The organism is Pseudomonas imperatae (assembly GCF_057128625.1).
The window spans coordinates 228,269-339,439 of the sequence record NZ_JBSKHP010000001.1 but is presented as its reverse complement, the minus strand read 5'-3'; the positions used below and the strand labels follow the sequence as shown (position 1 = coordinate 339,439).

Genomic DNA, 111,171 nt, shown 5'->3' with positions numbered 1-111,171 from the left:
GATGGGCGTGATGGCCAACGTGTTCTACATCGACCAGGGCTTCACCAAGGACCAGATCGCCAGCGTCAGCAAGATCTTCGGCCTGGTGATGACGCTGCTGGGCGCCGGCGTCGGCGGCCTGCTGATCGTGCGTTTCGGCATCCTGCCGATCCTGTTCATCGGCGGCGCCGCCTCGGCGGCCACCAACCTGCTGTTCCTGATGCTGGCCGACATGGGCCCGAACCTGCAGATGCTGATCGTGACCATCTCCCTGGACAACTTCAGTTCGGGCATGGCCACCTCGGCGTTCGTGGCGTACCTGTCGAGCCTGACCAACCTGAAGTTCTCGGCCACCCAGTACGCCCTGCTGAGCTCGATCATGCTGCTGTTGCCGCGCCTGATCGGCGGCTATTCGGGGGTGATGGTGGAGAAGTTCGGCTACCACAACTTCTTCCTGATCACCGCGGTGCTGGGCGTGCCCACGCTGTTCCTGATTGCCCTGCACTGGCACCAGGAAAGCCGCGGCAACCGCATGGAGGCAGTGGAAGAAGAAGTGGCAACGGAAAAACCGTAGCAGCGGCCCGCAGGCCGCGTCCCCAGGCACCACCGTGCCATGGCTGGACGCATGAAAAAGCCCCTGGAAAGGGGCTTTTCTGTTCTTACTGGGTGGCTTCCGACACCACTCGCACCACGCGCTGCGGGAACGGTATGTCGATGTTCGCCGCCCGCAGGCGGTCGCGGATCTCGGCGTTGATCATGTTGGTGACCCCGCCCATGTCCGAGGTGTTCACCCAGCAGCGCAGCGACACGGTGATCGAGCTGTCGCCCAATGCCGAGATCACCGCTTCAGGTGCCGGCGATTCCAGCACGCGCGGGTCCTTGGCCAGGTCCAGGAGGATTTCCCGGGCCTTCTGCAGGTCCGCGTCGTAGTCCACGCCGATGTCGTAGGTGATCTTGCGCGTTGGCTGGCGGTTGGTGTTGGTGATGATGCCGTTGGACAGCGGACCGTTGGGCAGGATCACGGTCTTGTTGTCACCGGTGCGCAGCACGGTGTGGAAGATCATGATGTTGTCCACGGTGCCCTGCACGCCCTGGGCTTCGATCCAGTCGCCAATGCGGAACGGCCGGAACAGCAGGATCAGCACCCCGCCGGCGAAGTTCGCCAGGCTGCCTTGCAAGGCCAGGCCCACGGCCAGGCCGGCGGCACCGATGGCGGCGACGAAGGAAGTGGTCTCGATGCCGATCATCGATGCCACGCTGACGATCAGCATCACCTTGAGGGCGATATTGGCCAGGCTGCTGATGAAGCCTTGCAGCGCCAGGTCGGCGTTGCGCAGGGCCAGCAGCTTGCCCACCCGCAGGGTCAGCTGGTTGATCAGCCACCAGCCGATGGCCAGGGTGACCACCGCCAACAGCACGCGGCTGCTGTACTGCATGATCATCGGGATCCAGGTCTGGGATTTCTGGACGAGTTGGTCCACTTCTGCGTTTACATCCATAAGGGCTCTCCTATTGCCGGTCGGCGCAATCGTTTCACCCGCGCCACGGGGGTGGGACGCCGCGAGCCCCGCTCAGGTTCCCTGCGACGTCCCCCGGGCAATCAGTCGCGGAAGTTGTTGAACTGCAGCGGCATGTCGAATTCCTTGGCGCGCAGGGCCGCGATGGCTTCCTGCAGGTCGTCGCGCTTCTTGCCGGTGACACGCACCTGCTCGCCCTGGATGGCGGCCTGGACCTTGAGCTTGGCGTCCTTGATGTGAGCGACGATTTTCTTCGCCAGCTCCTTGTCGATGCCTTCGCGCAGGGTGGCTTCCTGCTTCATCACCTTGCCCGAGGCATAGGCGTCCTTGACTTCCAGGCACTTCACGTCCAGCTTGCGCTTGACCAGCGCCAGCTTGAGGATCTCGATCATGGCTTCCAGCTGGAATTCGGCCTCGGCGGTCAGGGTAACGGTCAGTTCCTTGAACTCGATGGTGCCTTTGCCTTTCAGGTCGTAGCGGCGGTCCAGTTCCTTGACCGCGTTTTCCACGGCGTTGGTGACTTCGTGCTTGTCCAGCTCGGACACTACGTCGAACGAGGGCATGTAAAATTCTCCAAAAAAAACGGCGCAGCTCGGTACAGATGGAGCACGCCTGGCTTGACGGTTAAAATGCCGGGTCATTATAACGGTTGCCAGCAGTGCACAACGCCCCTTCATGCGCGAAGTTGCAGCCATGCGGTGGCAGATCGTCTCCCCAACCCCGTGAGTCACGTATGCCTAACCCGAATCTGAGCATTGTGCTGGTCCATGACGATCCCGCGCGGGCCGCGGCCCTCGCCGCGCAACTGCATGACGCCGGCTACCACGCCGTCACCGCCTGTACCCATGCCGAAGCGCTGGGCCGCCAGGAGCGCCAGCCGGCAAGCCTGATGCTGCTCGAGGGCGCGCAGGGCCTGGCGCTGGCCGCGCGGGTGCGGCAGTTCGACGAGATGGGCGAGCACTACACTTACATCCTGCTGGTCAGCGACCAGCCGCCCGCGCCGCTGCTGGACGAAACCGCCGACCACGGCATCGACGACGTGATCCACCCCCAGGCCCTGGCCGAACAGTTACCCGCGCGCCTGCACGCCGCCGAGCGGCTATACAACATCATCCAGCGCCTGCGCCAGGAAAACAGCCTGCTGCGGCAGAACATCGCCAGCCTGGAGCAACGCAACCTGGTGGACTCGCTCACCGGCCTGGGCAACGCCCGCTACCTGCGGCAGAAACTCACCGACAGCCTGCGCCAGGTGCAGGCCCGCGGTGGCGCCCTGTGCTACCTGCTGATCGGCCTGCAGAACGCCGGTGACCTGCAACGCGAGCACGGCAGCGAGGGCTTCGACGAGCTATTGCAGGGCGTGGGCCGGCGCCTGCAGCAGATGGTGCGGCCGCTGGACGTGCTGGGGCGCCTGGACGACCAGCATTTTGTGCTGCTGACCCTGCCGCCCGACCTCAGCGAATGCGCACCCAGCAGCTTCAAGCGCCTGCACGACGGGCTCAACCTCAAGGCCTTCATGACCGCCGCCGGCCCCGTGGAAGTGGTGGCCGGCATCAGCCTGATCGGCGCCGACCGCGACAGCCTGCCCGACAGCCCGCAAGCGCTGTTCGAGGCGGCCCGCGAGCTGCTGGGCGAGTCCTACGACAGCGGCCTGGTCAGCGCCAGGCGCCTGCCGGTGCGCAGCGCATGAGCACGCCCTGGCACGTACTGGGCGCCGGCAGCCTGGGCACCCTGTGGGCTTGCCGCCTGAGCCGCCATGGCCTGCCAGTGACGCTGATACTGCGCGACGACGCCCGCCTGCGCAGCTACCAGGCGGCGGGCGGCCTGACCCTGGTGGAACAGGACGTCAGCCACCTGTACCCGCTGCCCGCCGAGACCTTCGACAGCCAGGCGCCCATCCAGCGCCTGCTGGTGGCCTGCAAGGCCTATGACGCCGAGCACGTGGTGGCACGGCTGGCACCGCGGCTGGCGGCCGGGGCAGAGGTCATCCTGTTGCAGAACGGCCTGGGCAGCCAGGATGCGGTGGCAGCGGCGGTGCCCCAGGCGCGCTGCATCTTCGCCTCCAGCACCGAGGGCGCGTTCCGCGCCCGGGACTGGCACGTGACGTTCGCCGGCCATGGCTTCACCTGGCTGGGCGACCCCGCCGCGCCCACCGCGCCGGTGTGGCTGGACGAGCTGGCGGGCGCCGGCATCCCCCACCAGTGGAGCCCGGACATCCTCACCCGCCTGTGGCGCAAGCTGGCCCTCAACTGCGCCATTAACCCGCTGACCGTGCTGCACGACTGTCGCAACGGCGGCCTGCAGCAGCACCCGGCGCAGGTGGCCACCCTGTGCGCCGAGCTGGCCGAACTGCTGGAGCGCTGCGGCCAGCCCGACGCTGCCAGCGACCTGCACGCCGAGGTGCTGCGGGTGATCCAGGCCACCGCCGCCAACTTCTCTTCCATGCACCAGGACGTCGCCCAGGGCCGCCGTACGGAGATCAGCTACCTGCTGGGCTACGCCTGCGCGGCCGCCGCCCGCCACCAGCTGGCCCTGCCACACCTGCAACAACTGCACGCGCGCCTGGTCCAACACCTGCAGGCCCTGGGCCTGCCCAGCGTCTGAGCCCGGCGACGCTTTGATACACTCAAGGTTGAACGCCCTTTCCAGGAAGACGGAACCGTCAATGCCATTGCGCCAGCGCCTCGAAAACCTGCCGGTGGGGCAGAAACTGCTCGCCGCCCTGCTGGTCCTGCTGACCACCGTGCTGCTGGTCGCCAACCTGACCTTCATCAGCGCCGCCTACTGGATCTCCCAGGAAAGCATGGCGCCTCAGGCCCTGCAGACCATCGGCAAGCTGGTCACCAACCCGGCCCTGGCCATCGAGTCGCTGGACTCGCCGCAGAGCGCCCAGGCATTGCTGGAAGAGCTCAACAGCTACTCGCCGCTGCGGGCGGCGGCGGTCTACGACACCGACGGCAAGCTGCTCGCGCAAACCCAGCACGGCCAGCAACTGAGGCTGCCCGAGCACTTCCGCAACGTCGAGAAGTGGCGCCAGACCGAATTCCGCAGCACCCAGGTGGTCAACCTGCCCCGCAGCGGCAAGCCGCCGGGGCACCTGCTGCTGATCGCCAGCAGCGAACTGCCCATGGCCTTCTACACCGGCACCCTCACCGCCAGCCTGGGCATCCTGGTGTTCAGCGTGCTGCTGTGGCTGGTGATTGCCCGGCAGATCAAGCGCCTGATCACCCAGCCCATCTACCGCCTGGAAGAACTGTCACGGCAGGTGACCCGCGAGGAGAACTACTCCCTGCGCGCCGCCCCCGGCAACCATGACGAAATCGGCAGCCTGGCCGAAGCGTTCAACACCATGCTGTCGCGCATCGAAGCCCGCGAACAACAGCTCAAGCGCGCCCGCGACGACTCCCAGGCCGCCTATGACCAGGCCCAGGGCCTGGCCGAGGAAACCCGCCACACCAACCGCAAGCTCGAGCTGGAAGTGCAGGTGCGCAGCAAGATCGAGAAGAAACTCACGGGCTTCCAGAATTACCTCAACAGCATCATCGACTCCATGCCCTCGGCGCTGATTGCCCTGGACGAACAGCTCTACGTGACCCAGTGGAACCAGGAGGCCAGCGCGCTTTCCGGCACGCCCCTGGACGAGGCCCTGAACCAGCCGATATTCCTTGCGTTCGAACCGCTGAAGCCGTTCCTGCCGCAGCTCAAGACCACCGTTGAACGCCACACCGTGGCCAAGATCGAGCGCGTGACCTGGGTGAAGGACGACGTGGCCCACCACTACGCCCTGACCTTCTACCCGCTGATGGGCGGCGCCGGCCGTGGCGTGGTGATTCGTATCGACGACATCAGCCAGCGCCTGTCCATGGAAGAGATGATGGTGCAGTCGGAGAAGATGCTCTCGGTGGGCGGCCTGGCGGCCGGCATGGCCCACGAGATCAACAACCCCCTGGGCGCCATTCTGCACAACGTGCAGAACGTGCGCCGGCGCCTGTCCGCCGACCTGCCGCGCAACGTCGAGGCCGCCGCCGAGGCCGGTATCGACCTGGCGACGGTCAACCGCTACCTGCTCAACCGCGAGATCCCGCAACTGCTCGACGGCATCCAGCAGGCCGGCGCACGGGCGGCGAAGATCGTCACCCACATGCTCAGCTTCAGCCGCCGCAGCAATCGCCAGCTGGCGCCCTGCGACCTGCCGGCGCTGATCGACCAGGCGGTGGAAATCGCCGGCAACGACTTCGACCTGGCCATCGGCTTCGACTTCAAGGGCCAGAACATCATCCGCCAGTTCGACCCCAACCTGGGGCCGGTGCCTGGCACCGCCAACGAACTGGAGCAGGTGCTGCTCAACCTGCTGAAGAACGCTGCCCAGGCCATCCACCAGCGCCCCGAAGGCGGCGAGCCCGGGCGCATAACGCTGCGCACCCGGCTGAACCCGCCTTGGGCCGAGATCCAGGTGGAAGACAATGGCATCGGCATGCCCGAACAGGTGCGCAAGCGCACCTTCGAGCCGTTCTTCACCACCAAGGAAATCGGCCAGGGCACCGGCCTGGGGCTCTCGGTTTCCTATTTCATCATCACCAACAACCACAAGGGCCAGATGGAAGTGCAATCGACGCCGGGGCTGGGCACCTGCTTCACCCTGCGCCTGCCGCTGACGGCCAGCACCGTCGCCACTCCCCTCTTGACCTCGGAGACTTGAACCATGGGCTTTCGCCTGTCGAAGATCTACACCCGCACCGGTGACAAGGGCGAAACCGGCCTGGGCGACGGCCGCCGCGTGGGCAAGGACCACCCCCGCGTGGAGGCCATTGGCGAGGTCGACACGCTGAACAGCCAGCTGGGCCTGCTACTGGCCGGCTGCGCCGAGGATTCGCGCCTGAGCGAGGTGCTGGAGGCCCTGGCGCCGTGCCAGCACCGCTTGTTCGACCTGGGTGGCGAGCTGGCGATGCCGGCGTACCAGGCGCTGGATGCTGCCGAAGTGGCACGGCTGGAGCAGGTGATCGATGCCTGGAACGAAGAACTGGGCCCGCTGGAGAACTTCATCCTGCCGGGTGGCTCCACGCTGATCGCCCAGGCGCACGTGTGCCGCAGCCTGGCGCGCAGTGCCGAGCGTCGCTGCCAGCATTTGAATGCGGTGGAACCGCTGGGGGGCGTGGGGTTGGCCTACATCAACCGGCTGTCGGACCTGCTGTTCGTGGCAGCGCGCATCATCGCCCGGCGCCAGGGTGTACCCGAGATCCTCTGGCAACCCGCCGCAAAACCCTGAACACCACCCCCCGTAGCCGCTGCCGCCAGGCTGCGCTGGCCCCATGCCTCACTGGAAATCTCCAGCGAACCCGAGGGCCAGCGCAGCCTGACGGCAGCGGCTACGCGATAGCGGCGTTTGAAATCACGCCTCTGGCCAGAAGGCGCGGATCCCGGCTACACCTTGCGCGCCCAGGTCCCAGGCGCGCTGCTTGTCGGCAGGGCCTACGCCACCCAGCAGGAACACCGGGTAGTTGAAGCCGGCGATCAGCTCGGCCGCCTGCTCCCAGCCCAGCGGTTGGGCATCGGGATGAGTCTGGGTCGGCTGCACCGGCGACAGGGTGACGAAGTCGACGCCCATCTGCTGCGCCAGCGCCAGCTCCTCGGCGTTGTGGCAGGAGGCTGCCAACAGCCGCTCACGAGGGAACGGGCGGCCCTTGCTGGCGTATTTGCGCAGCTGTTCGGCAATCAGGTGCCAGCCGGCCGAAGGGAAGTCCCCCAGCCATTCCAGCGGGCCCTTGAGCATCAGCTGCGCCTTGCCGGCACACAGGCCCACCGCGTCCACGGCGAGGTCGCGGTACTTGGGGTCGTAGCCATTGGGCGCGCGCAGCTGCACCAGCCGCGCGCCGTTGGCGATGGCCTTCTGGATGCCACGCAGCAGCTCGGGGCCTTCCAGCTCGCCGGGGGTAATCAGGTATTCGCTGGCCAGCCCCGCCGCCTTGACGATCGGCCGGTTGGCTTCGGGGAATTCGTAGTTGGGCAGCTCGCGGGCGGTGACCCAGGCCAGGGGTTGGCCTTCGGCGCCGTGGGGCTGGCCGGTGAAGGCCGACACTTCCCACACGTCCAGCAGCACCTGCTTGTCCGGGTAGTCGTGCTGCACCTTGATCAGCGGGCGCGCCGCGGTCACGGTGATGCCCAGTTCCTCGGCCAGCTCGCGGCCCAGGGCGGCGCGCACGCTTTCGCCCTCTTCCACCTTGCCACCCGGGAACTCCCACAGGCCGCCCTGGTGCTGGGTGTCGGCGCGGCGGGCAATGAGGATACGGTTGTCAGCGCCACGGATGACGGCGGCGGCTACATGAATGCGTTTCACGATTCCTCCAGTGTCCTGTAGCCGCTGCCGCCAGGCTGCGCTGGCCCCCAAGTACACTGAATATTTCCAGCGCACTCCAGGGCCAGCGCAGCCTTCGGCAGCGGCTACGGAATTACGTGCGGTATTCGGCGTTGATCTTCACGTATTCGTGGGACAGGTCGGTGGTCCAGATGGTTTCGCTGCAGTCACCACGGCCCAGCTCGATGCGAATGGTGATTTCCTCGCGCGCCATCACCGCCGAGCCCTGCTCTTCGGTGTAGGTGGCCGAACGACCGCCACGGCTGGCGATGCACACTTCGCCCAGGTACACGTCGATCTTGCTCACGTCCAGCTCTGGCACACCGGCACGGCCGACTGCCGCCAGAATGCGGCCCCAGTTGGGATCGGAGGCGAACAGCGCGGTCTTGATCAGCGGCGAGTGCGCCACGGCGTAGCCCACGTCCAGGCATTCCTGGTGGTTGCCACCGCCGTTGACCTGCACGGTGACGAACTTGGTGGCGCCTTCGCCGTCACGGACGATGGCCTGGGCCACTTCCATGCACACCTCGAACACGGCCTTCTTCAGGGCGTCGAACAGCGCGCCGCGGGCTTCGGTCACTTCCGGCAGGTTGGCCTGGCCGGTGGCGATCAGCATGCAGCAGTCGTTGGTGGAGGTGTCACCGTCGATGGTGATGCGGTTGAACGACTTGTTGGCGCCGTCCAGGATCAGGTCCTTGAGCACCGCCGGGGCCACTTTGGCGTCGGTGGCGATGTAGCCGAGCATGGTGGCCATGTTCGGACGGATCATGCCCGCGCCCTTGGAAATGCCGGTAACAGTGACCGTCACGCCGTCGATCACGAACTGGCGACTGGCGCCCTTGGGCAGGGTGTCAGTGGTCATGATGCCGGTGGCGGCAGCGGCCCAGTTGTCCACGGACAGGTCGTCCAGGGCAGCCTGCAGGGCGCCTTCGATCTTCTCGACCGGCAGCGGCTCGCCGATCACGCCGGTGGAGAACGGCAGCACCGCGCTGGCGTCGACGCCAGCCAGCTTGGCCAGGCTGGCGCAGGTGCGCTCGGCGGCCACCAGGCCAGGCTCACCGGTGCCGGCGTTGGCATTGCCGGTGTTGGTCAGCAGGTAACGCACGGTGCCCTGCACGCGCTGCTTGGCGATGATCACCGGCGCGGCGCAGAACGCATTCAGGGTGAAGACGCCAGCCACGCTCGAACCTTCGGCGCAGCGCATCACCACCACGTCCTTGCGCCCAGGGCGCTTGATGCCCGCCGAAGCGATGCCAAGCTCGAAACCAGCGACCGGGTGCAACGTTGGCAAAGGACCCAGACCAACAGCCATGTGAACACTCCTGCAAAGACGGACGCCGTGTTCCAGCACACGGCGCTAACGATGGAAAAACGCCGCGACGGCTGGAGCCGGTCGCGGCGCGGATGTTTCAGGTCAGGGCCGGATCGTCAGTTGATCTGGCCGTGACAGTGCTTGAACTTCTTGCCCGAACCACACCAGCACAGTTCGTTGCGGCCCAGCTTCTGGTCGTTGCGCACGGGGGCGGCGGCCAGGGCTACATCTTCGCCCTCCTCGGCTACCAGCTGCGGCGCTTCAAGGCCAGGTGCCTCGGCGTGTTCGAACTGCATGCGCGCAGCCAGTTCCTCGGCTTCGCGGCGCAGGCGTGCTTCTTCCTCGGCCGGATCTTCGCGGCGTACCTGCACGTGCGACAGCACGCGGATGGTGTCGCGCTTGATCGAGTCCAGCAGTTCCTGGAACAGGGTGAACGACTCGCGTTTGTACTCCTGCTTCGGGTTCTTCTGGGCGTAGCCACGCAGGTGGATACCGTGACGCAGGTGATCCATGGTCTGCAGGTGATCTTTCCACAGGTCGTCCAGCACGCGCAGCAGGATCTGCTTCTCGAAGGTACGCAGGGCATCGGCGCTGGCCTGCTCTTCCTTCTCGTTGTAAGCCTCCAGTAGTTCGGCCAGCAGCTTCTCGCGCAGGGTTTCCTCGTACAGGTGGTCGTCTTCGTCCAGCCACTGCTGGATCGGCAGCTTCACGCCGAAGTCGCTCAGCAGGGCCGCTTCCAGGCCAGCCACGTCCCACTGCTCGGGCAGCGACTGTGGCGGGATGTGGGCGCTGACGGTGCTGTCCAGGACTTCCTGGCGGAACTCGGCGATGGTGTCACCAATGTTCTGCGCGGCCAGCAGGCTGTTGCGCATGTGGTAGATGACCTTGCGCTGTTCGTTGGCAACGTCGTCGAACTCCAGCAATTGCTTGCGGATGTCGAAGTTGCGGCCTTCTACCTTGCGCTGGGCCTTCTCGATGGCGTTGGTGACCATGCGGTGCTCGATGGCCTCGCCGGACTGCATGCCCAGGGCCTTCATGAAGTTCTTCACCCGATCGGAGGCGAAGATGCGCATCAGGCTGTCTTCCAGCGACAGGTAGAAACGGCTCGAACCGGTGTCACCCTGGCGGCCGGCACGGCCACGCAGCTGGTTGTCGATACGGCGCGATTCGTGGCGCTCGGAGGCGATCACGTGCAGGCCGCCCGACTCCAGCACTTGCTGGTGGCGCTTCTGCCAATCGGCCTTGATCTGGGCGATCTGCTCGGGGGTAGGGTTCTCCAGGGAGGCAACTTCCACTTCCCAGTTGCCGCCCAGCAGGATGTCGGTACCACGACCGGCCATGTTGGTGGCGATGGTCAGTGCACCCGGGCGACCGGCCTGGGCGATGATCTCGGCTTCCTTCTCGTGGAACTTGGCGTTGAGCACCTTGTGCTCGATACCTTCCTGGTTGAGCAGGTTGGACATGTGCTCGGAGGTTTCGATGGTGGCCGTACCGACCAGCACCGGGCGCCCCTGGGCCATGCTTTCCTTGATATCGGTGACGATGGCAGCGTACTTCTCGTCCGCGGTCAGGTACACCAGGTCGTTGAAGTCCTTGCGCGCCAGCGGCTTGTTCGGCGGAATCACCATGACCGACAGGTTGTAGATCTGGTGGAACTCGAACGCCTCGGTGTCAGCGGTACCGGTCATGCCGGACAGCTTGTTGTACAGGCGGAAGTAGTTCTGGAACGTGGTCGATGCCAGGGTCTGGCTCTCGGCCTGGATGTTCAGGTTTTCCTTGGCCTCGATGGCCTGGTGCAGGCCTTCGGACAGGCGACGGCCGGGCATGGTACGGCCGGTGTGCTCGTCGACCAGCAGGATCTGGCCGTCCTGGACAATGTATTCCACGTTGCGGTGGAACAGCTTGTGGGCGCGCAGGCCGGCGTACACGTGGGTCAGCAGGCCCAGGTTGTGCGCCGAATACAGGCTCTCGCCCTCGGCCAGCAGGCCGACCTGGGTGAGCATTTCCTCGACGAACTGGTGACCGGCTTCGTTCATCTCCACCTGGCGGGACTTCTCGTCGATGGTGAAGTGACCGGCCTTGGTGACCTGGCCTTCGACTTCCTCGATGTGCTGCTCCAGGCGCGGGATCAAGCGGTTGATCTCGGTGTACAGCTTGGAGCTGTCCTCGGCCTGGCCGGAGATGATCAGCGGGGTACGGGCTTCGTCGATGAGGATGGAGTCGACTTCGTCGATCACGGCGAAATTCAGTTCGCGCTGGAATTTCTCTTCCAGGCTGAACGCCATGTTGTCGCGCAGGTAGTCGAAACCGAACTCGTTGTTGGTGCCGTAGGTGATGTCGGCGGCGTAGGCGGTACGTTTTTCCTCAGGCGGCGCGAAAGGCGTGACGACGCCCACGGTCAGGCCGAGGAATTCGTACAGCGGGCGCATCCAGTTGGCGTCCCGGCGGGCCAGGTAGTCGTTCACGGTGACCACGTGCACGCCCTTGCCGGACAGTGCATTGAGGTACACGGCCAGGGTTGCGACCAAAGTCTTGCCCTCACCGGTGCGCATTTCGGCGATCATGCCTTCATGCAGCGTCATGCCACCAATGAGCTGGACGTCGAAGTGGCGCATGCCCATGACTCGCTTGCCCGCTTCGCGGCATACCGCGAAGGCTTCCGGCAGAAGCTTGTCGAGGGTCTCGCCTTTTGCCAGGCGGGCCTTGAACTCGTCGGTCTTGGCGCGCAGCTGCTCGTCCGAGAGGGCCACCATTTGCTCTTCGAAGGCATTGACGATCTGTACCGTCTTGAGCATGCGCTTGACTTCACGCTCGTTCTTGCTTCCAAAAAGTTTCTTTAACAAAGGCGCAAACATATCGGCAGGATCTTCCACACGTAGGGATGGAGGGCGGCCCCGTGAGTCGCCCGTGCAGCCCTCATGGCCGCATGCGAACGAGCATTCTACCCGGAAACGGCGAGGAGGAAAGTGGCGTTATTTCCACGATGCTGGCACAGCGCTTTGACGGGGCTTTTTTACAATAAGGGCTTTTTTCCCAACTTCAACCCATGGGGTGCAGAAGTTATGTAACAGCCGGCGGGAAACGGGCCCTTTCTGCTACCATGGCGGCTCTGCAATTTCAGGTTTCCCCTATGGCCTTCCGCCCCCTTCCCGCCCGGGCGCCCGGCGTTTTGCTGCGCGAAGCCAAGCCCCTCAAGGCCCTGTTCAGCCAGGCCCAGCGCCTGTCGCACCTGCAACGGCTGTTCGAAAGCCAGCTGCAGCCGGCTGCCCGCCCGCACTGCTACGTGGCGTCATGGCGTGAAGGCTGCCTGCTACTGATTGTCACTGATGGCCATTGGGCAACACGCCTGCGCTACCAGCAAAAGCGCCTGCAGCGCGACCTGCAGGCCCTGGCCGAGTTTGCCAGCCTGACGCGCATCCTGTTCAAGGTGCAGCCGCCCATGCTGCAGCGCAGCACCGGCGGCCGCAATATCGACCTGTCCGCGCAGTCGGCGGAAAACATCCAGTCCACCGCCGAAGGCATCACCGACCCCAAGCTCAAGGCCGCCCTGGAGCGCCTGGCGGCGCATGCAGGCAAGCCCAAGCCGCAAGACCCGTAGCAGCGGCCAAAGGCCGCGTCGTGGGTGGTGATGGCCCATAAAAAAGGCCACCCGAAGGTGGCCTCAAGAACATCTAGAGAAGAGAGTGTTCGACTTACACTGCCGCCACGGGACGCATGTAAGAGATCGGTGCCGTGCTGGCATCTTCGAAAGTCACCACTTCCCAGGCATCCTTCTGCTCGATGAGCTTGCGCAGGAGCTGGTTGTTCAGCGCATGGCCGGACTTGAAGCCACGGAACTCACCAATCAGGCTGTTGCCCAGCAGGTAGAGGTCACCGATGGCGTCCAGGATCTTGTGCTTGACGAATTCGTCTTCGTAGCGAAGACCGTCCTCGTTCAGCACGCCGTCCTTGTCGACCACGATAGCGTTTTCAACGCTGCCGCCGAGTGCGAGGTTGTGCTTGCGCAGGTACTCGATGTCACTCATGAAACCAAAGGTACGGGCGCGGCTGACTTCCTTCACGAAGGACGTGCTGGAGAAGTCGACGCTGGCACTTTGGGTGCGGTTGCGGAACACAGGGTGATCGAAATCGATCTCGAAGCTCACCTTGAACCCGTCGAATGGCACGAAAGTGGCGCGCTTGTCGCCGTCTTCCACTGTCACTTCGCGCAGGATGCGGATGAATTTCTTGGCTGCGTCCTGTTCTTCCAGGCCGGCAGATTGAATCAGGAATACGAAGGGTCCTGCACTACCATCCATGATCGGGACTTCGGACGCGGAGAGCTCGACGTAGGCGTTATCGATGCCCAGGCCAGCCATGGCCGAGAGCAAGTGCTCAACCGTGTCTACCTTGGTATCGCCGTTGACCAGAGTGGTCGACATCGTGGTCTCGCCGACATTTTCCGCTCGCGCAGGAATCTGCACCATTGGATCCAGGTCGGCACGACAGAAAACGATGCCAGTATCCACGGGTGCCGGCTTGAGGGTCAGGTATACCTTCTCCCCAGAGTGCAGGCCGACACCGGTGGCACGGATAATATTCTTCAGGGTGCGTTGTTTAATCATGGCATTGGCCGCTTCAGCGCAAATTGCGAACTGGTATCAACAAAGGCTGGCGATAATAGCAGACCCGGCCTTTGCTGAACACCAATCACCTTCATAGCCCTGATAAATTCCATCAATCGGCCTGACGACGCAGGAATGCCGGGATGTCCAGGTAGTCCAGATCGTCTTGCGGGTTGAGTTTGGCAGCCTGTGCCGCGCCTGCGTGTGCCTGGTTGCGCATCACGGTAGGACGGTCCAGGTCGCGGTAGTTCACCGACGGCAGTTCCTGACGAGCGGGCTGCTGTACGGCAGCTTGCTGGCTGGCGGCCTGCAGGGTGTTGTCGATGATTTTCACCGGCTTCTCGATCTTCGCGCCCAGGCCCGTGGCAACTACGGTCACGTGCAGCTCGTCGCGCATGTCCGGGTCGATCACGGTACCGACCTTGACCATGGCGTGGTCGGAAGCGAACGCCTCGATGATGCTACCCACGTCGGAGTATTCACCCAGCGACAGGTCAGGACCTGCGGTGATGTTCACCAGGATGCCGCGGGCCCCCTGCAGGTTGACGTCTTCGAGCAGCGGGTTGCGGATGGCCGCCTCGGTCGCTTCACGCGCACGGTTCGGACCGCTGGCGCAGCCGGTGCCCATCATGGCCATGCCCATCTCGCTCATGACAGTGCGCACGTCGGCGAAGTCGACGTTGATCATGCCCGGACGCTTGATGATGTCGGAGATACCGCGGACGGCACCGGCCAGCACGTCGTCAGCCTTGGCGAACGCGGACAGCAGGCTGGCGTCCTTGCCCAGGATGGTCAGCAGCTTCTCGTTGGGGATGGTGATCAACGAGTCGACGCTTTCCGACAGCGCGCGGATGCCTTCGTCGGCGATCTGCATGCGCTTGCGGCCTTCGAACGGGAACGGACGGGTCACGACCGCAACGGTCAGGATGCCCATCTCCTTCGCCACTTCGGCGATGATCGGCGCAGCACCGGTACCGGTACCGCCACCCATGCCGGTGGTGATGAAGACCATGTTGGTACCCACCAACACTTCGGCGATACGCTCGCGGTCTTCCAGTGCCGCCTGGCGGCCCACTTCAGGGTTGGCGCCAGCGCCCAGGCCCTTGGTCACGCCGGTGCCCAGTTGCAGGATGGTGCGCGCACCAATGTTCTTCAGGGCCTGAGCATCGGTGTTGGCGCAGATGAACTCGACGCCTTCGATGTTGCTCTTGACCATGTGATTGACCGCGTTGCCGCCGCCACCACCCACACCGATAACCTTGATTACCGGGCTTTGCGGGATGTTGTCTACAAGTTCGAACATGTTCCCTCTCCTTTCTCTAGTTTTAGCGCCTACTACTGCCTTTGAAGCTTTAAATCGGAAACTTAGAAGTTGCCTTGAACCCAACGTTTCAATCTTTCCAGCACAGGTGCCTTGGGTTCATCGCCATAGCTGTTGCTGTTACTCAAGCCGGTCAGGGTGGTGCCATCGTTCTGCTTCTGCAGCCCGTACATCAGCAGGCCCACGCCGGTCGAGTAAATCGGGTTGCGCACGACATCTGCCAACCCGCGAACCGAATGCGGTACGCCCAGGCGTACCGGCATGTGGAAAATTTCTTCGGCCAGTTCGACCGCGCCTTCCATCTTCGACGTACCACCGGTGAGCACGATGCCGCCGGGGATCAGGTCTTCGTAGCCGCTGCGGCGCAGTTCGGCCTGGATCAGGGTGAACAGCTCGTCGTAGCGCGGCTCGACCACTTCGGCCAGGGCCTGGCGCGACAGTTCGCGCGGCGGACGGTCGCCCACGCTTGGCACCTTGATGGTCTCGCCGGCGCCGGCCAGCTTGGCCAGGGCGCAGGCGTAGCGGATCTTGATCTCTTCGGCGTACTGGGTCGGGGTACGCAGCGCCATGGCGATGTCGTTGGTGACCTGGTCGCCGGCGATCGGGATCACCGCGGTGTGGCGGATGGCGCCTTCGGTGAAGATGGCGATGTCGGTGGTGCCGCCACCGATGTCCACCAGGCACACGCCCAGCTCTTTCTCGTCGTCGGTCAGCACCGAGTAGGCCGAGGCCAGTTGCTCGAGGATGATGTCGTCGATTTCCAGGCCACAGCGGCGCACGCACTTCTCGATGTTCTGCGCGGCGTTGACGGCGCAGGTGACCACGTGGACCTTGGCTTCCAGGCGCACGCCGGACATGCCCAGGGGCTCGCGCACGCCCTCCTGGTTGTCGATGGAGTAATCCTGCGGCAGGGTGTGCAAGACCCGCTGGTCAGCCGGGATGGCCACGGCCTGGGCGGCGTCCAGCACGCGCTCCAGGTCAGCGCTGCTGACTTCGCGATCGCGGATGGCGACGATGCCGTGGGAATTGAGGCTGCGGATGTGGTTGCCGGCAATGCCGACGAACGCCGAGTGGATACGGCAGCCCGCCATCAGCTGGGCTTCTTCCACCGCCCGCTGGATCGACTGCACCGTGGACTCGATGTTCACCACCACGCCCTTCTTCAGGCCGCGCGAGGGGTGGGTACCGATCCCGACGATATCCAGCGAACCGTCATCCGCCACTTCGCACACCAGTGCCACCACCTTGGAGGTACCGATGTCCAGACCGACGATCATTTTCCCGCTTTGCACGTTTGCCATGGTCCTGCCTCTTCTTAATTCTTCGCGACGGCGGCTTGGGCCGTCGGCTTCGCATTCGGGTCACGCCAGGCCACGGCCAGGCCGTTGGCGTAGCGCAGGTCGATGCTTGCGATATTCGTGATCTGGTCTTTCAGGGTCTTGTCGTAAATGGCAATGAAACGGCGCATTTTCTCGACGAGGTGGTCACGCCCCAGCAACAGCTCGATGCCGGGACCTGCGCTTCCTGCGCCGGTGGTGAGGAACCAGCTGCCCCGCTCGCGCAGCTCCAGCCGCACGATGGAGAAGCCCATGGGCCGCAGCATCTGGCTCAGCACCTGGTACTGCTGCATCACTTGCTGCTGGGCGCGTTGCGGCCCCACCAGCTGTGGCAGGTGCTCGTAGTTGGCCAGCTCGCGCGGCGCGAACGCCTCACCCTGGTTGTTGAGCAGTGCCGAGTCCCCCCAACGGGCCACGGGCAGTTGCTCTTCCAGCCGGATCACCACCTGGTCAGGCCACACCCGGCGAACTTCGGCGTGGGCGATCCACGGCATCTGCTCAAGCTCGGTGCGCATGCTGGTCAGGTCGATGGTAAAGAACGTCGACGCCACGTACGGGGCGATGCGCTGCTGCACCGCCTGCTGGCTGATGTAGCTGAGGTCGCCCTGCACGTTGATCTTGGTGATCGGCCGGTCGGCGTAGGGCATCAGGTAGATGGCGCCCTCGTAGGTGCCGACGCCCAGTGCCACCAGCAGCACCGGCCAGAACAGCTTCTTCAGGAAGCTGAAATTGGCCTTGCGTACCCGTGCGCCCATGGGCTCGTCGGCCACCATGCGGCTGGCGCCACGGGGCACCGGCTTGCTGCGGCCGGGTACGGGTTGCTGATGACGAAGCGTCGCGCCGTTCATGGGTTTACCCTCGCGCCTCTACGCTGTCGGCCAGGATCGCCAGCACCAGCTGCTGGAAATCGATGCCGGCAGCGCGAGCTGCCATGGGGACCAGGCTGTGGTCGGTCATGCCTGGGGCCGTGTTGACTTCCAGCAGCCAGAAACGCCCCTGCTCGTCCTGCATGACGTCGACGCGGGCCCAGCCGGCAATGCCGACGGCGTCACAGGCACGGGCCGTGAGGTCGATCAGCTCTTGTTCGCGGGTGGCGTCGAGGCCGCACGGGATTCGATACTGGGTATCGTTGGCCACGTATTTGGCGTCGTAGTCGTAGAACGAGTGCGAGGTGCCCAGGGCAATTGGCGGCAGGACCTGGCCACGCAGGGTCGCAATGGTGAACTCCGGACCTTGAATCCATTGTTCGACCAGGACTTGCGAGTCGTAGGTGCTGGCCGCTTTCCATGCGCCGATCAATTCTTCGACGCTGGACACTTTGGCCATACCGATACTTGAACCTTCATGGGCCGGTTTGACGATCAAAGGGAAGCCCAGTTCCGCACTCGCGGAAATACAATCTGCCTCGCTGGCCAAAACCGCGTGATGCGGGGTTGGCAGGCCCAGGCTTTGCCACACCTGCTTGGTGCGCAATTTGTCCATGGCCAGGGCCGAGGCGAGGATGCCGCTGCCGGTGTAGGGGATGCCCAGGCACTCCAGCAGGCCTTGCATGCTGCCGTCTTCACCGCCACGGCCGTGGAGGATGACGAAGGCGCGGTCGATCTTCTCGCTTTGCAGGCGCGCCAGCAGGTCATCGCCCACGTCCAGGCCGAAGGCGTCCACGCCGGCGCTCTGCAGGGCTTCAAGCACGGCAGCGCCGGACTTCAGGGAAACCTCCCGCTCGGCGCTCTTGCCGCCGTAAAGCACGGCCACGCGCCCGAAGTCCTTCGGGGCAATGGTCGATAGCAGGGAGGAAGTGGTGCTGGCTGTCATTTCAATTTCCCCTCGCCGGCCTTGTCAGCGGCGAACAACGGACTTTTCAGTAATTGCGGGGCGAGCCCGCCGATGTCGCCGGCGCCCTGGCACAGCAGGATGTCGCCGGCACGCAGCAGTGGCTTGACCAGTGGGGCCAGTTCCACGCCGCGCTCGATGTAGATCGGGTCCAGCTGGCCGCGCTGGCGGATGCTGTGGCACAACTGGCGGCTGTCGGCACCGGGGATCGGCTCTTCGCCGGCCGGGTAGACCTCCATCAGCAGCAGCACGTTGGCGTCGGCCAGCACCTGGACGAAGTCGTCGTACAGGTCGCGGGTGCGGCTGTAGCGGTGCGGCTGGTAGACCATCACCAGGCGGCGCTCCGGCCAGCCACCGCGCACGGCGCGGATGACCGCGGCCACTTCGGTGGGGTGGTGCCCGTAGTCGTCGACCAGCATCACGCTGCCGCCGTCCACCGGCAGTTCGCCGTACACCTGGAAGCGCCGGCCCACGCCCTGGAAGCCCGACAGGCCCTGGACGATGGCTTCGTCGCTGACGCCTTCGTCAGTGGCGATGGCGATGGTTGCCAGGGCGTTGAGCACGTTGTGGTTGCCGGGCATGTTCACCGACACGTTCAGCGGCTCGCGGTCGCGGCGCAGCACGGTGAAGTAGGTCAGCATGCCTTCCTGGCGGATGTTGATCGCGCGCACGTCGGCTTCTTCGCTGACGCCGTAGGTCAGGGTCGGACGGGCGATCTGCGGCAGGATCTCGCGCACCACCGGGTCGTCCAGGCACACCACGGCCAGGCCGTAGAACGGCAGGTTGTGGAGGAAGTCGACGAAGGTTTTCTTCAGCTTGTTGAAGTCGCCACCGTAGGTCGCCATGTGGTCGGCGTCGATGTTGGTGACCACGGCCACCAGCGGCTGCAGGTGCAGGAAGCTGGCGTCGCTTTCGTCGGCTTCGGCGATCAGGTAGCGGCTGGTGCCCAGCTGCGCGTTGGTGCCGGCGGCGTTCAGGCGGCCGCCGATCACGAACGTCGGGTCCAGGCCACCGGCGGCGAACACCGAGGCGATCAGGCTGGTGGTGGTGGTCTTGCCATGGGTACCGGCCACGGCGATGCCGTGACGGTAGCGCATCAGCTCGGCGAGCATCTCGGCGCGCGGCACCACGGGAATGCGGCGCTCAAGGGCAGTGGCCACTTCCGGGTTGGAGGTGTTCACGGCGCTGGACACCACCAGCACGTCGGCGGTGGCGGCGTTCTCGGCGCGATGGCCGATGAAGATCTGCGCGCCGAACGACTGCAGGCGCTCGGTGACCGGCGACGCCTTGAGGTCGGAGCCCGATACCTGGTAGCCCAGGTTCAGCAGCACCTCGGCGATACCGCACATGCCCACGCCGCCGATGCCGACGAAGTGGATGCGACGGATGCGGCGCATTTCCGGTTGTGGCATGGCTTTCTGATTCTCAACCATGGGCCACCTCCAGGCAGACGTCGACGACGGTACGGGTTGCATCGGGCTTGGCCAGGCGGCGTGCGGTGCTCGCCATGGTGTTGAGTTTTTCCGGTTGCATCAAAACCTCGTTCAGGCGTTCAGCCAGCTCGGCTGCGCCAGTTGTCGCTTGTGGCATCAGGAAGGCAGCGCCTTCACGGGCCAGATATTCGGCGTTGCGGGTCTGGTGGTCGTCGATGGCGTGGGGCAAGGGCACCAGCACCGAGGCCAGCCCGGCGGCGGCCAGCTCGCTGACGGTCAGCGCACCGGCACGGCACACCACCATGTCGGCCCAGCCATAGGCCTGGGCCATGTCCTTGATGAACGGCGCCACCTGCGCATCGATACCGGCGTCGCGGTAGCGCTGGGTGGTGACGTCACCGTGCAGCTTGCCGCACTGGTGGAACACTTCCGGGCGAATGGCCTCGGGCACCAGCGCCAGCGCGGCGGGGATCAGCTTGTTCAACGGCTCCGAGCCCAGGCTGCCCCCGGTGACCAGCAGGCGTGGCCGGCGGCCGGCCAGGGCCTGGCGCGGGGTTTCCAGGAACAGTTCGGGGCGCACCGGGTTACCGGTTGTGCGGCGCTTGGCCGAGGCACCGAAGGTGTTCGGGAAGGCCTCGCAGATACGCGCGGCCAGCGGCGCCAGCAGGCGGTTGGCGGTGCCGGCCACGGCGTTCTGCTCGTGGACGATCACCGGCACGCCGCACAGGCGCGCGGCCAGGCCACCAGGGCCGGTCACGTAGCCGCCGAAGCCCACCACGCACACCGGCTTGAGCTGGCGCATCACCTTGCGCGCCTGCAGCAGCGCGCGTACCAGCACGAACGGCGCCTTGAGCAGCGACAGCTTGCTCTTGCCCCGCAGCCCGGCGACGTTGATCAGGTGCAACGGCAGGCCAGCCTGGGGCACCAGTTCGTTCTCGATGCCACGCGGGGTGCCCAGCCAGTGCACGGTGTAGCCACGGGCCTGGAATTCGCGGGCGCAGGACAGCGCCGGGAACACGTGCCCGCCGGTGCCGCCTGCCATGATCAATACGTTACCGGCCACGGGCTGGCTCCTCTGCGAAGTCGCTCTCGTTGAACTCGGTTTCCTCACTGCCCAGGTGCGTGCGGCTCTCCCATTCGATGCGCAGCAACAACCCCAGGCAGGCACAACAGATCACCAGCGAGCTGCCCCCGTAGCTGAGGAACGGCAGGGTCAGGCCCTTGGTCGGCAGCAGGCCGACGTTCACGCCGATGTTGATCAGGAACTGGCCGATCCACAGGAACGACAGGCCGTAGGCCATGTAGGCGGCGAAGAACTGCTTGCTGCGCTCGGCCCAGACGCCGATGTACATGCCGCGAATACACACGAACACGAACAGCGCCACGGTGCACAGCGAACCGACCACGCCCAGCTCTTCGGCCAATACCGAGAACACGAAGTCGGTGTGCGCTTCAGGCAGGTAGAACTGCTTCTGCACGCTGTTGCCCAGGCCGGCGCCCAGCCAGCTGCCGCGACCGAAGGCGATCAGCGCCTGGGTCAACTGGTAGCCGGAACCGAACTGGTCGGCCCAGGGGTCGGTGAAGGTGGTCAGGCGGGCCATGCGGTACGGCTGCGCCTGCACCAGGATGAACACCGCGGCCACCGCCAGCACCACCATCAGGGCGAAGCGGAACAGGCCCACGCCACCCAGGAACAGCATGGCCGCCGCGGCGCCCATCATGACCACGGTGGCACCGAAGTCGGGTTCCATCAGCAGCAGCACGGCCATGGGCAGCAGCACGATGAACGGCTTGAAGAAGCCCATCCAGGTCTCGCGCACTTCCTTCTGCTGGCGGATCAGGTAGCCCGACAGGAAGATCACCACGAAGACCTTGGCCACCTCCGAGGGCTGCACGTTGAAGGCGCTGAAGCCGATCCAGCGCATGGAGCCGTTCACCTCGCGGCCGATGCCCGGCACCAGCACCAGCACCAGCAAGCCGAAGGCGCCCAGCAGCATCATCCAGCCCAGGCGCTGCCAGGTGGCGATGGGAATCATCATGGTCACGCCGCAGGCGCCCAGGCCCAGCACCAGGTACACCAGGTGGCGGATCATCATGTACAGCGGGTTGCCCGATTGCACGGCGGCCACTTCGGACGACGCCGAGGTGATCATCACCAGGCCCAGGCCCAGCAGCGCCAGGCAGCCGGCCAGCATCGGGAAGTCGACGTCGATGCCGCGGCCGGTGATCAGCGGCGACGGGTAAGGCTTGATCACGCCAAAGATCATGACAAGCCCTCCACGGCCTGGGCGAACAGGCGCCCACGCTCTTCGTAGTTTTTGAACATGTCCAGGCTCGCGCAGGCCGGCGACAGCAGCACGGCATCGCCGGGCTGGGCCAGGGCGGCGCATTGTTCGACGGCTTCGTCGAGGGTCCTGACCCGCACCAGCGGCACGCCGTCGCCCAGGGCGGCAGCGATCAGCTCGGCGTCGCGGCCCAGCAGCACCACGGCGCGGCAGTGGGCGGCGACCGGGGCCTTGAGGCCGGAGAAGTCGGCGCCCTTGCCGTCGCCACCGGCCACCAGCACCAGCTTGCCGTCGATGTCGGCGCCCAGGCCTTCGATGGCCGCCAGCGCGGCACCGACGTTGGTGGCCTTGGAGTCGTCGTAGTAGCTCACGCCGTCACGCTCGCGCAGCCATTGGCAGCGGTGCGCCAGGCCGGCGAAGGTGCGCAGGGTGGCCAGCATCGGCTCGAACGGCAGGCCCACGGCGTGGCCCAGGGCCAGCGCCGCCAGGGCATTGGCCTGGTTGTGCGAGCCGCGAATTTTCAACTCGCTGACCGGCATCAGGTTCTGGAATTCGAACGCCAGGTACTTCTGGCCGTTCTCTTCGCGCAGGCCGAAGGCCTTGAAGTCCGGCTTGTTGAGGCCGAAGGTCCAGCACGGCAGGCCCTCGCCCATCAGCGGCCGGGTCAGGGCGTCCTGGCGGTTGTAGACCACCTGGCGGGCGCCACGGAAGATCCGGTGCTTGGCCAGGTGGTACGCCGGCAGGCCGCTGTAGCGGTCCATGTGGTCTTCGCTGATGTTCAGCACGGTGGCCACTTCGGCGTTGAGCTGGTCGGTAGTCTCCAGCTGGAAGCTCGACAGCTCCAGCACGTACAGCTCGACGTCGTCGGCCAGCAGGTCGAGGGCCGGGGTGCCCAGGTTGCCGCCCACGGCCACGCGCTTGCCGGCCGCAGCCGCCATGTCGCCGACCAGGGTGGTGACGGTGCTCTTGGCGTTGGAACCGCTGATGGCGACGATGGGCGCCTGCGCGTTACGCGCGAACAGCTCGATGTCACCCGACAGCCGCACGCCACGGGCAGCGGCCTGCTGCAGCGCGGGCGTGGCCAGGGCCAGGCCGGGGCTCACCAGCAGCTCGCTGGCGCGGCACAGGAACTCCACGTCCAGCTCGCCACAGCGCACTTCAACCTGCGGGTAGTCACGGCGCAACGTCGCCAGCTCCGGCGGATTCTCGCGCGTGTCGGCCACGGCAAAGGCAATGCCCCGGCGCGCCAGGAAGCGCACCAGGGACATGCCGCTCTTGCCGAGGCCGACAACGATGCGGAATTGGTCAGAAGCGATCAGAGACACTCGTTCTACCTCAGTTTCAGGGTGGCAAGGCCGATCAGCACGAGGATCACGGTGATGATCCAGAAGCGGACGATCACGCGCGGCTCGGGCCAGCCCTTGAGTTCAAAGTGGTGGTGGATAGGTGCCATGCGGAACACGCGGCGACCGGTCAGTTTGAAAGAGGCCACCTGAATGACCACTGACAGGGTCTCCATCACGAACACGCCACCCATGATGAACAGCACGATTTCCTGGCGCACGATGACGGCGATGGTGCCCAGGGCAGCGCCCAGGGCCAGCGCACCGACGTCACCCATGAAGACCTGGGCCGGGTAGGTGTTGAACCACAGGAAGCCCAGGCCGGCACCGATCAGCGCGCCACAGAACACGATCAGCTCGCCCGCGCCCGGCACGTACGGGATCAGCAGGTAGTCGGCGAATTTCACGTTGCCCGACAGGTAGCAGAAGATGCCCAGGGCACCGCCCACCATCACCGTCGGCATGATCGCCAGGCCGTCCAGGCCATCGGTGAGGTTCACCGCGTTGCTGGAGCCGACGATCACGAAGTAGGTGAGGATGATGAAGCCCACGCCCAGGTAGATGCTGGCGTCCTTGAACATCGGGATGATCAGGGTGGTTTCCACGGCGCTTGGCGCGGTGGCGTACAGGAAGATCGCCGCGCCCAGGCCGAATACCGACTGCCAGAAATACTTCCAGCGGCTAGGCAGGCCGCGCGAGTTCTTCTCGATCACCTTGCGGTAGTCGTCCACCCAGCCGATGCCGCCGAACAGCAGGGTCACCAGCAGCACGGTCCACACGTAGCGGTTGGTCAGGTCGGCCCACAGCAGGGTGCTGATGCCGATGGCCGACAGGATCAGGGCGCCGCCCATGGTCGGGGTGCCGGACTTGGACAGGTGCGATTGCGGGCCGTCGTTACGCACGGCCTGGCCGATCTGACGAATCTGCAGGGTACGAATCATCCAGGGGCCCAGGAACAGGGCCAGCGACAGCGCGGTCAGCACACCCAGGATCCCGCGCAGGGTCAGGTACTGGAAGACCGCGAAGCCTTTGTAGAACTGTTGCAGATACTCCGCCAGCAGCAGCAGCATTAATGTTTCTCCCCGCTGGAACCGCACAAGGCCGCCACGACGTTTTCCATCGCAGCGCTGCGCGAACCCTTGATCAAAATAGTGGTGTTCTTGCCTTTCTCGGCGCCAAGCGCAGCGATCAGGTCAAGTTGTGTGCCGAAATGGCGAGCATTGGTACCGAACGCATTCACTGCGTGAACCATGTTCGGGCCCACGGCGTACAGGGTGTCGACCTTGCCGAGGGCGTATTCGCCCACTTGCCGATGCCCCTCTTCCGCCCATTGCCCCAATTCGCCGATGTCCCCGAGCACCAGGACGGTGCGTCCGGAAAAGCCGGCGAGTATATCAATGGCCGCGCACATTGAGGTGGGGTTTGCGTTGTATGTATCGTCAATTACACGCACGCCGCTCGGCGCGATCTGCGCCACGGTGCGGCCCTTGACCGGCTGCACGCTTTCCAGGCCACGGGCGATGTCGCCGATGGCCAGACCAAAGGCATGGGCGGCGGCCGCGGCGGCCAGGGCGTTCTGCACGTTGTGGGTGCCCAGCAGGTTCAGCTGGACCCGCGCCGTGCCTTGCAGGCCGTGCAGATTGAAGCTCGGGCAGCCGCGTTCATCGGCCTGGATGTCGCTGGCGTGGAAATCGGCTGCCGTGTTGGTCAGGGCGAAGCTGAGCACGCGGCGCTGGCCGGCACGGGTGTGCCAGATGCCGTAGGCCTTGTCGTCCAGGTTGAGCACCGCAGTGCCGTCGGCGGCCAGGCCGTCGATGATTTCGCCCTTGGCCTCGACGATCTTCTCCGGCCCGCCGAACTCACCCACGTGGGCGGTGCCGGCGTTGTTGAGGATGGCCACGTGGGGCTGGGTCAGGCCCACGGTGTAGGCGATCTCGCCCAGGCGCGAGGCGCCCAGCTCGATGACCGCGGCGGTGTGCTGCGGGGCCAGTTCGAGCAGGGTCAGCGGCGCGCCCAGGTCGTTGTTCAGGTTGCCACGGGTGGCCAGGACATCGCCCTGGGTGCGCAGGATGCCGGCCAGCAGCTCCTTGACCGTGGTCTTGCCGCTGGAACCGGTGATAGCGGCGACAGGACGGTTGAAACGGGCACGATTCAGCGCGCCCAGTTGGCCCAGCGCCACGCGGCAATCAGCCACCACCAGTTGCGGCAGGTCGACGCCGGCCACTTCACGCTCCACCAGCGCGGCGACCGCGCCCTTGGCGGCGACGTCGGCCAGGTAGTCATGGCCGTCGAAACGCGGGCCGGTCAGTGCCACGAACAACTGGCCGGCGACGATGGCGCGGCTGTCGATGCTGACACCGTTGAATTCCACATCCTGGCCATGCAAACGCGCAGCCAGCGGCTTGAGCAGTTCTGCCAGGGACATGGGCTTAAGCATGGTCCACCTCCCAGGTAGCCAGGGCCTTGGCGGCCTCCTCCAGATCGGAGAACGCCAGGCGCTGGCCGTTGATTTCCTGATAATCCTCGTGCCCCTTGCCGGCCAGCACGATCACGTCGTCGGCATTGGCCTTGGCGATGAGCTGGGCAATGGCCGGGCCACGCCCCGAGACGAACTCGACCCGGGCAGCAGCGCTGAAACCGGGGCGAATGTCGGCAAAGATCTGCAGCGGGTCTTCGCTGCGCGGGTTGTCGTCGGTGACCAGCACGCGGTCGGCCAGGCGCTCGGCCACTTCGGCCATGAGCGGGCGCTTGCCACGGTCACGGTCGCCGCCACAGCCGAACAGGCACACCAGCTCGCCCTTGGCGTGCGGGCGCAGGGCCAGCAGCACTTTGTCCAGGGCGTCGGGGGTGTGGGCGTAATCGACCACCACCAGCGGCTGCTTGCCACCGCCCAGGCGCTGCATGCGCCCCAGGGGGCCTTCCAGCTGCGGCATCACCTTGAGGATGTCATCCAGCGGGTAATCCAGCGCCAGCAGCGTGCCGACCGCGGCCAGCACGTTGCTGAGGTTGAAACGCCCCAGCAGGCGGCTGCGCAGCACGTGCTCGCCCTGGGCAGTGACCAGGGTGGCGCGCACGCCGTGGTCGTCGAACTCGGCTTCGCGGCAGTACAGGGTGGCCGCCGGGTCCAGCAGGCTGTAGGTGATCAGCCGCGACTCATGGGCTTCCTCGGCCAGGGTGCTGCCGAAGGCATCATCCAGGTTCAGCACCCGGCAGCGCAGGCCGGTCCAGCCGAACAGCTTGGCCTTGGCGGCGGCGTAGGCCTGCATGCTGCCGTGGTAGTCCAGGTGGTCGCGGCTGAGGTTGGTCAGCACCGCCACGTCGAACGCCAGGGCGGCCACGCGGCCCTGGTCCAGGGCGTGGGACGACACTTCCATGGCCACGGCCTTGGCCCCGGCCTTCTTCAGGTCGGCCAGGGTCGCCTGCACAGCGATCGGGTCGGGCGTGGTCAGGCGGCCGCTTTGCAGGGCTTCGTAGAAACCGGTGCCCAGGGTGCCGATCAGGCCGCAGCGCTGGCCCAGCAGGTCCAGGGCCTGGGCCACCAGTTGGGTGACGCTGGTCTTGCCGTTGGTGCCAGTGACACCCACCACGTTGAGCAGGCGGCTCGGGTCTCCGTAGAAGCGCCCGGCAATGTCGGACAGCTGGCGCACCAGGCCCTTGACCGGAATCAGCGGCACGTCGGTGATCGGCAGCACGGTGGCGCCGTCCACTTCATAAGCCACGGCGGCAGCGCCACGGCCCAGGGCGTCGGCGATGTGCGCACGGCCATCGACCTTGGCCCCTGGCACGGCCAGGAACAGGTCGCCGGGGCGCACGCTGCGGCTGTCCAGCGCCAGCTCGCGGATCAATGGATCGCGGTTGGCCTGGGCGAAAATCTTGCTCAGCGGCATGCTCATCAGCCACGCCCTCCCTTGCTGGCCGCAGGCTGGGCCTGGGCTGTTTCCTGCGGGGTGCTCGGCAGGTTGTCGGGGGTCACGTTCATCAGCCGCAGCGTGCCGGACATGACCTTGCTGAACACCGGTGCCGATACCAGGCCACCGAAGTAACCGGCCTTGCTCGGTTCGTCGATGACCACGACGATGGCGTAGCGCGGGTCGCTGAGCGGGCCGAAGCCGGCGAACAGCGAACGGTAGGCGTTCTCGGTGTAGCCACGCGAACCGATGGTGGCCTTACGGGCGGTACCCGACTTGCCGGCCACGTGGTAGCCCGGCACCCGCGCACGGTAGACGCCGCGCGAGTCCTCGATCACTTCCTTCATCATGCCTTGCAGGGTCTTGGCCACCTGCTCTGGCATCACCCGCGTGGCCGCCGGCTTGCCGTCGACCTTGAGGATGCTCAGCGGCACGATCTCGCCGTCGTTGGCGATGGCCGAATAGGCGTGCACCAGCTGCAGCGCGGTCACCGACAGGCCGTAGCCGTAGGACAGGGTCGCGGTCTCGGCCTTTTTCCAGTCGCGGTGGTTGGGCAGGTTGCCCACGCGCTCGCCCGGGAAGCCCAGGCCGGTGTATTGGCCAAGGCCCACGGCCGACATGGCACGGAAGATGTTCTCGCCGCCGACGTCGAAGGCCACCTTGCTCATGCCCACGTTACTGGAGTTGATCAGGATGCCGGTGAGGTCGAGGATCGGGCCCTCGGTCTTGGTCACGTCTTTAATGGTGTAGCGGCCGATCTGCAGGCTGCCGGGGTACACCTCGACCTTGTCGGTCGGCTTCCAGCGCCCGGTCTCCAGGGCCGCGCTCATGGAGATCGGCTTCATGGTCGAGCCGGGCTCGAACACGTCGGTGATCGCCCGGTTGCGCATGGACGCCGGGAACATGGTCTTGCGGTTGTTCGGGTTGTAGGTGGGCTGGTTGACCATGGCCAGCACTTCGCCGGTCTTCACGTCCATGATCACCAGGCTGCCCGCCTTGGCCTCGTTCTCGACGATGGCGTTGCGCAGCTCGCGGCTGGCCAGGTATTGCAGGCGCAGGTCGATCGACAGGGTCAGGGTCTTGCCCGCCTTGGCGTTCTTGGTGACCTGCACGTCCTTGATCAGGCGGCCGCGGCGGTCCTTGATGACCTGGCGCTTGCCCGGCACGCCGGCCAGCCAGTCTTCGTACGCCAGCTCCACGCCCTCGCGGCCGTGGTCGTCCAGGTCGGTGAAGCCGACCATGTGCGCGGTCACGTCACCGGCGGGGTAGAAACGACGAAATTCCTCGATGCCGTAGACACCAGGAACCTTGAGGTCGAGCACGGTCTGGCCCTGCTCCGGCGTAAGGCCGCGCACCAGGTAGATGAATTCCTTGGTGGCCTGGGCGTCGAGGCGCGTCGACAGCTCCTTGGGGTCCTGCCCCAGGGCTGCAGCCAGTGCCGGCCATTTGCTCTTGTCCGCCTGCATCTCCTTGGGGTTGGCCCACAAGGTGGTGACCGGCGTACTGACGGCCAACGGCTCGCCGTTGCGGTCGGTGATCAGGCCGCGGTGCGCAGGAATGGGAATGTGCCGCACGCTGCGGGCATCGCCCTGGCCCTTGAGGAAATCATGGTCGATGACCTGCAGGTCGACGATGCGCCACACGATCGCGCCCACCATGATACCCAGCAAGGCCACGAGCACCCGGAAACGCCACGGGTACAGGGCGCCGTCGAGTTTCATCATGGCGTCACCATCTTGATTTCGGCGGCGTCGGGAATACGCATTTTCAGTTGGCCGCTGGCCAGCGCCTCGATGCGGCTATGGGCGGTCCAGGTGCTTTGCTCCAGGATCAGCCGGCCCCACTCGGCCTGCGCCTTGTCGCGCTCGCTCAACTCGTTGTACAGGCTGTTGAGCAGCTGACGGTTGAGGTGCGCGCTATAGGACACGGCGATGGCCGACACCAGCACGGCAATGAACAGCAGCAGCATCAGGAAGCTGCCGCCCGGCAAAGGCTTGGCGTAGAGCTTGCTCACCGCAGCTTCTCCGCCACGCGCATGACCGCGCTGCGCGAGCGCGGGTTGGCCTTGAGCTCGGCTTCAGACGCGAACTGGGCCTTGCCGTGAACCTTGATCTTCGGCTCGAACGCCTGGAAGCGCACGGGCAGGTTGCGCGGCAGGTTGTCGGCCTCGCCCTTGGCGAGCTTGCGCATGAACAGCTTGACGATGCGGTCTTCCAGCGAGTGGAAGCTGATGACCACCAGGCGGCCGCCGATTTCCAGCGACTCCAGCGCGGCTTCAAGGCCCGCCTCCAGGTCAGCCAGCTCGTTGTTGACGTGGATACGCAGGCCCTGGAAGGCACGGGTAGCCGGGTTCTTGCCCTTTTCCCAGGCAGGGTTGGCGACCTTCAGCACTTCGGCCAGGTCGGCGGTGCGCTCGAACGGCTTGATTTCACGGCGTGCGACCACGGCATTGGCCATGCGCTTGGCGAAGCGCTCTTCGCCGTATTCCTTGAACACGCGGGCAATTTCTTCGGCCGGGGCGTTGGCGATGAACTCGGCGGCGCTGACGCCGCGGCTTGGGTCCATGCGCATGTCCAGCGGGCCGTCGTTCATGAAGCTGAAGCCGCGCTCGGGGTCGTCCAGCTGGGGCGAAGACACACCCAGGTCCAGCAGCACGCCGTTGACCTTGCCGGCCAGGCCTTGGCTAGCAATTTCGCTACCCATTTCCGCAAAACTGCGCTGCACAATGACAAAGCGGCCGTCTTCGGCCGCCAGCGCTTGCCCCGTGGCAATCGCTTGTGGGTCCTTGTCGAAGCCCAGCAATCGGCCGTCCGGCCCCAGGTGCTTGAGGATCAACCGGCTGTGACCACCCCGCCCGAAGGTACCGTCCACATAGCAGCCATCGCCCTGTATGGCGAGAGCCTCGACGGCTTCGTCAAGCAATACGGTGATGTGGTTAAAGCCGCTATCTATAGTCACAGAATCAAATCACGCAGTTCATCAGGCATGGCGCCCGGTTGTTGAATAGCTGCCAGGTCCGCATCAGCAAGCGCGTTCCAGGCATCCTCGTCCCACAGTTGAAACTTGTTCAGCTGGCCTACCAGCATCACTTTCTTGTCCAGCTTCGCGTACTCGCGCAGGCGCGGCGGAACCAGAAAACGCCCGCTGCCGTCGAGCTCCAGGTCAACCGCATTACCAATCAGCAACCTTTGCAGACGGCGGTTTTCTTCCCGGAGCGACGGCAGCGCGCGCAGCTTTGTTTCAATTAATTCCCATTCGTCCAGCGGGTACACACACAGGCAGCGGTCGACGGCGTCGATGGTCACGATCAACTGGCCATTGGAGCGCGAAACCAGCTCGTCACGGTACCGGCTCGGCATGGCGAGACGGCCCTTTGCATCGAGACTGATGGCATTAGCTCCGCGAAACACAGAGGCGCTTCCCCAAGATTTAGTTTTTCGTGCCTAAAAACCCACTTTGTGCCACTTTCCGCCACTTGCGCACACTATAGGAATGCGCCCACACCACCGTCAAGGCACGCTCGTAAGGAAAACCCTTACAGATCGGCGATTTAGGTGACAAAAGGAAAGAGATGGGCTAAATCGAGGGAAACGCGGGGGCATAAAGCCAAGTTAACTCAAGGGTCTACGCGTCAAACTTAAAGTGATTTATTAAGAGTAAGATTTTTTCGGTATTACCAGGGCCGCTTCTGCTATTGATTGATGCAGAAGGGAAAAGAGGTGGAGAGTCGATCTGTAAGCCGGGTTCTGTCGAGGACAGTCATTCCTCTACGATGGCCATCACTGGACACCTTTAGCAACCTACCCGGTTCCAACGCGGGCCGCGCCATGTGGAACCCTATTTGGTCTTGCTCCGAGTGGGGTTTGCCTAGCCACGAACTGTTACCAGACGTGCGGTGCGCTCTTACCGCACCTTTTCACCCTTACCGGCGCCGAAACGCTTAGGCGGTTATTTTCTGTGGCACTTTCCGTAGGCTCGCGCCTCCCAGGTGTTACCTGGCACTCCGCCCTATGGAGCCCGGACTTTCCTCCCCCCGCTTTTGCGGAACAAAAGCAGGCAGCGACTGTCCAATCGACTCTCCGCCGACAAGGTTAATGGTAGCGGGCGTTGAGAACAAGCTTTATCAGAGGTTTGTGACGGATTGGGGGTGCGCGGCGGGTCTTGCAGGTGCATGCCGGGGGATTTTCAAGCCTCATGGCATCGAGCGCCGCCCGCGCGGCGCATCGCGACCAAGGTCGGCTCCTACGCTTGTTGCAACGTGCCTCGCGATAGATTGGGGTTGCCAGCCTGGTGGCACCACCACAAATCTCCAGCGGGCAGACAAAGCGGACGAGATAATGGCACAGGCATAACTGGCCCGAAACAAATGTAGGAACGGGGGGCGGCCATCCGCCTTGCCCGCGATGCGCCGCGCGGGCGGCGCTGGATGTCATGGGCGCTGAAAAAATCTCGACATGCACATGGCGGCCATCATTCCACACTCTCGCCATGCCACCCCTCACTCCCCCTTCTGCCGCTCCAATGCCACCTGGTACAGCACATTCTTGCGCGCCCCGGTAATTTCCGCCGCCAACGCCGCCGCGCGTTTTAGCGGCATCTCCTTGAGCAGCAGGTCCAGCACGCGCATCACCTCGGCGCTCACCACCTCGTCACTTTCGGGCGGCGTCCAGCCTGCCACCAGCACCACGCACTCGCCGCGCTGCTGGTTGCTGTCGCTCTCCACGAAGGCACGCAACTCGGCCAGCGGCAAGCCCTTGAGGGTCTCGAAGGTCTTGGTCAGTTCGCGCGCCAGCAGTGCCGGGCGCTCGGGGCCGAACACCAGCTCCATGTCCTGCAAGCATTCCAGGATACGGTGGGGCGCCTCATAGAAGATCAGCGTGCGCGGCTCTTCGCGCACCTGCTCCAGGCGCGAGCGGCGGCCGACGGTCTTGGCCGGCAGGAAGCCTTCGAAGATGAAACGGTCGGACGGCAGGCCGGCCGCCGATAGCGCCGCGATCAGTGCGCAAGGGCCGGGCACCGGCACTACCGGGATACCCGCGGCGCGCACCTGGCGCACCAGGTGGTAGCCAGGGTCGGAGATCAGCGGCGTGCCGGCGTCGGAGATCAGCGCCACGCTCTCGCCCGCCAGCAGCTTGTCGAGGAAGCGCCCACCCTCGTCGCGCTCGTTGTGCTCGTGGCACGCGGCCAGCGGCGTGTTGATGCCGAAGTGCTGCAGCAGGCGGATCGAATGGCGGGTGTCCTCGGCGGCGATCAGCGCCACGTCATTGAGGATCTTCAACGCCCGAGCGCTCATGTCGTCCAGGTTACCGATGGGCGTGGCCACCACATAAAGTGTTCCCATCGCGGAATTCGAAGCACCTGGAGCAGTCACAGCACACACCTGTCGTTGGCAAAAGCGGCATTGTAGCGCGCCCTTTCGCCCAGCGGCCAAAAAGCCCGCGGTAAAACCCTGAATGACCTTTGATGCGCCTTTCACGCCAGTGACATCGCACCGGGGGCCGTGCTTGGGTACAATTGCGGGCCTAACCGATCGAGTATCAGGAAGATATACATGACAGCTTGCCTGCGGCTGCTCTCAGCCCTATGCCTTGCCGCCCTGTTGGCGGCCTGCGCCAGCGCGCCTTCCAACAGCCTCGGCGAACTGCCGCGTACGCCTGACGCCACCATCGAGCAACTGCTCGGCCAGGCCGCCTCGGCCAAGACCCCGGCCGATGCCGCCGTGCTGCGCCTGAGCGCCGCCGACCTCGCCTACCGCCAGCACGCCAACCAGCGTGCCGCGCAGATCCTGGCACAGGTGCAGGTCGAGCAGCTCAACGTGGGCCAGCAGATCATCGCCAGCACCCTGGCAGCCGAGCTGGCCCTGGCCCGCAACCAGCCCAAGGAAGCCCTGGCCGCGCTCAACCACCCCAGTCTGCAGCGCCTGAACGAGGCGTCGGTAGAACAGCAGGTTCGCGCCCACACCGTGCGTGCCCGCGCCCTGGAAGCCGACGGCCAGACCCTGCCCGCCGCCCAGGAACGCGTGTTCATCGCCCCGCTGCTCAGCGGCGACGCGGCTGCCGCCAACAACGAAGCCATCTGGACTCTGGTCAGCAGCCTGCCGGTCGACCAGCTGCAATCCACCGGCACCGACGACCTGGCGGGCTGGCAGAGCCTGGCCCTGGCCGTGAAGAGCGCCGGCACCCTGGACCAGCAGAAGGCTGCCATCGACAACTGGCGCAGCAGCCACCCCGACCACCCCGCCGCCAAGCAATTGCCGGTGGCGCTGGTGAAGCTCAAGGAGCTGACCAGCCAGCCACTGACCAAGATCGCCCTGCTGCTGCCCCAGCAAGGCCAGCTGGCCTCGGTGGGCAAGGCCCTGCGTGACGGCTTCATGGCCGCCTACTACCAGGCCCAGCAGGCCGGGCAAAAGCCACCGGTGGTGGAAATGTTCGACAGCTCCCGCGTGACCTCCATGGATGACTTCTACCGCCAGGCCCAGGCCGCCGGCGCGCAGCTGGTGGTCGGCCCGCTGGAGAAACCGCTGGTGAAACAACTGGCCGGTCGCCCGCAACTGCCCATCACCACCCTGGCGCTCAACTACAGCGACGGCACCCAGGCCAACCCGCCACAACTGTTCCAGTTCGGCCTGGCCGCCGAGGACGAGGCCCGCGAGGTCTCCCGTCGCGCCCGTGCCGATGGCCTGCATCGCGCCGTGGCCCTGGTGCCGCGCGGCGAGTGGGGCGACCGCGTGCTGGCCGCCTTCCGCCAGGACTTCGAAGCCAACGGCGGCCAGCTGCTGGGCTCCCAGCGCGTTGACCAGCCCGTGGCCCTCGCCCAGCAGATCGGCGACCTGATGCAGGCTCGCCAGGGTGGCAACGGCAGCAACGGCTCGCGTCGCCAGGACGTCGACTTCATCTTCCTGGCCTCCACCCCGCAACTGGCCCAGCAGATCAAGCCGACGCTGAACTTCCAATACGCCGGTGACGTGCCGGTGTACGCGACGTCCAACGTCTACAGTGCCAGCGGCGACCAGGCCCAGTACAACGACATGAACGGCGTGCGCTTCTGCGAAACCCCGTGGCTGCTGGACAACAGCAACCCACTGCGCCAGCAGGTGGTACACCAGTGGCCCCAGGCCGGTGGCAGCCTTGGCCGCCTGTACGCCATGGGTGCCGACGCCTTTGGCCTGGCCCCGCGCCTGGCGCAGTTGAAAGCGCTGCCGGACAACCGCCTGCAAGGCCTGTCGGGCAACCTGAGCATCAACGCCGGCCAGCGCATCGAGCGCCAGCTGCCGTGGGCCCAGTTCGCCAATGGCCAGGTGCAGCGCCTGCCGGACACTGTGCAGTAATGCTCGCCAGCTCGCCGCGCCAGGCCGGCCAGGAGGCCGAAGCGCAAGCCCTCGCACACCTGCAGCAGCAGGGTTTGCAGGTGCTTGCGCGCAACTGGCTGTGTAAAGGCGGCGAGCTTGATCTGGTCATGCTTGATGGCGATACAGTAGTATTCGTCGAAGTTCGTTACCGCCTGCACGCACAATGGGGTGGCGCGCTCGAAAGTATCGACGCGCGCAAGCGTGCCAGAGTGGTCAATGCCGCACATTCGTTCCTGCACCAGGAAGCACGCTGGGCCAATAGCCCCTGCCGCTTCGACGTAATCGCCCTGGAAGGCACCGCCAGCAAGGATATGCGCCTGAACTGGCTACGCAACGCCTTCGACAGCTGACCAGGCCATCGTGAGCGCTGCCGTTTACCCCCTTATTCCAACGTTTTTTGCTCTTTGCTTTGCGGGCTGCACATTCATGTGCCGGGACGCTGAACAGCGCCCGACCAGCCGCCCTAATTAAGGTCACACTGATGGACATGCAATCCCGAATTCGCCAGCTTTTCCAGGCCAGTATCGATACCAAGCAACAGGCGATGGAAGTCCTTGCACCGCACATCGAGCAAGCCAGCCAGGTCATGGTCAACGCGCTGCTCAACGAAGGCAAGATGCTGTCCTGCGGCAACGGCGGCTCGGCCGGCGACGCCCAGCACTTCTCCTCGGAGCTGCTCAACCGCTTCGAGCGCGAGCGCCCGAGCCTGCCAGCCATTGCCCTGACCACCGACAGCTCGACCATCACCTCGATTGCCAACGACTACAGTTACAACGAAGTGTTCTCCAAGCAGATCCGCGCCCTGGGCCAGCCCGGCGACGTGCTGTTGGCGATCTCCACCAGCGGCAATTCCGCCAACATCATCCAGGCGATCCAGGCCGCACATGACCGCGAAATGGTTGTCGTAGCCCTGACCGGCCGCGACGGTGGCGGCATGGCCTCGCTGCTGTTGCCCGAGGACGTGGAGATTCGCGTCCCGGCCCACGTCACCGCACGCATCCAGGAAGTCCACCTGCTGGCGATCCACTGCCTATGCGATCTGATCGACAGCCAACTGTTCGGGAGTGAAGAATGACCCCTAATCGCCTTGGCCTGATGGCCTTGACCCTGTGCCTGAGCCTGACCGGCTGCAGCTCGTTCCTGACCGCTACCCGCGACAAGCCCATCGAGGATGACCGCGGCACCCGCACCTTCGGCAGCAAGATCGACGATTCGCTGATCGAGACCAAGGTGTCGGTGAACGTGGCCAAGGCCAGCCCTGACCTGGACCAGAACTCGCACATCATCGTCAGCAGCTTCAACGGTGTGGTGCTGCTGGCCGGCCAGACCCCGCGCGCCGACCTCAAGGCCATGGCCGAACAGGCTGCCGCCGGCGTGCAGCGCGTCAAGCGCGTGCACAACGAACTGCAGGTGATGGCGCCCTCCTCGATCCTGGCACGCAACAACGACGCCTGGCTGACCACCAAGATCAAGACCCAGATGCTGGCCGACGCCAGCATCCCCGGCTCGCGCATCAAGGTGATCACCGAGAACGGCATCGTCTACATGCTGGGCCTGGTGACCCAGAAGGAAGCCGCCCAGGCAGCCTCGCTGGTGCAGGGCGTGGGTGGCGTGCAGAAGATCGTGAAGCTGTTCGAATACATCGATTGACCGCCTGTAGCCGCTGCCGCCAGGCTGCGCTGGCCCTGTGCCTCACTGAAGATCCTCAGGGTTCACGCCGGCCAGCGCAGCCTGGCGGCAGCGGCTACAGATCCTGGCACAAAAAAAGGCGATCCAACTGGATCGCCTTTTTTGTTACTTGACCACCTTCAAGCTAGGCCGCCCTGCCGGGCGTTGCGGTCGGCCGCCATCGGGCGGCAGGTCATCGTCGCTGCCATCGAGCACGACTTCTTCTTCCTCGGCCAGCGACGGCTCCAGGTCGAAGACCATGCCCTGGCCGTTTTCCCGGGCATAAACGCCCAGGATAGCGCCGATCGGCACATAGAGCGTGTGCGCGACGCCGCCGAAGCGACCTTCGAAGCTGACCGCGTCGTTGTCCATGTGCAGGTGGCGCACGGCACTGGGCGACACATTGAGGACGATCTGGCCATCACTTGCAAAGCCCTTGGGGACCTGCACCGAACGGTGTTCGGAATTGACCAGCATGTGGGGCGTGCAATCGTTATCCACGATCCACTCGTAGAGTGCACGTACAAGGTACGGACGACTGGAGTTCATCAACGGCTCCTTAAACCGGGCGCATTTCACGTTCAGCGGCCGAGAGGCTAGCCTGGAAGGCCTCGCGGGCGAACTGACGTTCCATATAGTCCAGCAGCGGCTTTGCAGGCCGCGGCAATTCGATACCCAGCACTGGCAAGCGCCAGAGTATGGGCAGTAGACAGCAATCAACCAGACTTTGCTCCTCACTGAGGAAGAAAGGCTTGTCGGCAAACAGGGGCGAAACGCCCGTCAGGCTCTCACGCAGCTCCTTGCGGGCCTGTACACGCGCCGGTTCCTTGGTGCGCGCGTCGAGAATCAGGTCCACCAACCCGCACCAGTCGCGCTGGATCCGGTGGATCAGCAGGCGGCTGTTGGCCCGCGCCACCGGGTACACCGGCAGCAACGGCGGATGCGGGTAACGCTCATCCAGATATTCCATCACCACGGTGGATTCGTACAGCGCCAAATCCCGATCGACCAGCGTCGGCAGGCTGCCGTACGGGTTCACTTCGATCAGCTTGGCCGGCTGCGAACCTGCCGCCACACTGATGATCTCGGCGCTTACACCCTTCTCGGCGAGAACGATGCGCACCCGGTGAGAATAGTGGTCAGCGGGGTCGGAGTAACAGGCCAACCGGTTGGTCACGCCCATGGCGGTCCTCCTCGCGTATAAAAAACATGAATAACACAAAAACGAGCGCGCCCCTGAAGCACTCCCTCGGCGAAGGTGACTGGAACGGCTTCCAGGTTCGCCATGCAGCGGAGTCGCCAAAGGGGCGCGCGCATTTAACAGCAGATCTTACCGCATATTCAATGAACGTCTTTCCAGTATTCACGTTTGAGCAGGTAAGCAAAGATGAACAAAACCGCCAGGTACAGCAGCACGTACGTGCCGATTCGCTCGGCCTGCAGCTTGTTGGGGTTGGCCGAGTACGCCAGGAAGGTCACCAGGTTCTTGATCTTCTCGTCGAACTGCTCAGGCGTCAGGCTGCCGGTTTTCGGCAGCAGGGTCAGCTGGTCACAGGCCTCGTGGGTTAGCGGCGAGCCCGTCAACGGGTCGTACTGCTTCTTGCCGTCGGTGACCACCTGCACCTGCTTGCAGCCGATCACCTGGCGGCCCTGCAGGCCGCCCAGCACGTTGGGCATGCCGACATTGGGGAACACGGCGTTGTTGACACCCCAGGGCCGCGCAGGGTCCTCGTAGAACGAGCGCAGGTAGCCATAGAGCCAGTCGGTGCCACGCACCCGCGCCACCAGGGTCAGGTCCGGCGGCGCCGCGCCGAACCAGGCCTTGGCGTCGGCGGGCTGCATGCCGATGGTCATGTGGTCGCCGATCTTGGCGCCGGTGAACACCAGCTTCTGCAGCATCAGGTCGTGGGGAATGCCCAAGTCATCGGCGACACGCTCGTAGCGCTGGAACTTGGCGCTGTGGCAGCCCATGCAGTAGTTGGCGAAGGTGCGGGCGCCGTCCTGCATGGCGGGCTTGTCGGCCAGGTCGATGTCGACTTTCTCCAGCTCCGGGCCTTCGGTAGCCAGGGTCAACGCGGGCAGTAACGCAAGAATGAATACCGCTAATAATTTTTTCATCAGCCAGTCACCCTTTCCGGTACCGGTTTGGTCTTCTCGAAGCGGGTGTAGAACGGCATCAGGATGAAATAGGCGAAATACAGCACCGTGCACACCTGGGACACCAACGTTCGCTCCGGCGTCGGTGGTTGCACGCCCAGGTAGCCCAGGGTCATGAACGACACGCAGAACAACGTCAAGGCCACGCGGCTGACCCAGCCCTTGTAGCGCATGGACTTCACCGGGCTGCGGTCCAGCCAGGGCAGCACGAACAGCACCGCAATGGCGGCGCCCATGGACATCACCCCCAGCAGCTTGTCGGGCACCGCGCGCAAGATCGCGTAGAACGGCGTGAAGTACCACACCGGGGCGATGTGCTCGGGCGTCTTGAAGGCGTTGGCCTGCTCGAAGTTGGGTTTTTCCAGGAAGTAGCCGCCCATTTCCGGGAAGAAGAACACAATGGAACAGAACACGAACAGGAACACCACCACGCCGACAATGTCCTTCACCGTGTAGTACGGGTGGAAGGCAATGCCGTCCAGGGGCACGCCGTTTTCGTCCTTGAGCTTCTTGATTTCGATGCCGTCGGGGTTGTTGGAGCCCACCTCGTGCAGCGCCAGGATATGCAACACCACCAGGCCCAGGATGACGATGGGCAAGGCAATCACGTGCAGGGCGAAGAAGCGGTTCAGGGTGATGCCGGAAATCAGGTAGTCGCCGCGAATCCACTGGGTCAGGTCATTGCCGATCACCGGGATGGCGCCGAACAGCGAGATGATCACCTGCGCGCCCCAGTACGACATCTGCCCCCACGGCAGCAGGTAGCCCATGAAGGCCTCGGCCATCAGCGCCAGGTAGATGAGCATGCCGAAGATCCACACCAGCTCCCTGGGCTTCTTGTAGGAGCCGTACAGCAGGCCGCGAAACATGTGCAGATACACCACGATAAAGAACGCCGAAGCGCCCGTGGAGTGCAGGTAGCGCAGGATCCAGCCGTAGGACACGTCGCGCATGATGTACTCGACCGAGGCGAACGCCTCTTCTGCCGAGGGCGTGAAGCTCATGGTCAGCCACACGCCGGTGATGATCTGGTTGACCAGCACCAGCAGCGCCAGCGAGCCGAAGAAATAGAAGAAGTTGAAGTTTTTCGGGGCGTAGTATTTGGTGAGGTGCTCTTCCCACATTTTTGTCGCGGGGAAGCGGGCATCCACCCAGGCCATGAACTTGCTCATCACGCTTTCTCCTGATCGACGCCGATGACAATCACATCGTCCGACTCGTAAGAGTGCGGCGGCACCGCCAGGTTGAGCGGTGCGGGCTGGGACTTGTAGACGCGACCGGCGAGGTCGTAGTGGGAACCGTGGCAAGGGCAGAAATAGCCCCCCACCCAATCCTTGCCCAGGTCGGCCGGAGCCACCTCGGGGCGGAAAGTCGGTGAGCAGCCCAGGTGCGTGCAGATGCCGATCAGAATCAGCACCTGCGGCTTGATAGAGCGCAGCTTGGGGTCGACATAGGCAGGCTGGGTCGAGTTCTTGGACTCGGGGTCGGAGAGACGGTCTTCGATCTTGCCCAGATTGGCGATGATCTCGTCGGTGCGGCGCACCACGAACACCGGCTGGCCACGCCATTCGGCGATCACCTGCTGGCCGGGCTCCACCTTGCTGATGTTGAACTTGACTGGAGCCCCCGCCGCCTTGGCCTTGGCACTGGGAAACCAAGACCCCACGAACGGGACCGCAGCCCCTACCGCTCCTGCTGCGCCGACCACGGACGTGGCCGCTACGAGGAAGCGACGCCGGCCTGCATTCACGCCGTCATTGCTCATTCAGTCCTCTCCCATCAGCTTGGTGGCCTGTTGCAACAGGCATCTACATTGTTGGTTCCATCCAGCCAGGCCCGGTCAGCCTGAAAATCTGCCGAATGGTAGTTAAAAGCCCATACATAGACAAGGGAAATACCCGCGGCAAACGACTGCGCCCCCGGCCTTGCGCGGCATGCGCAGGTGCAGCAAGCCGCTGCACAAAAACTTCGCACCCCACGTCATTCATCGTAGCCGCTGCCGCAGGCTGCGCTGGCCATTTGCAGCAACACGAATCTGTAGTGAACATTCGGGCCAGCGCAGCCTGACGGCAGCGGCTACGGCCCCTTGACGCTCACCGTAGTCTAGCCGACATAAAAAAAGCCCGGTTCCAAAGGAACCGGGCTTTTTTTGAACGGAGTCGCGAAGCTTTGAATTAACGCTTCGAGTACTGCGGACGCTTACGCGCTTTACGCAGACCGACTTTCTTACGTTCAACTTCACGAGCGTCACGAGTCACGTAGCCAGCTTTACGCAGGGCGCTACGCAGGGTCTCGTCGTATTGCATCAGAGCACGGGTGATACCGTGACGGATTGCACCGGCTTGACCGCTGACACCACCACCGATAACGGTGACGTAGATGTCGAACTTCTCGGTGGTCTCGGTCAGTTCCAGCGGCTGACGAACTACCATGCGGGCAGTTTCACGGCCGAAGAAAGCGTCCAGAGAACGGTTGTTGATGGAGATGTTGCCAGTACCCGGACGCAGGAAAACGCGTGCGGTAGCGGTCTTGCGACGGCCAGTGCCGTAATTTTGAGTCGCCGACATAATGAACTATTCCGTTAAATCTTCAGTTCTTGGGGCTGCTGAGCAGTATGAGGGTGAGCAGCGCCCGCATAGACTTTCAGCTTACGGTACATGTCGCGACCCAGCGGGTTCTTCGGCAGCATGCCTTTTACCGCGGTCTCGATCACGCGCTCAGGGGCTTTGGCGATCAGCTTCTGGAAGTTGATCGACTTGATGCCGCCCGGGAAACCGGAGTGGGAGTAGTACATTTTGTCAGTGGTCTTGGCGCCAGTGACACGAACCTGCTCAGCGTTGATGACGACGATGTAGTCACCGGTGTCAACGTGAGGGGTGTATTCTGGTTTGTGCTTGCCACGCAGACGGCTCGCGATCTCAGTAGCCAGACGACCCAGGGTCTGACCAGCAGCATCAACGACGAACCAGTCGCGTTTTACTGTTTCCGGTTTAGCAGTAAAAGTTTTCATTCTTTATAGCCTCGAAGGCCGTCCAGCAAAAAGAGACGGCAGATCTTACTGAATAGTGCGTACTTTGACAAGTCAAAGGCAGCCGGATACAGACGCTATCGGGGGCTCGGGTCAGCGCGTCCAATATACGGCAAGATTCTTCGGCGAGCGGCGCATCACTTCCACTGCAGAGAGAGGGGGCGAATTATCCAGATTGCGAAAAAAATATCAACCTGCTTTTATGATTCCTTTGCCTTGAGGAGACGCAGATGGATTATCGCCGACTGGGACGCACCGACATCAAGGTCAGCGCCCTGTGCCTGGGCACCATGACCTGGGGCGAGCAGAACACCGAGGCAGAGGGCTTCGCGCAGATCGAGCGGGCCAAGCAGGCGGGCATCAATTTCATCGACACGGCGGAAATGTACCCCGTGCCCCCTCGTCCGGAAACCTACGCTGCCACCGAAAAAGTCATTGGCAACTATTTCAAAAGCCGCGGTGATCGCGCCGACTGGGTGCTGGCCAGCAAGATCGCCGGCCCCGGCAACGGCATCGCGCACATCCGCGACGGCCAGCTGCGCCACAACCGCCAGCACATCGTGCAGGCCCTGGACGCCAGCCTCAAGCGCCTGCAGACCGACTGGATCGACCTGTACCAGCTGCACTGGCCCGAGCGCAGCACCAACTTCTTCGGCAAGCTGGGCTACCAGCACACCCAGGACGAGCTGATCACGCCGCTGGAAGAAACCCTGGAAGCGCTGGACGAACAGGTGAAGGCCGGCAAGATCCGCCACATCGGCCTGTCCAACGAAACGCCGTGGGGCACCATGAAGTTCCTGCAACTGGCCGAGAGCCGTGGCTGGCCTCGGGCAGTGTCGATCCAGAACCCCTACAACCTGCTCAACCGCAGCTTCGAGGTGGGCCTGGCGGAAGTCGCCATCCGCGAACAGTGCGGCCTGCTGGCCTATTCGCCGATGGCCTTCGGCATGCTCTCGGGCAAGTTCGAGAACGGCGCCAGGCCGGCCAACGCGCGCCTGACCCTGTTCAGCCGCTTCAGCCGCTATTCCAACCCGCAGAGCGTGGCCGCCTGCAGCCGCTACGTGGCCCTGGCCCGCGAACACGGCCTGGACCCGGCGCAGATGGCCCTGGCGTTCGTCACCCAGCAGCCGTTCGTGACCAGCAACATCATTGGCGCCACCTCGCTGGAGCAGCTGGACGCCAACATCGCCAGCTTCGACCTGAAGCTGAGCGACGCGGTGCTGGAAGGCATCGAGGCGATTCACAAGGACCAGCCCAACCCGGCGCCGTGATGGCCCTGACGCGGCCTTTGGCCGCTGCTACGAAGCCCGTAGCAGCGGCCGCAGGCCGCGTCCCCAGCCTCCTCAAATCACCGAACGGGCAATGATCTCCTTCATGATTTCATTGGTCCCGGCATAAATGCGCTGCACCCGCGCATCCGCCCACGCCCGGGCAATCGGGTATTCCCACATGAAGCCGTAGCCGCCGTGCAACTGCACGCATTCGTCGAGCACCTTGCACTGCAGGTCCGAGCCCCAGTACTTGGTCATCGCTGCCGTGGGCACGTCCAGCTCGCCCTTGAGGTGCAGCTCCAGGCAGCGGTCGATGAACACCCGGCCGATCTGCACTTCGGTGGCAATCTCCGCCAGCTTGAAGCGAGTGTTCTGGAAGTCGGTGATGGCCTTGCCGAACGCCTTGCGGTCGCGGGTGTAGTCCAGGGTCCATTGCAGCGCCGCCTCGGCCGAGGACACCGCGCCGATGGCCACGGTCAGCCGCTCCTGGGGCAACTCCTGCATCAGGTAGGCGAAGCCCTGGCCGGCCTGGCCCAGCAGGTTGTCCTTGGGAATGCGCACGTTGTGGAAGAACAGCTCGGAGGTGTCCTGGGCCTTCATGCCCACCTTCTCCAGGCGCTTGCCCTTGTCGAAGCCCGGGGTGCCCGCCTCCACCACGAACAGGCTGGTGCCCTTGGCGCCGGCCTTGGGGTCGGTCTTGGCCACCACTATGACCAGGTCGGCGAGCAAGCCGTTGGTGATGAACGTCTTGGAGCCGTTGATCACATACTCGTCGCCGTCCAGCACCGCCGTGGTCTTCACCCCTTGCAGGTCGGAACCGGCGCCCGGCTCGGTCATGGCAATGGCGCTCACCAACTCGCCGCTGACCAGGCGCGGCAGGTATTTGTGCTTCAGGGTCTCGCTGCCGTAGTGAAGGATATAGGGCGCGACGATGTCGGAATGCAGCGAGAAGCCAATGCCGCTCAGGCCCAGGCGGCTGATCTCTTCGATCACCACTGCGCTGTAGAGAAAGTCGGCGCCCATGCCGCCGTATTCCTCGGGGATGTGCGAGCACAACAGCCCCGCATCGCCGGCCTTGTTCCACAACTGGCGGTCGATGTGGCCCTGTTTCTCCCACTGGGCGTGAAAGGGCGCGGCTTCTTTCTCGAAGAACTTGCGCACGCTGGCGCGAAACAGTTCGTGGTCGGAGCTGAACACTGTCCTAGGAATCATCCTACACCTCTCGCTGAGCAATCCATGGTAGATAGCTGAGACTAAGCGCGGCGGCATGTATCGGCACTGGACACAAACGCCAAAAAATAAGACGATCCAGCCGCTTATTGACCACTATCCCTTATAAGAATAATGAACATGATGTTTACCCCGAATACCCCGTCCCTGCGGCGCGTGAGCATTCTGGCCATCGACAAGGTGTTCGCCTCGACGCTGATGCATGCCAAGGATTTTTTCCACCTGGCAGGCCTGCGCCACGGCAAACAGATGGGCCAGGGCCTGACGTCGCTGTTCGAAACCCGCCTGATCAGCCCCGACGGCCAACCCGTGATTACCTTCAGCGGCGTACAGGTGCCCGTGGACGGCACCCTGGAAGACGCCGATATCATCGTGCTACCCGCCTTCTGGGATGACTTCGACGCCCTGTGCCTGCGCTACCCGCAGGTGCTGCCGTGGCTGCGCGCCCAGCACGCCCGTGGCGCGGTGCTGTGCGGCGAGGCCAGCGGCGTGTTCTGGCTGGCCGAGGCCGGCCTGCTGGACGGCAAGGAGGCCACCACCTACTGGCGCTTCTTCGGCCAGTTCGCCGAGCGCTTCCCCCAGGTGATGCTCAACCAGGACAAGCACCTCACCGACGCCGACAACCTGTACTGCGCCGCCGGCACCACCTCGGCCTGCGACCTGTACATCTATTTGATCGAGCGCTTCTGCGGCGCCAGCGTCGCCCAGGCGGTGTCGCGCGACATCCTCTACGAGGTGCAGCGCAACTACACCCCGGGGCGCATGGGTTTTGGCGGGCAGAAACTGCACCAGGACCTGATCATTCTGCAGATCCAGCAGTGGCTGGAGGAGCACTTCGCCGACAAGTTCCGCTTCGAGGACGTGGCGCGCGAGCATGGCATGAGCATCCGCAACTTCATGCGCAGGTTCCAGAACGCCACGGGCGACAAGCCGTTGCACTACCTGCAGCGGCTGCGCATCGAAACGGCGAAGGGCTTGCTGTCGGGCTCGCGCAAGAGCATCAAGACCATCAGCTATGAGGTGGGCTACGACGACGCGAGCTTCTTCGCCCGCCTGTTCCGCCAGCACACGGCGCTGTCGCCGAACCAGTACCGGCAGCAGTTCCTGCAAGAAGCCTGACCCGCCCGTAGCAGCGGCCGCCAGGCCGCGTCCAGCCGTTGCACAAAGGTGTTGCCGGACGCGGCCTGACGGCCGCTGCTACGGGGTCAAGGCTTGTGTGCGCGCGACAGGAATTCGTGCGACTGCATTTCCAGCAGGCGGCTGAGTGTGCGCTGGAACTCGAACATCAGGCGGCCGCCGGTGTACAGGTCCTTCAGCTCGACTTCGGCCGAGATGATCAGCTTCACGTTGCGGTCGTAGAACTCGTCGACCATGTTGATGAAGCGCCGGGCGATGTCGTCGGTGGCCACGCCCATCTGCTCCACGCCGCTGAGCAGCACGGCATGGAAGATCTTGCCCAACTCGATGTAGTCGTTCTGGCTGCGCGGGCCGTCGCACAGTTCGCGGAAGTCGAACCAGGCCACGTCGTCACAGGTCTTGAGCGCGCGAATCTCGCGGTTCTCGATCATCAGCACGTCGTTTTCCACCGCCGCAGTGCATTCCGGGGTCAGCGCCTTGAAGCTCTTGCGCAGGCTTTCCGCGGCCGCCTCGTTCAGGGGGTAGTGGAACAGCTCGGCCTGTTCCAGGTGGCGCAGGCGGTAGTCCACGCCGCTGTCGACGTTGACGATCTCGGTGTTCTGCTTGATCAGGGCGATGGCCGGCAGGAAGCGCGCGCGCTGCAGGCCGTCCTTGTACAGGCCGTCCGGGACGATGTTGGAGGTAGCCACCAGGGTCACGCCGTTCTTGAACAGCTCTTCCATCAGCGTGCCGAGGATCATGGCGTCGGTAATGTCGGAGACGAAGAATTCGTCGAAGCAGATGACCCGGGCCTCGTCGGAGAAGCGCTTGGCGATCACCGTCAGCGGGTTTTTCTCACCCTTGAGGGTGCGCATTTCTTCGTGCACGCGCTTCATGAAGCGGTGGAAGTGGGTACGCACCTTCTCCTTGAACGGCAGCGCCTCGAAGAAGGTGTCCACCAGGTACGTCTTGCCCCGCCCTACGCCGCCCCAGAAGTACAGGCCCTTGACCAGGGTCGGCTCCTTCTTGCCGAACAGCTTGCCGAACAGGCCCGGCTTGCTGTCATGCGCCGCGACCAGGTCGTCGTACAGACGCTGCAGGTGACGCACCGCGGTTTCCTGCGCAGCATCATGGAAGAACTCGGGGCGTTTGAGGTCAGCTTGATATCGTTCTAGAGGCGTCATATTCGTTAGCAGGGCAACAAAAACGGGCCGTCACTGTAACGACGACCCCGGGTTATGGCAATTAGACTTGCGACAGTTGGTCGCATTAGTCCTGTTGGGGCTGCAAGGCCACGCGCAGAGCCTCTACCGCGGCATCACGGGCAGCGCTGTCGGCGAACTCGGGGCTGTCGCCCACGCAGGCGTCGTCCAGCCACAGGGTGAAGCCATTGCCTTCGCTGCGCACGTCCAGCGCCGCACCGCTTTGCAGCTGCTTGCTGACCTGGCCGGCGGCCTTGCCATCGGCGAAGTTGCGCGACAGCAGCAGTTGCTCGCCATCGGCGCCCAGCAGGCGGAAGCGGAAGCTACCGTCCTCGTCGCGGAAGCTGACGAAGCGCGCGGCCTTGGCGGCCTTCTTCTTGGTGGCGGTGGCTACCTGCGCCTGCTCGCGGAACGAACGCAGGCCCACGGCTTCGCGCAGCTCACCAAGGAACGGCGTGGCCACCTTGCGGGCCTTGGCGGCGCCGGCCAGCAGGATGTCTTCCAGGTCGGCCGGGCGGGCGATGAACTGATGGTATTTCTCGCGCGCTTCGCCCAGCTCGTTGTCCAGCAGGGTGAACAGGCGGCTCTTGGCCTCGCCCCAGCCCAGGCCCTGCAGCAGCTCTTCGCGGAACTCGGCCTGTTGCGCCGGGGTGGCGAAGGCCTGGTACAGGGTGAATAGGTGGGAGTTGTCCGGGTCCTTCGCCTCGCCCGGCGCACGGGAGTCGGTGACGATGCGCGAGATGGCGTCCTTCATGTCCTTGGCGCTGGTGAACAACGGGATGGTGTTGTCGTAGCTCTTGGACATCTTGCGCCCGTCCAGGCCCGGCAAGGTGGCCACGCTTTCCTCGATCAGCGCCTCGGGCATCACGAAGTACTCGCGGCCCTGGCCGAACAGGTGGTTGAAGCGCTGACCGATGTCGCGGGCCATTTCCACGTGCTGGATCTGGTCACGCCCCACCGGCACCTGGTGGGCGTTGAACATCAGGATGTCGGCGGCCATCAGCACCGGGTAGCTGAACAGGCCCATGGTGATGCCGGCGTCCGGGTCTTCACCGGCTTCCACGTTTTTGTCCACCGAGGCCTTGTAGGCGTGGGCGCGGTTGAGCAGGCCCTTGCCGGCCACGCAGGTCAGCAGCCAGGTCAGCTCGGGGATCTCGGGAATATCGGACTGGCGGTAGAAGGTCACACGGTCCACGTCCAGGCCGGAGGCCAGCCAGGTGGCGGCGATTTCCAGGCGCGAGCGCTGGATGCGCAGCGGGTCGTCGCACTTGATCAGCGCGTGGTAGTCGGCCAGGAAATAGAACGAATCGGCATCGCTCTGGCGGCTGGCGACGATGGCCGGGCGGATGGCACCGGCGTAGTTGCCCAGGTGCGGCGTGCCAGTGGTGGTGATACCGGTCAGGATACGTGTGGTCATGGGCTAATTCTTGTCTGTCTGCAATCAGTTCGAAAGGCGTGGCAGGACCAGATCTTTCAGGTCGGTCAGCTTGCCATGAAAAAAGTGTCCGCATTCTGCCACTTTCAGCAGCTCATGGGGACGTTGCAGCTGCGCGGACCAGGCATACACCAGGGCCGGGTCCACCACTTCGTCGGTTTCGGGCTGGATCACGGTCAGCGTGCCGCCCAACGGCAGGCTATGCTCCGGCGTCAGGCGCATCACTGCCGGCGCCACCATGAACAGGCGCTGCATGCTCTGCCCCGCCGCTTCCAGGCGCCCGCCCAGGCCGGCGGCCACGAAGCCACCGAAAGAGAAGCCCAGCAGTGTCAGTGGTAGCTCGGGGTGCTGGCTGCGCAACCAGGCGGCGGCGGCCTGGGCGTCATCGATTTCGCCGTTGCCCATGTCGTGGCTGCCGGCGCTGGCGCCCACGCCACGGTAATTGAAACGCAAGGTAACAAAGCCGGCGTCACGCGCCGTGCGCTGCAGGGTCGAGATGACCTTGTTGAGCATGGTGCCACCCTGCACCGGGTTGGGGTGGCAGATCAGCGCAATGCCACGCGCGTCGGGGGTGTCCAGGTACAGCGCCTCGAGCTGGCCCTGCGGGCCATCGATGAAAACGGGGGTTTCGCGGATCAGCAAGGGTACACTCCGTGACCTCGAAAGGGGTCGACTCGTCTAGTCGAAGGATTCTGTCTGAAATATTTGCGATTGCTCGCGGTATACAGCGCAGGTTAGAGCCGTTAACGTAAAGCAAAGCCGTTTATAGAGGAAGGACTCGTGGAACACTCGCTCTTAGTTTGGTTGTTGCCGACAATCGCCCTCGTCGTGGGTGTCGTGATTGGCCTGGTCGTCGCCCGCCTCGTGCCCAATGCCGCTCCCAGCAGCACTCAGCGCCAGCTGGACGAGATCCAGGAACGCTTCGACAGCTACCAGAATGACGTGGTCACCCACTTCAACACAACGGCTTCGCTGGTCAAGAAAATGACCCAGAGCTATCAGGAAGTGCAGGAGCATCTCGCCGAGGGCGCCAACCAGCTGGCCCTGGACGAACTGACCCGCCAACGCCTGCTGGCGGCCCTGCACGCTGAAAGTGCCGGCCCCCGCGAACGCCTCACCCCACCGCGCGACGCCGAGCCGCCCCGCGACTACGCGCCCAAGGCGCCTAACTCGCCCGGCATGCTGGACGAGCAGTACGGGCTCAAGCGCAAGTAAGCGCCCGTGTCATTGAAAAAGGAGCCTGTTGGCTCCTTTTTTGTATCCTGCAAGGACCGCTTTCGTGAAACATACCAACTGGCTGCGCCCTGCCCTGCTGGGCACCCTGGTATTTCTCTGGCTATGGACTGCTGCCGTCTGCCTGGGCCCCGGCTTTGACTGGGGCCTGAAGATCATGGCCGAAGCCGGCGTGCAGGGCTGGCTGGCGAGCCTGGCGGTGATTGGCGGCGCGCTCTGTGATGCCGCGCTCGGGCTGGCCCTGCTGTTCAAACGCTGGCGGCGCAAGGCGCTGCTGGCGCAGTTGCTGCTGATGGTCGCCTACACCCTGTTCATCAGCGTGGTGCTGCCCCATTACTGGTTCGATCCCTATGGGAGCGTGGCGAAGAACCTGGTGCTGATGATCGTCACGTTGTGGCTGCATGGCCAGGAGGCCGTTCGATGAGCCTGTACCTGATGCTCAAGACCCTGCACATTCTGTCGTCCACGCTGCTGTTCGGCACCGGGCTGGGCTCGGCGTATTACGCCATGCGTGCGTGGCGCACGGGTGACGTGGCGGTGATCCGCGCCACCTTCCGCCACCTGGTGTTCGCCGATTGGGCCTTCACGGCCACCACGGCGGTGTTCCAGCCGCTGAGCGGCCTGGGGCTGGCGCATTTGGCGGGATGGCCGCTGGCGAGCCCGTGGCTGCTGTGGAGCCTGGGTTTGTATGTGTTCGCCGGGGTGTGTTGGCTGCCGGTAGTGTGGTTGCAGATTCGCGTGCATCGGCTGGCGGAGCAGGCCGTGGCGCAAGGCACTGGCATGCCGCTGGTGGCCAGGCGGTACATGGCGTGGTGGTTCGGCCTGGGGTGGCCGGCGTTCCTGGCGTTTATCGCGATTTTCTACCTGATGGTGGGCAAAGGCGCGTAACCGCGTAGCAGCTGCCGCCAGGCTGCGTCGGGGCCCAACGCGTTGCACCTGGTGTACTGCGGTGCCTGGGACGCGGCCTGCAGCCGCTGCTACGGGGTTATTCGGCGATAATGAGAACAGCACTTATGAAAAAGCCCGCGGCTCTGGCGAGGCGCGGGCTTTTTCATACAGCGGTGGGGCTTAGATCGCGCCGCGTGAACGCAGCAGGTCCAGCACCTGTTTCACGCCTTCTTCCAGCGAAACGCTCTGGGTGTCGACCACCAGGTCAGCGTTCAATGGCACATCGTACGGGAAGGACTCACCCGGGATGTTGTCGCCATCGGCAGCGTACAGGCCTTGTGGGTCGCGCTCGCGGCACGCCTGTGGCGACGCCTGCACGTAGACGGTCAGCAGGCGGTCGGCGCCGATCAGCGCCTTGGCCTGTTCGCGGCCTTCGGCATCCGGCGCCACGAAGGCGGCCAGGGTCAGCAGGCCCGCTTCGTTGAACTGGCGCGCCACGTGGGCGGCACGACGCCAGTTCTCGGTACGCCCGGCGCGGTCCTGCGGCAGGCCTTTGTTCAGGTCGTGACGCAGGTTCTGGCCGTCCAGCACGAATACTGCGCGGCCCATGTCGAACAGCTTGCGCTCCACGGCGTAGGCCAGGGTGCTCTTGCCCGCGCCCGACAGGCCGCTGAACAGCACGGTAGCCGGCTTCTGGCCGAAGCGCAGGGCGCGCTCCTCGGTGGCCACGTGGGCCAGCTTGCCGTGATGGCCCGCCGCGCCGTGCGGTACCACTGGCGGGGCGATGATCATGCCGGCGCCGACGGTGCCGTTGGTCAGGCGGTCGATGACGATGAACGCACCGGTGGTGCGGTTGCTGTCATAGCCGTCCAGGGCGATGGCGCTGTCCAGCGCGACCTTCACGCGGCCGATCTCGTTCAGGGCCAGCGCGCTGCCCGGGCCTTCGGCCAGGGTGTTGACGTCGACCTTGTGGACGATGCTGGCAATGCTGCCCGGCACGTAGCTGGTGGCACGCTTGATGTCGTATTTCTTGCCCGGCAGCATCGGCTCTTCAGCCATCCACACCAGCATGGCGTCGAAGCTGTCAGTCACCGTTGGCACGTTGTCGGCATGCACCAGCAGGTCGCCACGGGAGATGTCGATCTCGTCTTCCATGGTCAGGGTCACGGCCTGGCCTGGGCCAGCCTGTTCCAGCTCACCTTCGAAGGTGACGATGGACTTGACCCGGCTGCTCTTGCCCGACGGCAGCACCACGACTTCGTCGCCCTTGTGCACGACGCCGCTGGCCAGGGTGCCGGCGAAGCCGCGGAAGTTCAGGTTCGGACGGTTGACGTACTGCACCGGGAAGCGCAGGTCGGTCAGGTTGCGGTCGCCCGAGACTTCCACGGTTTCGAGGATTTCCATCAGCGACTGGCCGGTGTACCACGGCGAGCGCTCGCTGCGGTTCACCACGTTGTCGCCCTTGAGGGCCGACATCGGCACGAAGTGCAGGCTGCTCGGCTTCAGGGCGATACCTTCGGCGAACTTCAGGTAATCGGCCTTGATCTCCTCGAACACGCCTTCGTCGAAGCCCTTCAGGTCCATCTTGTTGATGGCAACCACGATGTGCTTGATGCCCAGCAGCGAGGCAATGTAGCTGTGGCGACGGGTTTGGGTCTGCACGCCGTAGCGGGCGTCGACCAGAATGATCGCCAGGTCACAGGTGGAGGCACCGGTGGCCATGTTGCGGGTGTACTGCTCGTGGCCCGGGGTGTCGGCGATGATGAACTTGCGCTTGGCGGTCGAGAAGTAGCGGTAGGCTACGTCGATGGTGATGCCTTGCTCGCGCTCGGCCTGCAGGCCGTCCACCAGCAGCGCCAGGTCAATGTCGTCACCGGTGGTGCCGACTTTCTTCGAGTCACGGGTAATGGCTTCCAGGTGATCTTCGTAGATCATCTTGGAGTCGTGCAGCAGGCGCCCGATCAGGGTGCTCTTGCCGTCGTCGACGTTGCCACAGGTCAGGAAGCGCAACAGCTCCTTGCGCTCGTGCTGGCCCAGGTAGGCGAGGATGTCCTCGCTGATCAAATCGGATTGATGCGACATGGTTCGACCCTAACTTAGAAATAGCCCTGACGTTTCTTGTCTTCCATCGAACCGGCGCCATCATGGTCGATGACCCGGCCCTGGCGCTCGGAAGTTCGCGTCAGGAGCATTTCCTGAATGATGTCGGTCAGGCTCTCGGCCTCCGACTCCACCGCGCCCGTCAACGGGTAGCAGCCAAGGGTACGGAAACGCACTTTCTTCTTGACGATCTGCGCCTTCTCTTCCTTGCTGAGGTGCTCGAGGATGCGATCGTCGTCGATCATGATCAAGGTGCCGTTCTTCTCGATCACTTCGCGCTCGGCGGCGAAGTACAGCGGCACGATCGGGATACCTTCCAGGTAGATGTACTGCCAGATATCCAGCTCGGTCCAGTTCGACAGGGGGAACACGCGAATGGACTCGCCCTTGTTGACCTTGCCGTTGTACACGTTCCACAGCTCGGGGCGCTGGTTCTTCGGGTCCCAGCGGTGCTTGCTGTCACGGAACGAATAGACACGTTCCTTGGCCCGCGACTTCTCTTCGTCGCGGCGCGCGCCACCGAAGGCGGCGTCGAAGCCGTACTTGTCCAGCGCCTGCTTGAGGCCCTGGGTCTTCATGATGTCGGTGTGCTTGGAGCTGCCGTGGGTGAAGGGGTTGATGCCCTGCGCCACGCCTTCGGGGTTCACGTGCACCAGCAGGTCCAGGCCCAGTTCTTCAACCATGCGGTCGCGGAACTTGTACATCTCCTGGAACTTCCACTGGGTGTCCACGTGCATCACGGGGAACGGCAGCTTGCCGGGGAAGAACGCCTTGCGTGCCAGGTGCAGCATCACGGCGGAGTCTTTGCCGATGGAATAGAGCATCACCGGGTTATCGAACTCGGCGGCCACCTCACGGATGATGTGGATGCTCTCCGCCTCCAACTGTTTCAAATGCGTCAGTTTGTCGACCATGGCTACTCACGGGGATTACATTCGTTATGGACGGCCTGCGGGCCGTGTTCGAGCCGCCCACTCTAGCACAGCGGCATCTTCTATCTAATTGGGTGGTTAGAACGAAGCAGTATAAGAATATGCCTGGGAGTTTGGGCCCTCCCCATCAGATGGGATTGGGGATGTCGATGAAGATATGCTCCAACGCGAAGCGCCGCGCCAGGTAGTCGCCCAGCGCCTGCACGCCGTAGCGCTCGGTGGCGTGATGGCCGGCGGCAATGAAGCTTACGTCGTTTTCCCGCGCGCTGTGGAAGGTCTGCTCGCTGGCCTCGCCGCTGATGAACAGGTCGACGCCGGCGGCGATGGCCTGGTCGATGTAGCCCTGGCCGCCGCCGGTGCACCAGCCGACGCGGCGGATCATGTCGCTGCCTTCGATCACCAGCGGCTCGCGGCCCATGACTTCCTGCACCCGGCGGGCGAAATCACGGGCGGTCATGGGCTCGGCCAGCGAGCCTACCAGGCCCACTACCCGGGCGTTGTCCGGGTCCAGCGGGCCTTCCACGGTAATGTCCAACTGGCGGGCCAACTGCACGTTGTTGCCCACGTCGGGGTGCAGGTCCAGCGGCAAGTGGTAGGCCAGCAGGCTGATGTCGTGCTTGAGCAGCGTCTTCAGCCGGCGCTGCTTCATGCCCACCACGCAGGGGTTCTCGCCCTTCCAGAAATAGCCGTGGTGCACCAGCACCAGGTCGGCCTGGGCCTCCACCGCCGCGTCCAGCAAGGCCTGGCTGGCGGTGACGCCGCTGACGATGCGCATCACCTGCGGGCGCCCTTCCACCTGCAGGCCGTTGGGACAGTAATCCTGGATTTTCGCGCTGTTGAGGTAACGGTCGGCTTCTTCGACCAGGGTGCTCAGGGCAACAGCCATAAAAGACTCCTAAATAGCAGTTCAGAGCGGCTAAAGCACTCGTATAATGGCGCCCATTATGAGCCACCCAGGCGGGTTTGGCTCACGCTCCGTGCAAACTCCCAGGATCCGTTAAATGTTCAAGGCACTGCGTTATTTTGGCTGGCCGCTGCTGACTGGTTTACTCATCGCATTGCTGATCATCCAGCGCTTCCCGCAACTGGTCGGGTTGCCAAGCCAGGACGTCAACCTGCAGCAAGTGGCCCAGACCTCCTCCAGCGTGGTCCAGGGCCCGGTCACCTACGCTGACGCGGTGGTGCTGGCCGCCCCGGCGGTGGTCAACCTGTACACCACCAAGGTGGTCAACAAGACCAACCACCCGCTGTTCGAAGACCCGCAGTTCCGCCGCTTCTTCGGCGACAACCTGCCCAAGCAGAAGCGCATGGAATCGAGCCTGGGTTCGGGCGTGATCATGAGCCCCGAAGGCTACCTGTTGACCAACAACCACGTGGTCACCGGCGCCGACCAGATCGTGGTGGCGCTCAAGGACGGCCGCGAAACCCTGGCCCACGTCATCGGCAGCGACCCGGAGACCGACCTGGCGGTGCTGAAGATCGACCTCAAGAACCTGCCGTCGATCACCATCGGCCGCTCCGACAACATCCGCATCGGCGACGTGGCCCTGGCCATCGGCAACCCGTTCGGCGTCGGCCAGACCGTGACCATGGGCATCATCAGCGCCACCGGCCGCAACCAGCTGGGCCTGAACACCTATGAAGACTTCATCCAGACCGACGCCGCCATCAACCCCGGCAACTCCGGCGGCGCGCTGGTGGACGCCAACGGCAACCTGACCGGCATCAACACCGCCATCTTCTCCAAGTCCGGCGGCTCCCAGGGCATCGGCTTCGCCATCCCGATCAAGCTGGCGCTGGAGGTGATGAAGTCAATCATTGAGCACGGCCAGGTCATCCGCGGCTGGCTGGGCATCGAAGTGCAGCCGCTGACTCAGGAACTGGCAGACTCCTTCGGCCTGAAGGACCGCCCAGGCATCGTCGTCGCCGGCATCTTCCGCGACGGCCCGGCGCAGAAGGCCGGCCTGCAGTTGGGTGACGTAATCCTCAGCATCGACGGCCAGCCCGCCGGTGACGGGCGCAAGTCCATGAACCAGGTGGCACGCACCAAGCCCAATGACAAGATCAGCATCCAGATCATGCGCAACGGCAAGGAAATGAAGCTCACCGCCGAAGTGGGCCTGCGGCCGCCGCCGGCGCCGAGCGCCACCGAAGAAGTGCAGTAACGAAAAAGCCCGCGAAAGCGGGCTTTTTCATGGAGTGCCGTTACGCAAGCTCCGTAGCAGCGGCCGCCAGGCCGCGTCAGGGTCGCCCCGTCACAGGGCGTCCAGCAGCGCCTGGTTCTGCGCAGGCGTGCCGATGCTGATGCGCAGGAACTGGGCGATGCGCTGTTGCTTGAAGTGGCGCACGATCACGCCCTTCTCGCGCACCTTGGCAGCGATGGCTGCGGCGTCCTGTTGCGGGTGGCGGGCAAAGATAAAGTTCGCCGCCGACGGCAGCACTTCGAAACCACGCTGCTCCAGTTCAGCCACCAGCTTCTCGCGGCTGTCGATGACCAGCTTGCAGGTGTGCTCGAAGTACTCGCGGTCCTTGAACGACGCGGCGCCACCGACGATGGCGAGGCGGTCCAGCGGGTAGGAGTTGAAGCTGTTCTTGACCCGCTCCAGTGCCTCGATCAGGTCCGGGTGGCCTACGGCCAGGCCCACGCGCAGGCCGGCCAGGGAGCGCGACTTGGACAGGGTCTGGGTGACCAGCAGGTTGGGGTAGCGGTTGACCAGGCCGATGGCCGTCTCGCCGCCGAAGTCGATGTAGGCTTCATCGACCACCACCACCGAGTCCGGGCTGCCTTTCACCAGCTGCTCCACTGCGTCCAGCGCCAGCAGGCAACCGGTAGGGGCGTTGGGGTTGGGGAAGATGATGCCGCCGTTGGGGCGGGCGTAGCCTTCGACGCGGATCTGGAACTGCTCGTCCAGCGGCACCTGCACGAAGTCGATGCCGTAGAGGCCGCAGTACACTGGGTAGAAGCTGTAGCTGATGTCCGGGAACAGCAGCGGCGCGTCGTGCTGGAACAGGCCGTGGAAAATGTGCGCCAGCACCTCGTCCGAGCCGTTGCCCAGGAACACCTGGTTGGGCTGCACGCCGTAGAACTCGCACACCGCCTGCTTGAGCAGGTCGCTGTTGGGGTCCGGGTACAGGCGCAGGCTGTCACCCAGCTCGGCGCGCATGGCTTCGATCGCCTTGGGCGACGGGCCGTAGGGGTTTTCGTTGGTGTTGAGCTTCACCAGGTTGGCGACCTTGGGCTGCTCGCCCGGCACGTAGGGCACCAGTTCCTTGACGAAGGGGCTCCAGAATTTGCTCATGTCTCAGTTCCCTTGCTTGTCGTCGGCGAGAATGCGGTATTCGGCGCTGCGGGCGTGGGCGCTCAGCGACTCGCCGCGGGCCAGGATGGAAGCGGTCTTGCCCAATTCGGACGCACCTTGCTGCGAGCAGAAGATGATCGACGAGCGCTTCTGGAAGTCATACACGCCCAGCGGCGAAGAGAACCGCGCAGTGCCCGAGGTAGGCAACACGTGGTTGGGGCCGGCGCAGTAGTCGCCCAGCGCTTCGCTGGTGTGGCGGCCCATGAAGATCGCGCCGGCGTGGCGGATCTGCGGCAGCCAGGCCTGGGGGTCGGCTACCGACAGTTCCAGGTGTTCCGGGGCAATGCGGTTGGCCACTTCGATGGCCTGCTGCATGTCCGCCACCTTGATCAGCGCGCCACGGCCGTTGATCGAAGTGTTGATGATCTCGGCGCGATCCATGGTCGGCAACAGTTTGTCGATGCTGGCGGCCACTTTGTCGAGGAACTCGGCGTCGGGGCTGACCAGGATGGCCTGGGCGTCTTCGTCGTGCTCGGCCTGGGAGAACAGGTCCATGGCGATCCAGTCCGGGTCGGTCTGGCCGTCGCACACCACGAGGATCTCGGACGGGCCGGCGATCATGTCGATGCCGACCTGGCCGAACACGTGACGCTTGGCGGTGGCCACGTAGATGTTGCCTGGGCCTACCACCTTGTCTACCTGCGGCACGCTTTCGGTGCCGTAAGCCAGCGCGGCCACGGCCTGGGCGCCGCCGATGGTGAACACGCGGTCGACGCCGGCGATGCAGGCGGCGGCCAGCACCAGTTCGTTCACTTCACCGCGCGGGGTGGGCACTACCATGACCACTTCGGTCACGCCGGCCACCTTGGCGGGAATGGCGTTCATCAGCACGGACGATGGGTACGACGCCTTACCGCCCGGCACGTACAGGCCGGCGCGGTCCAGCGGCGTGACCTTCTGGCCCAGCACGGTACCGTCGGCCTCGGTGTAGCTCCAGGAATCCTGCTTCTGCTTCTCGTGGTAGCTGCGCACGCGGGCGGCGGCGGTTTCCAGGGCCTGGCGCTGCTCGGGGGTAATGCGCGTCAGGGCCAGTTCCAGGCGCTCGCGGCCCAGGATCAGCTCGGCCATGGAAGCCACTTCCAGGCCGTCGAAGCGCTGGGTGAACTCCACCAGCGCCGCGTCGCCGCGCTCGCGCACGGCCTTGATGATATCGAGCACGCGCTGGTTGACCGAATCGTCGGACACGCTTTCCCAGCTCAGCAGATGATCCAGATGGCGCGCGAAGTCCGGATCAGTGGCGTCGAGTCGGCGGATTGCAGTGGACGTGGTCATAGCGGGCCTCAATAGTTGGCGAATGCTGAAAATAGCAAATCTCAGGCGCCGCTAGACTACCAAGCCATCCGCGTGGGCACCTGAGAATTCTGGCTATGACACGGATAGATGGGCGCGGCTCAAGGCCGCGCGAGTGGATCAGCCGCGGTGTCGCGACTCCACAGCCTTGCGCAGGGTGTCGATCAGCGCCTGGATGCGGGCGTGCTGCATCTTCATGGATGCCTTGTTGACCACCAGGCGCGAGCTGATGGTGGCGATCAGCTCCTGGGGTTCCAGGCCGTTGGCCCGCAGGGTGTTGCCGGTGTCGACGACGTCGATGATCTTGTCGGCCAGGCCGATCAGCGGGGCCAGCTCCATGGAGCCGTACAGCTTGATGATGTCGACCTGGCGGCCCTGTTCGGCGTAGTAGCGCTTGGCAACGTTGACGAACTTGGTGGCCACGCGCAGGCGGCCCTTGGGCTCGACGGCACCGATGGCGCCGGCGGTCATCAGCTTGCATTTGGCAATCTGCAGGTCCAGCGGCTCGTACAGGCCCTGGCCGGTGTATTCCATCAGCACATCCTTGCCCGCCACGCCGAGGTCGGCGGCGCCATGCTCGACATAGGTCGGCACGTCGGTGGCACGCACGATCAGCAGGCGCACGTCGTCCTGGGTCGTGGGGATGATCAGCTTGCGGCTCTTATCCGGATTCTCGGTTGGCACGATGCCCGCCTCTGCCAGCAATGGCAGGGTGTCATCGAGAATGCGGCCCTTGGACAGCGCGATGGTCAACATGGAAAACGTCTTTCCTTAATCAGGATTGTGCCCGGTCGCAAACGGCGCCGGGCCACTGCCAGGCCCACAAGGCCTGGCTGGACAGATTCATGGGGCGCGTCCCTGCGCCCGGTAGCAGGTTAACCCGGCACGCGACGGATCTTCGCGCCCAGCATCTGCAGTTTTTCCTCGATGCACTCGTAACCACGGTCGATGTGGTAGATGCGGTCGATCAGGGTATCACCTTCGGCCACCAGGGCCGAGATCACCAGGCTGGCCGAGGCGCGCAGGTCGGTCGCCATGACTGGCGCGCCCTTGAGCTTCTCGGTACCGGTAACGATGGCAGTGTTGCCCTCGACCTGGATGTGCGCGCCCATGCGGTGCATTTCATACACGTGCATGAAGCGGTTCTCGAAGATGGTCTCGATGACCGCGCCGGTGCCTTCGGCAATGGCGTTCAGGGAGATGAACTGCGCTTGCATGTCGGTCGGGAACGCCGGGTACGGCGCGGTGCGCACGTTGACGGCCTTCGGACGCTTGCCATGCATGTTCAGCTCGATCCAGTCCTCGCCCACGGTGATCTCGGCGCCCGATTCCTTCAGCTTCTCAAGTACCGCTTCGAGAATGGTAGGGTCGGTGTCCTTGACCTTCACGCGGCCGCCGGTGGCGGCTGCGGCCACCAGGTAGGTGCCGGTCTCGATACGGTCCGGCATCACCTTGTAGGTGGCCGAGTCCAGGCGCTTCACGCCATCGATGGTGATGGTGTCGGTGCCGGCGCCGTGGATCTTGGCACCCATGGCGATCAGGAAGTTGGCCAGGTCGACCACTTCAGGCTCGCGCGCGGCGTTCTGCAGCACGCTGCGGCCGTTGGCCAGGGCAGCGGCCATCATGATGTTCTCGGTACCGGTCACGCTGACGGTGTCGAAGAAGAAGTTGGCACCACGCAGGCCGCCTTCCGGCGCCTTGGCCTTGATGTAGCCGCCTTCCACGTCGATGACCGCGCCCATGGCTTCCAGGCCACGGATGTGCAGGTCGACCGGACGCGAGCCGATGGCGCAACCGCCAGGCAGGGCGACTTCGGCCTCACCGAAACGGGCGACCATGGGGCCCAGCACCAGGATCGAGGCGCGCATGGTCTTCACCAGCTCGTACGGTGCAACCAGGGTCTTGATGGTGCGTGGGTCGATTTCGACCGACAGTTTCTCGTCGATCACCGGCTCGATGCCCATGCGACCGAACAGCTCGATCATCGTGGTGATGTCGTGCAGGTGTGGCAGGTTGGCAACGGTTACCGGGCCATCGGCCAGCAGCGTGGCGGCCAGGATCGGCAGGGCAGAGTTCTTCGCCCCGGAAATGCGGATTTCGCCATCAAGACGAACGCCGCCAGTAATAATCAGTTTGTCCATAAGAATCTCGACGCCCTCAGGCTCAGGTGCGCTCAGCCCAGGCTGCGCTGCTGAAAAATTTCATTGTGACCGCATGGATGCTGCCATCGACGATCCAGGGATTGAGATGAGCATAGATCTGCTGCTGACGCTTGACCGGACTCAAGGCGGCCAGCTCGTCACTGATCACGTTCAATTGGAAGTTGCAGCCTTCGCCTTCAACTTCGACCTGGACATTTGCCAGCTGTGCTTCAAGGAAGCTTTTAACTTCTACGGCCTGCATGCTCAACCTCGATCGGCGCCCTGTGCGCGCGGGTCGGCCATCATACAAAAAAAGCCCCTCGCCTGCGAACCCTGGTTGCAAGGACTCGGACGGAGGGGCTTGTTCATTGTGCCTGAATGTTCACGCGGCCGACAAAATACCGCTCACCTGGCACACTTCGGCGATCTGTTGCATGTCGCGCGGCAAGCCCCGGATAGCCAGGGTCTTGCCGGCGGCGATGGCGTCGCGCTGCAGGCACAGCAGCAGGGAAAGCCCCACGCTGCTGGACTTGAGCACGCCCGAACAGTCGAGCACCAGGGCATTGCCGGGGCTGGCCTTGACCAGCTTCTGGCCCTGGTTGCGCAGGGCCTTGCCGGTGCTGTAGTCCAGCACGCCGGTCAACAGCAGCTCGCCGCCAGCGCCTTGGCTGATGGCTGCTTCAGTCATTGCGCAGCACCCGTGCCCTTCTCGGCCTTGGCCTTGGCCACTTCGCCAGCCCAGCCGTCGATGGTCTTGTCCAGGTTGTTGCCGTTGCGCTGCATGGCATCGGCGAACTGGTCACGGAACAGCTTGCCCAGGTTGATGCCGTTGACGATGACGTTACGCACTTTCCATTCGCCGTTCAGCTTGACCAGGGTGTACTGGACCGGATAGACCGCGCCGCTGTCGCCCTTGACGGTCATGTCGACGCTGGTACGGTCGCCCTCGTCGCCCTTGGCCGGGCCGACGGTGATGCCCTGGTTGTTGTATTCGAGCAGTGCATTGCCATAGAACTGCATCAGGCCCTTCTTGAAGTTCTCTTCAAAACGGGTGATCTGTGCAGGGTTGGCGCCCTTCGAGTACTTGACGGTCATGATGCTCTTGGAAATGCCTTCCGCATCGACAGCCGGGCCGATGATGTTGTTCAAGGCGTCATAGAACTTGGTCGGATCCGCCTTGTACTGGGCCTTGTTCGCCGCCAGGTCTGCCAGCAGTTCCTTGGTGGTGCGATCCACCAGGTCATGGGCGGACTGGTCGGCAGCATTGGCCAACAGCGGCACACAGGCCAACAGCACCAGCAGGCCACGTCGCAGGATGGACATCATGGAGTAACTCCTCATTTGGCGTCTTTGTTAACGGTATTGAGCAGGAATTTGCCGATCAGGTCTTCCAGTACAAGGGACGACTGGGTGTCGTGAATGGTTCCGCCGTCCTTGAGCAGGGTGTCTTCACCGCCCACGCTCAGGCCGATGTATTTCTCGCCCAGCAGGCCAGCCGTCAGGATAGATGCAGTGGAGTCGGTCGGCAGGTTATTCACCTTCTTGTCGATCTGCATGGTGACGCGGCCGGTGAAGGTGTCCCGGTCCAGGTCGATGGCGGTGACCTTGCCCACGGTGACGCCGGCCATGGTGACCTTGGCGCGCACGGTCAGGCCGGCGATGTTGTCGAAGTTGGCGTACAGCTTGTAGGTATCGTTGGCGGCGCTGGTGGACAGGCCGCTGACGCGAAGGGCCAGCAGAATCAGTGCCAGAATCCCGGCCAGCAGAAACATGCCGACACCGATTTCCAGGGTGCGGTTTTGCATCAGAAATCTCCAAACATCAAAGCGGTCAGAATAAAGTCCAGGCCCAGGATGGCCAGCGAGGCATACACCACGGTCTTGGTGGTGGCGCGGCTGATGCCTTCGGAAGTCGGGTCGCAGTCGTAGCCCTGGAACACGGCGATCCAGGTCACCACGAACGCGAACACCAGGCTCTTGACCACGCCGTTGAGGACGTCGTCGGTGAAATTGACGCTGTTCTGCATGTTGGCCCAGAACGAGCCGTCATACACACCCAGCCAGTCGATGGCCACCCACGAGCCGCCCCAGATGCCCACGACGCTGAAGATCATGGCCAGGATAGGCAAGGAAATGAAGCCTGCCCACAGGCGCGGCGCAGCGATGTACTTGAGCGGGTCGACGCCGATCATTTCCAGGCTCGACAGCTGCTCGGTGGACTTCATGTTGCCGATCTCGGCCGTCAGCGCGGAGCCCGCGCGGCCGGCGAACAGCAAGGCGGTGACCACCGGGCCCAGCTCGCGCAGCAGGGTCAGGGCGACCATCTGCCCCACGGCCTGCTCGGAACCGTACTTGGTGAGAATGCTGAAGCCCTGCAGGGCCAGCACCATGCCGATGAACATGCCCGACACGACGATGATCAGCAGCGACATCACGCCGACCGAATACAGCTGCTTGACCAGCAGCTGGAAGCCACCGCCCACGCCACGACGCCCGACCAGCGCATGCATCAGGAACAGCCCGGAACGCCCCAGCACCGCCAGCATGTCGATGGCCGCGCGGCCGAACAGGCGAATGCGCTCCAGTAGTGATTTCTTGCGCATCAGCGCGTCCCCAGAAGATCGGCGCGGTAGTCCGGCGCCGGGAAATGGAAAGGAACCGGCCCATCGGGGTCGCCTTTCATGAATTGGCGAATGCGAGGATTGTCGGCCGCCATCAGTTCCTGCGGCGTGCCCTGCCCCAGCACCTGCCCGTCGCCCACCACATAGATGTAGTCGGCGATGCTGGCGGTTTCGGCCAGGTCATGGGAGACCACGATGCTGGTAATGCCCAGGGCATCGTTGAGCAGGCGGATCAGGCGCACCAGCACGCCCATGGCGATAGGGTCCTGGCCGACGAATGGTTCGTCGTACATGAGGATCTGCGGGTCCATGGCAATGGCGCGGGCCAGAGCCACGCGACGCTTCATGCCACCGGACAGCTCGTCGGGCATCAGTTCCACGGCACCGCGCAGGCCAACGGCCTGCAGCTTGAGCAGGACGATGTCGCGGATCATTTCCTCGGGCAGGTCGGTGTGCACCCGCAGCGGGAACGCCACGTTCTCGAACACGTCGAGGTCGGTGAACAGAGCGCCGCTCTGGAACAGTACGCCCATGTGCTTGCGGGCGTCGAACAGGTCGCTGCGCGACAGGGCCGGCAGGTTCTGGCCATTGACCCAGACCTCGCCACCACTGGGGCGCAACTGCGCGCCCATCAGGCGCAGCAGGGTTGTCTTGCCGCAGCCGGAAGGTCCCATGATACCGGTGACCTTGCCTCTTGGAATGCGGATATCGACATTGTTGAAGATACTCCGCGAACCGCGCTTGAAGGACACACCCTTCAGCTCGACCGCGTAGTCATTATCGGCACTCATCTAAACTCCTTGCGATGCAGCCTGTCCTCGGACGCTTTCCCCCGTCGCGAAGACACGCGCGCTTCTGGCGGGCCAACTGGCGGCGAACTATATCACCCCAGACACACGCGCCCCAAGGCCGTTCCAAAAGCGAATAGGCAACAAGACATTTAATGGATGACGATCGAACGTGAGGGTTTCGATCAATACGGCTATAATCGCCGCCTTTTCATCAGGCAATACGTTTCCGACATGAGCCAATCCAGCGACCTGATCCAATCGGCACAGCGCACCATCCGCCTTGAACTCGAGGCGGTAGAGGGCTTGCTGGCCCATATTGATGCCGACTTCGTCCGCGCCTGCGAAATGATCCTCGCCAGCAAGGGCCGCGTCGTCGTGGTCGGCATGGGCAAGTCAGGGCATATCGGCAACAAGATCGCCGCGACCCTGGCCAGCACCGGCACCACGGCGTTTTTCGTGCACCCGGCCGAGGCCAGCCACGGCGACATGGGCATGATCACTCGCGATGACATCATCCTGGCCCTGTCCAACTCCGGCTCCACGGCCGAGATCGTCACCTTGCTGCCGCTGATCAAGCGCCTGGGCATCCAGCTCATCAGCATGACCGGCAACCCCGACTCGCCGCTGGCCAAGGCCGCCGAGGTCAACCTGGACGCCCGCGTGGCCCACGAGGCCTGCCCGCTGAACCTGGCGCCCACCTCCTCCACCACCGCGGCGCTGGTGCTGGGCGACGCCCTGGCCATCGCCCTGCTGGAGGCCCGCGGCTTCACCGCCGAGGACTTCGCCTTCTCGCACCCCGGTGGCGCCCTGGGCCGCCGCCTGCTGCTCAAGGTGGAGAACGTGATGCATGCCGGCGAGGAACTGCCGCAGGTGGTTCGCGGCACGCTGCTCAAGGATGCGCTGATGGAAATGACCCGCAAGGGCCTGGGCATGACCGTGGTCCTTGAAGAGGATGGCCGCCTGGCCGGGATCTTCACCGACGGCGACCTGCGCCGCACCCTGGACCGCACCATCGACGTGCACAGCGCGCGCATCGAGGAAGTGATGACGCCCCACGGCAAGACCGCCCGCGCCGAGATGCTCGCCGCCGAGGCCCTGAAGATCATGGAAGACCACAAGATCAGCGCGCTGGTGGTGGTCGACAAGCAGGACCGCCCGGTTGGCGCCCTGAACATGCACGACCTGCTGCGCGCCGGAGTAATGTGATGACCCAGCACCTGTTGCAACGCGGCCAGGCCGTGAAACTGGCGGTGTTTGACGTGGACGGCGTGCTGACCGACGGCCGCCTGTACTTCTGCGAAGACGGCAGCGAGATCAAGACGTTCAGCACCCTGGACGGCCAGGGCATCAAGATGCTGATCAACTCGGGCGTAGCCACGGCGATCATCACCGGGCGCAAGAACCCGATCGTCGAGCGCCGGGCCAAGAGCCTGGGCATCGCCCACCTGTACCAGGGCCGCGAAGACAAATTGGTGGCACTGGACGACCTTCTGGCGCAACTGGGCCTAAGCTATGAACAGGTAGCCTACCTGGGCGACGACCTGCCGGACCTGGCCCCCATCCGCCGCGTCGGCCTGGGCATGGCCGTGGCCAACGCCGTGCCGTTCGTGCGCGAGCACGCCGACGGCGTGACCCAGGCCCGTGGCGGCGAAGGCGCGGCCCGCGAGTTCTGCGAGCTGATCCTGCGTGCCCAAGGCAACCTCGAAGCGGCCCTGGCCGCCTATTTATAGAGTTTCCCATGCCGAGTAAAAAACTGCGCAATCTCCTGTTGTTCTGTGTCGTCGTGGCGATCTTCGTCTCCGTCGGCTACTGGAACATCAACCCGGACACCTTCCTCGACAAGCCTGCGGCTGCTGTCGACGAAAGTGCCATCGACTATTACGCCATCAACGCCCACGCTGTGCAGTTCCTGCCTGACGGCGGCGTGCAGTACCGCATGACCGGTGACAAGGTCGAGCACCTGCAGGCCAGCCAGGTCACCAAGGTGACCAACCCGGACATGAACCTGTACCGCGGCACCGTGTACCCCTGGCACGTGACCAGCGACCACGGCGAAGTGAACCCCGACGGCACCCAGGTCGAGCTGATCGACAACGTCCGCGTGGCCCGCACCGACCAGAAAAACCGTCCTACCCTGATTACCACCACGCGCATGACGGTATTCCCACAACAGCAATATGCGCAGACTGACCGAGACGTTAGAATCGACGGCGCCGGTGGCGTCTCGACGGGCACGGGCATGAAGGCATATTTGAAAGACAGCAAGATCAACTTGCTGTCAAACGTAAGAGGACTGTATGAGGCTCGCTAAAACCCTCCCTTTATTGCTCTCCCTGGGCTCTGCACTGGGGAGCGCTGGCGCCTGGGCACTGCCTACGGATCGCGACCAGCCGATCCACATCCAGTCCGACGACGCACAACTGGATGACAAGCAGGGCGTGGCCGTCTACAAGGGCAACGTCATCATCACCCAGGGCACCATGAAGATCACCGGCAACACCGTGACCATCACCCGCAACGCCCAGGGCGACGTCGACACCTTCACCTCGGTGGGCAACCTGGCCTACTACGAGCAGAAGCCGGCGATCGACAAGCCCATCGTCCAGGGCTACGGCAAGACCATCCAGTACTTCTCGGCGCAGAACCGCATCATCCTGATCGACCAGGCCAAGGTGGTGAACGACGGCAACACGTCCGAAGGCGAGAAGATCGTCTATGACACCGTCAAGCAGGTGGTGAATGCCGGCCGCGCCACGGGCGCCAAGGTCACGCCACGACCACGCATCGACATGGTCATCCAGCCGAAAAGCAAAACCGACCAGCAGCAGGGCAAGTAATGGCTATCCTCAAAGCCCAGCACCTGGCCAAGGCCTACAAGGGCCGGCAAGTGGTGCGTGACGTCAGCATGTCCATCGAAAGTGGGCAGATCGTCGGCCTCCTGGGGCCTAACGGCGCCGGCAAGACCACCTGCTTCTACATGATCGTCGGCCTGGTGCGCGCCGATCAGGGCCGCGTGCTGATCGACGACCTGGACGTGAGCCACCAGCCCATGCACGGTCGCGCTCGCTCGGGCATCGGCTACCTGCCGCAGGAAGCCTCGATCTTCCGCAAGCTGTCGGTCTCCGACAACATCATGGCCATCCTGGAAACCCGCCCGGAGCTGGACAAGGCCGGCCGCGTGAAGGAGCTGGAAAGCCTGCTGCAGGAGTTCCACATCACGCACATCCGCGACAACCTGGGCATGAGCCTGTCGGGCGGCGAGCGGCGCCGGGTGGAAATTGCCCGCGCGCTGGCGACCGCGCCCAAGTTCATCCTGCTGGACGAACCCTTTGCCGGTGTCGACCCGATCTCGGTCGGCGACATCAAGCAGATCATTCATCACCTCAAGAACAAGGGCATCGGCGTGTTGATCACCGACCACAACGTTCGCGAGACCCTGGATATCTGTGAAACCGCTTACATCGTCAACGATGGCCAGCTGATCGCCGAAGGCGATGCCGAGACCATCCTGGCAAACCAACTGGTGAAAGAGGTTTACCTCGGCCACGAGTTCCGCCTGTAACGGCGAGGTGTTTGGCTGGTTGCCCGGGGCGCGCCGCGAATTAATTGCGGTGTCGCTCTAGGCAAACACTTCGGTTTCAGGCATATAATTTGCTTACGACAAAAGCCGAGAGCCTCGGCGCCCGTAGTGGATGGCGCTTTGCGCCGGCGAATAAGGTGTTAAGCCCCTGCCATGAAACCATCGCTCGTCCTAAGAATGGGCCAGCAACTGACGATGACACCGCAGTTGCAACAGGCCATCCGCCTCCTCCAGCTCTCCACCCTGGACCTCCAACAGGAAATCCAGGAGGCCCTGGAATCCAATCCGATGCTCGAACGCCAGGAAGAAGGCGACGACTTCGACAACAGCGACCCCATGGCCGACAAGGCCGAGCAACAGGTCACGCCGGAAATCCAGGAGCCCAGCTACCAGGAAACCTCCGCCCCCACCGTCGACAACCTCGAAGACGGCGAGTGGAGCGAGCGCATTCCCAACGAGCTTCCCGTCGACACCGCCTGGGAAGACATCTACCAGACCAGCGCCAGCAGCCTGCCCAGCAACGATGACGACGAATGGGACTTCACCACCCGCACGTCGGCCGGCGAAAGCCTGCAGAGCCATCTGCTGTGGCAACTCAACCTGGCGCCCATGTCCGACACCGATCGCCTGATCGCGGTCACCCTGATCGACTGCATCAACAACCAGGGCTACCTGGACGAGACGCTGCAGGAGATCTGCGACTCCTTCGACCCGGAGCTGGACATCGAGCTGGACGAAGTGGAAGCCGTGCTGCACCGCATCCAGCAGTTCGAGCCCGCCGGCATCGGCGCCCGCGACCTCAGCGAATGCCTGCTGCTGCAACTGCGCCAGATGCCCCCGCGCACGCCGTGGCTCAGTGAGGCCCAGCGCCTGGTGGCCGACTACATCGACCTGCTGGGCAGCCGCGACTACAGCCAGCTGATGCGCCGCATGAAGCTCAAGGAAGACGAGCTGCGCCAGGTCATTGAACTGGTGCAAAGCCTCAACCCGCGCCCTGGCTCGCAGATCGAGTCCAGCGAAGCCGAGTACGTGGTGCCCGACGTCATCGTGCGCAAGGACAACGAGCGCTGGCTGGTGGAGCTGAACCAGGAAGCCGTACCGCGCCTGCGCGTCAACCCGCAGTACGCCGGCTTCGTGCGCCGCGCCGACACCAGCGCCGACAACACCTTCATGCGCAACCAGTTGCAGGAGGCGCGCTGGTTCATCAAGAGCCTGCAGAGCCGCAACGAGACCCTGATGAAGGTCGCCAGCCAGATCGTCGAGCACCAGCGCGGTTTCCTCGACTACGGCGACGAGGCCATGAAGCCGCTGGTGCTGCACGACATCGCCGAGGCGGTGGGCATGCACGAGTCGACCATTTCGCGGGTGACCACGCAGAAATACATGCACACCCCGCGCGGCATCTACGAGCTGAAATACTTTTTCTCCAGCCACGTCAGCACCTCCGAGGGCGGAGAATGCTCGTCCACGGCGATCCGCGCGATCATCAAGAAACTGGTTGCCGCGGAAAATCAGAAAAAGCCATTGAGTGACAGCAAGATCGCTGGTTTACTGGAGGCACAAGGCATCCAGGTAGCCCGCCGCACTGTCGCCAAGTACCGTGAATCCCTAGGGATCGCGCCGTCCAGCGAACGCAAGCGGCTGATGTGAATCCTGGCAGCGCCAAGGCGCTGCCAGTGGGCTTGCCGGATGTGCCACAGCGTTCCAGTGGCAGGTTAACCAACCTGTCTCTTTATGCACTGGCAATAAGGAGAAAGCGGTATGCAAGTCAACATCAGTGGACATCAACTGGTTGTGACCGACGCCATGCGCACTTACATCGGTGAGAAACTCGACCGATTGGAGCGCCATTTCGACAAGATCACCAACGTGCAGGTCATCATGGAGGTCGAGAAGCTGAAACAGAAAATCGAGGCCACCCTGCGCGTACCCGGTGGCGAAGTCGTGGCAAACGCGGAACATGATGACATGTACGCGGCCATCGACCTGCTGACCGACAAGCTCGACCGCCAACTCAAAAAGCATAAGGAAAAACAGCAGAGTCTGCTGCAAGGCCAGACCGCCCGCTGACACTCCCCCCTCATGATCCGACTTGAAAACATCCTGACCCCCGGCCGTTCCCTCGTGAACGCGCCGGGCGGCAGCAAGAAGAAAGTACTCGAACACATCGCCACCCTCATCGCCCGGGAAGTCCCCGGCCTTGAGATGCAGGTAGTGTTCGAAAGCCTGGTCGCCCGCGAAAAACTGGGCTCGACCGGTTTTGGCAACGGTATTGCCATCCCCCATTGCCGCCTGGTTGGCTGCACCACGCCGATCAGCGCCCTGCTGCACCTGGAGAACAAGATCGACTACGACGCCATCGACGGCGCCCCGGTCGACCTGGTCTTCGTGCTCCTGGTCCCCCAGGAGGCGACCAATGAACACCTGGCGTTGCTGAGCCAGATCGCCGGCATGCTCGACCGCGCCGACGTGCGCGAGCGCCTGCGCTCGGCGAAAAGCAGCGATGCCCTCTATCAGGTTGTGCTGGACGAACAGAAAGGTCATTGACCATGCGCCTGATCATCGTCAGCGGCCGTTCCGGCTCGGGCAAAAGCACCGCGCTGGACGTGCTGGAAGACAACGGTTTCTACTGCATCGACAACCTGCCGGCCGGCCTGCTGCCGGAACTGGCCGAGCGCGCCCTGATCCGCACCGAGCTGGCCCAGCCGCTGGTAGCCGTGTCCATCGATGCGCGCAACCTGCCCAGCGACCTGTCGCGTTTTCCGCAACTGCTGCAGGAAGCCCGCGACAAGCACATCCAGTGCGACGTGCTGTACCTGGACGCCGACGAAGAAACCCTGCTCAAGCGCTTCTCCGAGACCCGCCGCCGCCACCCGCTGAGCAACGCCAGCCGTTCGCTGGCCGAAGCCATCCGGGTGGAAACCGACCTGCTCAGCCCGATCGCCGACCTGGCTGACCTGAAGATCAACACCACCCACCTGAACCTGTACCAGCTGCGCGACTCGCTCAAGCTGCGCCTGCTGAACAAGCCGGAGCCGGGCACCGCGTTCCTGGTGGAGTCATTTGGTTTCAAGCGTGGCATGCCGGTGGACGCCGACCTGGTGTTCGACGTGCGCTGCCTGCCCAACCCCTATTGGAAGCCGGAACTTCGCGACCATTCAGGCCTGGAGCAACCGGTCATCGACTACCTGGCCGCGCAGCCCGACGTCGAGGAGATGTACCAGGACATCTCAAGCTACCTGCTCAAGTGGTTGCCGCGCTTCGCCGCCAGCAACCGCGCCTACGTCACCATTGCCATCGGCTGCACCGGCGGGCACCATCGCTCGGTCTACCTGACCGAACGCCTTGGCCAGGCCCTGCAGCAGACGCTCAAGAATGTCCAGGTTCGCCACCGCGACCTCAGTTGAAAGGATCCCCACCGCGATGCCTGCTCGTGAAATCGAAATCATCAACAAGCTTGGCCTGCACGCCCGCGCGGCCGCCAAGTTCGTCGGCGTCGCCGGCCGCTTCGGCAACTGCCAGGTCCGCATCGGCCGCAACGCCGACAGCATGATCGACGGCAAGAGCATCATGGCCGTCATGATGCTGGCCGCCGGCAAAGGTACCCAGGTGTACCTGTCCACCGAAGGCGAGGAACAGGACGAAGCCATGGCGGCGATCGTCGAGCTGATCAACAACAAGTTCGACGAAGGCGAATGACCGCCCTGCCCCCCCCCCAACAAAAAGCCCGGCCAAGTGCCGGGCTTTTTGCTACCAACAACACCCCCGTAGCAGCGGCCGCCAGGCCGCGTCCCGGGGCAACCCGTTACAGCAGGCACACCGCGGACGCGGCCTGGCGGCCGCTGCTACAGGGAGTTCGATCAGAGTGGCGCGAAGCGCGCCAGGGCTTCGGTGATGATGATGGCCGCGCCCGCCAACAGCAGGGCGCTGCCCAGGATCAGCCGCAGCCGGGTCAGCAGCAGGCGCCGATTCAAGCCAGCGCTGCCTTGTAGCGCCGCTCTACCTCGGCCCAGTTGACCACGTTGTAGAAGGCATTGATGTATTCAGGGCGACGGTTCTGGTACTTCAGGTAGTAGGCGTGTTCCCACACGTCCAGGCCCAGGATCGGCGTGTTGCCGTGCATCAGCGGGCTGTCCTGGTTGCCGCTGCTTTCCACCACCAGTTGCTTCTGCGGGGTCACGCTCAGCCATGCCCAGCCGCTGCCAAAGCGGGTCAGCGCTGCCTTGGTGAAGGCCTCCTTGAACGCGTCGAAACCGCCCAACTGCTTGTCAATGGCTTCAGCCACGCTGCCTTGGGGCTGGCCGCCGCCCTTGGGCGCCATCACGTCCCAGAACAGCGAGTGGTTAGCGTGCCCGCCACCCTGGTTGACCACCGCCGGCTGCAACTTCTCGGGCAACTGCTTGACGCTGCCGACCAGCTTGTCGATCGGCCACTCGGCATACTCGGTGCCTTCGACGGCGGCGTTGAGGTTGTTGATGTAGGTCTGATGGTGCTTGGTGTAGTGGATTTCCATGGTGGCCGCGTCGATGTGCGGTTCCAGGGCATCGTAGGCGTAGGGCAGCGCAGGCAAGGTATAGGGCATTTCAATGGACTCCGTGTTGGGGGGCCGCGCGGCCCCGGGTTTCCTGGCCGAACAACAGCCGGCTGGTGCGCGGGTATTCGCCGTATTCGCTGATGAAGGCCAGCAACTCGGCGTAGGTCTTGCTGCTGTGGCGCAGCGCTGCCTCACGCAGCGCCGGGGTAAGGCGCGGGTCCTGGGCGGCCTGCAACAGGCGCTGGTGGATGGCGCACAGGTACTCGGCGCTCTCCTCCGGCTGCATCAGGCGCAGGTGCAGGTCGGCCAGGTTGTGATGGGAAATCACGCACGCCGCCACCGCTTCGTCGACATCCGCCCAGCGCTCGAACAGCACCTGGGCCAGCGCGAGGGCCTGCAGGTACAACTCCCGCGCATCGACCAAGTCACCGCGGGCGAAGCAGGCGTTGGCCATTTCGATGGTGCGTTTCCAGTGCTGCATGGTGTGCCTCCGAAGCGATAGAACAGCGGCTCAGATGCCGCCGGCGGTGAGCTTTTCCGGGTCCAGCAGGGTTTCCAGCTGGCTGCGTGACAGGTCCGTGTGCTCCAGCGCCACATCAATGATCGGGCGGCCTTCCTTGTAGGCGGTCTTGGCGATTTCGGCGGCCTTTTGGTAGCCGATGATCGGGTTCAGCGCGGTGACCAGGATCGGGTTGCGCGACAGCGCTTCCTTGAGCTTGGCTTCGTTGACCTTGAAGCTGGCAATGGCCTTGTCGGCCAGCAGGCGGCTGGCGTTGGCCATCAGCTCGATGCTCGACAGCAGGTTTTGCGCGACGATGGGCAGCATCACGTTGAGCTCGAAGTTGCCCGACTGGCCGGCAATGGCGATGGTGGTGTCATTGCCGATGACCTGGGCTGCGACCATGGCAGTGGCCTCCGGAATCACCGGGTTGACCTTGCCCGGCATGATCGAGGAGCCCGGCTGCAGGCCTTCCAGCTCGATCTCGCCCAGGCCTGCCAACGGGCCGGAGTTCATCCAGCGCAGGTCGTTGGCGATCTTCATCAGCGACACGGCCGCGCCTTTCAGCTGGCCGGACACGGCCACGGCGGTGTCCTGGGAGCCAATCAGGGCGAACAGGTTCTGGCCCTGGGTGAACTCCACGCCGGTCAACAGGCTCAGCTGGTGGCTGAAACGCTTGGCGAACTGTGGGTGCGCGTTGATCCCGGTGCCTACCGCCGTGCCACCCTGGGCCAGCGATTGCAGGCTGGGCAACAGGCCGCGCAGGTGGCCGATGTTGGCGCGGATCTGCGCCGCCCAGCCGTTGAGCACCTGGCTCATACGCACCGGCATGGCGTCCATCAGGTGAGTGCGGCCGGTCTTGACGTAGGCATGCACCTGCCCGGCTTTTTGCTCGATCACCTGCACCAGGTGCTCCAGCGCCGGCAGCAGTTGCTCATGCAGCGCCAGGGCAGCGCTGACGTGAATGGTGGTGGGGATGATGTCGTTGCTGCTCTGGCCACAGTTGACGTGATCGTTGGCATTAACCGTGGCGCCCAGGCGACGGGTGGCCAGGGTGGCGATCACTTCGTTGGCGTTCATGTTCGAGCTGGTGCCCGAGCCGGTCTGGAAAATGTCCACCGGGAAGTGCTGCATGAAGTCTTCGGCTAGCAGCTGCTGGCAGGCCTGGACGATGGCGTCGCCCTGGGCGGCGCTGATCTGCTCGAGCTCGACATTGGCCTTGGCCGCGGCAGCCTTGGCCAGCACCAGCGCGCGAATGAACTGGGTGGGCATGGGTTGCCCGCTGATCGGGAAGTTGTTCACCGCGCGCTGGGTCTGGGCACCGTACAGGGCCGCCTCCGGCACCTGCAGTTCGCCCATGCTGTCACGCTCGATTCGGGTATTACTCATCGGGATGTCCTTGCAGCAGATCGGAAAAGGAAATCGATGGCAGCAGCGTGCACACGGCCAGTTGCCGGCCATGCTGGTGCCACAGTTGCAGGTGTTCGGGGGTGCGCGCGGCCAGGCGCATGTCGCGTAGCGGGCGGTAGGCCTGGTCCAGGCACAGGCAGCGCCAGTGCCACGGCAGGGCCGGGTCGGCGGCGGTGTCCAGCAGCAGGCGGAAGCAGGTGCGGGCCACGGTCCAGGCCGAGGCGGCGCCACAACTGATGAGGAAACGGCCTTCGGCCATGTAGTCCTCGATGATGCGCGGGTCGTTCGGAGTCAATGCGCAGCGGATCTGCCGGCTTAACCAGCGCCAGTTTTCCAGGTAGGACTGCTCTTGAACGGCGGACTTCATCGACGCGGCCTCATGGCGATAATGATATTTATTATTAATTGATATTGAGAATCAAAACAAGCACAAACAAAAAAGGCGTGACGCCCTAAAGCGTCACGCCTTTGCTCGAATCCCCGTAGCAGCTGCCGAAGGCTGCGTCAGGGGGCAACACCGCATCGCCTGTAGACGCGGCCTGCGGCCGCTGCTACGGGGGTAAGGATCAGCTGCCGGCCACGGTCATGCGTTCGATCAGCACGGAACCGGTGCGCACATTGCTGCGCAGCTCCAGGTCGCTGCCAACGGCGACGATCTGGCGGAACATGTCCTTCATGTTGCCGGCAATGGTCACTTCCTGCACGGGGAACTGGATCTCGCCATTCTCGACCCAGAAACCCGCCGCGCCACGGGAATAGTCACCGGTCACCATGTTCAGTCCATGGCCCATCAGCTCGGTCACCAGCAGGCCGCGGCCCATCTGCTTGATCAGCGCAGCCTGGTCCTGGTCGCCATGGGTGACGAACAGGTTGTGCACGCCGCCGGCGTTGGCGGTGCTCGGCATGCCCAGCTTGCGGCCCGAGTAGGTGCTGAGCACGTAAGACACCAACCGGCCGTTTTCGACGAACGGCTTGGCATAGGTGGCTAGGCCGTCGCCGTCGAACGCAGCGCTACCCAGGGCGCGCTGCAGGTGCGGACGCTCGTCCAGGGTCAGCCACTCGGGGAACAGGGTCTGGCCCATGGCGCCTTCCAGGAACGACGACTTGCGGTACAGGTTGCCGCCGCTCACGGCCGACAGGAAGCTGCCGAACAGCCCGCCCGCCAGCTCGGCACTGAACAGCACCGGCACTTCGCAGGTAGGCACCGGGCGTGCACCCAGGCGACCGGCGGCACGTTGCGCGGCGCGCTGGCCGATCAGCGCCGGGTCCTGCAGCAGCTCGCCCTGGCGGTTGACGTCATACCAGTAGTCGCGCTGCATCTGGCCATCTGCCTCGGCAATCATCACGCAGCTGAGGCTGTGGCGGGTCGAGGCGTAGCCACCGATGAAACCGTGGCTGTTGCCGTACACGCGGCAGCCCTGGTGGCTGCTGAGGGTGGTGCCATCTGCGTTGAGAATGCGTGGATCAGCGTCGAACGCCGCGGCTTCGCACGCCAAGGCGCGCTCGATGGCCTGCTCCGGGCTGATGTCCCAGGCGTGGTACAGGTCGAAGTCCGGCTGCTCGCGCGCCATCAGGGCGGCGTCGGCCAGGCCCGAGGCTTCGTCTTCGGAGGTGTGCTTGGCAATGGCCAGGGCCGCCGCCACGGTTTCGCGAATGGCGTCCGGGCCGCTGGCCGAAGTGCTGGCCGAGCCCTTGCGCTGGCCCACGTACAGGGTGATGCCAAAGCCCTGGTCGCGGTTGAACTCCACGGTTTCCACTTCGCGCTGGCGCACCGAGGTTGACAGCCCCTGCTCCAGCGACACCGCCACTTCACAGGCGCTGGCGCCCTGGCGCTTGGCTTCGGCGACGATCTGCTCGACCTGTTCCTGCAGGGCCGGCAGTGCCGCGGGACCGACGCTTTGAATTGCGTTCATGGTGTTCTCCACTCAAATTCTGCTGTCATCAGGGGGTCAAGCTACGACCGGGCCGGACAAGCGGCCCCTGACTGGTTATCATGGCGGCGTTTATTAGCGGACTGCCCCCATGGTTGATTCTTACGACGACTCCCTCGACGAGGGAAAAAGCAAATCTCAGGTCAAACGCGAGCTGCACGCGCTGGTTGACCTCGGTGAGCGCCTGACCACACTCAAGGCCGATGTACTGGCCAAGCTGCCCCTGACCGACGGTTTGCGCCGTGCCCTGGCCGACGCGCCAAAGCACACCGCGAACATCGCGCGCAAGCGGCACATCCTGTTCATTGGCCGGCTGATGCGCGACCAGGACACTGATGCGATCCTGCAACTGCTCGATCAACTCGATGCCTCCACGCGCCAGTACAACGAGCGTTTCCACAACCTGGAGCGCTGGCGCGACCGTCTGGTCTCGGGCACCGACGAGGTGCTGGAGAAATTCGTTGGCGAATACCCCGACGCCGACCGCCAGCACCTGCGCCAGCTGATCCGCCAGGCCCAGCACGAGACCGCGCAGAACAAACCGCCAGCGGCCACGCGTAAAATCTTCAAGTACATCCGCGAGCTGGACGAAGTGCAGCGCGGCTTGCGCTGATCATTCGACCGCCAGCTGTTGTGGGAGCTGGCTTGCCAGCGAGCTTCTGAGCACCCGAAAAGCTCGCTGGCAAGCCAGCTCCCACAACATGTTTCACTTAAGCGCCTGTGCCACCCACGGTAATCGCGTCAATCTTCAGCGTCGGCTGGCCAACGCCCACCGGCACCGACTGCCCGTCCTTCCCGCACGTACCCACGCCGCTGTCCAGCGACAGGTCGTTGCCGACCATCGATACCTTGCTCATGGCCTCAGGGCCGTTGCCGATCAGTGTCGCGCCCTTCACCGGGGCGGTGATCTTGCCGTCCTCGATCAGGTACGCCTCGCTGGTGGAGAACACGAACTTGCCGCTGGTGATGTCCACCTGGCCGCCGCCCAGGTTGGCGCAGTAGATACCGCGTTTCACCGAAGCGATGATTTCTGCCGGGTCGCTTTGGCCGCCCAGCATGTAGGTGTTGGTCATGCGCGGCATGGGCAGGTGCGCGTAGGATTCGCGACGACCGTTGCCGGTGGCGGCCATGCCCATCAGGCGGGCGTTGAGCTTGTCCTGCATGTAGCCGGTGAGCACGCCGTTCTCGATCAGCGTGGTGCACTGGGTAGGCGTGCCTTCGTCGTCCACGCTCAGCGAGCCGCGGCGGCCGGCCAGGGTGCCGTCGTCGACGATGGTGCACAACTTGGAGGCGACCATCTCGCCCAGGCGGCCGCTGTAGTTGGAGCTGCCCTTGCGGTTGAAGTCGCCTTCCAGGCCGTGGCCCACGGCTTCGTGCAGCAGCACGCCGGACCAGCCCGAACCCAGCACCACGGGCAAGGTACCCGCCGGCGCCGGAATGGCTTCCAGGTTCACCAGCGCCTGGCGCAGGGCCTCGCGGGCGTAGCCCATGGCGCGGTCGTCCTGCAGGAAGTAGCGGTAGTCGGTACGCCCGCCACCACCGTGGCCGCCCCGCTCGCGGCGGCCGTTCTGCTCGACGATGACGCTGACGTTGAAGCGCACCAGCGGCCGCACGTCGGCGGCCAGGCTGCCATCGGCGGCGGCCACCAGGATGCGCTCCCACACGCCGGCCATGCTCACGCTGACCTGCTGGATGCGCGGGTCGAGGGCACGGGTAGCGACGTCGATGCGCTTGAGCAGCTCGACCTTCTCGGCGCGGCTCAGCACGTCCAGGGGGTTATCCGGGGCGTACAGCTGCGCCACGTCCTGGCTGGTGAACGCCTGCACGCGGCCGTTCTGGCCGGCGCGGGAGATCGAGCGGGCGGCACGGGCGGCCTGCAGCAGGGCGTCCTGGTTGATGGTGTTGCTGTAGGCAAAGCCGGTCTTCTCGCCGGACTGGGCACGCACGCCCACGCCCTGGTCGAGGTTGAAGCTGCCTTCCTTGACGATGCCGTCTTCCAACGACCACGACTCGGAAATCTGCCCCTGGAAATACAGGTCGGCAGCGTCGATGCCCGGCCCCGCGAGTTCGCCCAGCACCGACTGCAGGCTGTCCAGGGTCAAGCCGCCGGGGGCCAGCAGGTGTTCGCTGACGGTGGATAACATCTCGCTCATAATCACTCCGCGATAGACGCAGGCCGCGTGGCGCCCTGCGAGAAAAAGCGCCGGTGACTGGCCACCGGCATCCGCGCCCGTATGGACGCCTGTTCGCTGCTGTCCCGTTCGGCCAGCAGCACGGCTTCGCCTTGATCACGCTGGGCGACGATGCGCCCCCAGGGATCGACGATGGCCGCGTGCCCGTAGGTCTCGCGCGGCCCTGGATGAGTACCGCCCTGGGCCGCCGCCAGGACGTAGCATTGGGTCTCGATGGCGCGCGCCCGGATCAACACGTCCCAGTGCGCAGCGCCGGTCACCGCGGTAAACGCCGACGGTGCGGTAATCAGTTCGGCGCCGGCCTTGCGCAGTTCGCTGTACAGCTCGGGGAAGCGCAGGTCGTAGCACACGCTCAAGCCCAGGCGCCCCACCGGCGTGTCGGCTACCACTACCTCCTGCCCATGAGCATAGTCGTCCGACTCACGGTAGCGGCCGCGGCTGTCCGCCACGTCGACGTCGAACAGGTGCAGCTTGTCGTAGCGCGCCACTTCCTGGCCCTGGGCGTCGATCAGCAGCGAGCAGGCGCGCACCTTCGCGTCGGGCTGCCCTTGCGGGGGCAACGGCAGCGTGCCGGCCACTATCCATAAGTTGAGGTCACGGGCCGCCTGTTTCAACCATGGCAGGATCGGCCCCCGACCAAGGGCTTCGTCGCGGCCGATTTCAGCGCTGTCGCGGCGGCCCAGGGCGGAGAAGTTTTCCGGCAGCACCGCAAGCTTCGCACCACCGGCGGCGGCCTGCTCCAACAGGCGACGGGCGCTGGCCAGGTTGGCCAGCACGTCGCTCTGGCTGACCATCTGAATCACTGCCAAAGACATGGGGAGCTCCTGCTGCTGTCAGTTCGCTTTCTGGAAGGGCTTGTCGAAGGTAATCTTAGGCTCTTTCCACGGCCCTTCGACCTTGTATTGCACGCTGGCGAAGCGCGCCACGCGGTCGCCCAGCAGCTTGTCGACCAGGAACAGCGCGCCACCCACCGCCGGCGCGCCCACCAGCAGCGCGGCGATTGGCAGGTTGGTGGTCACCGGCAGGGTCACCAGCAGCTTGGCGTCGACTCGGTCCTGGTTCATGTCCAGGGTGCCGTTGAGCTCAAGGTTGGTGGAGGGGCCGGTCATGGTTATCGGCTCGCGGGTCACGTAGACGCCGTTGCTGGCCACCAGCAGGCCCTTGACCTTGTCATAGCCCAGGCCCTTGCCCACCAGGTCGGAGAAGTCCAGGCGCAGGCGGCGGCCGATGGAATTGAAGTTCAGCAGGCCGAATACCCGCAGCGCCTGGGCGCCACCATCAACCTCGACGAACTGGCCACGGTTGAGCGTGGCGTCCAGGCTGCCCGAAAAGCGCTTGAGCGCGGCCCAGGCCGGCGACCCCGGCCAGCTGCCGTCCACGTTCAGCTCGAAGTCCTGGCTGGTGGTGCTGGGCGCGTAGCCCCAGGCCTTGAGCACATCGGCGAGGTTCTTGCCCTTGAGGCTGCCCTTCAGCCAGCTGGCGGAATTGCCCGGCGCGCCTTCCCAACTGCCCTGCCCCACCAGGCTGATTCCCTTGAGGCCCAGGTCCAGGTCCTTGAGGGCGATGCCCTTGCCGTTGGGGCGAATTTTCAGCGCCCAGGCGCCCATCAGGTCGTTGCCCTGCCACAGCTTGAGGATCTTCACGTCCACGGCGGGAATCTTACGCGGGTCCACCGAGGCCAGCGGGTCGGGGGCGTTCTCGTCGGTCACTGCTTTCGGGTCGGGGGCCGGCAGGTGCACGGCCTGCATGTCCACCAGGATCGGCACGCCCTTGGCGTCCGGCAGGCTGGCGGTGCCGGTGAGCTGCTTGGCGTCCACCGACAGGTTCCAGGCGCTGGAGCTGCGGTTGAGCATGACCCGGGCCTGGTCCAGGTCGAAACCGAAGCCGGTGACCTTGCCGATCTTCAGGTCGACGCTGTTCAGGGCCTGGCGAGCGCTGCCACCGGGGTCGTCACCGGCGTAGCGATCGACCTGGGCTTTCCATGGCGTCACGTCCAGGCTGTCCAGCGTACCGCGCACCCGCAAGCCCTTGTCGGCCGGCAGTTGCGGCGTGCCGCTGCCCAGCAGCAGTTCGCCACGGCCGTCGGCCAGCTTGCCACCGGGCGCCAGGTAGCTGAGCATGGCCAGGTCGGCGTAGCTGGCGTCGATGCGCCGGTCGGCGCCCTGCAGGTTCATCTGGAACTGGGCATCGCGGGTGTCGCTGGCGGCCTTGCCGTAGGGCGCCGGCAGGTCGATGGCCAGGCCCCTGAGGTCGCTCTTGATGCTTAGCTGGCTGTTGCCGCCCAGGTTGACCTGCAATTGGTACGGCAGGTCGCCGGAAGCCGGCAGGTTGGGGTTCACCTGCAGCCAGTCGGTGAGTTTGCGCAGGGCAATGCTGCCCTTGGCGGTGATACGGGTCAGCGGGCTGCCCGGCTTGCCCTCGGCGAAGATCTGTGCCGTGACAGGCCGGTCGAAGGCCTGGGCGGCGATGTTCTGGCCGCTCAAGCCCTTGTCGAAGTCGAAGCGGAAGTTGCCCTTGAGCTGGCTGAGGTCGAGGGCCGGCTCCTTGATCTTCAGGTCGGCGCCCTGGGTGTTGAAGTCGACCACCACCTTGGGCTCCTCGCCCTTGACCAGCGGAATGTCGAGGTTCAGGTTGCCCTGCAACGGCCCCGTGCCCTGCCAGCCGGCGAAGATCGGCCCGGTGCCGATGGGCGCGTCCTGGAGGATCTTCACGCCGTCGCCCAGGCTGCCGTCGAAGTCGCCCTTCACGTACAGGTGCGCGTGCTGGTCGGCCGGCACGTGGGGCACGGTGACCTCGACGTTGCTGACCTGGGTGTCGAGCAGTTGGCCCTTGCTGGCGAGGATGCGCACGTCGCCGTCCTGGATGAACACGTCGCCTGCCACCTTCGACACTTCCGGCCAGCCCGGCTGGAACGCCAGGCGGGCGTCATGCACCTTGAAGTACAGGGTAATGCTGCGCGAATGGTCCGGCGCCGCGTGGCTCAGGGAGCCCTGGTACTGGAAGTAGCCCTGGTCCACCGCGCCTTCGAGGATGGCCGTGCGCAGCCAGTGGTCCACCGCCGGGCTGAGCACCTGGGGCAAATACTTGGAGGTGAAGCGGCCGTCGCCCTGGGTCAGGCCCACGCGCAGGTCCATGTAGGGCTCGACGTCGTCGTGGAACGGCAGGCGAATCAGGAAGTCGCCGGCGATGTTGCCCTCGTCGCCCTTCACCTTCAGGTAAGGGGCGACCAGGGTGAAGCCGTCCTGGTTGATTGTCCAGGTCAGGCGCGCGTTGGACTGGTGGTAGTACCAGGGGTTGGCGAAGATCGGGTACAGGTGCAGCATGAACTGGTCGGTGGCCAGGCGCAGCTCGCCCTGGCCCAGGTTGCCGCTGATGGCGCCACTGACACCGCCCGCCGCCGGCGCACCGTGGGTGGCCTGGAAGCCGACGTTGTCGAGGTTGGCGGCGAAGCTCAGGCGTTCGTCACCGGTGGCCTGGGGGCGGTAGTCGAGCAGCACGTTGCGCAGGCCGCCGGTGACCTTCAAGGCATCAATGACTGCGGCCACTTTGTCCGGCACCGGCACCAGGGCGTCGAGTACCGGCGTGATCGGCGTCAGGTCGAGGCGGTCGGCCTGCAGGTGGTAGTTCTGCAGGGTGCTGTCGGTGGCGTCGGCCTGGCGCAGTTGCAGGTGCGACTCCCAGCGGGTCTTGCCCAGGCTCATGGCCAGGGAATCGACCGTCACGTCATAGCCGCCGCTGCTGCGCTGGAACCAGGCATTGAGGGCCAGGTTGTCGATACTGATGGCCTTGCGGTCGGCGTAGGCACCCTTGAACGTCGGGGCGTTGAGGCGCACCGCCGCGCTTTGCAGGGTACCCTTGCCCCACTGTGCCCACAGCTCGCCGCCAGCCTTGAGCTGGGCCAGCTTCCATTGCTGGGTGAGCCGCGCCGGCAGCCAGCGCGCCCAATCGCTCTGGGGCAGGCTCAGGTAGGCCTGGGCTTCGCCATCCTGCCAGTGGGCGGCGTCGATGCGGGTGCGCAGGCTCAGCGCCAGGGGCTGGCCATCGGGCAGGGTCAGGCGCAGGTCCAGGCGCTGGCGGCTGAAGCCGCTGGTCAGGCTGGCCCCCACGTAGGTGAGGGTCATGGGCGCATGGTCGTAGGGCTCCAGGGTCAGTTGGCTGTCGAGCACCGACAGCTTGCTGACCTGCTGCATGCGCTGCAGCACCTGCCCCGGGTCCATGGGCCCGTTGTTCTGGGCCGGCAGGCCCTTGAGCGACCACTGGCCGTCCTGGCTTTCCTCGGCGGTCAACTGCAGGCCGCTGAGTTCAAGGTGGGCGATGCGCAGCGAGCGGCTGCGCAGGCTGGCCCACAGGTCGGGCACCACGCGCACCTGGTCCAGGCGCAGGGCGCTGTCGCCCTCGCCCACCATCACGTCGCGGGCCATCAGCACGGGCGCCATGCCACTCCAGCGCCCCTGCAGGGCACCGATGCTTACCGGCAGGCCAAGAGCCTCGCTGGCCTTGTCCTGGGCGTCGTAGCGGTACTGCTCGACCAGGGGCACCAACTGCCGGCCCAGGCTTACGTACACCGCCACCAGTACCAGAACCAGGGCACACAGCCCCAGGCCCCAGCGGGTCAGCGCGCCCAGCAGGCGGGTCAGGCGCGCCATGCGCGGAGGGTCCCGGAACAGGCAGTCAGGTCAGTGGCGCAAGGCCATGCGGGGGTGAACGAAATCAGAGCAGCACCACGTCGTATTGTTCCTGGGAATACATGGACTCTACCTGAAAGCGAATGGTTCGCCCGATAAAAGCCTCGAGCTCGGCCACATTGCCCGATTCTTCATCCAGCAGGCGGTCCACCACTTTCTGGTTGGCCAGTACTCTATAGCCTTCGGCCTGGTAAGCACGTGCTTCGCGCAGGATTTCCCGGAAAATCTCGTAACAGATCGTCTCAGGGGTCTTCAGCTTGCCGCGCCCCTGGCAGCTGATGCACGGCTCGCACAGCACCTGTTCCAGACTTTCGCGGGTGCGCTTGCGGGTCATCTGCACCAGGCCCAGCTCGGTGATGCCGATGATGTTGGTCTTGGCGTGGTCGCGCTCCAGCTGTTTTTCCAGGGTGCGCAGCACCTGGCGCTGATGTTCTTCATCTTCCATGTCGATGAAGTCGATGATGATGATGCCGCCGATGTTGCGCAGGCGCAGCTGGCGGGCAATGGCCGTGGCCGCTTCCAGGTTGGTCTTGAAGATGGTCTCTTCCAGGTTGCGGTGGCCCACGAACGCGCCGGTGTTGACGTCGATGGTGGTCATGGCCTCGGCCGGGTCCACCACCAGGTAGCCACCGGACTTGAGCGGCACCTTGCGGTCCAGCGCGCGCTGTATCTCGTCCTCGACGCCATACAGGTCGAAGATCGGCCGTTCGCCAGGGTAGTGCTCCAGGCGGTCGGCGATCTCGGGCATCAGTTCGGCGACGAACTGCGTGGTCTTCTGGAAGGTTTCCCGGGAGTCGATGCGGATCTTCTCGATCTTGGGGCTGACCAGGTCGCGCAGGGTACGCAGGGCCAGGCCCAGGTCTTCGTAGATTTCGGTCGGCGCGCCCACGGTCTTGATCTGCAGGCCGATCTGGTCCCACAGCCGGCGCAGGTAGCGGATGTCCATGAGGATCTCGTCGGCGCCGGCGCCCTCGGCGGCAGTGCGCAGGATGAAGCCGCCAGCTTCCTTGATACCTTCCTGGGCCACGCAGTCGCTGACCACCTTCTTCAGGCGCTCGCGCTCGGCTTCGTCTTCGATCTTCAGGGAAATGCCGACATGGCTGGTGCGCGGCATGTACACCAGGTAGCGCGAGGGAATCGACAGCTGCGTGGTCAGGCGTGCGCCCTTGGAGCCGATGGGGTCCTTGGTGACCTGCACCACCAGGCTCTGCCCTTCGTGCACCAGGGCGCTGATGGTTTCCACCGCCGAGCCTTCGCGCAGGGAAATTTCCGAGGCGTGGATGAACGCCGCGCGTTCCAGGCCGATGTCGACGAACGCCGCCTGCATGCCCGGCAGCACGCGCACCACCTTGCCCTTGTAGATATTGCCGACGATGCCGCGGCGCTGGGTGCGCTCGACATGGACTTCCTGCAGAACACCGTTCTCTACCACCGCCACGCGCGATTCCATTGGCGTGATGTTGATCAGAATCTCTTCACTCATGGCAGGGTCTCGTCAAAGGTAGTCACCGAAAATGATGGATTACGCCGCGCTTGTCGACGTTTCCATTCTCACAGGCTGGCGGCGGCCGCTCAGCCTGTCTGTTGGCCTTGCCAACAGGGTATGCCGAAATGGCCCAGCAGGTCTGCGGTTTCGCACAATGGCAGGCCCACTACCGCAGAATAACTGCCGGCGAGGCTTTCGACGAATATCGCGGCCAGGCCCTGGATGGCGTAGCTGCCGGCCTTGTCCCGGGGTTCGCCGCTGGCCCAGTAGGCGCGCGCCTGCTGCGCGCTGATGGGGCGGAAACGTACGCGGCTGCTGACGCTGCGCACCTCACGGCGCTGGCCCGACACCAAAGCGATGGCAGTCAGCACCTGGTGCTCGCGCCCGGACAGCGCGGCGAGCATGGCCAGGGCATCGGCTTCGTCCACGGGCTTGCCGAGGATACGATCATCGAGCACCACTGCGGTGTCGGCGCCCAGCACCACGGGGGCGGGGTCGGCAGGGTCCAGCAACGCCAGGCCGGCCAGGGCCTTGCCCAGCGCCAGGCGCTCCACATAGGCCAGCGGGCTTTCGCCGGGCAGCGGGGTTTCGTCGATGGAAGCGCTCAGGGGCGTGAAGGCGACGCCGATCTGGGTCAGCAGTTCACGCCTGCGGGGGGAGCCGGAAGCCAGGTACAGCGGGTGCATGAGGACGTCTCCCTGTCGAAAATCGAATGCCGGGCGCCAGCCCGCGCCGCGCTCAGTTGATGCCCAGGCGGCGACGCAGGCCCCGCAGGGCGAAGCTGACCCATGGCCACAGCAGTGCACTCATCAGCGCCGGCAGCAGCAACGCCAGGGTGGGCTGGCGGTTGCCGGTCAGGGCGCTGAGCCACAGCTGGGCCAGTTGCCCCAGGCCGAAGATCACCAGGATCACCAAGCACTGCTGCCATACGTGGAAGGTGCGCATGCGCTGCGCCAGGGACAGGATCAGGAAGCTGATCAGCGTCAGGATCAAGGCGTTCTGCCCAAGGTAGGTGCCGTATAGCACGTCCTCGGCCAGGCCCAGCAGGAACGCCGTGGTCATGCCCACCTTGTGCGGCAGTGCCAGGGTCCAGAAGGTCAGCAGCAGGGCCAGCCACAGCGGCCGGAGGATTTCCATGAACTGCGGCAGCGGCGACACACTCAGCAGCAGGCCGAGGGCGAACGTGAACCAGACGAACCAGCCGTTGCGCGGCCGGGTGCTATTGACCATCAGTGTCTCTCCCGGGAGGTGCCATGGGCACTGGCGGCCGGTTTCGCCGGCGGGGCGGCAGGCGTGGTGGCCGGCTTGGCCGCGGCAGCCGGGTGCTCGGCAGCGGCCGGCGCAGGCGTTGGCGCAGCGCTGGCAGCCGGGGCCGCGGCCGGCGCGCCGGGCACGCCTGCCGTGGCGGTCTGGCCTTGATGGTCAGCAGCTTCCTGGGCCTGGGCGGCCTCGGTGGCGCGCTGCTCGGGCGAACGGCTGTCGGAGAACACCAGCAACAGGTAGCGGCTGCGGTTCAGCGCCGCCGTGGGCACCGCGCGGACGATGGCGAACGGCTGGCCGGAGTCATGGATCACTTCCTTCACCGTGGCCACCGGGTAGCCCGCGGGGAAACGCTGGCCCAGGCCGGAGCTGACCAGCAGGTCGCCTTCCTTGATGTCGGCAGTGTCCGCTACATGGCGCAGTTCCAGGCGCTCCGGGTTGCCGGTGCCGCTGGCGATGGCGCGTAGGCCGTTGCGGTTCACCTGCACCGGAATGCTGTGGGTGGAGTCGGTCAACAGCAGCACGCGCGCCGTGTAGGGCATCAACTCCACCACCTGGCCCATCAGGCCGCGGGCGTCGAGCACCGGCTGGCCGAGGAACACGCCGTCGCGCTCACCCTTGTTGATCAGGATGCGCTGGGTGAAGGGGTTGGGGTCCATGCCGATCAGCTCGGCCACCTCGACCTTCTCGTTGACCAGCGCCGAGGAGTTCAACAACTCGCGCAGGCGCACGTTCTGCTCGGTCAGGGCCGCCAGCTTCTGCAGGCGACCTTGCAGCAGCAAGGCTTCGGTCTTGAGTTTTTCGTTCTCGGCCACAAGCTCGGTGCGGCTGCCAAACTGGCTGGCCACGCCCTGGTACAGGCGCTGGGGCAGGTCGGTGATCCAGTAGGCCCGCATCAGCACCAGCGACGCCTGGCTGCGCACCGGCTGCAACAGGGTGAAGCGCGCATCCACCACCATCAGGGTGATGGACAGCACGACCAGCACCAACAGGCGCACGCCCAGCGAGGGGCCCTTGGAGAAAAGCGGTTTAATAAGCCGCTCCTCCCAGGCTGATGTTCATTGGCTCATTCATACGGCTTCAAACCGGCCCGGATGCAGATTGACAGAAATGCGCCAACGACAGGCGCAGGCCCGAGGTCGACAGCGCAAACTGTAGACCGGGCCCCGTGGTTGCCGCCAGCGAAGTTATTCGCTGGAGAGCAGGTCCATGGTGTGCTTGTCCATCATTTCCAGGGCACGGCCACCACCGCGAGCCACGCAGGTCAGCGGGTCTTCGGCAACGATCACCGGCAGGCCGGTTTCCTGGGCCAGCAGCTTGTCCAGGTCACGCAGCAGGGCGCCACCACCGGTCAGCACCAGGCCACGCTCGGCGATGTCGGAAGCCAGTTCCGGCGGCGACTGCTCCAGGGCGCTTTTCACGGCCTGGACGATGGTCGCCAGCGACTCTTGCAGGGCCTCCAGCACTTCGTTGGAGTTCAGGGTGAAGGCACGTGGCACGCCTTCGGCCAGGTTACGGCCGCGCACGTCGACTTCACGCACTTCGCCGCCCGGGTAGGCAGTACCGATTTCCTGCTTGATGCGCTCGGCGGTGGATTCGCCGATCAGGCTGCCGTAGTTGCGGCGCACGTAGGTCACGATCGCTTCGTCGAAACGGTCGCCGCCCACACGCACGGACTCGGCATACACCACGCCGTTCAGGGAGATCAGGGCGATTTCAGTGGTACCACCACCGATGTCGACCACCATCGAACCGCGGGCTTCCTCGACCGGCAGGCCGGCACCGATGGCGGCGGCCATTGGCTCTTCGATCAGGAACACTTCGCGGGCACCGGCGCCCAGCGCCGATTCACGAATGGCACGACGCTCCACCTGGGTGGATTTGCACGGCACGCAGATCAGCACGCGCGGGCTTGGCTGCAGGAAGCTGTTCTCGTGAACCTTGTTGATGAAGTACTGGAGCATCTTTTCACAGACGCTGAAGTCGGCGATCACGCCGTCTTTCATCGGACGAATGGCTGCAATGTTGCCCGGTGTACGGCCCAGCATGCGCTTTGCCTCGGTACCGACGGCAACAACACTTTTCTGATTTCCGTGGGTCCGGATGGCCACTACCGAGGGCTCATTCAGGACGATACCGCGCTCACGCACGTAAATAAGGGTGTTGGCAGTGCCCAGGTCGATGGAAAGATCGCTGGAAAACATGCCACGCAGTTTCTTGAACATGGGAAAGTGACCCTAGGCAACGCGTGGGTAAAAAAGTGCGGCAAACTCTAACAACGGCGGGGATTTTGGGCAAGGCGCCAATATGTTAAATTGGCTGTTTTTCCGAGCAGGCCCTCACTCAATCGCGGCCATATGACCGTAGAATTGGCGTTCTGTTCCGACAATCTAACACACGGACTGACACTTCATTCGATTCCGTGCTGTTTTCCACTGGAGATACCCATGGCGCTTGATCGCTCCGACGTGGAAAAAATCGCTCATCTGGCCCGCCTGGGCCTGAATGAAGCCGATCTGCCACGCACCACCGACGCACTCAACAGTATCCTGGGTCTGGTCGACCAGATGCAGGCGGTCGACACCAGCGGCATCGAGCCCCTGGCCCACCCCCTGGAAGCCAGTCAGCGCCTGCGCGCCGACCAGGTCACCGAAAGCAACCATCGCGAGGCTTACCAGGCCATCGCGCCTGCGGTCGAGAACGGCCTGTACCTGGTTCCGAAAGTCATCGACTAAAAGGGAAAAGAGCCTGCCATGCATCAAATGACTCTGGCCGAGATCGCCCGCGGTCTCGCCGACAAGAAGTTTTCCGCCGAAGAGCTGACCCGCACCCTGCTGGCGCGCATCGCCCAGCTGGACCCGCAGCTCAACAGCTTCATCACCGTCACCCCGGAGCTGGCCATCGCCCAGGCCCAGGCCGCCGACGCCCGTCGCGCCGCCGGTGAAACCGGTGCCCTGCTGGGCGCGCCGCTGGCCCACAAGGACCTGTTCTGCACCCAGGGCGTGCGCACCAGCTGCGCCTCGAAGATGCTCGACAACTTCACCGCCCCCTACGACGCCACCGTGGTGTCGCGCCTGGCCAAGGCCGGCGCGGTCAGCCTGGGCAAGACCAACATGGACGAATTCGCCATGGGTTCGGGCAACGAGAACAGCTTCTACGGCGCGGTGAAGAACCCGTGGAACCTGGCCCACGTACCGGGCGGTTCGTCGGGTGGCTCGGCCGCTGCAGTGGCAGCTCGCCTGCTGCCAGTTGCGACAGGCACCGACACCGGTGGCTCCATCCGACAACCGGCAGCTTTTACCAACCTGACCGGCCTGAAACCGACGTACGGTCGTGTGTCGCGCTGGGGCATGATCGCCTACGCGTCCAGCCTGGACCAGGCCGGCACCTTCGCCCGCACCGCCGAAGACTGCGCGCTGCTGCTGCAAGGCATGGCCGGTTTCGACCCGCAGGACTCCACCAGCATCGATGAGCCGGTGCCCGACTACAGCGCCGGCCTGAACGGCTCGCTGCAGGGCCTGCGCATCGGCGTGCCGAAGGAATACTTCGGTGCCGGCCTGGACCCGCGCATCGCCGACCTGATCCAGCAAAGCATCAAGGAACTGGAGAAGCTGGGCGCCACGGTCAAGGAAATCAGCCTGCCGAACATGCAGCACGCCATTCCGGCGTACTACGTGATCGCCCCGGCCGAAGCCTCGTCGAACCTGTCGCGCTTCGACGGCGTGCGCTTCGGCTACCGCTGCGAGAACCCGGCCGACCTCACCGACCTGTACAAGCGTTCGCGCGGCGAAGGCTTCGGCAGTGAAGTGCAGCGCCGCATCATGGTCGGCGCCTACGCCCTGTCGGCTGGCTACTACGACGCCTACTACCTGCAGGCGCAGAAGATCCGCCGCCTGATCAAGAACGACTTCATGGCCGCGTTCCACGACGTCGACGTGATCCTGGGCCCGACCACGCCGAACCCGGCCTGGAAGATCGGCGACAAGAACGCCGACCCGGTCGCCGAGTACCTGGAAGACGTGTACACCATCACCGCCAACCTTGCCGGCCTGCCGGGGCTGTCCATGCCCGCCGGCTTCGTCGATGGCCTGCCGGTGGGCGTGCAACTGGTGGCACCGTACTTCCAGGAAGGTCGCCTGCTCAACGTCGCGCACCAGTACCAGCAGGCAACTGACTGGCACACCCGCTCGCCCGAAGGCTTCTAAGGAGAAACTCACATGCAATGGGAAGTCGTCATCGGGCTGGAGATTCACACCCAGCTCACCACCCAGTCGAAGATTTTCTCCGGCAGTTCCACCACGTTCGGCTCCGAGCCCAACACCCAGGCCAGCCTGGTAGACCTGGGCATGCCCGGCGTGCTGCCGGTGCTGAACCAGGAAGCGGTGCACATGGCGGTCAAGTTCGGCCTGGCCATCGACGCCGAGATCGGCCAGCACAACGTGTTCGCCCGCAAGAACTACTTCTACCCTGACCTGCCCAAGGGTTACCAGATCAGCCAGATGGAGCTGCCGATCGTCGGCAAGGGCCACCTGGACATCACCCTGGAAGACGGCACCGTCAAGCGCATCGGCGTGACCCGCGCACACCTGGAAGAAGACGCCGGCAAGAGCCTGCACGAAGACTTCAACGGCCTGACCGGCGTTGACCTGAACCGTGCCGGCACGCCGCTGCTGGAAATCGTTTCCGAGCCGGACATGCGCAGCGCCAAGGAAGCCGTGGCCTACGTCAAGGCCATGCACGCGCTGGTGCGCTACCTGGGCATCTGCGACGGCAACATGGCCGAAGGCAGCCTGCGTTGCGACTGCAACGTGTCGGTACGCCCCAAGGGCCAGGTCGAGTTCGGCACCCGCTGCGAGATCAAGAACGTCAACTCGTTCCGCTTCATCGAGAAGGCCATCAACAGCGAGATCACCCGTCAGATCGAGCTGATCGAGGACGGCGGCAAGGTCATCCAGCAGACCCGCCTGTACGACCCGAACAAGGACGAGACCCGTCCGATGCGCAGCAAGGAAGAAGCCAACGACTACCGTTACTTCCCCGACCCGGACCTGCTGCCGGTGGTGATCGAGGACGCGTTCCTGGACACCGTGCGCGCCACCCTGCCCGAGCTGCCACCGGCCAAGCGCGAGCGCTTCCAGAGCCAGTACGGCCTGTCGGCGTACGATGCCAGCGTGCTGGCTTCCAGCCGCGAACAGGCGGACTACTTCGAGCAAGTGGTAGGCCTGAGCGGTGACGCCAAGCTGGCCGCCAACTGGACCATGGTCGAGCTGGGCAGCCTGCTGAACAAGCTGGGCGTGGAAATCGAGCAGTCGCCGGTCAGCGCCGAGCAATTGGGCGGCATGCTGGTGCGCATCAAGGACAACACCATCAGCGGCAAGATCGCCAAGATGGTCTTCGAAGCCATGGCCAATGGCGAAGGCAGCGCCGATGAGATCATCGAGGCGCGCGGCCTGAAGCAGGTCACCGACAGCGGCGCCATCGAGAAGGTGCTGGACGAAGTGCTGGCCGCCAACGCCGAGCAGGTCGAACAGTACCGCGCCGCCGACGAAGCCAAGCGCGGCAAGATGTTCGGCTTCTTCGTGGGCCAGGCCATGAAAGCCTCCAAGGGCAAGGCCAACCCGCAACAGGTGAACGAATTGCTGAAAAGCAAACTCGAAGGCTGATGCGCCAAGGGGGCACCACAGCTCCTGATTGGCGCCCCCGTAGCAGCTGCCGCAGGCTGCGTCCGGCATCACCTCGGTGAAACGCCGGACGCAGCCTGCGGCAGCTGCTACGGGGCTCAACCTATTCCTGGAGATTGCTGCATGCTGCGCCTGGTCGCCCCCCTCCTGCTACTCACCCTCCTCGCCGGCTGCGCCAGCCACGACATCGACCCCCGCGGCTACGATGAAACGGGCACCGCCAGCTTCTACGGCGCCAGGCACCAGGGCAAGCGCACCGCCAGCGGCGAGCGTTTCGACCAACACGCCATGACCGCAGCCCACCGCCGCCTGCCCTTCGGCACGCGCGTGCTGGTGACCAACCTTGCCAACAACCGCAAGGTCGAAGTGCGCATCAACGACCGCGGCCCCCACACCCGCGGGCGCCTGATCGACCTGTCACATGCCGCCGCAGAACAATTGGGCATGATCGGTAGCGGTTCGGCCAAAGTGCGGGTACAAAGTCTGAGCGACTAGGCCTCAAACCGGAGCTTTACCATTTTCGACCTGGACTCCTTTACCGTCTTCAGCCTGCTGCAACTGGCTGGCGGCCTCGTGCTGCTTATCCTCGGCGCCGAACTGATGGTGCGCGCCGCCGTGCGCCTGGCCGCCAGCTTCAAGGTGCGCCCGCTGATCATCGGCCTCAGCGTGGTAGCCCTGGGCAGCAGCGCGCCGCAGATGGCCGTCAGCCTGCAAGCGGCATTCAGCCACGCGCCCGACATTGCCGTGGGCAGCGTGTTCGGCAGCAATATCTTCAACATCCTGGTGACCCTGGGCCTGTGCGCGCTGATCATTCCCCTGCGGGTGTCGCGCCAGCTGGTGCGCCTGGACATCCCGCTGATGATCAGCGCCAGCGCCCTGGTGTTCGCCATGGCCCTGAACCAGACCCTCGGCCGCCTGGAAGGCGCCGTGCTGCTGGTGGGCCTGGGCGGCTATTTCGCCCTGCTGCTGCGCCAGTCCCGGCGCCACCACCGGCCCCGGGTGCACACCCACGCCGTGGAACGCCAGGGCCCACCACCGTGGCTGAGCAGCGCTGCCATGACCCTGGCGGGCCTGGGCCTGCTGGTGTGGGGCGGCCACTTGATCCTCGGCGCGGCGGTTGAACTGGCCACCGACTATGGCTTCTCCGACCGCATCATCGGCCTGACCATCGTCGCCGTGTCCACCTCGCTGCCGGAACTGGCCACCTCGCTGATCGCCGCCATTCGTGGCGAACGCGAGATTGCCGTGGGCAACGTCATCGGCAGCAACCTGTTCAACCTGCTGGGGGTGCTGGGCCTGACCGCCGTCATCGCGCCCACGCCGCTGTCGGTGTCGCCCAACGCCCTGGACTTCGACCTGCCGGTGATGCTCGGCGTGGCCGTGCTGTGCCTGCCACTGTTCTATTCGGGCTACCGCATCACCCGCGCCGAAGGCCTGGTGCTGCTGGGGCTGTTCGCCGCCTACGGGCTGCACGTGATCACTTTCACCACCGGCATGCCCCTGGCGGGCCGGCTGGAACACCTGATGCTGTTCTACGTACTGCCGGTGCTGGGCCTGTTCGTGCTGGTCAGCACGCTGGTTGCCTGGCGCCGGCAACATTGAGAAAGGAGAAGCTGATGACCGCCAACAACCACAACAAGCCGGGCGTCGAGATGCGCCGCCAGGTGATGGGCGACGCCTTCGTCGACCGCGCCCTGGGCAACGCCACCGAGTTCACCCAGCCGCTGCAGGACTTCGTCAACGAACACGCCTGGGGCAGCGTGTGGAACCGCCCGGGCCTGGAGCTGAAAACCCGCAGCCTGATCACCCTGGCGGCGCTGACCGCGCTCAAGTGCCCGCAAGAGCTCAAGGGCCACGTGCGTGGCGCCTTGAACAACGGCTGTACGGTAGAGGAGATTCGCGAAGCGCTGCTGCACTGCGCGGTGTACGCCGGTGTGCCGGCAGCCATCGATGCCTTCCGTGCGGCGCAGGAAGTCATCGACAGCTACCAGCCGACCTAGGCCTTGGCGCGGCGCTTGAAGAGGTAGGCCAGCACCAGCACGATGACCCAGGCTGGCATCAGCATCACCGAGATGCGAATGCCCGGCGTCAGCCACATCACCAGCACGATGCCGGCCACGAACAGCAGGCACAGGTAGTTGGTGAACGGGTAGCCCCAGCTTTTGAACGAGGTGTCTTCACCGGCCTGGCGCTTGGCCTTGCGGAACATCAAGTGGGTGATGCTGATGATCACCCAGTTGATGACCAATGCCGCCACGGCCAGGGCCATCAGCAGGCCGAACGCCTGGCCGGGCATCAGGTAGTTGATCAGCACGCACAGGCCGGTGGCGGTGGCCGACACGCCCAGCGCCGTCAGCGGCACGCCACGCTTGTTGACCTTGAGCAGCGCCTTGGGGGCATCGCCCTGGGTGGCCAGGCCGAACAGCATGCGGCTGTTGCTGTACACGCAGCTGTTATAGACAGACAGTGCGGCGGTCAGCACCACGGCGTTGAGCAGCGTGGCGACGATGTTGCTGTCCAGCGCGTGGAAGATAAGCACGAACGGGCTGCCGCCAGTCACCACTTTCTGCCACGGGTACAGCGACAGCAGGATCGCCAGCGCGCCCACGTAGAACAGCAGGATGCGGTAGATCACCTGGTTGGTGGCGCGCGGGATGCTGCGCTTGGGGTCATCGGCCTCGGCCGCGGTGATGCCCACCAACTCCAGGCCGCCGAACGAGAACATGATCACCGCCATGGCCATGGCCAGGCCGGCGATGCCGTTGGGGAAGAAGCCGCCGTGCTGCCACAGGTTGGCCACGGCCGCGTCAGGGCCGCCATTGCCGCTGGCCAGCAGCCAGGCACCAAAGCCGATCATGGCGATGATCGCCGCCACCTTGACCAGCGAGAACCAGAACTCCATCTCGCCGAACACCTTCACCTGGGTGAGGTTGATCAGGTTGATCAGCACGAAGAAGATCGCCGCCGACACCCAGGTCGGCACGCCCGGCCACCAGTACTGCACGTAGATGCCCACGGCCGTCAGCTCGGCCATGCCCACCAGCACGTATACCACCCAGTAGTTCCAGCCCGACACAAAGCCGGCCATGCCACCCCAGTAGCGGCTTGCGAAGTGGCTGAAGCTGCCGGCCACCGGTTCGTCCACCACCATCTCGCCCAGCTGGCGCATGATGAAGAAGGCCATCAGGCCGGCGATGGCGTAGCCGAGGATCACCGACGGCCCGGCCATGTTGATGGTCTGGGCAATGCCCAGGAACAGCCCGGTGCCGATGGCACCACCCAGCGCGATCAGCTGGATATGGCGGTTCTTGAGGCCCCGGTGCAAGCCCGTGGGCGTCGATTGTTGGTCCATTGAAGCTTCCTTGAGCTCGGATGACTGCATGACGGCATGCGCAAAGGCGCACAGGATCTAGATCCAGCCGCCCCACTGCAATAGGAAAATGCCGATATTGGTGGTAATTGCAGCACCAACGGTCGTAATAACGATGATGGCCGCAGCCAATTGATGGTTGCCGTTGGCCGCCCGGGCCATGACATAGCTGGCCGCCGCGGTAGGGCTGCCGATGTACAGGAACAGGATGCCCAGTTCCGCGCCCCGGAAGCCGCACAGCCAGGCGCCCAGGGTGCCGAACAGCGGCAGCCAGACCATCTTCACCAGGCTGGCGCTCAGGGCCAGCTTGCCGCTTTCGCGCAGCGCCGCCAGCGACAGGGTGCCGCCGATGCAGATCAGCGCCAGCGGCAGGGTCATCTGCGCCAGGTAGTCGCCGCTGGCCAGCAGCCAGTTGGGCAGGCCGATCTGCAGGTAGGCCATGGGCGCGGCCGCCAGCACGCTGATGATCAGCGGGTTGGCCAGCACGCTCTTGAAGATGCTCCAGGGGTCGGACTTGATGTTGGGGCTGTAGATGGCCAGCACCACGGTGGACAGGCTGTTGTAGAGCAGAATCACCAGGCCCGCGAGGATAGCCCCCAGGGAGATGCCGTAGTCGCCGTACATACTGGCCGCCAGCGCCAGGCCCACCACGCCGTTGTTGCCGCGAAACGCACCTTGGGTATAGATGCCGCGGTCTTGCACCGGGCTGCGCCAGATGGCCATGCCCCAGGCGGCGGCGAAGCTGGCGAAGGTCACCAGCACGAAATACAGCAGCAGGCCCGGCTTCATCGCCGCGTGCAGGTCGGCGTGATAGATGCCCAGGAACAGCAGCGCCGGCATGCAGACGTTGAACACCAGGGCCGAGGCGATATGAATGAAGTTGTCGTTGATCCAGTCGATGCGCTTGAGGAACACACCGAGAAACAGCATCGCGAACACCGGTGCGGTGATGTTCAGCGTCTGTATGAAGATGGCCAGCATGCCAAGGGAACCTGATTGCCCGTTGTTAGGGGGCCAATGATAAGGCCTGCGGGGCTGTTGATGTGAAAATCAATCGTCCGTGACGCGGCCTGCGGCCGCTGCTACAGAACCCGTAGCAGCGGCCGCAGGCCGCGTCCCGATTTCAGGTAATCGGCGCCGGGTTGAACAGCACGATGTCATTGTGCAGCTTGTGCTTCTCGGCCCAGGTCTGTTCCTTGCCGCTGGCCACGTCCAGGTAGTAGTGGAACAGTTCCCAGCCCAGGTCCTCGATGCTGGCCCGGCCAGTGGCAATGCGCCCGGCGTCGACGTCGATCAGGTCCGGCCAGCGTTGGGCCAGTTCGGTACGGGTCGACACCTTGACCACTGGCGCCATGGCCAGGCCGTACGGCGTACCGCGACCGGTGGTGAACACGTGCAGGTTCATGCCCGCCGCCAGTTGCAGGGTGCCGCAGACAAAGTCGCTGGCCGGCGTGGCGCAGAAGATCAGGCCCTTGCGCTGCACCCGCTCGCCCGGCCCGACCACCGCGTTGATGGCGCTGTTGCCGGATTTCACGATCGAACCCAACGACTTCTCGACAATGTTCGACAACCCGCCCTTCTTGTTGCCCGGCGTGGTGTTGGCGCTGCGGTCGGCCTCGCCCTTGGCCAGGTAGCGGTCGTACCAGTCCATCTCGCGCACCAGCGCATCGGCCACCGCCGGGGTTTCCGCGCGCGAGGTCAGCAGGTAGATGGCGTCGCGCACCTCGGTCACTTCCGAGAACATCACCGTGGCGCCGGCGCGCAGCAGCAGGTCACTGGCGTAACCCAGCGCCGGGTTGGCGGTGATGCCAGAGAAAGCGTCACTGCCGCCACACTGCATGCCCAGGATCAGCTCGCTGGCCGGCACGGTCTCGCGGCGGCGCTCGTTGAGTTTCTTCAGGCGCGTCTCGGCCAGCTCCATGATCTGCTCGATCATCTCGCCGAAGCCGTGGCTGGCGTCCTGCAAGCGGTACAGCCAGGGCTCGCTGAGGTCCACGGAAGCATCGCCTTCGTGCATCACCTGCCCGGCCTGCAGCTTCTCGCAGCCCAGGCTGATCACCAGGGCTTCGCCGCCCAGGTTGGGGTTGCGCGCCAGGTTGCGCACGGTGCGAATCGGGATGTAGGCGTCGGTGGCGGTAATGGCCACGCCGCAGCCGTAGCTGTGGGTAATGGCGACCACGTCATCCACATGGGGGTATTTGGGCAGCAGTTCGTCGCGAATGCGCTTCACCGCATGGTCCAGCACGCCGGTCACGCACTGCACGGTGGTGGTGATGCCGAGGATGTTGCGCGTGCCCACGGTGCCATCGGCGTTGCGGTAGCCTTCGAAGGTGAAGCCTTCCAGCGGCGGCAGCGCCTGCGGCACCTTGTCGGACATGGGCAGGCTGTCCAGCGCCGGCGCCGTTGGCATGCGCAGCAGGTCCTCGCGCACCCAGGTGCCGCGCGGGATGGGCTTCAGGGCGTAGCCGATCACCTGGCCGTAGCGAATCACTTCGCCGCCCTCGGCGATGTCCACCAGGTTGACCTTGTGGCTTTGCGGTACGTGTTCCAGGGTGATCAGGCCGCCCGGCAGTTCGGTGCCTTCCGGCACGCCCTGGTCGTTGACGATCACCACAACGTTGTCGCGCTCGTGCAGGCGAATCACCCGCGGCGAGTCAGCGTGCTCAATTAACTGCATGAAACGCGCTCCTCAAATTTTGGCTGGGGACAGCTGTTCTACCGGCTTGCGCGAGCCTTTGCTCGGCGGCTCGGTCAGCTCGACCCGTTTGATCTGGCCGACAATCACCAGGTAGCTGATCACCGCCACCAGCGCGTTGGCGCCGACGAACACCAGGGCCCACTTGAACGAGCCGGTGGTGCTGATGATGTAGCCGATGACGATCGGCGTGGTGATCGAAGCAATGTTGCCGAACATGTTGAACAGGCCACCGCTCAGGCCGGCGATCTGCTTGGGCGAGGTGTCGGACACCACGGCCCAGCCCAGCGCGCCCACGCCCTTGCCGAAGAACGCCAGGGCCATGAAACCCACCACCATCCACTCGATGTCCACATAGTTGCACGCCACGATGGTGGTCGACAGCAGCAGGCCACCAATGATCGGCGCCTTGCGGGCAAAGGTCAGGGAATGGCCGCGGCGCAGCAGCCAGTCAGAGATGATGCCGCCCAGCACGCCGCCGATAAAGCCGCAGATGGCCGGCAGCGAAGCGATGAAACCGGCCTTGAGGATGGTCATGCCGCGCTCCTGCACCAGGTACACCGGGAACCAGGTCAGGAAGAAATAGGTGATGCCGTTGATGCAGTACTGGCCCAGGTACACGCCCAGCATCATGCGGTTGGTGAGCAGTTGGCGAACGTAATCCCACTTGGGGCCTTCGCGCTTGCCCTGGGGCTTGTCGTCCATGTCGACCATGCCGCCGTTGCCGGCGATGTGTTCGAGTTCGGCCTTGTTGATCATCGGGTGCTGGCGCGGGCTGTGGATAACTTTAAGCCACACCAGCGAGAAGGCGATGCCGATGCCGCCCATGATCATGAACACGTGCTGCCAGCCAAAGGTGAAGACAATCCAGCCCATCAGCGGCGCGAACAGCACGGTGGCGAAATATTGCGCGGAGTTGAAGATCGCCGACGCGGTGCCGCGTTCGGCCGTGGGGAACCAGGCGGCAACGATGCGCGCGTTGCCGGGGAACGACGGCGCTTCGGCCAGGCCCACCAGGAAACGCAGCATGAACAGCGCGACCACGGCCGTGGACACGCCAAAATCACCGACGAAGCCTTGCAGCACGGTGAACGCCGACCAAGTAAAAATGCTCAGGGCGTAGACCTTCTTCGAGCCGAAGCGGTCCAGCAGCCAGCCACCGGGAATTTGCCCGGCCACGTAGGCCCAACCGAACGCGGAGAAGATGAAACCCAGGGTGACGGCGTCGATGCCGAGGCTTTTTTGCAGGCTGGAACCGGCAATAGCGATGGTCGCACGGTCGGCGTAGTTGATCGTGGTCACCACAAAGAGCATGAGCAGGATCAAATAGCGGACGTGCGTCTGCTTGGCGGCTTGCATGAAGGTGTACTCCCACTGATTATTTTTTTTAACGCGGGTTTTTCATTCACGGTGTAACAGTGTGGGAGCTGGCTTGCCAGCGAGCTCTTAGGGCCTCAAAAGCTCGCTGGCAAGCCAGCTCCCACTGGCCAGGTAGGAGCAGTAAAGCTTACTGCGGGCCCATCTTGTCCATCAGGGCTGCCAGCATTTCGTACTCTTCGCCGGTCAGGTCGGTCAGCGGGGTACGCACCGGGCCTGCGTCGTAGCCGGCGATCTTGGCGCCTGCCTTGACGATGCTCACGGCGTAGCCGGCCTTGCGGTTGCGGATGTCCAGGTAGGGCAGGAAGAAGTCATCGATGATCTTGCCGACGGTGGCGTGATCTTCCTTGGCGATGGCGTGGTAGAAGTCCATCGCGGTTTTCGGGATGAAGTTGAACACTGCGGATGAGTACACCGGCACGCCCAGGGCCTTGTAGGCGGCGGCGTAGACTTCGGCGGTCGGCAGACCGCCCAGGTAGCTGAAGCGGTCGCCCAGGCGACGGCGGATCGACACCATCAGTTCGATGTCACCCAGGCCGTCCTTGTAGCCGATCAGGTTCGGGCAGCGCTCGGCCAAGCGTTCCAGCTGCACGGCGTTCAGGCGGCAGACGTTGCGGTTGTAGACGATGACGCCGATGTTCACCGACTTGCACACCGCTTCCACGTGGGCGGCAACGCCGTCCTGGCTGGCTTCGGTCAGGTAGTGCGGCAGCAACAGCAGGCCCTTGGCGCCCAGGCGCTCGGCTTCCTGTGCGTACTCGATGGCCTGGCGGGTGGCACCACCGACGCCGGCGAGGATTGGCACGCTACGGGCGCAGGTGTCGACGGCAGTCTTGATGACTTGCGAGTACTCGCTGGCAGCCAGGGAGAAGAATTCACCGGTACCGCCGGCGGCGAACAGCGCGCTGGCGCCGTACGGGGCCAGCCACTCCAGGCGCTTGATGTAGCCAGCGCGATCAAAGTCGCCCTGGGCATTGAAATCGGTCACCGGGAAAGACAGCAGGCCGGCGGAGAGGATGGACTTCAGTTCTTGTGGATTCATTATTCGAACACCCTGGTTTGCGTGGAATGTGCGCTCAGCCTTCGCTGATGTCGTACGTCATCGTACAACTGAAATTATGAATGCTCAATAGGCTGGGCGACGAAATGTCATGGGAAGTGCGAAGGGGTCGAAGACGTCTGTGGGAGCTGGCTTGCCAGCGAGCTTTTGAAGGCCCCAAAACTCGCTGGCAAGCCAGCTCCCACACTGCGAATCAGGCGGTTGCCTGGGCCTCTTCGTGGGCCTGGCGCAGCCGTTCGCGGCTGTTGGTGAGGTGCAGGCGCATGGCCGCGCGGGCGGCATCGGAATCCTGGCGGGCGATGGCCTCGTAGATTTCCTCGTGCTCGCGGCTCAAGCGGTTCATGTAGTGCTGCTGGTCATCATGGGCCAGGCGCGCCGAGTTCAACCGCGTGCGCGGGATGATGCTGGTGCCCAGGTGGGTCATGATGTCGGTGAAGTAGCGGTTGCCGGTGGACAGGGCAATCTGCAGGTGGAACTGGAAGTCCGAGGCCACGGCGTCCGAGGCGTGCGCGGCGCTTTCGGCCAGCGCATCCAGGGCCGCGCGCATGGCGGCCAGCTGCTCGGGCGAGCGGCGCTGGGCGGCCAGGCCGGCCGATTCCACTTCCAGGCTGATGCGCAATTCCAGCACGGCGAGCACGTCACGCAGGGTGACGATGGTCGCCGGGTCGATACGGAAGCCGCTGGGGCTGGGCGTGTCGAGCACGAAGGTGCCGATGCCATGGCGGGTTTCCACCTGCCCCGCCGCCTGCAAGCGCGAGATGGCCTCGCGCACCACGGTGCGGCTGACGCCCTGCTCTTGCATGATCGCCGACTCGGTGGGCAGCTTGTCGCCACGCTTGAGCTCACCCTTGAGGATGCGCTCGGTCAGCACGGTGACCAGTTCCTGGGCAAGGCTGCGAGGTTTGCGACGGCCGCGAGGCGGGGCGATTGGCGTTTCCATGGCGAACTTCTTATCTCGAGATCACGTTTATAGGCGCATCATAGCGCATTCCAGTCGTACGACCACATTACACCGCGGTCGGTGCCCCAGTGATTTGATTCACCAGATGTCCGCCCTCGATGCGCACGTGGCGCGAATGGAAGCGCTTGAGCGTGCTGCGGTGGCCAACGCTGATGATGCTCAAGCCTGGCAGCTGCTCGATCAGGCCCTGGTACAGCGCCGCTTCGTCTTCCTCGTCCATGGCCGACGTCGCCTCATCCATGTACAGCCACTTGGGCGCGTAGAGCATGGCGCGGGCAAAGGCCACGCGCTGCTGCTCGCCCGGCGAGAGCAGGCGCTGCCAGTGGTTGCCTTCGTCCAGGCGCTCCACCAGGTGCGGCAGGCGGCAGGCTTGCAGCACCTGCACGTAGCGTTCCTGGCTGTAGGTGTCACCCGGCTGTGGATAACTCAACGCCTCGCGCAGCGGGCCGATCGGCAGGTACGGCTTCTGCGGCAGGAACAGCGAGCGGCCCTGCGGCATGCGGATATGCCCGTGGCCGTTGGGCCACAGCCGCCCCATGGCGCGCAGCAAGGTGCTCTTGCCGCTGCCCGAGCGGCCGCTGACCAGCAGGCGTTCGCCCGAGGCCACAGCCAGGCTGGCGCCCGCCAGCAGGTGGCGGCCATCGGCCAGGTCGAGGTTGAGGTTGTCGACGCTCACAGCCTCGCCCTGCTCTTCCACGGCAATGGCCGGCGCGCGGCTTTCATTGTCGCTCATGGCCTGGCGGAAGCTGATAAGACGGTCGCAGGTGGCTTTCCAGCCGGCGATGGTGGAAAAACTGTCGATGAACCAGCTCATGTCGCCCTGCACGTTGCCGAACGCCGAGTTGATCTGCATCAGCTCGCCCAGTTCGATCTTGCCGGCGAAATAGCGCGGCGCCGCCACCACGAACGGGAAAATCACCGCCGCCTGGCTGTAACCGGCGGTGAAGAAGGTCAGGCGCTTGGTCACTTTCATCAGCGCCCAGTAGTTGCTCCACACCTTGCCGAAGCGGGTGGTCAGGCGCTCTTTCTCGTTGGGTTCGCCGCTGTACAGGGCGATGCTCTCGGCGTTTTCACGCACCCGGATCAGCGAGAAACGCATGTCGGCTTCGAACCGCTGTTGCTGGTTGTTCAGCGGGATCAGGCTGCTACCGATCCAGCGGGTCAGGAAGCTGCCGACAATGGCATACACCAGCGCGCACCAGAACATGTAGCCGGGGATGGTCACGCCAAACACTTCGATGCTGCCCGACACGCCCCACAGGATCACCGAGAACGACACCAGGCTGACCACCGTGCGGATCAGGCCCAGCACCAGGCTCAGGGTGTCGGAGGTGAAGTTGTTGAGGTCTTCGCTGATCCGTTGGTCAGGGTTGTCGGTGTGGCCGCCCTGCTCCATCTGGTAGTAGCTCTTGTTCTCGAGCCAGCGGTTGAAGTGGCGTTGGGTGAGCCAGCGGCGCCAGCGAATGGTGAGCATCTGCGTCAGGTACAGGCGGTACACCGCGCCAAGGATGGCCACCGCGGCAATGCCGCAGAAATACAGGATCAGGTGGGTGAAAGCGGCGAAGTCTTTCTTCTGCAGGGCGTTGTAGAAGTCGCGGTACCAGCTGTTCATCCACACCGAGATCCACACGCTGAACAGCGACAGGCCGATCACCGAGGCCAGCAACAGCCAGGCCTTGCCCTTCTCTTCACTGCGCCAGTAGGGCCAGATCAGCTGCCATACCCTTCGAAAAAAATGACCACGCACGGCATCGTTGACCGCGGAATATTCAGCGTTCTGATTCATTGGACAGGCTCGACGGTAGGAGGCCACGCAGGGCAGATCGATCCCGATCCACCCGCGCGGAAAAAAGACTCATGGGTTCGGCGACTCAGCGACGAACCGGGCGCTTCTGAAGTTTGCGCTGCAGGGTGCGCCGGTGCATGCCCAGGGCGCGGGCAGTGGCGGAGATGTTGCCTTCGTGCTCGGTGAGCACGCGCTGGATGTGCTCCCACTGCAGGCGGTCCACCGACATCGGGTTTTCCGGCACCAGGGTGTCCAGGTCAGCGTGTTCGGACAGCAGGGCTGCCAGCACGTCGTCGGCGTCGGCCGGCTTGCACAGGTAGTTGCAGGCGCCGCGCTTGATGGCCTCGACCGCAGTGGCGATGCTGGAGTAACCGGTGAGGATCACCACGCGCATCTCCGGGTCCAGCTCCAGCAGCTTGGGCAGCAGCACCAGGCCCGAGTCGCCTTCCATCTTCAGGTCCAGGGCCGCGTAGTCCGGCAGGTCTTCCTGGGCCAGCTTCAGGCCTTCGTCGGCGCTGGCGGCGGTGGTCACGCGGAAGCCGCGGCGCGCCATGGCGCGGGCCATCACGCGGGTAAAGGTCGAATCGTCGTCGACCAGCAACAGATGCGGCAGCTCTTCGCTTTCGACCTGGTTTTCATCACTCATGTCTGTCTCCTCGGGCGTCACGGGGCAGGCGCAACTCTGTGAGTGTACCGCCCTGCTCATGACTATAGAGTTTTACCGAGCCGCCTGCGCGTGTCACGCTGGCTTTGCTCAAAAACAGGCCAAGGCCGAAGCCCTTGCCCTTGGTAGTAAAGAAAGGTTTGCCGATTTGCTCGGCGATAGCCAGCGGCACGCCCGGGCCGTGGTCGCGAATCACGATGAAGATATCTTCAGCGTTCCAGTCCAGGTGCACTTCCAGGCCTTCGGCGCAGGCATCGGCGGCGTTGTTCAGCAGGTTCAGCAGCGCCTGGGTCAGGTCTGGCGGCGGCGCCAGCTCCGGCACCTCGCCCTGGCCCAGGCGCTGGAAGCGGTAGGTGGCTTCCGGGCGCATCAGGTGCCAGCGGTTCAGCGCCTCGTCCAGCCAGGCCGTCACGGGCTGTTCCATCACCGCCATGCGGCGGTTGGCCTCGGCGGCGCGCACCAGTTGTTGCAGGGTTTCCTTGCACAGCTTGACCTGGTCCTGCAGCACCGACAGGTCCTCCTGCAGCGCCGGGTCGTGGTGGTCCTGGCGCATTTCCTTGAGCAGCACGCTCATGGTCGCCAGCGGCGTGCCCAGTTCATGGGCGGCACCGGCGGCTTCCGTGGCCACGGCCAGCAGTTGCTGGTCGCGCAGGCCTTCCTCGCGGCGCTGGGCGCGCATCTGCTCCTGGCGGCGCAGCTCCTCGGCCATTTTCGCGGCAAAGAAGGTGATGACCCCGGCGGCCAGGGCAAAACTCAGCCACATGCCGTAGTTCTGCAGGTTTTCCCGGGCGATCGGCAGCGTTGGCAGCGGGTAGAAGCGCACCAGCAGCACCGAGTAGCAGGCCAGGGCGATACCCGACAGGATCACCGAATACAGCCACGGCAGCGTCACCGCGGCAATGGTCAGCGGCACCAGGTAATAGGACACGAAGGGGTTGGTGGACCCACCCGAGTAATACAGCAGCGCACTGTGCAGCAGCAGGTCGCAGGTCAGTTGCAGGGCGTATTCCTGCTCGGTCACCGGCAGCGAGGCGCGCACGCGCAACGCGGTCACGGTGCACAGCAGCAACGACACCGCCAGGGTGGCGCTGAGCTGCAGCCAGGGCAGTGGCAACAGGTGCGTCAGGTAGGCGAAGCCCACCGAGCCGGCTTGCGCGGCCAGCACCAGGAAACGAATAAAGGTCAAGCGCCAGAGGTTCTGGCGTGTAGCGGACAACGGCATAGATGGGGCGAGCATGAGCTCTCCTGATGAGCGCTCCAGGCAGATCGTTGCAAGTATAACCAACTCGCGGCGCGCACAGACAATTGTGCGGCAAAGCGCCACAGGCCGCGTCATGGGCGCCGCATGGTTCCTGGCAGCTCGCGCGGGGCCCGGACGCAGCCTGCGGCAGCTGCTACGGCGGTTGGCGGTGGCCCTGTAGCAGCGGCCGCAGGCCGCGTCACGGGCGCCGCGCAGTTCCAGGCAGCTCGCGAGGCCCCGGACGCCGCCTGCGGCAGCTGCTACGGGGGTGGGGAGGCAGTGATGGCAATTGTGTCATAGAAGAAAAAATCATGAGACGCGAGCAGAAATCATTTGATAAAGATTATCAATCACATTAGTTTTACCGCTTCCCCATGTGCACTGCCGCATAGGTCAACACGTCAAATGCCTAAAACAATCAGCATCGAGCCAAGGCCGGCTCTTCAGCAACTGTTCGTGACCCATCGCCAGCGCTTCATCAACGCCGCCACCCGCATCCTGGGCTGTCGCGCGTCGGCTGAAGACGTGGTGCAGGATGCCTTCGTGAAAATGAACGGCAACGGCGAAAGCCCGGGCATCCAGTCCCAGAGCAGCTACCTGATGCGCGTGGTGCGCAACCTGGCCATCGACCACTATCGCCGCCAGGCGCTGGAAAAACGCTACAAGTGCAGCGAAGAGGAAGGCCTGAGCGTGGCCGTGCCCGGCGCCAGCCCCGAGACCCTGCACGAAGACCGCCAGACCCTCGACAAGCTGGCCCTGGCCCTGCAGGACCTGCCGCCGCGCACCCGCTACGCCTTCGAGCAGTACCGGCTCAATGGCCAGTCGCAGAAAGACATCGCCCTGGAACTGGGGGTGTCGCCGACCCTGGTCAACTTCATGATCCGCGACGCCCTGGTGCACTGCCGCAAGACCCTCAACACCCTGGGCTGAAGCCTACGCCCCGGCGCCGTCGAAAGCGCCGGCGAACTCTTCGCGCAGCGCCTGCGCCAGCCACTGCTCGAACCACTGCACGTCCGCCGACAACTGCCCGCTGGGCGTCAGCAACTGGTAGCTCTCCAGCGGCACCTCCACGTCGATCGCCCGCACCAGCGTGCCGGCCGCCAGCTCGTCGCGCACCAGTACTTCGTTCGCCAAGGCTATGCCCTGCCCGCTCTCGGCCACGGCCAGGGCGTGGTCGTTGCTGACGTAGAGCACGTCAGACGACAGCTGGGCGTCGATGCCCAGGGCCTTGAACCACATGTTCCACCACTCGCCGTCGTCGAAGTGGATGAGGTCCAGCTTCATCAGGTCCTGCACCCGGCGGATAGGCTTGATGCTGGCCAGGTACTTGGGCGTGCAGATGGGGAACACCCGCGGGCAGATCAGCGTGGCGCGGCTGTTGGCGTACTGGCCGGGCATGCCGTAGACGATGCCCAGGTCGGCGGTGCGCGCGTCCACCTCGGTAAAGGTGGAGTTGGGCTCTATGGCCACCTTCAAGCCCGGGCGCAGGTGGCGCAACGTCTCGATGCGCGGCGTCAGCCAGCGCTTGGCCAGGCCCGGCACCACCATGATGCGCAGCCAGCGCTCGCTGGCGTGGGGCTGCAGGGCCTCGCCGGCCTCGATGATCTGCTGCAGGGCACGGGAGATCTTCTGGTGATACTTGCGCCCGCCCGGCGTCAGCACCACGCCCCGCGAGGTGCGTTCGAACAACTGCACGCCCAGCCAGTCCTCCAGCAGCTTGACGTGCCGGCCCACCGCCGGCTGGGTCACGTGCAGGGCCTTGGCGGCTTCCACGTAGCTGCCCAGGCGCGCGGCGGCATCGAAGGCGCGGATGGCGTTGAGGGGTGGCAGATGCAGGTTGGACATGACGTTTCCGGCCTCGCGCGCTGTTAAATTATTTAACACCACCTATGTTAAAATTGATCTTTCGCCCCGGCAATCCCTCGCTGATAATCAGGCCAACGCAGAACAACAACGGCCCTGCCAAGCGGCCGGTATCACGACTCTCTACTCCTGCCAAAACAACAATATTCCATCGTCCCGGGCTGCATGCGGTGCACTTGGCCGCCTGCTGGAAAGGGCTCGATGGGGGAATCGGAGGTACTGCATGAGCGCCCTGCATTCGCTACAGATGCTGGCTGTTTCCATCCGTTCGGTACGCAAGGTCTACGGCGACCCGGACACCGGGCCCGTGGCCCTGAAGCACGTTGACCTGGACATCCGCGACAACGAATTCTTCACCCTGCTCGGTCCCTCGGGCTGCGGCAAGACCACCCTGCTGCGGATGATCGCCGGCTTCGAGTTTCCCACCCGCGGCGAGATCCAGCTGTATGGCGAAAACATCGCCGACCGCCCGCCCCACCAGCGCCCCGTGAACACCGTGTTCCAGCACTACGCGCTGTTCCCGCACATGAGCATCGCCCAGAACCTGGCCTTTGGCCTGGAATCGCACCCCATGGGCAAGCGCCTGGGCAAACCGCAGGTGGCCGAGCGGGTGCGTGAAATGCTGGCGCTGGTACAGATGGAGCGCTTCGCCGAACGCCGCCCCGCACAGTTGTCCGGCGGCCAGCAGCAACGTGTCGCCCTGGCCCGGGCGCTGGCGCCACACCCCAAGGTGCTGTTGCTGGACGAACCGCTGTCGGCGCTGGACCTGAAGCTGCGCCAGGCCATGCGCGAAGAACTCAAGGCCATACAGGCGCGCACCGGCATCACCTTCATCTTCGTCACCCATGACCAGGAAGAAGCCCTGACCATGTCCGACCGCATCGCCGTGCTCAGCGAGGGCGAGGTGCAGCAGGTGGGCCGCCCGGACGAGATCTACGAACGCCCGCGCAACCGCTTCGTCGCCGACTTCATTGGCGAGACCAACCTGATTCCGGCGGTGGTCAGCCGCATCGACGGCGCCAGCGCGCTGTACCAGACCCCAGGCGGCGCTGCCGTCACCGCGCCGGTGCACGAGGGCCTGCGGGTGGGCGCCAGCGTCAACCTGTCGATCCGCCCCGAGCGCCTGCAACTGATCGAGCTGCCCCGCCAGGGCGCCATGGACTGCACCGTGGAGCAGCAGATCTACCTGGGCACCGACCTGCAGTACCAGGTGCGCCTCACCGGCGGCCAGCGCCTGACCGTGCGCGTGCCCAACAGCGGCGGCCAGCGCTTTGCCCTGGGCGGCCGCGCCGGCCTGCTGCTGGAAAACAACAGCGCCAGCGTGCTGGTGGACTGAGGAGGCAACATGGACACAACCACTGTGCTGCCCCGCCCCAGCGCCCTGCTGCGCCGCAAGGCGCTGGGCAACGTGCTGGGCGTGAGCCCGGCGCTGACCGCCATCGGCCTGTTCCTGGTGGTGCCGATACTGATCGTGATGGCCTACTCGCTGATGCAGGCCAACCCCTATGGCGGGGTCGATCATCACTTCAGCACCGAGGCCTACATTTCCCTGCTGTTCGAACGGCAGATGGACGACAGCCTGGCCTTCACCGACGCCTACCTGATGATCGCCCTGCGCTCCATCGGCATCGCCGGGCTGACCACGCTGATCACCCTGCTGATCGGCTTCCCCGTGGCTGTGTGGCTGGCCATGCAGCCGCCCCAGCGCCGCGGCCTGCTGATTTTCCTGATCACCGTGCCGTTCTGGGCCAACCTGCTGATCCGCACCTACGCCTGGATTCTGCTGCTGCGCGACAGCGGCGTGATCAACAACAGCCTGATGGGCCTGGGCCTGATCAAGCAGCCGCTGCCGCTGCTGTACACCGACGGCGCCGTGCTGCTGGGGCTGGTCTACACCTACGCGCCGTTCGTGGTGCTGCCCATCTACGCCACCCTGGAGAAGATGGACATCCGCCTGCTGGAGGCCGCGCAAGACCTGTACGCCGGCAAGTGGCGCACCCTGCGCAAGGTGGTGTTGCCCATCGCCAGGCCCGGCATCATGGCCGGCGCCATCCTCACCTTCGTGCCGTGCCTGGGTGCCATGATTGCCCCGGAACTGCTGGGCGGCGGCACGAAGCTGATGCTCGGCAACCTGATCTTTCGCCAGTTCAGCGACGCCCGCAACTGGCCGTTCGGCGCCGCGCTGGCGCTGGTGCTGATGGCCGCCGTGATGCTGGTGTTGACCCTGTACGCCCTGCGCGCCGAGCGCCAGCGCGTTGCCCAAGGAGGCCTGTGATGCTGCGTCTACTGACCCGTGGCCGGCTGGGGGTGCAGGACTTCCCCGGCTTCGGCGGCTTCAGCTTTTTGTTCTACCTGTACCTGTACGCGCCCATCGTGGTGCTGGTGGTGTTCTCGTTCAACGCCAACCAGTCCGCCACCGTGTGGACCGGCCTGAGCCTGGACTGGTACCGCGCCGCCTTCGCCAACCAGGCCCTGCGCAGCGCCGCCGGCAACAGCCTGCTGATTGCCTGCTGCGCCAGCGTGATCGCCACGGTGATCGCCACCCTGGCGGCGCTGGGCACCTCGCGCGGGGCGAAGTTCAAGGGCATGCAGCTGTCCATGGGCGCGATCATGCTGCCGCTGGTGCTGCCGGAAATCGTCGTCGGCGTCGCTACCCTGGCGCTGTTCTCGTCGCTGGGGGTGTCGCTGGGCTATGGCAACCTGATCATCGCCCACACGGTGTTCTGCATCCCGTTCGCCTACCTGCCCATCCGCGCGCGGCTCAACGACATGGACCTGTCGCTGGAGCACGCCGCAGCCGACCTGTACGCCGGCGCCTGGCGGATCTTCACCAAGGTCACGCTGCCACTGCTGATGCCGGGCATCGTCAGCGGCCTGATGCTGGCGTTCATCGTCTCGCTGGATAACTTCGTGATCTCGATGATGGTCTCGCAGGCGGGCACCACTACCTTGCCGATCTTCATCTTCGGCCTGCTGCGCATGGGCGTGACGCCGGACGTGAACGCGGTTTCCACGCTGATCCTCGGCGTGTCGGTGCTGTTCGTCAGCCTTTCCTATCTGCTCGGCAAAAAGAAAGCCTGAGCCTTTTGTCCAACCGTGGGGGTTTTGCATGAAGACGTTGATGACCACCGTAGGGATGTCGCTGGCGCTGGGCCTGGCCGGCACCGCGCAGGCGGCGGAGCAGTTGAACGTGGTGAGCTGGAGCGGCTACTTTTCGCCGGAGATTCTCAACAAGTTCGAGAAGGAAACCGGCATCAAGGTGACCGTGGATTCCTACGATTCCAACGAGACCCTGCTGGCCAAGCTGAAACAGGGCGGCAGCGGCTATGACGTGGCGATTCCGTCGCACCAGTTCGTGCCCATCCTGATCAAGGAGCAGCTGCTGGAGCGCTTCGACCCGGCCAAGCAGCCGTACTACGCCAACGTGGTGGACAACCTGAAGAATCCCACTTGGGACCCGGACGGTGCCTACGCCATGCCGTTCATCTGGGGCACCACCAGCGTGGTCCTCGACACCGCGCGCTACAAAGGCCCGCTGGACAGCTACGACGTGCTGTACCACCCGCCGGCCGAGCTGCAGGGGCGCATCAACATGTTCGACTCCTCCAGCGAGGTGATCGACACCGCCAGCCTGTACCTGAACATTCCGCTGTGCAGCGAAGACCCCAAGCAGATGCAACAGGTGCTGGCGCTGCTCAAGGCGCAGAAGCCGTTCGTGAAGACCTACAGCTCCAAGGCCGGCTCGATTCGCGAGAACCTGGCCGCGGGTGAAGTCGACATGTCGATGTTCTGGGGTGGCTCGGCCATGCGCGCCCGCGAGATGAAACCGAGCCTGGCCTACATGTACCCCAAGCAGGGCGTGATGGCCTGGGTGGACAACATGGTCATCCCCAAGGGCAGCCAGCACCCGGACAACGCGCGCAAGTTCATCGCCTTCCTCAGCCAGCCTGAAAATGCCGCCATCACCCAGAACTTCCTCAAGCACCAGAGCCCGATCAAAGGCGTGGAGCCGTTCCTCGACGCTAGCCTGAAGGATGCACCGGAGCTGCACATTCCCACCGGCACCAAGGTCGTGTTCAGCCAGACCTGCGGCGAGGGCGCCATCCGCCTGGCCGACCGGCTGTGGACCAACCTGATGCGCTGATGCACCCCTGCCCCGCCAGGACGGCGGGGTCTGTTTTCCTGTTACCAAGGTTGCTGCCATGAACACCCCGACTGTCAACGAGCTGGTGCTGCTGCCGGCCCATGAGCTTGCCGAACGAATCCGCCTGCGCCAGGTGTCCTGCCGCGAGGTGATGCAGGCCTACCTGGCCCACATCGAACGCTTCAACCCGCTGGTCAACGCCCTGGTCAGCCTGCAACCGGCCGAACGGTTGCTGGCCCAGGCCGACGAGCGCGACGCGCAACTGGCCCAAGGCGTCTACCTGGGCTGGATGCACGGCCTGCCCCACGCCATCAAGGACCTGTCGCTGACCCAGGGCATTGCCACCACCCTGGGCTCGCCGCTGTACCGCGACTTCATTCCCGAGCGCGACGGCATCATGGTGGCGCGCATCAAGGCCGCCGGCGCGATCATCATCGGCAAGACCAACACCCCGGAATTCGGCCTCGGCTCGCAAAGCTACAACCCGCTGTTCGGCGCCACCGGTTGCGCCTTCGACCCCAGCAAGACCGCCGGCGGCAGCAGCGGTGGCGCCGCCGCGGCCCTGGCCCTGCACCTGGTGCCGGTGGCCGACGGCAGCGACATGATGGGCTCGCTGCGCAACCCGGCGGCCTTCAACAACATCATCGGCTTCCGCCCGTCCCAGGGCCGCGTGCCTTTCGACGACGCCGCCGACCTGTTCTTCGACCAGCTGGGCTACGAAGGCCCCATGGGCCGCACCGTGCGTGACACCGCCCTGCTGCTGTCGGTGCAGGCCGGCCATGACCCGCGGGCACCGCTGTCGCTGGCCGGCGACGGCAGCGAATTCGCCGCGCCCCTGGCCCGTGACTTCAAGGGCACCCGACTGGGCTGGCTGGGCGACTTCGGCGGCTACCTGCCCATGGAACATGGCGTCACCGCCCTGTGCGAAAAGGCCCTGGGCGACTTCCAGGCGCTGGGCTGCAGCGTGGAGCACGCCGACCTGGGCTTCAGCCCGGAACGCCTGTGGGACTGCTGGCGCACCCTGCGCCACTGGACCGTGGCAGGCTCCCTGGGCAAGGCCTACCAGGACCCGGCCAAGCGCGCGCAGCTCAAGCCCGAAGCGCAATGGGAAGTGGAAAACGGCCTGGGGCTGAGCGCCAGCGCCGTGCACCAGGCCGGCGTCACCCGCACCGACTGGTACCGCGCTATCAACGCGCTGTTCGAACGCTACGACTACCTGCTGCTACCCAGCGCCCAGGTCTTCCCGTTCGACAAGCGCCAGCACTGGCCCGCCGAAGTGGCCGGGCGCAGCATGGACACCTACCACCGCTGGATGGAAGTCGTCATCCCCGGCACCCTCAGCGGCTGCCCGGTGGCCAACGTGCAAGTGGGCTTCAACGCCCAGGGCCTGCCCATGGGCATGCAGATCATCGGCCGCCACCAGGCCGACTTCGCGGTGCTGCAACTGGCGCATGCGTATGAGCAGGCGAGCCGGTGGTTTGCGCGGGTGCCGGCGCCGGTGTTGAACCTGACAACGTAAACCTTGCAGCCGCTGCCGCCAGGCTGCGCTGGCCCTCGTGCACGCTGGAGATCTTCACCGTGGCACACGCCCTGCGCAGCCTGGCGGCAGCGGCTACAGGTCCGGTGGTCGGTGGCGCAGTTGCTCGGGAGGCGTGGCGCGATTGTGGCGCGATTCAAAATAATCGCGCCATTTGCGCCCCCACACGCACCCCGTAGCCGCTGCCGG

Annotated in this window: 106 protein-coding genes, 1 other RNA gene and 2 pseudogenes (1 of these 109 running past the window's edge); 39 read left to right on the top strand and 70 right to left on the bottom strand. The window is 64.6% G+C overall.

Annotated elements, in window-relative coordinates; translation table 11 throughout:
• Positions 1-553, top strand: the 3' end of a protein-coding gene (locus ACWKWX_RS01620; RefSeq protein ID WP_416426805.1) for an AmpG family muropeptide MFS transporter. Its footprint begins 998 nt before the window's first position; 553 of the gene's 1,551 nt are visible here — the last part of the coding sequence; its start codon lies off the left edge, out of view; the stop codon is at positions 551-553.
• A gap of 85 nt (positions 554-638) precedes the next feature.
• Here the strand turns inward: ACWKWX_RS01620 and ACWKWX_RS01615 are convergent, their stop codons facing one another.
• Positions 639-1,478 carry a mechanosensitive ion channel family protein gene (locus ACWKWX_RS01615; protein ID WP_416426807.1) on the bottom strand — a complete coding sequence of 280 codons (840 nt, stop codon included), beginning with the start codon at positions 1,476-1,478 and terminating at the stop codon, positions 639-641.
• A 101-nt stretch (positions 1,479-1,579) separates the two neighbouring features.
• Positions 1,580-2,059, bottom strand: a complete 480-nt coding sequence (locus ACWKWX_RS01610) for a YajQ family cyclic di-GMP-binding protein (protein WP_027976882.1) — start codon at positions 2,057-2,059, stop codon at positions 1,580-1,582.
• A 170-nt stretch (positions 2,060-2,229) separates the two neighbouring features.
• Between ACWKWX_RS01610 and ACWKWX_RS01605 the strand changes: the two genes are divergently transcribed.
• The 4 genes from ACWKWX_RS01605 to ACWKWX_RS01590 all read left to right on the top strand — a co-directional run bounded on the left by ACWKWX_RS01605 (position 2,230) and on the right by ACWKWX_RS01590 (position 6,759).
• Positions 2,230-3,183 carry a GGDEF domain-containing protein gene (locus ACWKWX_RS01605; RefSeq protein WP_483826862.1) on the top strand — a complete coding sequence of 318 codons (954 nt, stop codon included), beginning with the start codon at positions 2,230-2,232 and terminating at the stop codon, positions 3,181-3,183.
• Positions 3,180-4,097, top strand: coding sequence for a putative 2-dehydropantoate 2-reductase (locus ACWKWX_RS01600; RefSeq protein ID WP_416426811.1), 918 nt, complete (start codon positions 3,180-3,182; stop codon positions 4,095-4,097). The genes ACWKWX_RS01605 and ACWKWX_RS01600 overlap by 4 nt, the downstream gene beginning before the upstream one ends.
• A gap of 61 nt (positions 4,098-4,158) precedes the next feature.
• Positions 4,159-6,192 (top strand): sensor histidine kinase, encoded by a 2,034-nt coding sequence (locus ACWKWX_RS01595; protein ID WP_416426812.1) that lies wholly within the window; start codon positions 4,159-4,161, stop codon positions 6,190-6,192.
• Between the two features lie 3 nt (positions 6,193-6,195).
• Positions 6,196-6,759: a cob(I)yrinic acid a,c-diamide adenosyltransferase gene (locus ACWKWX_RS01590; protein WP_483826861.1), complete on the top strand. Its 564-nt coding sequence runs from the start codon at positions 6,196-6,198 to the stop codon at positions 6,757-6,759.
• A gap of 123 nt (positions 6,760-6,882) precedes the next feature.
• On the opposite strand, the gene ACWKWX_RS01585 is transcribed toward ACWKWX_RS01590, so the two are convergent.
• The 3 genes from ACWKWX_RS01585 to secA all read right to left on the bottom strand — a co-directional run bounded on the left by ACWKWX_RS01585 (position 6,883) and on the right by secA (position 12,012).
• Positions 6,883-7,827 (bottom strand): Nudix family hydrolase, encoded by a 945-nt coding sequence (locus ACWKWX_RS01585; RefSeq protein WP_483826860.1) that lies wholly within the window; start codon positions 7,825-7,827, stop codon positions 6,883-6,885.
• A gap of 112 nt (positions 7,828-7,939) precedes the next feature.
• On the bottom strand, positions 7,940-9,157 hold the full coding sequence (argJ, locus tag ACWKWX_RS01580; protein WP_416426816.1) for a bifunctional glutamate N-acetyltransferase/amino-acid acetyltransferase ArgJ: 1,218 nt from the start codon (positions 9,155-9,157) through the stop codon (positions 7,940-7,942).
• Positions 9,158-9,273: 116 nt separating this feature from the next.
• Positions 9,274-12,012, bottom strand: a complete 2,739-nt coding sequence (gene secA, locus ACWKWX_RS01575) for a preprotein translocase subunit SecA (RefSeq protein WP_476295653.1) — start codon at positions 12,010-12,012, stop codon at positions 9,274-9,276.
• A 275-nt stretch (positions 12,013-12,287) separates the two neighbouring features.
• Here secA and ACWKWX_RS01570 point away from each other — a divergent pair, with 275 nt between their 5' ends.
• Positions 12,288-12,755 carry a DUF721 domain-containing protein gene (locus ACWKWX_RS01570; RefSeq protein WP_483826859.1) on the top strand — a complete coding sequence of 156 codons (468 nt, stop codon included), beginning with the start codon at positions 12,288-12,290 and terminating at the stop codon, positions 12,753-12,755.
• A gap of 94 nt (positions 12,756-12,849) precedes the next feature.
• Here ACWKWX_RS01570 and lpxC read toward each other — a convergent pair whose 3' ends face one another.
• From lpxC to rsmI, 18 genes are all read right to left on the bottom strand, one after another.
• Positions 12,850-13,761, bottom strand: coding sequence for a UDP-3-O-acyl-N-acetylglucosamine deacetylase (gene lpxC, locus ACWKWX_RS01565; protein WP_008365412.1), 912 nt, complete (start codon positions 13,759-13,761; stop codon positions 12,850-12,852).
• Between the two features lie 112 nt (positions 13,762-13,873).
• Positions 13,874-15,064 carry a cell division protein FtsZ gene (ftsZ, locus tag ACWKWX_RS01560; protein ID WP_416426822.1) on the bottom strand — a complete coding sequence of 397 codons (1,191 nt, stop codon included), beginning with the start codon at positions 15,062-15,064 and terminating at the stop codon, positions 13,874-13,876.
• A gap of 62 nt (positions 15,065-15,126) precedes the next feature.
• The gene (ftsA, locus tag ACWKWX_RS01555) at positions 15,127-16,383 is read right to left on the bottom strand and encodes a cell division protein FtsA (RefSeq protein ID WP_008365410.1); all 1,257 of its coding nucleotides are present in this window, start codon (positions 16,381-16,383) and stop codon (positions 15,127-15,129) included.
• Positions 16,384-16,397: 14 nt separating this feature from the next.
• Positions 16,398-17,267 carry a cell division protein FtsQ/DivIB gene (locus tag ACWKWX_RS01550; RefSeq protein ID WP_416426824.1) on the bottom strand — a complete coding sequence of 290 codons (870 nt, stop codon included), beginning with the start codon at positions 17,265-17,267 and terminating at the stop codon, positions 16,398-16,400.
• A gap of 4 nt (positions 17,268-17,271) precedes the next feature.
• Positions 17,272-18,231 carry a D-alanine--D-alanine ligase gene (locus ACWKWX_RS01545; RefSeq protein ID WP_416426826.1) on the bottom strand — a complete coding sequence of 320 codons (960 nt, stop codon included), beginning with the start codon at positions 18,229-18,231 and terminating at the stop codon, positions 17,272-17,274.
• On the bottom strand, positions 18,228-19,682 hold the full coding sequence (gene murC / locus ACWKWX_RS01540) for a UDP-N-acetylmuramate--L-alanine ligase (protein WP_416426828.1): 1,455 nt from the start codon (positions 19,680-19,682) through the stop codon (positions 18,228-18,230). Before murC ends, ACWKWX_RS01545 begins: the two co-directional genes overlap by 4 nt.
• A complete protein-coding gene (gene murG / locus ACWKWX_RS01535) occupies positions 19,675-20,745 on the bottom strand; it encodes an undecaprenyldiphospho-muramoylpentapeptide beta-N-acetylglucosaminyltransferase (protein ID WP_416426830.1) in 1,071 nt (356 codons plus the stop codon). The genes murC and murG overlap by 8 nt, the downstream gene beginning before the upstream one ends.
• Positions 20,735-21,949 carry a putative lipid II flippase FtsW gene (ftsW, locus tag ACWKWX_RS01530; RefSeq protein WP_416426832.1) on the bottom strand — a complete coding sequence of 405 codons (1,215 nt, stop codon included), beginning with the start codon at positions 21,947-21,949 and terminating at the stop codon, positions 20,735-20,737. The genes murG and ftsW overlap by 11 nt, the downstream gene beginning before the upstream one ends.
• Positions 21,946-23,292, bottom strand: coding sequence for a UDP-N-acetylmuramoyl-L-alanine--D-glutamate ligase (gene murD / locus ACWKWX_RS01525; protein ID WP_483826858.1), 1,347 nt, complete (start codon positions 23,290-23,292; stop codon positions 21,946-21,948). Before murD ends, ftsW begins: the two co-directional genes overlap by 4 nt.
• Before the next feature lie 5 nt (positions 23,293-23,297).
• A complete protein-coding gene (gene mraY / locus ACWKWX_RS01520; protein WP_416426836.1) occupies positions 23,298-24,380 on the bottom strand; it encodes a phospho-N-acetylmuramoyl-pentapeptide-transferase in 1,083 nt (360 codons plus the stop codon).
• The gene (locus ACWKWX_RS01515; protein ID WP_416426837.1) at positions 24,380-25,747 is read right to left on the bottom strand and encodes a UDP-N-acetylmuramoyl-tripeptide--D-alanyl-D-alanine ligase; all 1,368 of its coding nucleotides are present in this window, start codon (positions 25,745-25,747) and stop codon (positions 24,380-24,382) included. The genes mraY and ACWKWX_RS01515 overlap by 1 nt, the downstream gene beginning before the upstream one ends.
• The gene (locus tag ACWKWX_RS01510) at positions 25,740-27,203 is read right to left on the bottom strand and encodes a UDP-N-acetylmuramoyl-L-alanyl-D-glutamate--2,6-diaminopimelate ligase (RefSeq protein ID WP_416426838.1); all 1,464 of its coding nucleotides are present in this window, start codon (positions 27,201-27,203) and stop codon (positions 25,740-25,742) included. Before ACWKWX_RS01510 ends, ACWKWX_RS01515 begins: the two co-directional genes overlap by 8 nt.
• Complete coding sequence (locus ACWKWX_RS01505) at positions 27,203-28,939, bottom strand: peptidoglycan D,D-transpeptidase FtsI family protein (protein ID WP_416427465.1); 1,737 nt, start codon at positions 28,937-28,939, stop codon at positions 27,203-27,205. The genes ACWKWX_RS01510 and ACWKWX_RS01505 overlap by 1 nt, the downstream gene beginning before the upstream one ends.
• Positions 28,939-29,232: a cell division protein FtsL gene (gene ftsL, locus ACWKWX_RS01500; protein ID WP_416426839.1), complete on the bottom strand. Its 294-nt coding sequence runs from the start codon at positions 29,230-29,232 to the stop codon at positions 28,939-28,941. The genes ACWKWX_RS01505 and ftsL overlap by 1 nt, the downstream gene beginning before the upstream one ends.
• Positions 29,229-30,176: a 16S rRNA (cytosine(1402)-N(4))-methyltransferase RsmH gene (gene rsmH, locus ACWKWX_RS01495; RefSeq protein WP_416426840.1), complete on the bottom strand. Its 948-nt coding sequence runs from the start codon at positions 30,174-30,176 to the stop codon at positions 29,229-29,231. Before rsmH ends, ftsL begins: the two co-directional genes overlap by 4 nt.
• A complete protein-coding gene (mraZ, locus tag ACWKWX_RS01490) occupies positions 30,173-30,628 on the bottom strand; it encodes a division/cell wall cluster transcriptional repressor MraZ (protein ID WP_416426841.1) in 456 nt (151 codons plus the stop codon). Before mraZ ends, rsmH begins: the two co-directional genes overlap by 4 nt.
• Before the next feature lie 309 nt (positions 30,629-30,937).
• Positions 30,938-31,297, bottom strand: an RNA gene (gene rnpB, locus ACWKWX_RS01485) — RNase P RNA component class A.
• A gap of 419 nt (positions 31,298-31,716) precedes the next feature.
• The gene (gene rsmI / locus ACWKWX_RS01480) at positions 31,717-32,559 is read right to left on the bottom strand and encodes a 16S rRNA (cytidine(1402)-2'-O)-methyltransferase (RefSeq protein ID WP_483826857.1); all 843 of its coding nucleotides are present in this window, start codon (positions 32,557-32,559) and stop codon (positions 31,717-31,719) included.
• A gap of 210 nt (positions 32,560-32,769) precedes the next feature.
• Between rsmI and ACWKWX_RS01475 the strand changes: the two genes are divergently transcribed.
• The 4 genes from ACWKWX_RS01475 to ACWKWX_RS01460 all read left to right on the top strand — a co-directional run bounded on the left by ACWKWX_RS01475 (position 32,770) and on the right by ACWKWX_RS01460 (position 36,216).
• Positions 32,770-34,545: a penicillin-binding protein activator gene (locus ACWKWX_RS01475; protein WP_483826856.1), complete on the top strand. Its 1,776-nt coding sequence runs from the start codon at positions 32,770-32,772 to the stop codon at positions 34,543-34,545.
• Positions 34,545-34,916 (top strand): YraN family protein, encoded by a 372-nt coding sequence (locus ACWKWX_RS01470; RefSeq protein ID WP_476295644.1) that lies wholly within the window; start codon positions 34,545-34,547, stop codon positions 34,914-34,916. Before ACWKWX_RS01475 ends, ACWKWX_RS01470 begins: the two co-directional genes overlap by 1 nt.
• Before the next feature lie 131 nt (positions 34,917-35,047).
• Positions 35,048-35,641 carry a phosphoheptose isomerase gene (locus tag ACWKWX_RS01465; RefSeq protein WP_416426845.1) on the top strand — a complete coding sequence of 198 codons (594 nt, stop codon included), beginning with the start codon at positions 35,048-35,050 and terminating at the stop codon, positions 35,639-35,641.
• Entirely contained in the window at positions 35,638-36,216 is a 579-nt protein-coding gene (locus ACWKWX_RS01460) for a BON domain-containing protein (RefSeq protein ID WP_416426846.1), read from the top strand. Before ACWKWX_RS01465 ends, ACWKWX_RS01460 begins: the two co-directional genes overlap by 4 nt.
• A 144-nt stretch (positions 36,217-36,360) precedes the next feature.
• Here the strand turns inward: ACWKWX_RS01460 and ACWKWX_RS01455 are convergent, their stop codons facing one another.
• The 7 genes from ACWKWX_RS01455 to rplM form a co-directional block, all read right to left on the bottom strand.
• Entirely contained in the window at positions 36,361-36,783 is a 423-nt protein-coding gene (locus ACWKWX_RS01455; protein WP_416426847.1) for a ClpXP protease specificity-enhancing factor, read from the bottom strand.
• Between the two features lie 10 nt (positions 36,784-36,793).
• A complete protein-coding gene (locus tag ACWKWX_RS01450; protein ID WP_416426848.1) occupies positions 36,794-37,417 on the bottom strand; it encodes a glutathione S-transferase N-terminal domain-containing protein in 624 nt (207 codons plus the stop codon).
• A gap of 158 nt (positions 37,418-37,575) precedes the next feature.
• A complete protein-coding gene (locus ACWKWX_RS01445; RefSeq protein WP_483826855.1) occupies positions 37,576-38,352 on the bottom strand; it encodes a cytochrome c1 in 777 nt (258 codons plus the stop codon).
• Complete coding sequence (locus ACWKWX_RS01440) at positions 38,352-39,563, bottom strand: cytochrome b (protein WP_416426850.1); 1,212 nt, start codon at positions 39,561-39,563, stop codon at positions 38,352-38,354. The genes ACWKWX_RS01445 and ACWKWX_RS01440 overlap by 1 nt, the downstream gene beginning before the upstream one ends.
• Positions 39,563-40,156 carry a ubiquinol-cytochrome c reductase iron-sulfur subunit gene (petA, locus tag ACWKWX_RS01435; RefSeq protein ID WP_416426851.1) on the bottom strand — a complete coding sequence of 198 codons (594 nt, stop codon included), beginning with the start codon at positions 40,154-40,156 and terminating at the stop codon, positions 39,563-39,565. Before petA ends, ACWKWX_RS01440 begins: the two co-directional genes overlap by 1 nt.
• Before the next feature lie 409 nt (positions 40,157-40,565).
• Complete coding sequence (gene rpsI / locus ACWKWX_RS01430) at positions 40,566-40,958, bottom strand: 30S ribosomal protein S9 (RefSeq protein WP_483826854.1); 393 nt, start codon at positions 40,956-40,958, stop codon at positions 40,566-40,568.
• Positions 40,959-40,972: 14 nt separating this feature from the next.
• Positions 40,973-41,401: a 50S ribosomal protein L13 gene (gene rplM / locus ACWKWX_RS01425; protein ID WP_158155250.1), complete on the bottom strand. Its 429-nt coding sequence runs from the start codon at positions 41,399-41,401 to the stop codon at positions 40,973-40,975.
• A gap of 248 nt (positions 41,402-41,649) precedes the next feature.
• Here rplM and ACWKWX_RS01420 point away from each other — a divergent pair, with 248 nt between their 5' ends.
• Positions 41,650-42,690, top strand: a complete 1,041-nt coding sequence (locus ACWKWX_RS01420; protein WP_416426852.1) for an NADP(H)-dependent aldo-keto reductase — start codon at positions 41,650-41,652, stop codon at positions 42,688-42,690.
• 72 nt (positions 42,691-42,762) lie between these two features.
• Here ACWKWX_RS01420 and ACWKWX_RS01415 read toward each other — a convergent pair whose 3' ends face one another.
• The gene (locus tag ACWKWX_RS01415) at positions 42,763-43,902 is read right to left on the bottom strand and encodes an acyl-CoA dehydrogenase family protein (RefSeq protein WP_483826853.1); all 1,140 of its coding nucleotides are present in this window, start codon (positions 43,900-43,902) and stop codon (positions 42,763-42,765) included.
• A gap of 240 nt (positions 43,903-44,142) precedes the next feature.
• Between ACWKWX_RS01415 and ACWKWX_RS01410 the strand changes: the two genes are divergently transcribed.
• A complete protein-coding gene (locus ACWKWX_RS01410) occupies positions 44,143-45,039 on the top strand; it encodes a GlxA family transcriptional regulator (RefSeq protein WP_416427466.1) in 897 nt (298 codons plus the stop codon).
• A gap of 86 nt (positions 45,040-45,125) precedes the next feature.
• Here ACWKWX_RS01410 and zapE read toward each other — a convergent pair whose 3' ends face one another.
• The 3 genes and pseudogenes from zapE to ACWKWX_RS01395 all read right to left on the bottom strand — a co-directional run.
• Positions 45,126-46,220 (bottom strand): cell division protein ZapE, encoded by a 1,095-nt coding sequence (zapE, locus tag ACWKWX_RS01405; protein ID WP_483826852.1) that lies wholly within the window; start codon positions 46,218-46,220, stop codon positions 45,126-45,128.
• Between the two features lie 85 nt (positions 46,221-46,305).
• The gene (locus ACWKWX_RS01400) at positions 46,306-47,655 is read right to left on the bottom strand and encodes a tryptophan--tRNA ligase (RefSeq protein WP_483826851.1); all 1,350 of its coding nucleotides are present in this window, start codon (positions 47,653-47,655) and stop codon (positions 46,306-46,308) included.
• A gap of 24 nt (positions 47,656-47,679) precedes the next feature.
• Positions 47,680-48,333: pseudogene (locus ACWKWX_RS01395) on the bottom strand (alpha/beta hydrolase); the annotation flags it as partial.
• 120 nt (positions 48,334-48,453) lie between these two features.
• On the opposite strand from ACWKWX_RS01395, the gene ACWKWX_RS01390 reads away from it, so the two are divergent.
• The 3 genes and pseudogenes from ACWKWX_RS01390 to ACWKWX_RS01380 all read left to right on the top strand — a co-directional run bounded on the left by ACWKWX_RS01390 (position 48,454) and on the right by ACWKWX_RS01380 (position 49,794).
• A complete protein-coding gene (locus ACWKWX_RS01390; protein ID WP_416426856.1) occupies positions 48,454-48,888 on the top strand; it encodes a Z-ring associated ZapG family protein in 435 nt (144 codons plus the stop codon).
• Between the two features lie 82 nt (positions 48,889-48,970).
• Positions 48,971-49,330: pseudogene (locus ACWKWX_RS01385) on the top strand (DoxX-like family protein); the annotation flags it as partial.
• On the top strand, positions 49,327-49,794 hold the full coding sequence (locus ACWKWX_RS01380) for a DUF2269 family protein (RefSeq protein ID WP_483826850.1): 468 nt from the start codon (positions 49,327-49,329) through the stop codon (positions 49,792-49,794). The pseudogene ACWKWX_RS01385 and the gene ACWKWX_RS01380, both read left to right, overlap by 4 nt.
• A gap of 180 nt (positions 49,795-49,974) precedes the next feature.
• Here the strand turns inward: ACWKWX_RS01380 and cysN are convergent, their stop codons facing one another.
• From cysN to ACWKWX_RS01365, 3 genes are all read right to left on the bottom strand, one after another.
• Positions 49,975-51,876, bottom strand: coding sequence for a sulfate adenylyltransferase subunit CysN (cysN, locus tag ACWKWX_RS01375; RefSeq protein ID WP_483826849.1), 1,902 nt, complete (start codon positions 51,874-51,876; stop codon positions 49,975-49,977).
• Between the two features lie 14 nt (positions 51,877-51,890).
• Complete coding sequence (gene cysD / locus ACWKWX_RS01370; protein ID WP_483826848.1) at positions 51,891-52,808, bottom strand: sulfate adenylyltransferase subunit CysD; 918 nt, start codon at positions 52,806-52,808, stop codon at positions 51,891-51,893.
• Between the two features lie 145 nt (positions 52,809-52,953).
• Positions 52,954-53,712, bottom strand: coding sequence for a Nif3-like dinuclear metal center hexameric protein (locus ACWKWX_RS01365; RefSeq protein WP_416426861.1), 759 nt, complete (start codon positions 53,710-53,712; stop codon positions 52,954-52,956).
• 115 nt (positions 53,713-53,827) lie between these two features.
• Here ACWKWX_RS01365 and algW point away from each other — a divergent pair, with 115 nt between their 5' ends.
• On the top strand, positions 53,828-54,991 hold the full coding sequence (gene algW / locus ACWKWX_RS01360; protein WP_416426862.1) for a Do family serine endopeptidase AlgW: 1,164 nt from the start codon (positions 53,828-53,830) through the stop codon (positions 54,989-54,991).
• Between the two features lie 90 nt (positions 54,992-55,081).
• On the opposite strand, the gene hisC is transcribed toward algW, so the two are convergent.
• The 10 genes from hisC to ACWKWX_RS01310 form a co-directional block, all read right to left on the bottom strand.
• On the bottom strand, positions 55,082-56,125 hold the full coding sequence (gene hisC / locus ACWKWX_RS01355) for a histidinol-phosphate transaminase (RefSeq protein WP_483826847.1): 1,044 nt from the start codon (positions 56,123-56,125) through the stop codon (positions 55,082-55,084).
• A gap of 3 nt (positions 56,126-56,128) precedes the next feature.
• Complete coding sequence (hisD, locus tag ACWKWX_RS01350; protein ID WP_473004451.1) at positions 56,129-57,457, bottom strand: histidinol dehydrogenase; 1,329 nt, start codon at positions 57,455-57,457, stop codon at positions 56,129-56,131.
• Between the two features lie 138 nt (positions 57,458-57,595).
• A complete protein-coding gene (hisG, locus tag ACWKWX_RS01345) occupies positions 57,596-58,231 on the bottom strand; it encodes an ATP phosphoribosyltransferase (protein ID WP_249671737.1) in 636 nt (211 codons plus the stop codon).
• Positions 58,232-58,350: 119 nt separating this feature from the next.
• Positions 58,351-59,616 carry a UDP-N-acetylglucosamine 1-carboxyvinyltransferase gene (murA, locus tag ACWKWX_RS01340; RefSeq protein WP_027976827.1) on the bottom strand — a complete coding sequence of 422 codons (1,266 nt, stop codon included), beginning with the start codon at positions 59,614-59,616 and terminating at the stop codon, positions 58,351-58,353.
• A 22-nt stretch (positions 59,617-59,638) separates the two neighbouring features.
• A complete protein-coding gene (locus tag ACWKWX_RS01335) occupies positions 59,639-59,878 on the bottom strand; it encodes a BolA family protein (protein WP_027976826.1) in 240 nt (79 codons plus the stop codon).
• A gap of 120 nt (positions 59,879-59,998) precedes the next feature.
• A complete protein-coding gene (locus ACWKWX_RS01330) occupies positions 59,999-60,304 on the bottom strand; it encodes an STAS domain-containing protein (RefSeq protein WP_416426865.1) in 306 nt (101 codons plus the stop codon).
• The gene (locus ACWKWX_RS01325) at positions 60,301-60,942 is read right to left on the bottom strand and encodes an MlaC/ttg2D family ABC transporter substrate-binding protein (RefSeq protein ID WP_483826846.1); all 642 of its coding nucleotides are present in this window, start codon (positions 60,940-60,942) and stop codon (positions 60,301-60,303) included. Before ACWKWX_RS01325 ends, ACWKWX_RS01330 begins: the two co-directional genes overlap by 4 nt.
• Before the next feature lie 11 nt (positions 60,943-60,953).
• Positions 60,954-61,421: an outer membrane lipid asymmetry maintenance protein MlaD gene (gene mlaD / locus ACWKWX_RS01320; RefSeq protein ID WP_416426867.1), complete on the bottom strand. Its 468-nt coding sequence runs from the start codon at positions 61,419-61,421 to the stop codon at positions 60,954-60,956.
• Positions 61,421-62,218, bottom strand: coding sequence for a lipid asymmetry maintenance ABC transporter permease subunit MlaE (gene mlaE / locus ACWKWX_RS01315; RefSeq protein ID WP_416426868.1), 798 nt, complete (start codon positions 62,216-62,218; stop codon positions 61,421-61,423). Before mlaE ends, mlaD begins: the two co-directional genes overlap by 1 nt.
• On the bottom strand, positions 62,218-63,027 hold the full coding sequence (locus ACWKWX_RS01310; protein ID WP_473004452.1) for an ATP-binding cassette domain-containing protein: 810 nt from the start codon (positions 63,025-63,027) through the stop codon (positions 62,218-62,220). Before ACWKWX_RS01310 ends, mlaE begins: the two co-directional genes overlap by 1 nt.
• A 231-nt stretch (positions 63,028-63,258) precedes the next feature.
• Between ACWKWX_RS01310 and ACWKWX_RS01305 the strand changes: the two genes are divergently transcribed.
• From ACWKWX_RS01305 to ACWKWX_RS01260, 10 genes are all read left to right on the top strand, one after another.
• On the top strand, positions 63,259-64,233 hold the full coding sequence (locus tag ACWKWX_RS01305; RefSeq protein WP_473004454.1) for a KpsF/GutQ family sugar-phosphate isomerase: 975 nt from the start codon (positions 63,259-63,261) through the stop codon (positions 64,231-64,233).
• Positions 64,233-64,757, top strand: coding sequence for a KdsC family phosphatase (locus ACWKWX_RS01300; RefSeq protein ID WP_473004455.1), 525 nt, complete (start codon positions 64,233-64,235; stop codon positions 64,755-64,757). The genes ACWKWX_RS01305 and ACWKWX_RS01300 overlap by 1 nt, the downstream gene beginning before the upstream one ends.
• 8 nt (positions 64,758-64,765) lie before the next feature.
• Positions 64,766-65,338 carry an LPS export ABC transporter periplasmic protein LptC gene (gene lptC / locus ACWKWX_RS01295; protein ID WP_473004457.1) on the top strand — a complete coding sequence of 191 codons (573 nt, stop codon included), beginning with the start codon at positions 64,766-64,768 and terminating at the stop codon, positions 65,336-65,338.
• Entirely contained in the window at positions 65,325-65,864 is a 540-nt protein-coding gene (gene lptA, locus ACWKWX_RS01290) for a lipopolysaccharide transport periplasmic protein LptA (protein ID WP_416426873.1), read from the top strand. Before lptC ends, lptA begins: the two co-directional genes overlap by 14 nt.
• Positions 65,864-66,589, top strand: a complete 726-nt coding sequence (lptB, locus tag ACWKWX_RS01285) for an LPS export ABC transporter ATP-binding protein (RefSeq protein ID WP_416426874.1) — start codon at positions 65,864-65,866, stop codon at positions 66,587-66,589. The genes lptA and lptB overlap by 1 nt, the downstream gene beginning before the upstream one ends.
• Before the next feature lie 171 nt (positions 66,590-66,760).
• Positions 66,761-68,257, top strand: coding sequence for an RNA polymerase factor sigma-54 (locus tag ACWKWX_RS01280; RefSeq protein ID WP_416426875.1), 1,497 nt, complete (start codon positions 66,761-66,763; stop codon positions 68,255-68,257).
• 111 nt (positions 68,258-68,368) lie between these two features.
• Complete coding sequence (gene hpf / locus ACWKWX_RS01275; protein ID WP_416426876.1) at positions 68,369-68,677, top strand: ribosome hibernation-promoting factor, HPF/YfiA family; 309 nt, start codon at positions 68,369-68,371, stop codon at positions 68,675-68,677.
• Between the two features lie 12 nt (positions 68,678-68,689).
• Complete coding sequence (gene ptsN / locus ACWKWX_RS01270) at positions 68,690-69,154, top strand: PTS IIA-like nitrogen regulatory protein PtsN (protein WP_416426877.1); 465 nt, start codon at positions 68,690-68,692, stop codon at positions 69,152-69,154.
• 2 nt (positions 69,155-69,156) lie between these two features.
• A complete protein-coding gene (gene rapZ, locus ACWKWX_RS01265; protein ID WP_416426878.1) occupies positions 69,157-70,014 on the top strand; it encodes an RNase adapter RapZ in 858 nt (285 codons plus the stop codon).
• Positions 70,015-70,030: 16 nt separating this feature from the next.
• Positions 70,031-70,306 (top strand): HPr family phosphocarrier protein, encoded by a 276-nt coding sequence (locus tag ACWKWX_RS01260; protein ID WP_416426879.1) that lies wholly within the window; start codon positions 70,031-70,033, stop codon positions 70,304-70,306.
• Between the two features lie 271 nt (positions 70,307-70,577).
• On the opposite strand, the gene ACWKWX_RS01255 is transcribed toward ACWKWX_RS01260, so the two are convergent.
• The 5 genes from ACWKWX_RS01255 to pmbA form a co-directional block, all read right to left on the bottom strand.
• Entirely contained in the window at positions 70,578-71,189 is a 612-nt protein-coding gene (locus ACWKWX_RS01255) for a superoxide dismutase (RefSeq protein WP_473004461.1), read from the bottom strand.
• A gap of 1 nt (position 71,190) precedes the next feature.
• Positions 71,191-71,622 (bottom strand): DUF2753 family protein, encoded by a 432-nt coding sequence (locus tag ACWKWX_RS01250; protein ID WP_416426881.1) that lies wholly within the window; start codon positions 71,620-71,622, stop codon positions 71,191-71,193.
• Positions 71,623-71,652: 30 nt separating this feature from the next.
• On the bottom strand, positions 71,653-73,029 hold the full coding sequence (locus ACWKWX_RS01245) for a class II fumarate hydratase (protein WP_416426882.1): 1,377 nt from the start codon (positions 73,027-73,029) through the stop codon (positions 71,653-71,655).
• Positions 73,022-73,417 (bottom strand): FagA protein, encoded by a 396-nt coding sequence (locus tag ACWKWX_RS01240; protein WP_416426883.1) that lies wholly within the window; start codon positions 73,415-73,417, stop codon positions 73,022-73,024. The genes ACWKWX_RS01245 and ACWKWX_RS01240 overlap by 8 nt, the downstream gene beginning before the upstream one ends.
• Positions 73,418-73,616: 199 nt before the next feature.
• Entirely contained in the window at positions 73,617-74,963 is a 1,347-nt protein-coding gene (gene pmbA / locus ACWKWX_RS01235) for a metalloprotease PmbA (protein WP_416426884.1), read from the bottom strand.
• A 109-nt stretch (positions 74,964-75,072) separates the two neighbouring features.
• On the opposite strand from pmbA, the gene yjgA reads away from it, so the two are divergent.
• The gene (gene yjgA, locus ACWKWX_RS01230; protein WP_416426885.1) at positions 75,073-75,594 is read left to right on the top strand and encodes a ribosome biogenesis factor YjgA; all 522 of its coding nucleotides are present in this window, start codon (positions 75,073-75,075) and stop codon (positions 75,592-75,594) included.
• Positions 75,595-75,691: 97 nt separating this feature from the next.
• Here the strand turns inward: yjgA and tldD are convergent, their stop codons facing one another.
• From tldD to mreB, 8 genes are all read right to left on the bottom strand, one after another.
• Complete coding sequence (tldD, locus tag ACWKWX_RS01225) at positions 75,692-77,134, bottom strand: metalloprotease TldD (RefSeq protein ID WP_416426886.1); 1,443 nt, start codon at positions 77,132-77,134, stop codon at positions 75,692-75,694.
• A gap of 2 nt (positions 77,135-77,136) precedes the next feature.
• Positions 77,137-77,988: a carbon-nitrogen hydrolase family protein gene (locus tag ACWKWX_RS01220; protein ID WP_416426887.1), complete on the bottom strand. Its 852-nt coding sequence runs from the start codon at positions 77,986-77,988 to the stop codon at positions 77,137-77,139.
• Positions 77,989-78,006: 18 nt separating this feature from the next.
• Positions 78,007-81,819, bottom strand: coding sequence for a YhdP family protein (locus ACWKWX_RS01215; protein WP_483826845.1), 3,813 nt, complete (start codon positions 81,817-81,819; stop codon positions 78,007-78,009).
• 64 nt (positions 81,820-81,883) lie between these two features.
• Positions 81,884-83,341, bottom strand: coding sequence for a ribonuclease G (gene rng, locus ACWKWX_RS01210; RefSeq protein ID WP_416426889.1), 1,458 nt, complete (start codon positions 83,339-83,341; stop codon positions 81,884-81,886).
• Between the two features lie 89 nt (positions 83,342-83,430).
• On the bottom strand, positions 83,431-84,030 hold the full coding sequence (locus tag ACWKWX_RS01205; protein WP_416426890.1) for a Maf family protein: 600 nt from the start codon (positions 84,028-84,030) through the stop codon (positions 83,431-83,433).
• Between the two features lie 52 nt (positions 84,031-84,082).
• The gene (gene mreD, locus ACWKWX_RS01200; RefSeq protein ID WP_475504933.1) at positions 84,083-84,574 is read right to left on the bottom strand and encodes a rod shape-determining protein MreD; all 492 of its coding nucleotides are present in this window, start codon (positions 84,572-84,574) and stop codon (positions 84,083-84,085) included.
• The gene (gene mreC / locus ACWKWX_RS01195; RefSeq protein ID WP_483826953.1) at positions 84,574-85,638 is read right to left on the bottom strand and encodes a rod shape-determining protein MreC; all 1,065 of its coding nucleotides are present in this window, start codon (positions 85,636-85,638) and stop codon (positions 84,574-84,576) included. The genes mreD and mreC overlap by 1 nt, the downstream gene beginning before the upstream one ends.
• A 153-nt stretch (positions 85,639-85,791) precedes the next feature.
• Positions 85,792-86,829 carry a rod shape-determining protein MreB gene (gene mreB, locus ACWKWX_RS01190; protein ID WP_008371426.1) on the bottom strand — a complete coding sequence of 346 codons (1,038 nt, stop codon included), beginning with the start codon at positions 86,827-86,829 and terminating at the stop codon, positions 85,792-85,794.
• Positions 86,830-87,051: 222 nt separating this feature from the next.
• On the opposite strand from mreB, the gene gatC reads away from it, so the two are divergent.
• The 6 genes from gatC to ACWKWX_RS01160 all read left to right on the top strand — a co-directional run bounded on the left by gatC (position 87,052) and on the right by ACWKWX_RS01160 (position 92,285).
• Positions 87,052-87,339, top strand: coding sequence for an Asp-tRNA(Asn)/Glu-tRNA(Gln) amidotransferase subunit GatC (gatC, locus tag ACWKWX_RS01185; protein WP_008371428.1), 288 nt, complete (start codon positions 87,052-87,054; stop codon positions 87,337-87,339).
• Between the two features lie 18 nt (positions 87,340-87,357).
• Positions 87,358-88,809: an Asp-tRNA(Asn)/Glu-tRNA(Gln) amidotransferase subunit GatA gene (gene gatA, locus ACWKWX_RS01180; RefSeq protein WP_027976799.1), complete on the top strand. Its 1,452-nt coding sequence runs from the start codon at positions 87,358-87,360 to the stop codon at positions 88,807-88,809.
• Between the two features lie 12 nt (positions 88,810-88,821).
• The gene (gatB, locus tag ACWKWX_RS01175; RefSeq protein ID WP_473004470.1) at positions 88,822-90,267 is read left to right on the top strand and encodes an Asp-tRNA(Asn)/Glu-tRNA(Gln) amidotransferase subunit GatB; all 1,446 of its coding nucleotides are present in this window, start codon (positions 88,822-88,824) and stop codon (positions 90,265-90,267) included.
• Positions 90,268-90,408: 141 nt separating this feature from the next.
• Positions 90,409-90,780, top strand: coding sequence for a septal ring lytic transglycosylase RlpA family protein (locus ACWKWX_RS01170; RefSeq protein ID WP_416426893.1), 372 nt, complete (start codon positions 90,409-90,411; stop codon positions 90,778-90,780).
• Positions 90,781-90,834: 54 nt separating this feature from the next.
• On the top strand, positions 90,835-91,887 hold the full coding sequence (locus ACWKWX_RS01165) for a calcium/sodium antiporter (protein WP_416427469.1): 1,053 nt from the start codon (positions 90,835-90,837) through the stop codon (positions 91,885-91,887).
• A gap of 14 nt (positions 91,888-91,901) precedes the next feature.
• Complete coding sequence (locus tag ACWKWX_RS01160; protein WP_483826844.1) at positions 91,902-92,285, top strand: carboxymuconolactone decarboxylase family protein; 384 nt, start codon at positions 91,902-91,904, stop codon at positions 92,283-92,285.
• Here ACWKWX_RS01160 and ACWKWX_RS01155 read toward each other — a convergent pair.
• The 9 genes from ACWKWX_RS01155 to ACWKWX_RS01115 form a co-directional block, all read right to left on the bottom strand.
• Positions 92,282-93,637, bottom strand: coding sequence for an amino acid permease (locus tag ACWKWX_RS01155; RefSeq protein WP_416426895.1), 1,356 nt, complete (start codon positions 93,635-93,637; stop codon positions 92,282-92,284). The two genes, ACWKWX_RS01160 and ACWKWX_RS01155, sit on opposite strands and share 4 nt — an antisense overlap.
• Before the next feature lie 57 nt (positions 93,638-93,694).
• Positions 93,695-94,636, bottom strand: coding sequence for an AEC family transporter (locus tag ACWKWX_RS01150; RefSeq protein ID WP_416426896.1), 942 nt, complete (start codon positions 94,634-94,636; stop codon positions 93,695-93,697).
• Positions 94,637-94,778: 142 nt separating this feature from the next.
• Positions 94,779-96,332, bottom strand: a complete 1,554-nt coding sequence (garD, locus tag ACWKWX_RS01145) for a galactarate dehydratase (protein ID WP_416426897.1) — start codon at positions 96,330-96,332, stop codon at positions 94,779-94,781.
• Between the two features lie 12 nt (positions 96,333-96,344).
• Positions 96,345-97,709 carry an MFS transporter gene (locus ACWKWX_RS01140; protein ID WP_483826843.1) on the bottom strand — a complete coding sequence of 455 codons (1,365 nt, stop codon included), beginning with the start codon at positions 97,707-97,709 and terminating at the stop codon, positions 96,345-96,347.
• A gap of 148 nt (positions 97,710-97,857) precedes the next feature.
• Complete coding sequence (kdgD, locus tag ACWKWX_RS01135; protein WP_027976790.1) at positions 97,858-98,769, bottom strand: 5-dehydro-4-deoxyglucarate dehydratase; 912 nt, start codon at positions 98,767-98,769, stop codon at positions 97,858-97,860.
• A 211-nt stretch (positions 98,770-98,980) separates the two neighbouring features.
• Positions 98,981-99,727 carry a FadR/GntR family transcriptional regulator gene (locus ACWKWX_RS01130; RefSeq protein WP_027976789.1) on the bottom strand — a complete coding sequence of 249 codons (747 nt, stop codon included), beginning with the start codon at positions 99,725-99,727 and terminating at the stop codon, positions 98,981-98,983.
• A 67-nt stretch (positions 99,728-99,794) separates the two neighbouring features.
• Positions 99,795-101,534, bottom strand: a complete 1,740-nt coding sequence (locus tag ACWKWX_RS01125; RefSeq protein ID WP_416426899.1) for an ABC transporter ATP-binding protein/permease — start codon at positions 101,532-101,534, stop codon at positions 99,795-99,797.
• Between the two features lie 85 nt (positions 101,535-101,619).
• Positions 101,620-102,180 carry a response regulator transcription factor gene (locus ACWKWX_RS01120; RefSeq protein WP_416426900.1) on the bottom strand — a complete coding sequence of 187 codons (561 nt, stop codon included), beginning with the start codon at positions 102,178-102,180 and terminating at the stop codon, positions 101,620-101,622.
• Entirely contained in the window at positions 102,173-103,435 is a 1,263-nt protein-coding gene (locus tag ACWKWX_RS01115) for an ATP-binding protein (protein ID WP_416426901.1), read from the bottom strand. Before ACWKWX_RS01115 ends, ACWKWX_RS01120 begins: the two co-directional genes overlap by 8 nt.
• 408 nt (positions 103,436-103,843) lie before the next feature.
• Here ACWKWX_RS01115 and ACWKWX_RS01110 point away from each other — a divergent pair, with 408 nt between their 5' ends.
• Entirely contained in the window at positions 103,844-104,368 is a 525-nt protein-coding gene (locus ACWKWX_RS01110) for an RNA polymerase factor sigma-70 (RefSeq protein ID WP_416426902.1), read from the top strand.
• Positions 104,369-104,371: 3 nt separating this feature from the next.
• Here ACWKWX_RS01110 and ACWKWX_RS01105 read toward each other — a convergent pair whose 3' ends face one another.
• The gene (locus ACWKWX_RS01105) at positions 104,372-105,283 is read right to left on the bottom strand and encodes a LysR substrate-binding domain-containing protein (protein ID WP_416426903.1); all 912 of its coding nucleotides are present in this window, start codon (positions 105,281-105,283) and stop codon (positions 104,372-104,374) included.
• A 241-nt stretch (positions 105,284-105,524) separates the two neighbouring features.
• On the opposite strand from ACWKWX_RS01105, the gene ACWKWX_RS01100 reads away from it, so the two are divergent.
• The 5 genes from ACWKWX_RS01100 to ACWKWX_RS01080 are packed head-to-tail and all read left to right on the top strand — an operon-like array spanning position 105,525 to position 110,964.
• Positions 105,525-106,637, top strand: a complete 1,113-nt coding sequence (locus ACWKWX_RS01100; RefSeq protein ID WP_416426904.1) for an ABC transporter ATP-binding protein — start codon at positions 105,525-105,527, stop codon at positions 106,635-106,637.
• Positions 106,638-106,646: 9 nt separating this feature from the next.
• On the top strand, positions 106,647-107,576 hold the full coding sequence (locus tag ACWKWX_RS01095) for an ABC transporter permease (protein WP_416426905.1): 930 nt from the start codon (positions 106,647-106,649) through the stop codon (positions 107,574-107,576).
• Complete coding sequence (locus ACWKWX_RS01090; RefSeq protein ID WP_476295610.1) at positions 107,576-108,382, top strand: ABC transporter permease; 807 nt, start codon at positions 107,576-107,578, stop codon at positions 108,380-108,382. The genes ACWKWX_RS01095 and ACWKWX_RS01090 overlap by 1 nt, the downstream gene beginning before the upstream one ends.
• A 28-nt stretch (positions 108,383-108,410) precedes the next feature.
• The gene (locus tag ACWKWX_RS01085; RefSeq protein ID WP_483826842.1) at positions 108,411-109,445 is read left to right on the top strand and encodes an ABC transporter substrate-binding protein; all 1,035 of its coding nucleotides are present in this window, start codon (positions 108,411-108,413) and stop codon (positions 109,443-109,445) included.
• A gap of 58 nt (positions 109,446-109,503) precedes the next feature.
• A complete protein-coding gene (locus tag ACWKWX_RS01080) occupies positions 109,504-110,964 on the top strand; it encodes an amidase (protein ID WP_483826841.1) in 1,461 nt (486 codons plus the stop codon).
• Positions 110,965-111,171 lie beyond the last annotated feature (207 nt).

Excerpts from the sequence above, each read along its gene's own strand:
- gatB (WP_473004470.1), top strand. The coding sequence starts at position 88,822 with ATGCAATGGGAAGTCGTCATCGGGCTGGAGATTCACACCCAGCTCACC.
- ACWKWX_RS01365 (WP_416426861.1), bottom strand. The coding sequence starts at position 53,712 with ATGGCTGTTGCCCTGAGCACCCTGGTCGAAGAAGCCGACCGTTACCTC.
- lptC (WP_473004457.1), top strand. The coding sequence starts at position 64,766 with ATGCCGAGTAAAAAACTGCGCAATCTCCTGTTGTTCTGTGTCGTCGTG.
- ACWKWX_RS01310 (WP_473004452.1), bottom strand. The coding sequence starts at position 63,027 with ATGAGTGCCGATAATGACTACGCGGTCGAGCTGAAGGGTGTGTCCTTC.
- argJ (WP_416426816.1), bottom strand. The coding sequence starts at position 9,157 with ATGGCTGTTGGTCTGGGTCCTTTGCCAACGTTGCACCCGGTCGCTGGT.
- ACWKWX_RS01400 (WP_483826851.1), bottom strand. The coding sequence starts at position 47,655 with ATGACCACACGTATCCTGACCGGTATCACCACCACTGGCACGCCGCAC.
- murA (WP_027976827.1), bottom strand. The coding sequence starts at position 59,616 with ATGGACAAACTGATTATTACTGGCGGCGTTCGTCTTGATGGCGAAATC.
- rng (WP_416426889.1), bottom strand. The coding sequence starts at position 83,341 with ATGAGTGAAGAGATTCTGATCAACATCACGCCAATGGAATCGCGCGTG.
- ACWKWX_RS01245 (WP_416426882.1), bottom strand. The coding sequence starts at position 73,029 with ATGAGTAATACCCGAATCGAGCGTGACAGCATGGGCGAACTGCAGGTG.
- ACWKWX_RS01545 (WP_416426826.1), bottom strand. The coding sequence starts at position 18,231 with ATGACAGCCAGCACCACTTCCTCCCTGCTATCGACCATTGCCCCGAAG.
- ACWKWX_RS01305 (WP_473004454.1), top strand. The coding sequence starts at position 63,259 with ATGAGCCAATCCAGCGACCTGATCCAATCGGCACAGCGCACCATCCGC.
- ACWKWX_RS01080 (WP_483826841.1), top strand. The coding sequence starts at position 109,504 with ATGAACACCCCGACTGTCAACGAGCTGGTGCTGCTGCCGGCCCATGAG.
- ACWKWX_RS01240 (WP_416426883.1), bottom strand. The coding sequence starts at position 73,417 with ATGAAGTCCGCCGTTCAAGAGCAGTCCTACCTGGAAAACTGGCGCTGG.
- ACWKWX_RS01465 (WP_416426845.1), top strand. The coding sequence starts at position 35,048 with ATGGACATGCAATCCCGAATTCGCCAGCTTTTCCAGGCCAGTATCGAT.
- ACWKWX_RS01610 (WP_027976882.1), bottom strand. The coding sequence starts at position 2,059 with ATGCCCTCGTTCGACGTAGTGTCCGAGCTGGACAAGCACGAAGTCACC.
- ACWKWX_RS01505 (WP_416427465.1), bottom strand. The coding sequence starts at position 28,939 with ATGAAACTCGACGGCGCCCTGTACCCGTGGCGTTTCCGGGTGCTCGTG.
- ACWKWX_RS01300 (WP_473004455.1), top strand. The coding sequence starts at position 64,233 with ATGACCCAGCACCTGTTGCAACGCGGCCAGGCCGTGAAACTGGCGGTG.
- ACWKWX_RS01380 (WP_483826850.1), top strand. The coding sequence starts at position 49,327 with ATGAGCCTGTACCTGATGCTCAAGACCCTGCACATTCTGTCGTCCACG.
- ACWKWX_RS01085 (WP_483826842.1), top strand. The coding sequence starts at position 108,411 with ATGAAGACGTTGATGACCACCGTAGGGATGTCGCTGGCGCTGGGCCTG.
- ACWKWX_RS01445 (WP_483826855.1), bottom strand. The coding sequence starts at position 38,352 with ATGAAAAAATTATTAGCGGTATTCATTCTTGCGTTACTGCCCGCGTTG.
- ACWKWX_RS01615 (WP_416426807.1), bottom strand. The coding sequence starts at position 1,478 with ATGGATGTAAACGCAGAAGTGGACCAACTCGTCCAGAAATCCCAGACC.
- ACWKWX_RS01130 (WP_027976789.1), bottom strand. The coding sequence starts at position 99,727 with ATGGAAACGCCAATCGCCCCGCCTCGCGGCCGTCGCAAACCTCGCAGC.
- ACWKWX_RS01570 (WP_483826859.1), top strand. The coding sequence starts at position 12,288 with ATGGCCTTCCGCCCCCTTCCCGCCCGGGCGCCCGGCGTTTTGCTGCGC.
- ACWKWX_RS01105 (WP_416426903.1), bottom strand. The coding sequence starts at position 105,283 with ATGTCCAACCTGCATCTGCCACCCCTCAACGCCATCCGCGCCTTCGAT.
- ACWKWX_RS01330 (WP_416426865.1), bottom strand. The coding sequence starts at position 60,304 with ATGACTGAAGCAGCCATCAGCCAAGGCGCTGGCGGCGAGCTGCTGTTG.
- pmbA (WP_416426884.1), bottom strand. The coding sequence starts at position 74,963 with ATGAACGCAATTCAAAGCGTCGGTCCCGCGGCACTGCCGGCCCTGCAG.
- ACWKWX_RS01510 (WP_416426838.1), bottom strand. The coding sequence starts at position 27,203 with ATGAGCATGCCGCTGAGCAAGATTTTCGCCCAGGCCAACCGCGATCCA.
- zapE (WP_483826852.1), bottom strand. The coding sequence starts at position 46,220 with ATGACGCCTCTAGAACGATATCAAGCTGACCTCAAACGCCCCGAGTTC.
- lptA (WP_416426873.1), top strand. The coding sequence starts at position 65,325 with ATGAGGCTCGCTAAAACCCTCCCTTTATTGCTCTCCCTGGGCTCTGCA.
- ACWKWX_RS01250 (WP_416426881.1), bottom strand. The coding sequence starts at position 71,622 with ATGCAGCACTGGAAACGCACCATCGAAATGGCCAACGCCTGCTTCGCC.
- ACWKWX_RS01095 (WP_416426905.1), top strand. The coding sequence starts at position 106,647 with ATGGACACAACCACTGTGCTGCCCCGCCCCAGCGCCCTGCTGCGCCGC.
- mreB (WP_008371426.1), bottom strand. The coding sequence starts at position 86,829 with ATGTTCAAGAAACTGCGTGGCATGTTTTCCAGCGATCTTTCCATCGAC.
- ACWKWX_RS01205 (WP_416426890.1), bottom strand. The coding sequence starts at position 84,030 with ATGCACCCGCTGTACCTGGCTTCCGGCTCCCCCCGCAGGCGTGAACTG.
- ACWKWX_RS01260 (WP_416426879.1), top strand. The coding sequence starts at position 70,031 with ATGCCTGCTCGTGAAATCGAAATCATCAACAAGCTTGGCCTGCACGCC.
- ACWKWX_RS01455 (WP_416426847.1), bottom strand. The coding sequence starts at position 36,783 with ATGAACTCCAGTCGTCCGTACCTTGTACGTGCACTCTACGAGTGGATC.
- secA (WP_476295653.1), bottom strand. The coding sequence starts at position 12,012 with ATGTTTGCGCCTTTGTTAAAGAAACTTTTTGGAAGCAAGAACGAGCGT.
- ACWKWX_RS01140 (WP_483826843.1), bottom strand. The coding sequence starts at position 97,709 with ATGCAAGCCGCCAAGCAGACGCACGTCCGCTATTTGATCCTGCTCATG.
- ACWKWX_RS01170 (WP_416426893.1), top strand. The coding sequence starts at position 90,409 with ATGCTGCGCCTGGTCGCCCCCCTCCTGCTACTCACCCTCCTCGCCGGC.
- ACWKWX_RS01595 (WP_416426812.1), top strand. The coding sequence starts at position 4,159 with ATGCCATTGCGCCAGCGCCTCGAAAACCTGCCGGTGGGGCAGAAACTG.
- ftsA (WP_008365410.1), bottom strand. The coding sequence starts at position 16,383 with ATGGCAAACGTGCAAAGCGGGAAAATGATCGTCGGTCTGGACATCGGT.
- ACWKWX_RS01600 (WP_416426811.1), top strand. The coding sequence starts at position 3,180 with ATGAGCACGCCCTGGCACGTACTGGGCGCCGGCAGCCTGGGCACCCTG.
- ACWKWX_RS01090 (WP_476295610.1), top strand. The coding sequence starts at position 107,576 with ATGCTGCGTCTACTGACCCGTGGCCGGCTGGGGGTGCAGGACTTCCCC.
- rplM (WP_158155250.1), bottom strand. The coding sequence starts at position 41,401 with ATGAAAACTTTTACTGCTAAACCGGAAACAGTAAAACGCGACTGGTTC.
- ACWKWX_RS01460 (WP_416426846.1), top strand. The coding sequence starts at position 35,638 with ATGACCCCTAATCGCCTTGGCCTGATGGCCTTGACCCTGTGCCTGAGC.
- hisC (WP_483826847.1), bottom strand. The coding sequence starts at position 56,125 with ATGAGCAAATTCTGGAGCCCCTTCGTCAAGGAACTGGTGCCCTACGTG.
- ACWKWX_RS01590 (WP_483826861.1), top strand. The coding sequence starts at position 6,196 with ATGGGCTTTCGCCTGTCGAAGATCTACACCCGCACCGGTGACAAGGGC.
- ACWKWX_RS01155 (WP_416426895.1), bottom strand. The coding sequence starts at position 93,637 with ATGGACCAACAATCGACGCCCACGGGCTTGCACCGGGGCCTCAAGAAC.
- ACWKWX_RS01415 (WP_483826853.1), bottom strand. The coding sequence starts at position 43,902 with ATGATTCCTAGGACAGTGTTCAGCTCCGACCACGAACTGTTTCGCGCC.
- cysN (WP_483826849.1), bottom strand. The coding sequence starts at position 51,876 with ATGTCGCATCAATCCGATTTGATCAGCGAGGACATCCTCGCCTACCTG.
- ACWKWX_RS01220 (WP_416426887.1), bottom strand. The coding sequence starts at position 77,988 with ATGTCTTTGGCAGTGATTCAGATGGTCAGCCAGAGCGACGTGCTGGCC.
- lptB (WP_416426874.1), top strand. The coding sequence starts at position 65,864 with ATGGCTATCCTCAAAGCCCAGCACCTGGCCAAGGCCTACAAGGGCCGG.
- rapZ (WP_416426878.1), top strand. The coding sequence starts at position 69,157 with ATGCGCCTGATCATCGTCAGCGGCCGTTCCGGCTCGGGCAAAAGCACC.
- kdgD (WP_027976790.1), bottom strand. The coding sequence starts at position 98,769 with ATGAATCCACAAGAACTGAAGTCCATCCTCTCCGCCGGCCTGCTGTCT.
- yjgA (WP_416426885.1), top strand. The coding sequence starts at position 75,073 with ATGGTTGATTCTTACGACGACTCCCTCGACGAGGGAAAAAGCAAATCT.
- ACWKWX_RS01515 (WP_416426837.1), bottom strand. The coding sequence starts at position 25,747 with ATGCTTAAGCCCATGTCCCTGGCAGAACTGCTCAAGCCGCTGGCTGCG.
- ftsW (WP_416426832.1), bottom strand. The coding sequence starts at position 21,949 with ATGATCTTTGGCGTGATCAAGCCTTACCCGTCGCCGCTGATCACCGGC.
- ACWKWX_RS01550 (WP_416426824.1), bottom strand. The coding sequence starts at position 17,267 with ATGAACGGCGCGACGCTTCGTCATCAGCAACCCGTACCCGGCCGCAGC.
- ACWKWX_RS01450 (WP_416426848.1), bottom strand. The coding sequence starts at position 37,417 with ATGGGCGTGACCAACCGGTTGGCCTGTTACTCCGACCCCGCTGACCAC.
- ftsZ (WP_416426822.1), bottom strand. The coding sequence starts at position 15,064 with ATGTTCGAACTTGTAGACAACATCCCGCAAAGCCCGGTAATCAAGGTT.
- murC (WP_416426828.1), bottom strand. The coding sequence starts at position 19,682 with ATGGTTGAGAATCAGAAAGCCATGCCACAACCGGAAATGCGCCGCATC.
- ACWKWX_RS01120 (WP_416426900.1), bottom strand. The coding sequence starts at position 102,180 with ATGAGTGATGAAAACCAGGTCGAAAGCGAAGAGCTGCCGCATCTGTTG.
- hpf (WP_416426876.1), top strand. The coding sequence starts at position 68,369 with ATGCAAGTCAACATCAGTGGACATCAACTGGTTGTGACCGACGCCATG.
- ACWKWX_RS01440 (WP_416426850.1), bottom strand. The coding sequence starts at position 39,563 with ATGAGCAAGTTCATGGCCTGGGTGGATGCCCGCTTCCCCGCGACAAAA.
- hisG (WP_249671737.1), bottom strand. The coding sequence starts at position 58,231 with ATGTTGACCATCGCGCTGTCCAAGGGCCGCATTCTCGATGACACCCTG.
- mlaE (WP_416426868.1), bottom strand. The coding sequence starts at position 62,218 with ATGCGCAAGAAATCACTACTGGAGCGCATTCGCCTGTTCGGCCGCGCG.
- rsmI (WP_483826857.1), bottom strand. The coding sequence starts at position 32,559 with ATGGGAACACTTTATGTGGTGGCCACGCCCATCGGTAACCTGGACGAC.
- cysD (WP_483826848.1), bottom strand. The coding sequence starts at position 52,808 with ATGGTCGACAAACTGACGCATTTGAAACAGTTGGAGGCGGAGAGCATC.
- ACWKWX_RS01115 (WP_416426901.1), bottom strand. The coding sequence starts at position 103,435 with ATGCTCGCCCCATCTATGCCGTTGTCCGCTACACGCCAGAACCTCTGG.
- ACWKWX_RS01325 (WP_483826846.1), bottom strand. The coding sequence starts at position 60,942 with ATGATGTCCATCCTGCGACGTGGCCTGCTGGTGCTGTTGGCCTGTGTG.
- algW (WP_416426862.1), top strand. The coding sequence starts at position 53,828 with ATGTTCAAGGCACTGCGTTATTTTGGCTGGCCGCTGCTGACTGGTTTA.
- mlaD (WP_416426867.1), bottom strand. The coding sequence starts at position 61,421 with ATGCAAAACCGCACCCTGGAAATCGGTGTCGGCATGTTTCTGCTGGCC.
- ACWKWX_RS01100 (WP_416426904.1), top strand. The coding sequence starts at position 105,525 with ATGAGCGCCCTGCATTCGCTACAGATGCTGGCTGTTTCCATCCGTTCG.
- gatC (WP_008371428.1), top strand. The coding sequence starts at position 87,052 with ATGGCGCTTGATCGCTCCGACGTGGAAAAAATCGCTCATCTGGCCCGC.
- gatA (WP_027976799.1), top strand. The coding sequence starts at position 87,358 with ATGCATCAAATGACTCTGGCCGAGATCGCCCGCGGTCTCGCCGACAAG.
- ACWKWX_RS01420 (WP_416426852.1), top strand. The coding sequence starts at position 41,650 with ATGGATTATCGCCGACTGGGACGCACCGACATCAAGGTCAGCGCCCTG.
- ACWKWX_RS01160 (WP_483826844.1), top strand. The coding sequence starts at position 91,902 with ATGACCGCCAACAACCACAACAAGCCGGGCGTCGAGATGCGCCGCCAG.
- ACWKWX_RS01125 (WP_416426899.1), bottom strand. The coding sequence starts at position 101,534 with ATGAATCAGAACGCTGAATATTCCGCGGTCAACGATGCCGTGCGTGGT.
- hisD (WP_473004451.1), bottom strand. The coding sequence starts at position 57,457 with ATGACCACGTCCACTGCAATCCGCCGACTCGACGCCACTGATCCGGAC.
- rpsI (WP_483826854.1), bottom strand. The coding sequence starts at position 40,958 with ATGTCGGCGACTCAAAATTACGGCACTGGCCGTCGCAAGACCGCTACC.
- lpxC (WP_008365412.1), bottom strand. The coding sequence starts at position 13,761 with ATGATTAAACAACGCACCCTGAAGAATATTATCCGTGCCACCGGTGTC.
- ACWKWX_RS01110 (WP_416426902.1), top strand. The coding sequence starts at position 103,844 with ATGCCTAAAACAATCAGCATCGAGCCAAGGCCGGCTCTTCAGCAACTG.
- tldD (WP_416426886.1), bottom strand. The coding sequence starts at position 77,134 with ATGAGCGAGATGTTATCCACCGTCAGCGAACACCTGCTGGCCCCCGGC.
- garD (WP_416426897.1), bottom strand. The coding sequence starts at position 96,332 with ATGCAGTTAATTGAGCACGCTGACTCGCCGCGGGTGATTCGCCTGCAC.
- ACWKWX_RS01335 (WP_027976826.1), bottom strand. The coding sequence starts at position 59,878 with ATGCAGGCCGTAGAAGTTAAAAGCTTCCTTGAAGCACAGCTGGCAAAT.
- mraY (WP_416426836.1), bottom strand. The coding sequence starts at position 24,380 with ATGCTGCTGCTGCTGGCGGAGTATCTGCAACAGTTCTACAAAGGCTTC.
- ACWKWX_RS01255 (WP_473004461.1), bottom strand. The coding sequence starts at position 71,189 with ATGCCCTATACCTTGCCTGCGCTGCCCTACGCCTACGATGCCCTGGAA.
- petA (WP_416426851.1), bottom strand. The coding sequence starts at position 40,156 with ATGAGCAATGACGGCGTGAATGCAGGCCGGCGTCGCTTCCTCGTAGCG.
- ACWKWX_RS01605 (WP_483826862.1), top strand. The coding sequence starts at position 2,230 with ATGCCTAACCCGAATCTGAGCATTGTGCTGGTCCATGACGATCCCGCG.
- ACWKWX_RS01215 (WP_483826845.1), bottom strand. The coding sequence starts at position 81,819 with ATGGCGCGCCTGACCCGCCTGCTGGGCGCGCTGACCCGCTGGGGCCTG.
- ACWKWX_RS01475 (WP_483826856.1), top strand. The coding sequence starts at position 32,770 with ATGACAGCTTGCCTGCGGCTGCTCTCAGCCCTATGCCTTGCCGCCCTG.
- ptsN (WP_416426877.1), top strand. The coding sequence starts at position 68,690 with ATGATCCGACTTGAAAACATCCTGACCCCCGGCCGTTCCCTCGTGAAC.
- ACWKWX_RS01470 (WP_476295644.1), top strand. The coding sequence starts at position 34,545 with ATGCTCGCCAGCTCGCCGCGCCAGGCCGGCCAGGAGGCCGAAGCGCAA.
- mreD (WP_475504933.1), bottom strand. The coding sequence starts at position 84,574 with ATGGTCAATAGCACCCGGCCGCGCAACGGCTGGTTCGTCTGGTTCACG.
- ACWKWX_RS01150 (WP_416426896.1), bottom strand. The coding sequence starts at position 94,636 with ATGCTGGCCATCTTCATACAGACGCTGAACATCACCGCACCGGTGTTC.
- ACWKWX_RS01280 (WP_416426875.1), top strand. The coding sequence starts at position 66,761 with ATGAAACCATCGCTCGTCCTAAGAATGGGCCAGCAACTGACGATGACA.